Source organism: Arthrobacter sp. BE255, assembly GCF_031457335.1.
In the GTDB taxonomy this organism is placed as follows: Bacteria; Actinomycetota; Actinomycetes; order Actinomycetales; family Micrococcaceae; genus Arthrobacter.
In genome coordinates this window covers 56539-168456 of record NZ_JAVDWK010000005.1, presented here as the reverse complement: position 1 = coordinate 168456, position 111918 = coordinate 56539, and the positions used below count along the sequence as shown (strand labels likewise).

General features: G+C 67.2%; 113 protein-coding genes and 1 riboswitch (2 of these 114 cut by a window edge). Of the genes, 64 read left to right on the top strand and 49 right to left on the bottom strand.

What is annotated here, in order from left to right:
* From J2X42_RS11200 to bcp (J2X42_RS11185), 4 genes are all read left to right on the top strand, one after another.
* Window positions 1-101, top strand: the 3' end of a protein-coding gene (locus tag J2X42_RS11200) for a winged helix-turn-helix domain-containing protein (protein WP_310165100.1). Its footprint begins 673 nt before the window's first position; only the last 101 of its 774 coding nucleotides appear in the window; its start codon lies off the left edge, out of view; it ends in the stop codon at window positions 99-101.
* A gap of 19 nt (window positions 102-120) precedes the next feature.
* Window positions 121-615 (top strand): thioredoxin-dependent thiol peroxidase, encoded by a 495-nt coding sequence (gene bcp / locus J2X42_RS11195; protein WP_310165098.1) that lies wholly within the window; start codon window positions 121-123, stop codon window positions 613-615.
* A 190-nt stretch (window positions 616-805) separates the two neighbouring features.
* Complete coding sequence (locus J2X42_RS11190) at window positions 806-2251, top strand: CotH kinase family protein (protein WP_310165096.1); 1446 nt, start codon at window positions 806-808, stop codon at window positions 2249-2251.
* A 116-nt stretch (window positions 2252-2367) separates the two neighbouring features.
* Window positions 2368-2847 carry a thioredoxin-dependent thiol peroxidase gene (gene bcp / locus J2X42_RS11185; RefSeq protein WP_310165093.1) on the top strand — a complete coding sequence of 160 codons (480 nt, stop codon included), beginning with the start codon at window positions 2368-2370 and terminating at the stop codon, window positions 2845-2847.
* A 165-nt stretch (window positions 2848-3012) separates the two neighbouring features.
* Here the strand turns inward: bcp (J2X42_RS11185) and J2X42_RS11180 are convergent, their stop codons facing one another.
* Entirely contained in the window at window positions 3013-3381 is a 369-nt protein-coding gene (locus tag J2X42_RS11180) for a VOC family protein (RefSeq protein ID WP_310165092.1), read from the bottom strand.
* Window positions 3382-3446: 65 nt separating this feature from the next.
* Between J2X42_RS11180 and J2X42_RS11175 the strand changes: the two genes are divergently transcribed.
* Window positions 3447-3896 carry a MarR family transcriptional regulator gene (locus J2X42_RS11175; RefSeq protein WP_310165090.1) on the top strand — a complete coding sequence of 150 codons (450 nt, stop codon included), beginning with the start codon at window positions 3447-3449 and terminating at the stop codon, window positions 3894-3896.
* Window positions 3897-3942: 46 nt separating this feature from the next.
* Window positions 3943-4515: a GNAT family N-acetyltransferase gene (locus J2X42_RS11170; protein ID WP_310165088.1), complete on the top strand. Its 573-nt coding sequence runs from the start codon at window positions 3943-3945 to the stop codon at window positions 4513-4515.
* Between the two features lie 251 nt (window positions 4516-4766).
* Here J2X42_RS11170 and J2X42_RS11165 read toward each other — a convergent pair whose 3' ends face one another.
* A complete protein-coding gene (locus J2X42_RS11165) occupies window positions 4767-5093 on the bottom strand; it encodes a hypothetical protein (protein ID WP_310165086.1) in 327 nt (108 codons plus the stop codon).
* A 252-nt stretch (window positions 5094-5345) separates the two neighbouring features.
* On the opposite strand from J2X42_RS11165, the gene J2X42_RS11160 reads away from it, so the two are divergent.
* The 4 genes from J2X42_RS11160 to J2X42_RS11145 are packed head-to-tail and all read left to right on the top strand — an operon-like array spanning window position 5346 to window position 9165.
* Window positions 5346-6458, top strand: coding sequence for a SpoIIE family protein phosphatase (locus tag J2X42_RS11160; protein WP_310165084.1), 1113 nt, complete (start codon window positions 5346-5348; stop codon window positions 6456-6458).
* Window positions 6455-8425, top strand: coding sequence for a glycosyltransferase family 2 protein (locus J2X42_RS11155; protein WP_310165082.1), 1971 nt, complete (start codon window positions 6455-6457; stop codon window positions 8423-8425). The genes J2X42_RS11160 and J2X42_RS11155 overlap by 4 nt, the downstream gene beginning before the upstream one ends.
* On the top strand, window positions 8415-8747 hold the full coding sequence (locus J2X42_RS11150; RefSeq protein WP_111909217.1) for an STAS domain-containing protein: 333 nt from the start codon (window positions 8415-8417) through the stop codon (window positions 8745-8747). The genes J2X42_RS11155 and J2X42_RS11150 overlap by 11 nt, the downstream gene beginning before the upstream one ends.
* On the top strand, window positions 8740-9165 hold the full coding sequence (locus J2X42_RS11145; protein WP_310165079.1) for an ATP-binding protein: 426 nt from the start codon (window positions 8740-8742) through the stop codon (window positions 9163-9165). Before J2X42_RS11150 ends, J2X42_RS11145 begins: the two co-directional genes overlap by 8 nt.
* 19 nt (window positions 9166-9184) lie before the next feature.
* Here J2X42_RS11145 and J2X42_RS11140 read toward each other — a convergent pair whose 3' ends face one another.
* Complete coding sequence (locus J2X42_RS11140) at window positions 9185-10420, bottom strand: GAF domain-containing sensor histidine kinase (RefSeq protein ID WP_310165390.1); 1236 nt, start codon at window positions 10418-10420, stop codon at window positions 9185-9187.
* A gap of 235 nt (window positions 10421-10655) precedes the next feature.
* On the opposite strand from J2X42_RS11140, the gene uraD reads away from it, so the two are divergent.
* The 5 genes from uraD to purM all read left to right on the top strand — a co-directional run bounded on the left by uraD (window position 10656) and on the right by purM (window position 14765).
* On the top strand, window positions 10656-11153 hold the full coding sequence (gene uraD / locus J2X42_RS11135; protein WP_310165387.1) for a 2-oxo-4-hydroxy-4-carboxy-5-ureidoimidazoline decarboxylase: 498 nt from the start codon (window positions 10656-10658) through the stop codon (window positions 11151-11153).
* Window positions 11150-11488 (top strand): hydroxyisourate hydrolase, encoded by a 339-nt coding sequence (uraH, locus tag J2X42_RS11130; protein WP_310165077.1) that lies wholly within the window; start codon window positions 11150-11152, stop codon window positions 11486-11488. The genes uraD and uraH overlap by 4 nt, the downstream gene beginning before the upstream one ends.
* Window positions 11489-11525: 37 nt before the next feature.
* Entirely contained in the window at window positions 11526-11840 is a 315-nt protein-coding gene (locus J2X42_RS11125; protein ID WP_310165075.1) for a hypothetical protein, read from the top strand.
* 94 nt (window positions 11841-11934) lie between these two features.
* A complete protein-coding gene (gene purF / locus J2X42_RS11120; protein ID WP_131134479.1) occupies window positions 11935-13608 on the top strand; it encodes an amidophosphoribosyltransferase in 1674 nt (557 codons plus the stop codon).
* Window positions 13605-14765 carry a phosphoribosylformylglycinamidine cyclo-ligase gene (purM, locus tag J2X42_RS11115; protein WP_131134480.1) on the top strand — a complete coding sequence of 387 codons (1161 nt, stop codon included), beginning with the start codon at window positions 13605-13607 and terminating at the stop codon, window positions 14763-14765. Before purF ends, purM begins: the two co-directional genes overlap by 4 nt.
* Before the next feature lie 55 nt (window positions 14766-14820).
* Here the strand turns inward: purM and J2X42_RS11110 are convergent, their stop codons facing one another.
* Window positions 14821-15600 carry a VOC family protein gene (locus J2X42_RS11110; protein ID WP_310165071.1) on the bottom strand — a complete coding sequence of 260 codons (780 nt, stop codon included), beginning with the start codon at window positions 15598-15600 and terminating at the stop codon, window positions 14821-14823.
* 292 nt (window positions 15601-15892) lie between these two features.
* On the bottom strand, window positions 15893-16126 hold the full coding sequence (locus J2X42_RS11105) for a DUF3073 domain-containing protein (protein ID WP_310165386.1): 234 nt from the start codon (window positions 16124-16126) through the stop codon (window positions 15893-15895).
* Window positions 16127-16400: 274 nt separating this feature from the next.
* On the opposite strand from J2X42_RS11105, the gene J2X42_RS11100 reads away from it, so the two are divergent.
* The gene (locus tag J2X42_RS11100) at window positions 16401-17117 is read left to right on the top strand and encodes a septum formation family protein (protein ID WP_310165069.1); all 717 of its coding nucleotides are present in this window, start codon (window positions 16401-16403) and stop codon (window positions 17115-17117) included.
* 51 nt (window positions 17118-17168) lie between these two features.
* Here the strand turns inward: J2X42_RS11100 and clpB are convergent, their stop codons facing one another.
* Window positions 17169-19832: an ATP-dependent chaperone ClpB gene (gene clpB, locus J2X42_RS11095; RefSeq protein ID WP_310165067.1), complete on the bottom strand. Its 2664-nt coding sequence runs from the start codon at window positions 19830-19832 to the stop codon at window positions 17169-17171.
* 230 nt (window positions 19833-20062) lie between these two features.
* Here clpB and J2X42_RS11090 point away from each other — a divergent pair, with 230 nt between their 5' ends.
* Window positions 20063-20398, top strand: coding sequence for a hypothetical protein (locus J2X42_RS11090; protein WP_310165065.1), 336 nt, complete (start codon window positions 20063-20065; stop codon window positions 20396-20398).
* A 191-nt stretch (window positions 20399-20589) separates the two neighbouring features.
* Here J2X42_RS11090 and J2X42_RS11085 read toward each other — a convergent pair whose 3' ends face one another.
* The 5 genes from J2X42_RS11085 to J2X42_RS11065 form a co-directional block, all read right to left on the bottom strand.
* Window positions 20590-21270: a hypothetical protein gene (locus J2X42_RS11085; RefSeq protein ID WP_310165062.1), complete on the bottom strand. Its 681-nt coding sequence runs from the start codon at window positions 21268-21270 to the stop codon at window positions 20590-20592.
* Between the two features lie 92 nt (window positions 21271-21362).
* Window positions 21363-22427 carry an ABC transporter ATP-binding protein gene (locus J2X42_RS11080; protein WP_310165060.1) on the bottom strand — a complete coding sequence of 355 codons (1065 nt, stop codon included), beginning with the start codon at window positions 22425-22427 and terminating at the stop codon, window positions 21363-21365.
* Entirely contained in the window at window positions 22424-23296 is an 873-nt protein-coding gene (locus J2X42_RS11075; protein ID WP_310165058.1) for an ABC transporter permease, read from the bottom strand. Before J2X42_RS11075 ends, J2X42_RS11080 begins: the two co-directional genes overlap by 4 nt.
* Window positions 23297-23348: 52 nt before the next feature.
* On the bottom strand, window positions 23349-24152 hold the full coding sequence (modA, locus tag J2X42_RS11070) for a molybdate ABC transporter substrate-binding protein (RefSeq protein ID WP_310165056.1): 804 nt from the start codon (window positions 24150-24152) through the stop codon (window positions 23349-23351).
* Entirely contained in the window at window positions 24149-24559 is a 411-nt protein-coding gene (locus J2X42_RS11065) for a TOBE domain-containing protein (RefSeq protein WP_310165053.1), read from the bottom strand. The genes modA and J2X42_RS11065 overlap by 4 nt, the downstream gene beginning before the upstream one ends.
* A gap of 180 nt (window positions 24560-24739) precedes the next feature.
* On the opposite strand from J2X42_RS11065, the gene J2X42_RS11060 reads away from it, so the two are divergent.
* The 3 genes from J2X42_RS11060 (at window position 24740) to J2X42_RS11050 (ending at window position 27540) form a co-directional block, all read left to right on the top strand.
* Window positions 24740-26074: an FAD-binding oxidoreductase gene (locus tag J2X42_RS11060; RefSeq protein ID WP_310165052.1), complete on the top strand. Its 1335-nt coding sequence runs from the start codon at window positions 24740-24742 to the stop codon at window positions 26072-26074.
* Between the two features lie 147 nt (window positions 26075-26221).
* On the top strand, window positions 26222-27091 hold the full coding sequence (locus J2X42_RS11055) for a DUF4031 domain-containing protein (protein WP_310165050.1): 870 nt from the start codon (window positions 26222-26224) through the stop codon (window positions 27089-27091).
* A gap of 38 nt (window positions 27092-27129) precedes the next feature.
* Entirely contained in the window at window positions 27130-27540 is a 411-nt protein-coding gene (locus tag J2X42_RS11050; protein ID WP_310165049.1) for a VOC family protein, read from the top strand.
* Here J2X42_RS11050 and J2X42_RS11045 read toward each other — a convergent pair.
* From J2X42_RS11045 to J2X42_RS11035, 3 genes are all read right to left on the bottom strand, one after another.
* Window positions 27537-27938, bottom strand: a complete 402-nt coding sequence (locus J2X42_RS11045) for a YccF domain-containing protein (RefSeq protein WP_310165047.1) — start codon at window positions 27936-27938, stop codon at window positions 27537-27539. The genes J2X42_RS11050 and J2X42_RS11045 overlap by 4 nt on opposite strands.
* Window positions 27939-28038: 100 nt before the next feature.
* Complete coding sequence (locus tag J2X42_RS11040; RefSeq protein ID WP_310165045.1) at window positions 28039-28638, bottom strand: phosphoribosylanthranilate isomerase; 600 nt, start codon at window positions 28636-28638, stop codon at window positions 28039-28041.
* Window positions 28639-28725: 87 nt separating this feature from the next.
* Window positions 28726-29565, bottom strand: coding sequence for an aminoglycoside phosphotransferase family protein (locus J2X42_RS11035; protein WP_310165043.1), 840 nt, complete (start codon window positions 29563-29565; stop codon window positions 28726-28728).
* A 78-nt stretch (window positions 29566-29643) separates the two neighbouring features.
* On the opposite strand from J2X42_RS11035, the gene J2X42_RS11030 reads away from it, so the two are divergent.
* The 7 genes from J2X42_RS11030 to J2X42_RS11000 all read left to right on the top strand — a co-directional run bounded on the left by J2X42_RS11030 (window position 29644) and on the right by J2X42_RS11000 (window position 34096).
* Entirely contained in the window at window positions 29644-30270 is a 627-nt protein-coding gene (locus tag J2X42_RS11030; protein WP_310165042.1) for a HutD family protein, read from the top strand.
* An 86-nt stretch (window positions 30271-30356) separates the two neighbouring features.
* The gene (locus J2X42_RS11025; protein ID WP_310165040.1) at window positions 30357-30887 is read left to right on the top strand and encodes a ferritin; all 531 of its coding nucleotides are present in this window, start codon (window positions 30357-30359) and stop codon (window positions 30885-30887) included.
* Window positions 30888-30959: 72 nt separating this feature from the next.
* Window positions 30960-31025: riboswitch (guanidine-III (ykkC-III) riboswitch) on the top strand.
* 9 nt (window positions 31026-31034) lie between these two features.
* A complete protein-coding gene (locus J2X42_RS11020; RefSeq protein WP_310165039.1) occupies window positions 31035-31358 on the top strand; it encodes an SMR family transporter in 324 nt (107 codons plus the stop codon).
* A complete protein-coding gene (locus J2X42_RS11015) occupies window positions 31358-31726 on the top strand; it encodes a multidrug efflux SMR transporter (RefSeq protein ID WP_310165038.1) in 369 nt (122 codons plus the stop codon). Before J2X42_RS11020 ends, J2X42_RS11015 begins: the two co-directional genes overlap by 1 nt.
* Window positions 31727-31735: 9 nt before the next feature.
* Window positions 31736-32362: a nucleoside/nucleotide kinase family protein gene (locus tag J2X42_RS11010; RefSeq protein ID WP_310165036.1), complete on the top strand. Its 627-nt coding sequence runs from the start codon at window positions 31736-31738 to the stop codon at window positions 32360-32362.
* A 77-nt stretch (window positions 32363-32439) separates the two neighbouring features.
* Complete coding sequence (locus tag J2X42_RS11005; protein WP_310165034.1) at window positions 32440-33435, top strand: aldo/keto reductase; 996 nt, start codon at window positions 32440-32442, stop codon at window positions 33433-33435.
* 10 nt (window positions 33436-33445) lie between these two features.
* A complete protein-coding gene (locus tag J2X42_RS11000; RefSeq protein ID WP_310165032.1) occupies window positions 33446-34096 on the top strand; it encodes an MBL fold metallo-hydrolase in 651 nt (216 codons plus the stop codon).
* Window positions 34097-34161: 65 nt separating this feature from the next.
* Here the strand turns inward: J2X42_RS11000 and J2X42_RS10995 are convergent, their stop codons facing one another.
* Complete coding sequence (locus J2X42_RS10995) at window positions 34162-36063, bottom strand: DEAD/DEAH box helicase (protein WP_310165029.1); 1902 nt, start codon at window positions 36061-36063, stop codon at window positions 34162-34164.
* Window positions 36064-36377: 314 nt separating this feature from the next.
* Here J2X42_RS10995 and J2X42_RS10990 point away from each other — a divergent pair, with 314 nt between their 5' ends.
* Window positions 36378-37103 (top strand): class I SAM-dependent methyltransferase, encoded by a 726-nt coding sequence (locus J2X42_RS10990; protein WP_310165028.1) that lies wholly within the window; start codon window positions 36378-36380, stop codon window positions 37101-37103.
* Window position 37104: 1 nt separating this feature from the next.
* On the opposite strand, the gene J2X42_RS10985 is transcribed toward J2X42_RS10990, so the two are convergent.
* Window positions 37105-38505, bottom strand: a complete 1401-nt coding sequence (locus J2X42_RS10985) for an MFS transporter (protein ID WP_310165026.1) — start codon at window positions 38503-38505, stop codon at window positions 37105-37107.
* A 108-nt stretch (window positions 38506-38613) separates the two neighbouring features.
* Between J2X42_RS10985 and soxR the strand changes: the two genes are divergently transcribed.
* Window positions 38614-39090, top strand: coding sequence for a redox-sensitive transcriptional activator SoxR (gene soxR, locus J2X42_RS10980; protein ID WP_310165025.1), 477 nt, complete (start codon window positions 38614-38616; stop codon window positions 39088-39090).
* Between the two features lie 23 nt (window positions 39091-39113).
* Here soxR and J2X42_RS10975 read toward each other — a convergent pair whose 3' ends face one another.
* The gene (locus tag J2X42_RS10975) at window positions 39114-40199 is read right to left on the bottom strand and encodes an Lrp/AsnC family transcriptional regulator (RefSeq protein ID WP_310165024.1); all 1086 of its coding nucleotides are present in this window, start codon (window positions 40197-40199) and stop codon (window positions 39114-39116) included.
* An 80-nt stretch (window positions 40200-40279) separates the two neighbouring features.
* Here J2X42_RS10975 and J2X42_RS10970 point away from each other — a divergent pair, with 80 nt between their 5' ends.
* Window positions 40280-41515: a M20 family metallopeptidase gene (locus J2X42_RS10970; protein ID WP_310165021.1), complete on the top strand. Its 1236-nt coding sequence runs from the start codon at window positions 40280-40282 to the stop codon at window positions 41513-41515.
* A 51-nt stretch (window positions 41516-41566) separates the two neighbouring features.
* Window positions 41567-42856 (top strand): MFS transporter, encoded by a 1290-nt coding sequence (locus J2X42_RS10965; protein WP_310165018.1) that lies wholly within the window; start codon window positions 41567-41569, stop codon window positions 42854-42856.
* Between the two features lie 21 nt (window positions 42857-42877).
* Here J2X42_RS10965 and J2X42_RS10960 read toward each other — a convergent pair whose 3' ends face one another.
* A complete protein-coding gene (locus tag J2X42_RS10960; protein ID WP_396134064.1) occupies window positions 42878-44176 on the bottom strand; it encodes an MFS transporter in 1299 nt (432 codons plus the stop codon).
* 29 nt (window positions 44177-44205) lie between these two features.
* On the opposite strand from J2X42_RS10960, the gene J2X42_RS10955 reads away from it, so the two are divergent.
* Together J2X42_RS10955 and trmB are read left to right on the top strand one after the other, a co-directional pair.
* Entirely contained in the window at window positions 44206-44622 is a 417-nt protein-coding gene (locus J2X42_RS10955) for a DUF1003 domain-containing protein (RefSeq protein WP_310165015.1), read from the top strand.
* Between the two features lie 19 nt (window positions 44623-44641).
* Window positions 44642-45565, top strand: coding sequence for a tRNA (guanosine(46)-N7)-methyltransferase TrmB (trmB, locus tag J2X42_RS10950; RefSeq protein ID WP_310165013.1), 924 nt, complete (start codon window positions 44642-44644; stop codon window positions 45563-45565).
* Window positions 45566-45604: 39 nt separating this feature from the next.
* Here the strand turns inward: trmB and J2X42_RS10945 are convergent, their stop codons facing one another.
* Both J2X42_RS10945 and J2X42_RS10940 read right to left on the bottom strand, forming a co-directional pair.
* Window positions 45605-46045 carry a hypothetical protein gene (locus J2X42_RS10945; RefSeq protein WP_310165011.1) on the bottom strand — a complete coding sequence of 147 codons (441 nt, stop codon included), beginning with the start codon at window positions 46043-46045 and terminating at the stop codon, window positions 45605-45607.
* A gap of 1 nt (window position 46046) precedes the next feature.
* Window positions 46047-47630: a hypothetical protein gene (locus tag J2X42_RS10940; RefSeq protein WP_310165009.1), complete on the bottom strand. Its 1584-nt coding sequence runs from the start codon at window positions 47628-47630 to the stop codon at window positions 46047-46049.
* A 178-nt stretch (window positions 47631-47808) separates the two neighbouring features.
* On the opposite strand from J2X42_RS10940, the gene J2X42_RS10935 reads away from it, so the two are divergent.
* Entirely contained in the window at window positions 47809-48657 is an 849-nt protein-coding gene (locus J2X42_RS10935; protein ID WP_310165008.1) for a DUF1206 domain-containing protein, read from the top strand.
* A 30-nt stretch (window positions 48658-48687) separates the two neighbouring features.
* Window positions 48688-49176, top strand: a complete 489-nt coding sequence (locus J2X42_RS10930) for an SRPBCC family protein (protein WP_310165006.1) — start codon at window positions 48688-48690, stop codon at window positions 49174-49176.
* 57 nt (window positions 49177-49233) lie between these two features.
* On the opposite strand, the gene J2X42_RS10925 is transcribed toward J2X42_RS10930, so the two are convergent.
* Window positions 49234-49899, bottom strand: coding sequence for a zf-HC2 domain-containing protein (locus tag J2X42_RS10925; RefSeq protein WP_310165004.1), 666 nt, complete (start codon window positions 49897-49899; stop codon window positions 49234-49236).
* Window positions 49896-50396 (bottom strand): sigma-70 family RNA polymerase sigma factor, encoded by a 501-nt coding sequence (locus J2X42_RS10920; protein WP_310165002.1) that lies wholly within the window; start codon window positions 50394-50396, stop codon window positions 49896-49898. Before J2X42_RS10920 ends, J2X42_RS10925 begins: the two co-directional genes overlap by 4 nt.
* Window positions 50397-50622: 226 nt before the next feature.
* Between J2X42_RS10920 and J2X42_RS10915 the strand changes: the two genes are divergently transcribed.
* Window positions 50623-51165 carry a hypothetical protein gene (locus J2X42_RS10915; protein WP_310164999.1) on the top strand — a complete coding sequence of 181 codons (543 nt, stop codon included), beginning with the start codon at window positions 50623-50625 and terminating at the stop codon, window positions 51163-51165.
* Window positions 51166-51189: 24 nt separating this feature from the next.
* Here J2X42_RS10915 and J2X42_RS10910 read toward each other — a convergent pair whose 3' ends face one another.
* The 4 genes from J2X42_RS10910 to J2X42_RS10895 form a co-directional block, all read right to left on the bottom strand.
* Window positions 51190-51999 (bottom strand): hypothetical protein, encoded by an 810-nt coding sequence (locus J2X42_RS10910; protein WP_310164998.1) that lies wholly within the window; start codon window positions 51997-51999, stop codon window positions 51190-51192.
* Window positions 51992-52573: a sigma-70 family RNA polymerase sigma factor gene (locus J2X42_RS10905; RefSeq protein ID WP_310164996.1), complete on the bottom strand. Its 582-nt coding sequence runs from the start codon at window positions 52571-52573 to the stop codon at window positions 51992-51994. Before J2X42_RS10905 ends, J2X42_RS10910 begins: the two co-directional genes overlap by 8 nt.
* Window positions 52574-52750: 177 nt before the next feature.
* Window positions 52751-53395 (bottom strand): protein tyrosine phosphatase, encoded by a 645-nt coding sequence (locus J2X42_RS10900; RefSeq protein WP_310164995.1) that lies wholly within the window; start codon window positions 53393-53395, stop codon window positions 52751-52753.
* A gap of 288 nt (window positions 53396-53683) precedes the next feature.
* Window positions 53684-54538, bottom strand: coding sequence for a hypothetical protein (locus J2X42_RS10895; RefSeq protein ID WP_310164993.1), 855 nt, complete (start codon window positions 54536-54538; stop codon window positions 53684-53686).
* Between the two features lie 191 nt (window positions 54539-54729).
* Between J2X42_RS10895 and J2X42_RS10890 the strand changes: the two genes are divergently transcribed.
* The 3 genes from J2X42_RS10890 (at window position 54730) to J2X42_RS10880 (ending at window position 61185) form a co-directional block, all read left to right on the top strand.
* On the top strand, window positions 54730-58221 hold the full coding sequence (locus J2X42_RS10890) for a DEAD/DEAH box helicase (RefSeq protein ID WP_310164991.1): 3492 nt from the start codon (window positions 54730-54732) through the stop codon (window positions 58219-58221).
* 163 nt (window positions 58222-58384) lie between these two features.
* The gene (locus tag J2X42_RS10885) at window positions 58385-60004 is read left to right on the top strand and encodes an HNH endonuclease signature motif containing protein (protein ID WP_310164989.1); all 1620 of its coding nucleotides are present in this window, start codon (window positions 58385-58387) and stop codon (window positions 60002-60004) included.
* A 146-nt stretch (window positions 60005-60150) separates the two neighbouring features.
* Window positions 60151-61185 (top strand): glycoside hydrolase, encoded by a 1035-nt coding sequence (locus J2X42_RS10880; RefSeq protein ID WP_310164987.1) that lies wholly within the window; start codon window positions 60151-60153, stop codon window positions 61183-61185.
* Window positions 61186-61446: 261 nt separating this feature from the next.
* Here the strand turns inward: J2X42_RS10880 and J2X42_RS10875 are convergent, their stop codons facing one another.
* Window positions 61447-62736, bottom strand: coding sequence for an ammonium transporter (locus tag J2X42_RS10875; RefSeq protein ID WP_310164985.1), 1290 nt, complete (start codon window positions 62734-62736; stop codon window positions 61447-61449).
* Window positions 62737-63022: 286 nt separating this feature from the next.
* On the bottom strand, window positions 63023-63634 hold the full coding sequence (locus J2X42_RS10870) for an XRE family transcriptional regulator (RefSeq protein ID WP_310164984.1): 612 nt from the start codon (window positions 63632-63634) through the stop codon (window positions 63023-63025).
* Window positions 63635-63722: 88 nt separating this feature from the next.
* On the opposite strand from J2X42_RS10870, the gene J2X42_RS10865 reads away from it, so the two are divergent.
* The gene (locus J2X42_RS10865) at window positions 63723-64283 is read left to right on the top strand and encodes a dihydrofolate reductase family protein (RefSeq protein ID WP_310164982.1); all 561 of its coding nucleotides are present in this window, start codon (window positions 63723-63725) and stop codon (window positions 64281-64283) included.
* 35 nt (window positions 64284-64318) lie between these two features.
* Here J2X42_RS10865 and J2X42_RS10860 read toward each other — a convergent pair whose 3' ends face one another.
* The 8 genes from J2X42_RS10860 to J2X42_RS10825 all read right to left on the bottom strand — a co-directional run bounded on the left by J2X42_RS10860 (window position 64319) and on the right by J2X42_RS10825 (window position 73892).
* Entirely contained in the window at window positions 64319-65569 is a 1251-nt protein-coding gene (locus J2X42_RS10860; protein ID WP_310165385.1) for an allantoate amidohydrolase, read from the bottom strand.
* Between the two features lie 126 nt (window positions 65570-65695).
* Window positions 65696-66859: an FAD-dependent oxidoreductase gene (locus J2X42_RS10855; RefSeq protein WP_310164980.1), complete on the bottom strand. Its 1164-nt coding sequence runs from the start codon at window positions 66857-66859 to the stop codon at window positions 65696-65698.
* Window positions 66860-66880: 21 nt separating this feature from the next.
* Window positions 66881-68239, bottom strand: a complete 1359-nt coding sequence (locus J2X42_RS10850) for an FMN-binding glutamate synthase family protein (protein ID WP_310164978.1) — start codon at window positions 68237-68239, stop codon at window positions 66881-66883.
* Between the two features lie 9 nt (window positions 68240-68248).
* Window positions 68249-68983, bottom strand: a complete 735-nt coding sequence (locus J2X42_RS10845; protein WP_310164976.1) for a protein glxC — start codon at window positions 68981-68983, stop codon at window positions 68249-68251.
* The gene (locus tag J2X42_RS10840; protein WP_310164975.1) at window positions 68971-69879 is read right to left on the bottom strand and encodes a glutamine amidotransferase; all 909 of its coding nucleotides are present in this window, start codon (window positions 69877-69879) and stop codon (window positions 68971-68973) included. The genes J2X42_RS10845 and J2X42_RS10840 overlap by 13 nt, the downstream gene beginning before the upstream one ends.
* 44 nt (window positions 69880-69923) lie before the next feature.
* Window positions 69924-71312 carry a type III glutamate--ammonia ligase gene (gene glnT / locus J2X42_RS10835; RefSeq protein ID WP_310164973.1) on the bottom strand — a complete coding sequence of 463 codons (1389 nt, stop codon included), beginning with the start codon at window positions 71310-71312 and terminating at the stop codon, window positions 69924-69926.
* Window positions 71313-71414: 102 nt separating this feature from the next.
* Window positions 71415-71861, bottom strand: a complete 447-nt coding sequence (locus tag J2X42_RS10830) for a hypothetical protein (protein WP_310164972.1) — start codon at window positions 71859-71861, stop codon at window positions 71415-71417.
* A gap of 9 nt (window positions 71862-71870) precedes the next feature.
* Window positions 71871-73892, bottom strand: coding sequence for a primary-amine oxidase (locus tag J2X42_RS10825; RefSeq protein WP_310164970.1), 2022 nt, complete (start codon window positions 73890-73892; stop codon window positions 71871-71873).
* A 123-nt stretch (window positions 73893-74015) separates the two neighbouring features.
* On the opposite strand from J2X42_RS10825, the gene J2X42_RS10820 reads away from it, so the two are divergent.
* The 3 genes from J2X42_RS10820 to J2X42_RS10810 all read left to right on the top strand — a co-directional run bounded on the left by J2X42_RS10820 (window position 74016) and on the right by J2X42_RS10810 (window position 76826).
* Window positions 74016-74621: a TetR/AcrR family transcriptional regulator gene (locus J2X42_RS10820; RefSeq protein WP_310165384.1), complete on the top strand. Its 606-nt coding sequence runs from the start codon at window positions 74016-74018 to the stop codon at window positions 74619-74621.
* Window positions 74618-75715, top strand: a complete 1098-nt coding sequence (locus J2X42_RS10815) for an alanine racemase (protein ID WP_310164968.1) — start codon at window positions 74618-74620, stop codon at window positions 75713-75715. Before J2X42_RS10820 ends, J2X42_RS10815 begins: the two co-directional genes overlap by 4 nt.
* Before the next feature lie 154 nt (window positions 75716-75869).
* The gene (locus J2X42_RS10810; protein WP_310164967.1) at window positions 75870-76826 is read left to right on the top strand and encodes a helix-turn-helix domain-containing protein; all 957 of its coding nucleotides are present in this window, start codon (window positions 75870-75872) and stop codon (window positions 76824-76826) included.
* 99 nt (window positions 76827-76925) lie between these two features.
* Here J2X42_RS10810 and J2X42_RS10805 read toward each other — a convergent pair whose 3' ends face one another.
* Window positions 76926-78404 (bottom strand): APC family permease, encoded by a 1479-nt coding sequence (locus J2X42_RS10805; protein ID WP_310164965.1) that lies wholly within the window; start codon window positions 78402-78404, stop codon window positions 76926-76928.
* 292 nt (window positions 78405-78696) lie between these two features.
* Here J2X42_RS10805 and J2X42_RS10800 point away from each other — a divergent pair, with 292 nt between their 5' ends.
* Window positions 78697-80106 (top strand): aldehyde dehydrogenase family protein, encoded by a 1410-nt coding sequence (locus tag J2X42_RS10800; RefSeq protein ID WP_310164961.1) that lies wholly within the window; start codon window positions 78697-78699, stop codon window positions 80104-80106.
* Between the two features lie 92 nt (window positions 80107-80198).
* Window positions 80199-81122, top strand: coding sequence for an AEC family transporter (locus tag J2X42_RS10795; protein WP_310164959.1), 924 nt, complete (start codon window positions 80199-80201; stop codon window positions 81120-81122).
* A 78-nt stretch (window positions 81123-81200) separates the two neighbouring features.
* Here the strand turns inward: J2X42_RS10795 and nagB are convergent, their stop codons facing one another.
* From nagB to J2X42_RS10780, 3 genes are read right to left on the bottom strand one after another with little or no spacing between them, the layout of a single operon-like run.
* Complete coding sequence (gene nagB / locus J2X42_RS10790) at window positions 81201-82019, bottom strand: glucosamine-6-phosphate deaminase (RefSeq protein WP_310164957.1); 819 nt, start codon at window positions 82017-82019, stop codon at window positions 81201-81203.
* The gene (locus J2X42_RS10785; protein WP_310164955.1) at window positions 82000-83298 is read right to left on the bottom strand and encodes an amidohydrolase family protein; all 1299 of its coding nucleotides are present in this window, start codon (window positions 83296-83298) and stop codon (window positions 82000-82002) included. Before J2X42_RS10785 ends, nagB begins: the two co-directional genes overlap by 20 nt.
* Entirely contained in the window at window positions 83288-84541 is a 1254-nt protein-coding gene (locus J2X42_RS10780; RefSeq protein ID WP_310164953.1) for a PTS transporter subunit EIIC, read from the bottom strand. Before J2X42_RS10780 ends, J2X42_RS10785 begins: the two co-directional genes overlap by 11 nt.
* A gap of 186 nt (window positions 84542-84727) precedes the next feature.
* Between J2X42_RS10780 and J2X42_RS10775 the strand changes: the two genes are divergently transcribed.
* From J2X42_RS10775 to J2X42_RS10755, 5 genes are all read left to right on the top strand, one after another.
* Window positions 84728-84958: a glucose PTS transporter subunit EIIB gene (locus J2X42_RS10775; protein ID WP_131134548.1), complete on the top strand. Its 231-nt coding sequence runs from the start codon at window positions 84728-84730 to the stop codon at window positions 84956-84958.
* Window positions 84955-85485 (top strand): PTS glucose transporter subunit IIA, encoded by a 531-nt coding sequence (locus tag J2X42_RS10770; protein ID WP_310164950.1) that lies wholly within the window; start codon window positions 84955-84957, stop codon window positions 85483-85485. Before J2X42_RS10775 ends, J2X42_RS10770 begins: the two co-directional genes overlap by 4 nt.
* Before the next feature lie 5 nt (window positions 85486-85490).
* The gene (locus J2X42_RS10765) at window positions 85491-86210 is read left to right on the top strand and encodes a GntR family transcriptional regulator (RefSeq protein ID WP_310164948.1); all 720 of its coding nucleotides are present in this window, start codon (window positions 85491-85493) and stop codon (window positions 86208-86210) included.
* Window positions 86211-86267: 57 nt separating this feature from the next.
* Entirely contained in the window at window positions 86268-88178 is a 1911-nt protein-coding gene (locus J2X42_RS10760) for an alpha-amylase family glycosyl hydrolase (RefSeq protein WP_310164946.1), read from the top strand.
* Window positions 88179-88268: 90 nt separating this feature from the next.
* Window positions 88269-89129, top strand: coding sequence for a prephenate dehydratase (locus J2X42_RS10755; RefSeq protein WP_310164944.1), 861 nt, complete (start codon window positions 88269-88271; stop codon window positions 89127-89129).
* Here J2X42_RS10755 and J2X42_RS10750 read toward each other — a convergent pair.
* A complete protein-coding gene (locus tag J2X42_RS10750) occupies window positions 89108-91024 on the bottom strand; it encodes an FAD-binding monooxygenase (protein WP_310164942.1) in 1917 nt (638 codons plus the stop codon). The two genes, J2X42_RS10755 and J2X42_RS10750, sit on opposite strands and share 22 nt — an antisense overlap.
* 224 nt (window positions 91025-91248) lie before the next feature.
* On the opposite strand from J2X42_RS10750, the gene J2X42_RS10745 reads away from it, so the two are divergent.
* Genes J2X42_RS10745 through J2X42_RS10715 form a run of 7 tightly spaced genes read left to right on the top strand, consistent with a single transcriptional unit; the run spans window position 91249 to window position 99239 of the window.
* Entirely contained in the window at window positions 91249-92742 is a 1494-nt protein-coding gene (locus J2X42_RS10745; RefSeq protein WP_310164940.1) for a fumarylacetoacetate hydrolase family protein, read from the top strand.
* On the top strand, window positions 92735-93427 hold the full coding sequence (locus tag J2X42_RS10740; RefSeq protein ID WP_310164938.1) for a GntR family transcriptional regulator: 693 nt from the start codon (window positions 92735-92737) through the stop codon (window positions 93425-93427). Before J2X42_RS10745 ends, J2X42_RS10740 begins: the two co-directional genes overlap by 8 nt.
* Window positions 93428-93484: 57 nt before the next feature.
* Entirely contained in the window at window positions 93485-94999 is a 1515-nt protein-coding gene (hpaE, locus tag J2X42_RS10735) for a 5-carboxymethyl-2-hydroxymuconate semialdehyde dehydrogenase (RefSeq protein ID WP_310164936.1), read from the top strand.
* A 36-nt stretch (window positions 95000-95035) separates the two neighbouring features.
* Window positions 95036-96118, top strand: a complete 1083-nt coding sequence (gene hpaD, locus J2X42_RS10730) for a 3,4-dihydroxyphenylacetate 2,3-dioxygenase (protein WP_310164934.1) — start codon at window positions 95036-95038, stop codon at window positions 96116-96118.
* Between the two features lie 2 nt (window positions 96119-96120).
* Window positions 96121-96906 carry a 2-oxo-hept-4-ene-1,7-dioate hydratase gene (gene hpaH / locus J2X42_RS10725; RefSeq protein ID WP_310164932.1) on the top strand — a complete coding sequence of 262 codons (786 nt, stop codon included), beginning with the start codon at window positions 96121-96123 and terminating at the stop codon, window positions 96904-96906.
* Window positions 96891-97709 (top strand): HpcH/HpaI aldolase/citrate lyase family protein, encoded by an 819-nt coding sequence (locus J2X42_RS10720; protein ID WP_310164930.1) that lies wholly within the window; start codon window positions 96891-96893, stop codon window positions 97707-97709. The genes hpaH and J2X42_RS10720 overlap by 16 nt, the downstream gene beginning before the upstream one ends.
* 27 nt (window positions 97710-97736) lie before the next feature.
* A complete protein-coding gene (locus J2X42_RS10715; RefSeq protein ID WP_310164928.1) occupies window positions 97737-99239 on the top strand; it encodes an NAD-dependent succinate-semialdehyde dehydrogenase in 1503 nt (500 codons plus the stop codon).
* Here J2X42_RS10715 and J2X42_RS10710 read toward each other — a convergent pair.
* The 7 genes from J2X42_RS10710 to J2X42_RS10680 all read right to left on the bottom strand — a co-directional run bounded on the left by J2X42_RS10710 (window position 99236) and on the right by J2X42_RS10680 (window position 105442).
* On the bottom strand, window positions 99236-99607 hold the full coding sequence (locus tag J2X42_RS10710) for a hypothetical protein (RefSeq protein WP_310165382.1): 372 nt from the start codon (window positions 99605-99607) through the stop codon (window positions 99236-99238). The genes J2X42_RS10715 and J2X42_RS10710 overlap by 4 nt on opposite strands.
* 145 nt (window positions 99608-99752) lie before the next feature.
* Complete coding sequence (locus J2X42_RS10705; protein ID WP_310164926.1) at window positions 99753-100178, bottom strand: heat shock protein transcriptional repressor HspR; 426 nt, start codon at window positions 100176-100178, stop codon at window positions 99753-99755.
* Window positions 100179-100193: 15 nt separating this feature from the next.
* Window positions 100194-101171, bottom strand: coding sequence for a DnaJ C-terminal domain-containing protein (locus J2X42_RS10700; RefSeq protein ID WP_310164924.1), 978 nt, complete (start codon window positions 101169-101171; stop codon window positions 100194-100196).
* A 273-nt stretch (window positions 101172-101444) separates the two neighbouring features.
* Window positions 101445-102143 carry a nucleotide exchange factor GrpE gene (locus J2X42_RS10695; protein ID WP_310164922.1) on the bottom strand — a complete coding sequence of 233 codons (699 nt, stop codon included), beginning with the start codon at window positions 102141-102143 and terminating at the stop codon, window positions 101445-101447.
* 2 nt (window positions 102144-102145) lie between these two features.
* The gene (gene dnaK, locus J2X42_RS10690) at window positions 102146-104017 is read right to left on the bottom strand and encodes a molecular chaperone DnaK (RefSeq protein WP_131134561.1); all 1872 of its coding nucleotides are present in this window, start codon (window positions 104015-104017) and stop codon (window positions 102146-102148) included.
* A 256-nt stretch (window positions 104018-104273) separates the two neighbouring features.
* On the bottom strand, window positions 104274-104507 hold the full coding sequence (locus J2X42_RS10685) for a hypothetical protein (protein ID WP_310164919.1): 234 nt from the start codon (window positions 104505-104507) through the stop codon (window positions 104274-104276).
* A 203-nt stretch (window positions 104508-104710) separates the two neighbouring features.
* The gene (locus J2X42_RS10680) at window positions 104711-105442 is read right to left on the bottom strand and encodes a WHG domain-containing protein (protein ID WP_310164918.1); all 732 of its coding nucleotides are present in this window, start codon (window positions 105440-105442) and stop codon (window positions 104711-104713) included.
* A 125-nt stretch (window positions 105443-105567) separates the two neighbouring features.
* Between J2X42_RS10680 and J2X42_RS10675 the strand changes: the two genes are divergently transcribed.
* Window positions 105568-106497 (top strand): NAD-dependent epimerase/dehydratase family protein, encoded by a 930-nt coding sequence (locus tag J2X42_RS10675; protein WP_310164917.1) that lies wholly within the window; start codon window positions 105568-105570, stop codon window positions 106495-106497.
* Here J2X42_RS10675 and J2X42_RS10670 read toward each other — a convergent pair.
* The gene (locus J2X42_RS10670) at window positions 106494-108698 is read right to left on the bottom strand and encodes an MMPL family transporter (RefSeq protein WP_310164915.1); all 2205 of its coding nucleotides are present in this window, start codon (window positions 108696-108698) and stop codon (window positions 106494-106496) included. The two genes, J2X42_RS10675 and J2X42_RS10670, sit on opposite strands and share 4 nt — an antisense overlap.
* A gap of 169 nt (window positions 108699-108867) precedes the next feature.
* On the opposite strand from J2X42_RS10670, the gene J2X42_RS10665 reads away from it, so the two are divergent.
* The 6 genes from J2X42_RS10665 to J2X42_RS10640 all read left to right on the top strand — a co-directional run.
* Window positions 108868-109383, top strand: a complete 516-nt coding sequence (locus J2X42_RS10665) for a MarR family transcriptional regulator (protein ID WP_310164913.1) — start codon at window positions 108868-108870, stop codon at window positions 109381-109383.
* A 59-nt stretch (window positions 109384-109442) separates the two neighbouring features.
* Window positions 109443-110261, top strand: a complete 819-nt coding sequence (locus J2X42_RS10660) for a methyltransferase domain-containing protein (protein WP_310164911.1) — start codon at window positions 109443-109445, stop codon at window positions 110259-110261.
* A 101-nt stretch (window positions 110262-110362) separates the two neighbouring features.
* Window positions 110363-110662, top strand: a complete 300-nt coding sequence (locus J2X42_RS10655) for a type II toxin-antitoxin system prevent-host-death family antitoxin (RefSeq protein WP_310164909.1) — start codon at window positions 110363-110365, stop codon at window positions 110660-110662.
* The gene (locus tag J2X42_RS10650) at window positions 110659-111051 is read left to right on the top strand and encodes a type II toxin-antitoxin system VapC family toxin (protein WP_310164907.1); all 393 of its coding nucleotides are present in this window, start codon (window positions 110659-110661) and stop codon (window positions 111049-111051) included. Before J2X42_RS10655 ends, J2X42_RS10650 begins: the two co-directional genes overlap by 4 nt.
* A gap of 20 nt (window positions 111052-111071) precedes the next feature.
* Window positions 111072-111695, top strand: a complete 624-nt coding sequence (locus J2X42_RS10645; RefSeq protein WP_310164906.1) for a LysE family transporter — start codon at window positions 111072-111074, stop codon at window positions 111693-111695.
* Between the two features lie 136 nt (window positions 111696-111831).
* Window positions 111832-111918: the 5' portion of a low molecular weight protein-tyrosine-phosphatase gene (locus tag J2X42_RS10640; RefSeq protein WP_310164904.1), read on the top strand. The gene runs 474 nt beyond the window's last position; the window shows 87 of its 561 coding nt (coding positions 1-87); the start codon lies at window positions 111832-111834; its stop codon lies off the right edge, out of view.

Below are 111918 nucleotides of genomic sequence, written 5' to 3'. Positions count from 1 at the left end.
GCAATGCCCGCCACGCCGTGGCCACTGTCCGGGGCGGCGGCTACCAGTTCGTCCCCGGCGCCTGCGCCACCGTCCGCGGCCCTGCCGAATACTCCATCTGAGACCAATACAAGGAGCACCATGACCGCAACCAACCAGATCACCGCTCTTCCCGGCAGGCTGCAGCCCGGCGCCACCGCGCCGGACTTCACCCTGTCGGACGCCTCCGGACAGGATTTTTCCCTCTCGTCGCACCGGGGCAGGAACGTGATCGTGTACTTCTATCCCAAAGCGGCCACGCCAGGCTGCACCACCGAAGCCTGCGACTTCCGCGACAGCCTCGCCTCGCTGCAGGGCTCCGGCTATGACGTCATCGGCATCTCCCCGGACGCCCCCGCAGCCCTGGCCGAGTTCACCGGGGACTTCGGGCTGAACTTCCCGCTGCTCTCCGACCAGGACAACGCCGTGGCAATGGCGTACGGCGCCTGGGGCGAAAAGGTCATCAACGGCGAAATTGTTGAAGGCGTCCTGCGCTCCACCGTGGTCATTGACGCTGACGGGGCGGTCGTGCTGGCCCGGTACCAGGTGGATGCGCAGGGCCACGTCGCCGCCGTCCGGCAGGAGCTGGGACTCTAGCCCCACCCCAGACGCTCTCGCAGTACCTGCAAGAAGACCCTCAACGCTCTCGCAGTCCGCACCTCCAGCAAATGCCCTTCCGCCTGCGGAAGGGCATTTTGCACACCGGCCGCATGGGACCGGCACAGGAAGGGCACAGCTGCGCCCGGGACTGTGGAATGAAACCATTCCCGAGCCTGAAGCAGGACCCATGCGACGTTCCCCCGGTGCCATCCTCTCCTCCTCTGCCCTGGCGGCGGCCCTCGCCCTGACGAGCTGCGGAGCCGGAGCAGCTTCCCATGCTGCCGCCACGGCAACATCCGCCACAGGGACGGCCACGTCATCGGATTCCGGCGTGGAAGCGTCAGGCACCGGGACCACGACGGCGGCGACCACCCTCTTCGCCGACGGCGCCTCCCATGAGGTCAGCATCGAATGGGACGAGGCTGCCTATGCCGGCATGATCGCCGCCTATGAGGCGGACGGGTCCAAGGAGTGGATCCAGGCGGATATCACCATCGACGGCACACTGGTTTCCGACATCGGCGTGCGGCTTAAAGGAAACTCCACGCTGCGCAGCCTCAGCGGCAACGGCTCCAATGACAACGGGGCTAAGGGTGGCGGTGCCGCGGTTTCGTCCGGCATTTCCTCCGATGTTCCGGAGTCGCTGCCGCTGCTGATCGACTTCGACAAGTACGTGGACGGCCAGACATACCAGGGACTGACCCAGCTGTCGCTGCGCCCCGGTTCGCCGGTCCTGAACGAGGCCCTGGCCCTGGCCCTCACGGAGGCGAGCGGACAGGCGACACAGCGCTACGCCTACACCGCCTACTCCGTGAATGGCAGCGCCACCCAAACCCGGCTGCTGGTGGAAAACCCGGACGAGGCCTACGCCGACTCGCTTTTCGATACCGCCGGGGTCCTGTACAAGTCCGACGCCGAATCCAGCTTCACCTACCAGGGCGACGACCTGGCAACCTATGAAGAGCAGTTCAAGCAACTCAATGCGAACGACACCGAGGACGTTCAGCCGATCGTCGATTTCCTCAAGTGGCTCTCCGAAGCCAGCGATGAGGAGTTCGACGCCGAGCTCGCCAACTGGGTGGATGTGGAATCGTTCGCCCGGTACGCCGCCACCATGAACCTGCTGGTCAACGGCGACGACATGGCCGGTCCGGGGCAGAACTACTACCTCTGGTACGACCTGGAAACCAAAAAGATTTCCGTCATTTCCTGGGACCTGAACCTGGCCATGACAGGCAACGCCACAGCATCACCGGATGAGCAGGTTTCCATGGGAGGAGGCGGCGGCGGATTGCAGCGTCCGCAAGGCGATGATGACGACGCCGGGGCCCCGCCGGCGGGAGCTCCGGCCGGCGGGGCAGCTGGCGGCGCGGCCGGGGGTGGCGGCCGTGGCGGTAACGAACTCAAGGAGCGGTTCCTGGCCTCGGACGCGTTCGCGTCCCTGTACGACGACGCCTACGCGGAGCTCTACAACCAGCTGTATGGCAGCGGAACCGCCGCCAGCCTCCTGGACCGGATCTCCGCCGTCGTGCCTTCCAGCGACGGCCTGACCCCGGAGGAACTGGCCCGGCAGACCGAGACCCTGCGCACGTTTATCCAGGAACGCACCGAAGCTCTCAAGGACCAGGTTTAGGCGCTGCACCGGCGGTCGCCGGAATACAGCATGTGACGCCGGAGTTGTTCCTAGTGCGGGAAAGCCGCTTCACTTGATGTTTGCCTGTAACTGACAGAGTCTGCCAAAGGAATGCCATGAGCCACACCCTGACCACCAAGCTTCAGCCCGGAACCCAGGCCCCTGACTTCACCCTCAAGGACGCCCAAGGCCGCGAGACAGCACTGGCCGATTACCGCGGCAAGAACGTCATCGTGTACTTCTACCCCAAGGCCGCGACCCCCGGCTGCACCACCGAAGCGTGCGACTTCCGTGACAACCTGTCATCCCTGCAGGGCAAGGGCTACGAGGTCATTGGCATCTCCCCCGACGCCCCGGAAGCCCTGGCCGGTTTCACAGGCGACTTCGCACTGACCTTCCCGCTGCTGTCCGACGAGGACCACAACGTTGCCCTCGCCTACGGCGCGTGGGGCGAAAAGCTGGTGGACGGCGAAATCACCGAGGGCATCGTCCGCTCCACCGTAGTCCTGGACGCCGAGGGCAAAGTGACCCTGGCCCAGTACCAGGTCAAGGCCCAGGGCCACGTCGCAGCGCTCAAGGAAGCACTGGGCGTCTAGTCCATCGCTTCACCCCGGACGCTCTCGCAGTTCCTGCAAGTTTCACAGGACGCTCTCGCAGTTCCTGCAAGTTTTCACAGGACGCTCTCGCAGTTCCTGCCGCTTTTCGCCCAACGCTCTCGCAGTTCAAAACCTGCGGGGGCATTTGGCGTTTCAGGTTGCGGCTTAGGGACGGTCATGGAGGGTGATCTGGTAGCCGTCGGGATCCGCGAAAGTAAACGTCCGGCCGAACGGCCCGTCAAACGGCGCGCCCGTGATGGCGATGCCAGCCGCCGCCAAGGAGTCGTGAATGGCCTGGGTGTCCGTGGCATGCAGCCACAGGGCCATCCCCGCTCCCGGCTGGGCCGTGGAGGTGGGACTGAACCCCGGGAGCAGGTCACGGACGGCGAAGGCCACGGGCCTGGTGTCAAACACCACGGCGTGCGGAGGGCCGGCGGGGGACCGGTCCAGACCCAGGTACTGCTCGTAGAACTGGGCTGAGCGCTCAAGGTCGCGCACCTGGAGGGAAATGAAATCGGGACCTGTAACAGGCATCTGTCTGAACTCCTTCTGAATGATGTCAGTTTTCTGACATCGCCAAGGTATGTCAGAATACTGACATGAGTCAAGAAGGCGCCGGGATAGACCTCAATTCGTCACTGGGGTACCTCCTGAAGGAAGCAGCGAGTGCCCTGCGGTCCGAGATGGAAGCAGTGCTGCGCCCGCTGGGCATGACCATCACGCACTACGCCTGTCTGGAACTGCTCGCCCAGCGGCCCGGACTGTCCAACTCCGAGCTGGCCCGGGGGGCGTTCGTGTCGCGCCAGTCCATGAACGTCCTCCTGCAGTCACTGGAACGCGACGGGCTGGTCACCCGTCCGGCCCAGCCCGCCACCGGACGGGTGCTCCCAACCCGTCTGACTCCCCCGGGCCGCGGGCAACTGGAGAAGGCGAGCGCCGCCGTGAGGGCTGTCGAGGACAGGATGGGGGCAGCTCTCGAACCCGCCGAGAAGGATGAGCTGCGGCGCCTGCTCAAAGCCTGCGCCACCTCCCTGGGCAGTTCCGACTGACCGGACGCCGTTGCCGGTTCCGCGGGGCCGGTGACAGGATGGCGGCATGGGCATCGAAGTCCGGCCGGCAACGCGGTTCGAGGACGTCAGGACAATGGTGGGGCCAAAGCGGCCAGACGCCAACGTGTGCTGGTGCCTGAGCTACCGCATCCCGTCAAAGCAGAACCTTGAGCTTCGCGGCACGGCGCGCGGCGACCTGGTCAAGGAACTCGTGGGGCAGGATCCCCCGCCAGGGGTCCTCGCGTACGACGGCGACGATGTGGTGGGGTGGGCAGCGGTCCACCCGCGCGCGGACACCAGCTTCGCCCGCAACCGCCGGATTCCGCAGGTGGATGACCTGGAGGTGTGGTCCGTGTGGTGCATCCGGGTTCGCCCCGGGCACCGCGGCGGCGGAATCTCCCACCATCTCCTCCAGGGCGCCGTGGTCCTCGCCCGCAGCTACGGGGCACCGGCCATCGAGGGGTATCCGGTGGACAACCGCGGCAGCAAAGTGGACCTGACCATGGCCTACGTGGGCACCCGCAAGCTCTTCGAGAAGGCTGGATTCACCAAGGTGGCCGATACGGACTCGGTGCTCAACGGATTCCCGCGCGTCGTGATGCGCCTGGACCTGCGTTGATCCGGTGACCGCGCTGATCAGCGCTTCTTCCACCAGCGTTTGGGCCAGTCCTTGTCCATGAGCCACAGCGCAAGGAGGAGGGAGTCCGTGGTCATAAGGAACGCGATGAGATAGGCCCAACCTGTGTACCAATGCACGGCAATCTCCTGACCTGGTTAGCCCCAGCCACTCGATTGACCTCAAGTGTGGCACGGAACGAGCCAGGATGGAACGGCTGCCGCGGAGCAGCCCGGAGCGCTGCCCCGGCGCAGTCAGGCGGCTCGCAGTGCGCCGCTTCCGGCTGCCCTGAAAAGTGCTGCCAGGCGGCCGTGTGCCTTGGTCTCCAGATACAGCCGGTGCGTGAGCTTTTCGACCCTTTCGGAGAGCTCGGCGCCTACCGGCAGGCGGTCTCCGGGCCAGCTGGAGGACTCCTTGGAGTCTGCCAAAGCCTCCGCCAGGGCCTTCGCGGCGGCCCGTACCTTGAGGGAGTGGAAGTACAGCCGGAGCAGTGCCCGGCTCTTGTCCATGCCCGCGCGGAACAGCTCACGCGTCCGTGTCCGGTGCTCAGCCGGTTCGTCCCCGATGTTGTTGTGTCCCATGTGGCTTCCCCGCCTTCCGCAAGCCGTCCAACGTCCGGGCCGGATCCGGGAGGCGGCCGGGCCGGGAAATTGCTGCCTGTTTTGAGTGTCCCGGGCATTCATCAACGTCTGCCCAAGCCAAAGCCAAGATTTGCTCAAGATCGGCGCGGACGGGCGGGGCAAGTCTGCCCTGCCGGCACCCAGCGCGGATTAACTGCGGGTGTGAGCCATGTGACAATGCTTGGCGCGCCTTAATACGGTAGAAGTAGAGCTATGCATTCCACGCCCGATATTCGCCGCGCCGTTGTAATAGAGGACGACCCGGACATCCGTGGGCTGCTGGTACGGGTCCTGGTCAAGCAGGGCTTCGAGGTCTCCGAAGCCGATTCCGGTCTTCCGGGCGTGGAACTGGTCCGCAGGGTCAAACCTGACCTGGTCACCCTGGACCTGAACCTCCCGGACCTGGACGGCCTCGAGGTCTGCAAGCTCCTGCGCGAGTTTTCTGATGCGTTCATCGTGATGCTGACCGCCCGTGCCGACGAACTGGACAAGCTCACGGGCCTGGACAACGGCGCGGATGACTACATCAGCAAGCCGTTCAGCCCCCGCGAGCTCCAGTCCAGGATTAATGCCCTGTTCCGCCGCCGCCAGTCACCCGCCGTCGACACCGCCGCCCGCAGCGAGCTGGAGCGCGCCACCGAAGTCCAGCAAAGCCTCCTGCCCAAGGAGGACGTCAGGGTGGAGGGTTATGACCTCGCCGGCGTCTTCCGCCCCTCGCGCAGCGTGGGCGGCGACTTCTACGACTGGTACCGGACCCCGGACGGGCTGCACCTGACATTCGCCGATGCCATGGGCAAGGGCATGGGTGCAGCGCTCATCGCGGCCACGGTCCGCGCCGTGATGCGGTCCATGGGCCACCGGCAGGACCTGGACGGGGCGTTCGCCTCGGCCAGCCAGGCCATCGCCACCGACCTGGATTCCTCCAACTCGTTCGTCACCCTGTTCCACGCACGCCTGGATGCCGCGTCAGGCACGGTCAGCTATGTCGACGCCGGCCACGGGCTTGCGCTGCACGTCACGGCAGGCGGAGGCGTCCACCGTCTCCCGTCCGGCGGTCCGCCCGTGGGTGCGTGGGCAGGAAGTGCCTGGCCGCAGTCCTCACTGGACCTGGCCCCGGGGGACTCCCTGGTGGTTGTCAGTGACGGCGTGCTGGACGTCTTTGATTCCGTCGAGGCCTTCACTGCAGCAGTTCTTTCGGCCGCCCACGGCCAGCCGTCCGCCCAATCAGCAAGCGATGCCATCCTGTCGCTGGCGCCGGCGGAAACCGCGGAGGATGATGTCACAGTAGTGGTAGTGCGACGCCTGCTGGAGGGAGCCGCAGCATGACCCGCTTCTGGACCCGGCTGGTGGTGGTCCTGACTGTCATTTTCGGCCTGAACTACGTGGCCTGGCGCTGGGCGGCGTCGCTGAACTGGGACGCCTGGTGGATCGCCGTGCCCCTGGTGGTGGCCGAGACGTACAGCCTGATCGACGTGATGCTGTTCGGCATGACGGTGTGGAAACTGAAGATCCGCAAGGCAGCCCCGGTGCCGCCGGCCGATGCCACCGTTGACGTGTTCATCACCACGTACAACGAAGATCTGGACATGGTCATGACCACGGCGCTGGCCGCCCAGAGGATCCGGCACCCGCACAGCACGTGGATCCTCGACGACGGCGCCCGGCCCGGGCTCAAGGCCCTCGCCGAGGAGCACGGCCTGGGTTACGTGACCCGCAGCGAGGACTGGACAGCCAACGTGCCGCGCCACGCGAAAGCCGGCAACCTGAACAACGCCCTGATGGTCACGCACGGCGAATTCCTCCTTATCCTGGACGCGGACCAGATCCCTGAACCGGACATCCTGGAAAAGACCCTGGGCTACTTCAACAACCGCCGCGTGGCCCTGGTCCAGACCCCGCAGTACTTCACCAACGTGCCCCCATCCGATCCCCTCGGCAGCCAGGCACCCCTGTTTTACGGGCCCATCCAGCAGGGCAAGGACGGCTGGAACTCCGCGTTCTTCTGCGGCTCCAACGCCATCCTGCGCCGTGAGGCACTGATGCAGCTTGGCCTGGTGGGCTACGTCAAGGAAACCGAAAAGAGCATCCGCCGTGCCCTGGCCGCCTCACGGTCCGCCATCAGCAAAGCCCGGAAATCGGCCGACGTCGGCACTCCCCTGGTTGCCGACGTGCTGGATGAGGTGGAGGCCGCCACCCGGCAGGCCCAGGAACAGCTGGAGGCGGGTGAACCGCTGAGCGAGATCACCTACCGGGTCCGCCGCCGCGTGGACGCAGCCGTCCAGACCCTGGTCCTCGCCGATGTCTCGGCGTTGCAGGCGGACCTTGAGGAGATTGCCGCCATGGAACTGGCGCACGTGGGTGACGCCGGCGTCCCCGTCGTTGCCGACGACGCCGTCCAGCGGATGTCAGCCCGGGACTGGTCACCGCTCGGCGCGCTGGAATCCGTGCAGGCCGTCCTGGATGCCCTGAACGTCGAACGGAACGACGAAGCGCAGCCGGTCATGCCGCTGGCCACCATCTCCGTCACCGAGGACATGGCCACCGCCATGCGCATGCATGCCATGGGCTGGGAAAGTGTCTATCACCACGAAATCCTGGCCTACGGGCTTGCGCCTGAGGACATTAAAACCATGCTTACCCAGCGCCTCCGGTGGGCGCAGGGGACCATCCAAGTGCTGCTCCGCGAAAACCCGCTGGTTCAGAAGGGCCTGAAAATCGGCCAGCGGCTGATGTACTTCGCCACCATGTGGACCTACCTCAGCGGCTACGCAGCAGTCATCTACTTCGCGGCCCCCATCATCTACCTGCTGCTGGGCATCCTGCCGGTGACGAGCCTGAGCTGGGACTTCTTCATCCGGTTCATCCCGTTTATGATCGCCAACCAGCTGCTGTTCGCCGTGGCCGGCCGGGGCATTCCCACCTGGCGCGGCCAGCAGTACAGCCTGGCCCTGTTCCCCACCTGGATCAAGGCGTGCTCGACGGCGGCCCGGAACGTCTGGTTCGGCCGTCCACTGGGCTTCGCCGTCACCCCGAAGGCGCGCCAGACCGGTGGTCCCAGCTGGAGCCTGATCCGCCCGCAGATCGTGGTGTCCGCCCTCCTGGCGCTTGCCGCCGTCGTGGGCATCATTCGGCTCGCCGCCGGACTGGCCGAGCCGCTTGGCACCCTGGTGAACGTGGCCTGGGTTATTTTTGACCTGGTGGTCATGAGCATCCTGGTTCGCGCCGTGCTGTACAAGGGCTACGAGCCCGCTGTGGACGTAGAGGCTGGAGAGAGGAAACCCGATGGAGTTTAGTTACGAGGTCAAGGATTCGTACGCGGAGGTCAAGGCGGACGGGCGGCTGAACATGGTGTCCGCACCCAAGCTCCGGGAATTCGTCACCGACGTGATCGCCGGCGGTTCCTCCCGGATCGTGGTGAACCTGGAGAACACGGCCTTTATGGATTCCTCGGGCCTCGGCGCCCTGATCGGCTGTCTCAAGGCGGCCCGGCAGGCGGGCGGAGACCTTCGGATTGCGGCCGTGCAGCCGCAGGTGAAGATGGTTCTGGAGCTGACCAGCATGGACCGGGTGCTCACCTCTTACGCCTCTGCCGAAGAGGCGTTCAGCAATGACTGAGGTCCTGGCCCAGCGGAGCTTCCGTGGGTTGGCTGACGTTGAGGCCATCGATTCCGTCCACAACGAGCTGGACGGCCTCTGGGAGGATGCCCCCCTGGTCCAGGCCGTGGACCAGATGACGTTCACTACGGCAGTCATCGAATCAGCGTCCAACATCGTCCAGCACGCCCAGCCGGCCAAGGCCCAGAAGCCCGTGGAACTGGGCGTGGACATCAGCGTCCAGCCCACCCTGCTGCGTGCCCGGGTCAGCGCCTTTTACGCGAAGCCGCCGTTTGGCCCGATGGAACCGGGAACGCCCGACGACGACTCCGAGTCCGGGCGCGGGCTGGCCCTCATCCAGGCGCTGGTCACCACGGTTACGTTCGAACGGCAGGACGGCACCAATACGTGGGTCCTCACCAGGACGTCCCAGGACTGAAGAGCTTCCGCTTCGAACCTTAGGTGGCGATCAGCACCGAAACCGTGGTGCCGCCGCCGGGCGTTTCGCTGATCTGCAGCTCGCCGCCGTGGGCCTTCGCGATGCGCCGGCAGGTGGCCAGGCCCAGCCCGGATCCGGGTCCGTCCCCGGCCCGGTTCAGCCGGACCAGCGGCTCCATCGCACGCTGCCTGTCCCCGGCGTCGATCCCCCTGCCGTTGTCCGCGACGGTCACCGTGGTTCCGCTGTCCCCTGCCACGGAGCTGACGCTGACCTGCAGGGCGCGCTCCGGGCTCCGATAGTTCAGAGAGTTGGCCAGGAGGTTCTGCAGCAGGGCCCGCAGCTGCGCCCGGTCCGCGACCAGGCCGGCGTCGTCGCAGTTAATGCCGCTGGCGTCCCCCAGGTCCAGGCCAAGATCGCGTGCGGCCTCGGCCGTGACAGCCAGCAGCGAGAGCCGCTCCCGGCGCAGCGTTCCACCCACTTTTGAATAGTCCAGGACGTCCTCAAGGGTCCCGAGCATGCGGCGCCCGCTTCCCCCGATCAGCGCCAGATATTCGGCTGCCGGGTTGCCCGGCGGGATGTCCGGGTCGTCCTCGGCAAGTTCCACGTACCCCAGGATGGTGGTCAGCGGGATCCGCAGGTCGTGGCTGACGCGCCCGGCAAACTCCCCCAGCACGGTGTTGCTGCGGCGCAGTTCGGCCAGGGCGTTGCTGAGCTGGAGGGTGCGGTGCTGGAGCTCCAGCAGCTCCACCACCTGGTGGGCCAGCACTTCCAGCATCGCGATCTGCTCCGCTTCGAGGGTGGCCGCACCGTCCGAGAAAACGCAGAGTGAGCCCAGAACGAATCCCGAGGCGGTCTCCAGCGGAACGGAGGCATAGAAGCGGACGCTGGCGATCTCGCCGGTCACAAAGGGGTTCTTCGCGAACCTGGGGTCCTTGGACGCATCGGCAACAACTGTTGTTTTTCGGCTGAGAAAGACCGCGGCGCACATCGAGTCTTCACGGGCGCAGACCCCGGGGTCCACGCCCGACGCCGCAATCTGGCGCTGCTGGTCCTCGCTGATGATGTTGACCACGCTGTAGGGAACGGCGCACAGCCGGGCGGCAAGCCTGACCAGGTTCTCGAGCGCCCCGGCGGCTTCGGCATCAGGGAGCTGAGGGGCTGCTCCGGCATCCTCGGGCATCAATCCGTAGTCCCTCAGACCTGCCGTCCGCCCGGATTCCGCAACTGCCGACAGGTGCGTGACGGTGCCGTTCATATAGTCATGTCCCCCAATGTCCCCAGCAGCAAATTCCAGCACTCGGCTGATGATATCGGGCTATCGCAACGCTGCTGTATTCTCTTGACACCTGCCAGCGCCATCGGCTTCACTATTACGTATGCTGAAATAACAGTTCCATGATGCGGAAGCTTCGAATGTGAAGCCGCCGAACCCGGCCCTCCGCATAGCCGTCACCATGGATGCCAGCACCTGCAACGAGGAACCAGCCAGCATGAAGCTTGCCGAATTCAACACCGCGGACACGGCTGCGGCCGCCGAAGCGCTGAAACCCTGCATCGACGTCCGGCGCTGGGTGGAGGCCATCACCGCTGCCCGGCCTTTCGCCTCCCGGGCAGCCCTCCTGGACTTTGCCGCAGCAACGGCGTCGCCGTTCACGGCCGCCGAGGTTGAAGCAGCCCTGGCGCACCACCCCCGGATCGGCGAGCGGCCCACGGCCAGCACCGCCGAGGCCTCCATGTCCCGCTCGGAACAGTCCGCCGTGGACCCGTCTGACAACGGCACCGCCACAGCACTGGCCGCAGGCAACGTGGCCTACGAGGAGAAGTTCGGCAGGGTCTTCCTGATCCGCGCCGCCGGACGGACTGCCCCGGAAATCCTGGCTGCGCTCAACACCCGGCTCAGCAACTCACCGGCGGAAGAAGACGCCATCGTCGCCCAGCAGTTGCGCGAAATCGCCCTGCTGCGGCTTGAAGGAGTGATCAGCGAATGAGCGTTTCCCATGTCACCACCCACGTCCTGGACACCGGCGCCGGGCGCCCGGCGGCGGGGATCGCCGTCGTCCTTTTCCAGCACGACGGCGGCACCTGGCAGCAGCTCGCCACGTCCGCTACTGACGCGGACGGCCGGGCGAAGGACCTCGGGCCGGAGCAGCTGGCGCCGGGGCGCTACCGGCTCAACTTCGCCATCGGCGAGTACTACGCCGCACTGGACACCGCCACGTTCTTTCCCGAGGTGGACCTGGTCTTCGAGGTCACGGGAGCGGAGCATTACCACGTGCCGCTGCTGCTGAGCCCGTTCGCGTACTCCACCTACCGCGGCAGCTAAACACCCGCGTTGCCCTGCCGGCAGTAGGCTTGATGGCATGGCTTTTGAAGAAACCCCCGCCGAACGCCGCGAGGTCACCGTCCGCCGGGCACCCAAATATGTGCCCTTCCTCATCCTCGGTGGCCTCGTGGGCGTCGCGGTGGCTGCCGTCGTGGCATACGGGCTCCCCGGCGACGAGAGCTTTGACCGTGGATCGGTGTTCGGGTTTTTCCTGGTCATGTTCGGCGCCGGCGGGGCCATTCTGGGCGCCATAGCAGCCCTCCTGCTGGACCGGCGGAGCGTCAAGCGCCAGCAGCGCGCCATCGTGGAAGCCGTTCCGGACTCGGAACCGGACGACGGCACCCAGCCTTAGGCGCAACGCCGGCACAAGCACACGCACAGGCGCGTAGCCAGTCACAAACGCCGCGGCGGAAAAGTCTTACCCCATGTCGTGAGATAATCGACCAGTGGCACGCGGCGATGGAAAACTTTCTCATGATCTTCTCCCTGGCGAAAAAGGCCCTCAGGACGCTTGTGGCGTCTTCGGGGTCTGGGCACCAGGTGAAGAAGTAGCAAAACTCACCTATTACGGGCTGTATGCACTACAGCACCGCGGTCAGGAGTCGGCTGGTATAGCCACCAGTGACGGCAAGCGGATCAACGTCTACAAGGACATGGGCCTCGTTTCCCAGGTCTTCGACGAGACCACGCTGAACACCCTGACCGGGCACCTGGCGGTGGGACACTGCCGCTACTCCACCACCGGAGCCAGCCACTGGGCCAACGCCCAACCCACCCTCGGCGCTACCAGCACCGGAACCGTGGCACTGGCGCACAACGGCAACCTCACCAACACCGCCGAACTCAACGCCATGATCCTGGAGCGCAACGGCGGCCAGCTCAGCGGCGAAATGAAGCAGGGCAACACTTCGGACACCGCGCTGGTTACGGCGCTCCTTGAAGGCGAAGAGGGCAAGACCCTCGAACAGACCGCCATCGAGCTCCTGCCCAAGATCAAGGGCGGCTTCTGCTTCGTCTTTATGGACGAAGGCACCCTCTACGCCGCCCGCGACACCTACGGCATCCGTCCGCTGGTCCTGGGCCGGCTGGACCGCGGCTGGGTGGTCGCTTCCGAGCAGTCCGCACTGGCCACAGTTGGCGCAAGCTTCATCCGTGAAATCGAGCCCGGCGAGTTCATCGCCATCGACGAAGACGGCGTCCGCTCCCAGCGCTTCGCCGAGGCGACGCCGGCCGGCTGCGTCTTCGAATACGTCTACCTCGCCCGCCCGGACGCCGCCATCGCCGGCCGCTCCGTGTACGAATCCCGGGTGGAAATGGGCCGCCAGCTGGCCCGCGAAAACACCCAGGAAGCCGACATCGTCATCCCGGTCCCCGAATCGGGCACCCCCGCCGCCGTGGGTTACGCCGAGGAATCCGGCATCCCCTTCGCGCACGGCTTCGTCAAGAACTCCTACGTGGGCCGCACCTTCATCCAGCCCTCGCAGACCCTCCGCCAGCTCGGCATCCGGCTCAAGCTCAACGCGCTGGAATCCGTGATCCGCGGCAAGCGCGTGGTGGTCGTCGACGATTCGATCGTGCGCGGCAACACCCAGCGCGCCATCGTGCGGATGCTCCGGGAAGCGGGCGCCGCGAGCGTCCACATCAAGATCTCCTCCCCGCCGGTCAAGTGGCCCTGTTTCTACGGCATCGACTTCGCCTCCCGGGCCGAGCTGATCGCCAACGGCGCCACCATCGAGGAAATCACCCAGGCCATCGGCGCGGACTCCCTCGCGTACATCTCCGAAGACGGCATGATCAACGCCACCCGCCAGCCCCGCGAACGCCTCTGCACGGCCTGCTTCACGGGCAAGTACCCGATCGAGCTTCCGGGCGCGGACAAGCTGGGCAAGAACCTGCTGGAGCGCACGGACCTCGGCGGCCTCACGCCGTCGCCCTCCGCCCTCCCCGGCTCCACGGCCGCCCTGGCGATCGACGCCGACGAGGACCCGGCCGAGAAAGCCGGCGCCACGGGCTGCGACCCGGGACCCGATGCCGAGTTCGAGAACCTGCTGACCGAAGCCGACCTTGTGCCAGACGTGCACGCCGCCACCACCGGCGCTGACAAGAAAGAGTCCGTATGACTTCCGCAACCCCCGCCGCCGGCAACGCTTCGAACAGTCCTGCGGGCATCACCTATGCCTCCGCCGGTGTTGACGTCGAAGCCGGCGACCGCGCCGTCGAGCTGATGAAGGGTGCCGTGAAGGCCACCCACAACTCCTCCGTGATCGGCGGCGTCGGCGGGTTCGCCGGGCTGTACGACGTCTCCAGGCTGCTGACCTACAAGCGCCCGCTGCTGGCCACGTCCACCGACGGCGTGGGCACCAAGGTTGCCATCGCCCAGGCCATGGACATCCACGACACCATCGGCTTTGACCTGGTGGGCATGGTGGTGGACGACATCGTGGTGGTAGGCGCCGAGCCGCTCTACATGACCGACTACATCGCCTGCGGCAAGGTTGTCCCCGAGCGCATCGCGGACATCGTCCGCGGCATCGCCGCTGCCTGCTCCGTGGCCGGCACCGCCCTGGTGGGCGGCGAAACCGCCGAGCACCCCGGCCTGCTGGGCGAGCACGAATACGACGTCGCAGGCGCCGCCACCGGCGTCGTCGAAGCCTCCGAACTGCTGGGCCCGGACCGCGTCCGCGCGGGCGATGTCGTGATCGGCATGGCCTCCTCCGGCCTGCACTCCAACGGCTACTCCCTGGTCCGCCGCGTCATCAACCACGCCGGCTGGGCACTGGACCGCCAGGTCTCCGAACTCGGCCGCACCCTGGGCGAGGAACTGCTGGAGCCCACCCGCGTCTACGCCGCCGACTGCCTGGACCTGGCCCGCGCCTTCCCGGTGAACACGGCCAACGCCGTGCACGGCTTCAGCCACGTCACCGGCGGCGGCCTGGCCGCCAACCTGGCACGCGTGCTGCCGCAGGGCCTCGTGGCCACCGTTGACCGCGCCACGTGGGAACTGCCTGCCATCTTCAAGCTGGTCTCGGAACTGGGCAACGTCCCGCTGGCCGACCTCGAGCGCACACTGAACCTCGGCGTGGGCATGGTGGCCATCGTGTCCGCCGAAGCCGCCGACGCCGCCGTGGCCCGCCTCAACGACCGCGGCCTGCCGTCCTGGATCATGGGCACCGTCACGGCCGACTCGGACTCCATCCTCAAGTCCGGCCCGGACTACGTCCAGGGCGCCAAGGGCGTGGACGGTGGCGCCGTCCGCCTGGTCAACGCCTACGCCTAAGCAAGTCTCAGGATGCCCGCGCAGCCGCTACATGCGGCCGCGCGGGCATCCGTGCTTAAATCTCCAGCAGGCTGAACACGCCGCCCTGCGGATCCTTGAGGGTGGCCGTGGAGCCGGGAGCATCGGGGTCTGAAACGTCGGGCTCGATCAGCACTTCCGCCCCGGCCGCCACTGCCTTCCGTACAGTCTCGGCAACGTCCGTGGCGCCGAAGTAGATATGCCAGCCAGGCTCATCCTCAGTGGCGGCTATCCCTGCCACCTCCGCACCGCCCACCATTAGCGTGGTGTACGTGCCGCCGTCGTCCTGTGGATACTCGGTGACCTCGTGGCCGAAAAGCTGCTGGAAGAATCCGACGGCGGCCTGCGGCTCGGGCGTGAGCAGTTCCGCCCACGACAGCGCACCGGCCTCGTTGTAACGTCCGGCGCCGGTATGGGTTCCGGGCTGCCAGACGCCCGTGGTGCCGCCGCCCGGCGGGTCAAGGAAGACCATCACGCCGGTGTCCGCCACCTGCTCCGGGCCGAACTGGACCGCGCCGCCCAGGTGCGTTGTTTCCTCGGCTATGGCCCGCGCGTCGTCGGCCGCCAGGTAGATGTTCCACTGCGCATGCGTGCCGAGGGATTCCTGGTGCGGGTTCTGCGGCGCGATGGTCGCAACGAGGTCGCCGCCGAGGAACGCCTTGGCGTAGCTCCGGCCGTCCGGCGTGGGCAGGTCCTCGAACCGCCAGCCGAAAACCGCGCCGTAGAAGTCCTTGGCCGCCGCGACATCGCGGGTCTGGACATCCGCCCAGCAAGGCTCGCCGTGCCGGTACGTGGGTGAACTGGAGTTTCCGGGCATGGAGGTCCTTTCGCGGGTGACAGCGGCGGGTGGGTTTCCCTGGGTCGACACCACCAGTCAACACCAAAAAGCCCGCTGCCTGCACCGGAGATCCGGTTCAGGCAACGGGCTTAATAACTGAGGTCAGCAAAGAATGGCTGAGGTCAATGCGTATAACTAAAGTCAGCACCGGGGTCCGCCAGGATTCCGGGTGCTGCAAAAGAAGCGCTGTACTGACGGACATGATGCGGCATCCGATCGTACTGCGGCGTCACGAGGCCGGGCGCCTTGCGGCAACACCGGCTTGCGACAACTAGCCGATCCGACGGCTGTCTACGTCGTCGTCGTCTTCTTCCAAATCGTCCGCGTACTTATCCACATAAGCCGAATAATCCGGTTCAACCGGTTCATTCGCGAAATGGCTCGTGGCACGACTTCCCGGACCCGTCAGCTCACGCTGAAGTGCCGAGTAGTCAGTGTTCGGGGAGTAGTACTTGATATCCCGAGCCTGCTTGGTAGCTTTTGCCTTTTGACGGCCGCGCCCCATGGCGTGACCCCCTTTTGTACTTGGACCGGAGGTGGTCACCTTGGCTATCGGTGAGGCCCCGGAATGTTTGGTCAATTTGTCGTACACCTAGATTACATGCTTTCGGCAGCACCTGCTTGCCAGCACCCACCCCCGGATGGCATGTCGGGCAGCCCAACAGCACCGAACAACAGGGTTCCCGGGTTTTTTGTTCGGTAGAGTCGCTTCATCAACTGCTGAACACCGGCCACGAACCGGGGATATCAGCCACGGCAACGCAGGAGGGCACACTCCCGTGAACCACGAGGACACCGCCGCAGGGCATTCCGGCGGAGGGCAGGATTTCGCTGCCGGCCGAACGGAACGCCCGCCCAAACCCGCCGCGCCGCCCACTGCAGGCTTGCCCCTGGTGCCTCCGGCGGCGGTTCCCCCTGTTGAGCTGCCGGGCCTGCCGCCGGCCCAACCGCCCCGGAAGCCGGGGCGCGCAGGGCAGACCGTCCTGAAAACCGTTTTTGTGCTGGTGCTCGTGGGCGTGGTGGGGTCCCTCATCTGGCTGGCAATGTGGCTCAGCGACAACGGACAGAACAACGGAAATTCCGGCGCCGACGGTTCGGGGGTCATCGAAATTTCGCCCAGCGCCCCGGCAAGCGCGCTGCCGCTGCCCCGTGAAGGCGTGCCGCCGGCGGACTTCAAACTTGGGGACTGCTTCAAGGATTTTGATCCGGAAGCACTGAAGTCGACCGTCGTAGCCTGTGATGCCGGCCATTCGGCCCAGCTGGTGGCCACGTACCGCTACCCCGCCAATGATTCCTACCCTGGCGGCGAAGCCCTCAAAGCCAAGGCCCTGGAGGCATGCCAGGCGGCGAAGCTTGCGCCCCCGGCCAACGACTTCACACTGAACTTTCAGCGGGCCTATCCCAGCAGCACCAGCTGGGAATCCGGTGACCGGCGCGTGGACTGCTACGTCACGGCACCCGGTGGGAACGTCATCACTGCCAGCGTCCTCCCCTGACGGAAGCACCGCTCCGGCTGATCCCAGCCGGAGCGGGGCGGGCCGCTCCGCCTAGTCCTTGCGACGGACCACCAACCCCGTCCCGGTGGGAGCGCCGCCGTCGGGCCCGGCCAGGGCCTCGAAGCCCTCGATGGTGAGTTCATCGACGTCGGCCGCAGTGTCCACCAGCACCGTGTCACCGTCCGTGATGTCGCCGGACAGGATGGCCCTGGCCAGACGGTCGCCGATCTCCTTCTGCACGAGCCGGCGCAGCGGCCTGGCGCCGTAGGCGGAGTCGAAGCCGGACATGGCCAGCCAGGCGCGGGCGCCGTCGGTCACCTCGAGGGTCAGGCGGCGCTCGTACAGGCGCCTGCCAAGCTCCGCCACCTGCAGTTCCACGATCTCCGCCAGCTCATCCACGGTCAGCGCATCGAAAAGCACCACTTCGTCCAGCCGGTTCAGGAACTCCGGCTTGAAGGAGGCATTCACGGTGGCCATCACGGCGGTCCGCTTGGCCTGCGCGTCCAGGTTCTGATCCACCAGGAACTGGCTGCCCAGGTTCGAGGTCAGGACCAGGATGGCGTTGCGGAAGTCCACGGTGCGGCCCTGGCCGTCGGTGAGGCGGCCGTCGTCGAGCACCTGCAGCAGGATGTCGAAGACCTCCGGGTGGGCCTTCTCCACCTCGTCCAGCAGGATCACCGAGTACGGCCGGCGGCGGACGGCCTCTGTCAGCTGGCCGCCTTCCTCATAGCCCACGTACCCCGGGGGCGCGCCCACGAGCCGCGCCACGGAGTGCTTCTCGCCGTACTCGGACATGTCCAGCCGGACCATGGCGCGTTCGTCGTCGAACAGGAAATCCGCCAGCGCCTTGGCGAGCTCGGTTTTGCCCACGCCGGTGGGGCCCAGGAACAGGAAGGAGCCTGTAGGCCGGTTGGGGTCGCTGATGCCCGCCCGGGCGCGCCGGACGGCGTCGGACACCGCGGCCACGGCCTTTGCCTGGCCGATCAGGCGCCTGCCGAGTTCCTCCTCCATGTGCAGGAGCTTCTGGCTCTCGCCCTGCAGCATACGCCCGGCGGGAATGCCGGTCCAGGCCGAAATGACCTCGGCAATGTCGTCCGCCGTGACCTGCTCCGCCACCATCTGGGCAGGCTTGTCCTTCACCTCGGCCTCGGCCTCAGCCTCGGCGGCAGCGCTCAGTTCACGCTCCAGGGCCGGAATCTCACCGTAGAGAACACGCGACGCTGTCTCCAGGTCGCCTTCGCGCTGCGCCTTGTCCGCGGTGGAGCGGAGCTCGTCCAGCTTGGCTTTCAGGTCACCGACGCGGTTGAGGCCAGCCTTCTCGGCTTCCCAGCGGGCGTTGAGCGCGGAGAGTTCCTCGTTCTTGTCCGCCTTGTCGGCCCGGATCGCGGCCAGGCGTTCCACTGACGCCGGATCCTTCTCGTTGGCGAGGGCCAGTTCCTCCATGGTGAGCCGGTCCACAGACCGCCGCAGCTGGTCGATTTCCTCCGGCGCGGAGTCGATCTCCATCCTGAGCCGGGAAGCCGCCTCGTCCACCAGGTCGATGGCCTTGTCCGGCAGCTGGCGGCCGGAGATGTAGCGGTTGGACAGGGTTGCGGCAGCCACCAGCGCGGAGTCCGCGATGGTCACCTTGTGGTGCGCCTCGTAGCGTTCCTTCAGGCCGCGCAGGATGCCGATGGTGTCCTCCACGCTGGGCTCACCCACGTAGACCTGCTGGAAGCGGCGCTCCAGGGCGGGGTCCTTCTCGATGTTTTCGCGGTACTCGTCCAGCGTGGTGGCGCCGATCAGCCGCAGCTCGCCGCGGGCCAGCATGGGTTTGAGCATGTTGCCGGCATCCATGGAAGACTCCCCCGTGGCACCGGCGCCCACCACCGTGTGGATCTCGTCGATGAACGTGACGATCTGGCCGCCCGAGTTCTTGATCTCCTCCAGCACGGCCTTGAGCCGCTCCTCGAACTCGCCCCGGTACTTGGCGCCGGCCACCATGGACGCCAGGTCCAGCGCGATCAGCGTCTTGCCGCGCAGGCTTTCCGGGACGTCTCCGGCCACGATCCGCTGGGCCAGGCCTTCAACGACGGCGGTCTTGCCCACACCGGGTTCGCCGATGATGACGGGGTTGTTCTTGGTGCGGCGGCTCAGCACCTGGATGATGCGCCGGATCTCGGTGTCGCGGCCGATGACCGGGTCCAGCCTCCCGGACCGCGCCATCGCGGTGAGGTCCGTGCCGAACTTCTCCAGTGACTGGAAGGTGTTCTCCGGGTCCGGGCTGGTGACCTTCCGGTCGCCGCGGACACCCGGCAGGGCGGCGAGCAGCGCCTCGTGGGAGGCGCCGGCGTCGCGCAGCAACCGCCCGACGGCGTCACTCCCCGCGGAGAGCCCCAGCAGCAGGACTTCGGTGGAGACAAACGAGTCGCCCAGCCGGTCGCCCTCGTTCTTGGCGTTCTGGATGGCCTGCAGTGCGGGCCGGGACAGCTGCGCCTGCTGGGTGGAGCCCCCGGAGGTTGCCGGGAGCGCCTTGATGGCGCTGCTCGCCTGGACGCTGACGGCGTCCGGATCAGCGCCGGTGGCGCGGAGGAGCGCGACGGCGACGCCCTCCCGCTGATCCATCAGCGCCTTGAGCAGGTGGGCAGGTTCCACCTGGGGGTTTCCGGCCGTGGAGGCGTTCATGGCTGCTGCCGAAAGAGCCTCCTGGCTCTTGGTGGTGAATTTGACGTCCAAAGAGAGCTCCTTCCGGGGATGCGCATTTTCGCTAAGTTGAGTCTACTACGCTCAACTTTCATGGAGGATGCTCCGCCGCAGGTTTTTGCCCACAGCGAACCAGGCAGTAGATGACACCAAGGTTCCGCAAATGGCTCCCCCTGCACTGTAGCCCCGCGGCGGTGGGCGGCCCTAGGATCAGTCTGCAACCGGACACCACGATCCGCGGCACACTCAAGCGAAGGATTGCGATGAAGAAGTTCGTTGTTCTTTACATGGGACCGAAGGCGGCCCAACAGCAGCTGCTGGAGAGCACCCCCGAGGCTGCCCAGGAGGGCCTAAAAGCCTGGCTGCAGTGGGCGGACCGGGTGGGCGACGGCATCGTTGACATCGGCACACCGCTCCTCGCCGGGAGGGAAATTACCGCGGCGGGCATATCGGACACCGAAACGGAAGTCGGCGGGTACGCCATCATCCAGGCCGAGGACCTGGACAGCGCCCAGGCTCTTTTCGAAGGCCATCCGCACCTTTTGATGCCCGGGTGCCGCATCGAGGTCTACGAGTCCCTGGACATGCCCGGAATGTAGTGCGGGGCACGAGGGTCTTTAAACATCCCGGGCGGGTGACTCCCCCAAGGAGCCACCCGCCCGAGGGCCTGCGTTCGCCGATCGGCTCAGCTGAGTGGATGGACCGGCCGTGGGTGCGCGGCGATCCACAAGAGATATTACTCGCTGCTGTGAACCGTGTCACGCAAAGTGACAAAACTAGTCAATGGCTTTCAGGGATATCCGGCGGCCAGCGTCTGCTCCACATAGTTGACGACCAGGAAGTCCCCGTCAGGGATGAGCTCCACGTACCAGCGTGTGGGCTTGTCCCATTCCTCCCATGTGGCTCCAACCGGCGTTGCCGCGGACGGCTTGTACACGGCATCGAACTTCAGGAAGGTGCCGTTCTCCGTGGAGCTTGAGTCGATCTCCTTCAGCAACTCGAAGGTGCCCCGGCCTCCCTGGCCTTCCGTGGCATCGCGGACGCCCTGCAGCGTTTGGGCGTTCATCCGTTCGACGGCGCTGAAGTACTGCTGCCAGGCCACGTCGGTGTGGCTGGTGAAAATAGTGGTGGAGTACGCCTCGGCGTTTGCTGCGGCCAGGCTGTCCACACATTCCCGCGGGACCGTGCCGCCGGCCTGCCACGCCGCTAGGGTCTCTGACCCTGCGTTGAGCCACGCCCCGTAGGAATTCAGCACGCCCCCAATGGCTTCGCTGGGCGTTCCCCGGGGAACCCGGACCGGGCGGACGTCCTCCGGCGCGAGGAACGGGCAGTTCGCCGGCAGCATTGAGGTGGGGGTGGCCGGCAACGGAGCAGGCGGCCGGGGTGACGGGAAGAGGCTGCACCCTGCCAGTCCGGCCGCGAGCACCAACCCGGCGGCCGCCGTCGTAATTTTCCTGTTCCGTAGCTTCACTGCACTCCCCCACATCAGTGCCGGCTCGGGTGGGCCGGCGCTGACCAGCCTAGCCAAGGCCGCGGCGCACGGGTTCATCCCATTGGATGATCTCAGGCCGGATAGATGGAGACCGCCGCGGCTTTGACCACAAAATACACCGGGGCGCCGGGGACGAGCCCCAGGTCGGCGGCTGCTTCCGGAGTGACATCGGCGCTGAGCTGCCCGCCGGTTCCGGCGCGGACCCTGATCCGGTCACCATACGGTTCAAGGTCGGTCACCGTGACGGCGAAGGAGTTCCGCGGGCTGCCGTGCGCCTCGGTGAGGAAAACGGAAACGGCCGACGGCGGAAAGACGGCCACCCCGGGCTGGCCTGCGGGCAGTTCCCCGGGCAGTTCGTCGTGCTGGCCATAGATCGCCAGGTCGCCGGCGAGCAGCCCATGGCCGGCGATGGTGCCGGTGACCAGGTTCAGGCCGGCGAGCCCTGCCGCGAACCGGCTCTTCGGCACCTGCAGGACCCCGCGCGTGGGACCGTGTTCAGCGATCCGGCCGTTTTCGAGGATGACCACCCGGTCGGCGAGCATCAGGGCGTCCAGGACGTCGTGCGTGATGATGATGGCGCGGCGGCCCGCGAGTACCCGTTTCAGCAGCCGCCGGAGCAACGGGGCGGTATGGATGTCCAGGGCGGCCATGGGTTCGTCCAGGAGCAGGAGGCCCGGGTCGGCGGCGAGGGCCCGCGCCACCGCCACGCGCTGGGCCTGCCCGCCGGACAGCTGGGCGGGCCGGCGGGACTGCAGCTCCACCGCCTCCACTTCGGCCAGCCAGCGCAGTGCGGACGCGCGTGCCTCATGCTTCGAAACGCCGGCGCTGCGGGGGCCGAACGCCACATTTTCCAGGACGCTCAGGTGTGGAAAAAGCAGGGGTTCCTGGGCCAGCAGGGCGGTGCCACGGCGGTGCGGCGCGGTCCATTCACCGCGGCCGGCGGCGAGGTTGAACAGGGTCCTGCCGTCCAGCTCGGCCTTGCCTGAATCCGGGTGCAGCAGGCCGGCGACGACGTTGAGGAGGGTGGATTTTCCCGCGCCGTTGGGTCCCATGACGGCCACGGTTTCACCCGGCCCCACGGTCAGGGATACGTCGAAGTCCCGGGCGGCCACGGCGGCCCGGACCGTAAACGTCACCGGACTGCGCTCCCCGCGGCGTGCGCCGCCGTCGGGCTTTCCCGTGGGCCCGGGGCGCCTTCCGGACCATGGCCTGCGGGGCGTGGCCTGCGGTACGCAAGTGCCACCACGGCCGCCGCAACGGCCACCAGGACCAGGGAAAGGGCGACGGCGGCATCGGCGTCCGTCTCCCGCTGCAGGTAGATTTCCAGCGGCAGCGTCCGGGTCACCCCCTGCAGGCTTCCGGCGAAGGTAAGGGTGGCGCCGAACTCGCCCAGGCTGCGGGCAAAGGACAGCACCGCTCCGGAAGCGAGGCCCGGCAGGACCAGCGGAAGGGTGACCCGGCGCACCACGGTGGTGGGCCGGGCGCCGAGGGTTGCAGCCACCGCCTCGTAGCGGTTCCCGGCCGTCCGCAGGGCGCCCTCGAGGCTGACCACCAGGAACGGCAGGGCCACAAACGTCTGCGCGAGGACCACCGCCGTCGTCGAAAATGCGATCTGGAGTCCGGCGACCTCCAGCGTCCGGCCCAGGAGCCCCTGCCGGCCGAACGTGTACAGGAGGGCGATGCCGCCCACCACCGGCGGCAGGACCAGCGGGAGCAGGACGACGGAGCGGAGCAGGCCCTGCCCGGGGAAGCGCCCGCGGGCCAGGACCAGCGCCAGCGGCACCCCCAGCACCAGGCACAGCGCAGTGCTCGCTGCGGACGTGCGCAGGCTCAGGCCGAGGGCGGTCAGCGACGATTCCGAGGTGACCAGCGGGATGAACTGCGGCCAGTTGACCTTGGCCACCATCGCGGCCAGCGGCAGCAGGACGAACACGCCGCCGGTTGCGGCGATGACGTAGATCCAGCGCGGGATGCCGCCGTACCCGCCGTTCCTGGCCTGTCCCATGGTCTCCTCAGTGCGGCTTGTGTTGGGCGGGACTTGCTTGCGTGCGGCTTGCCTACGGTGCGCCGAAGCCTGCCTCGCTGAGGGTTTTCCTGCCCTCGGCGCCGGCCACCATGGCGATGAATGCGTCCGCCAGTTCCTTGTTCCGGCTCGAGCCTACTGTGGCGATGGGGTAGGTGTTGACGGCCTCGCCGGACTGGTCAAACGGGATGCCCTTGACCTTGGCACCGGCGCTTTTGATGTCAGTCACGTAGACGAGGCCGGCGTCGGCCTCGCCGGACGTTACTTTGCCCAGGACATCGGTGACCGAGGATTCCTCGCTGACCGGGGACAACGTAACGCCTGCGGCCTTTTCCACGGTGTCCGCGGCGGCGCCGCACGGAACCTGGCTGGCACAGACAACCACCTTGACCCCGGGTTTGGCCAGGTCCGCGAAGGTAGTGATCGACGCCGGGTTGGAGGGCGGGACAGCGATCTGCAGGACGTTGGTGGCGAAGTTCTTCGCGGTTCCGTCGAGGAGTTTGGCGTCGGCGAGTTTGACCATGTTCTTGGTGTCGGCGGAGGCAAAGACGTCAGCCGGCGCACCCTGGGTGATCTGCGTGACCAGGTCCGAGGATCCGGCGAAGCTCAGCGTGACCTTGGTGCCGGGGTTCCTGGCTTCAAAATCATGTGCCAGCTGGGTGAACGTGGCTTTCAGCGACGCGGCGGCGAAGACGGTCACAGTTCCGGAGAGCTGTGACGTGGCCGCTGGCGTGGAAGTGCCCGCAGGGGCGGCCGAGGCGCACGCTGTCAGGGCGGCGGCCAGCCCGACGGCGACAAGCGCCGCCAGCGTGCGCGGTCTTCCGGGGAGGTTATTCATACGATGCTCTTTCCCTGCGGTGTTTCGATAATGACGGTGGTGGCCTTGACCACCGCGGTTGCCACCGAGCCGAGTTCCAGCCCCAGCTCGAGGACCGCTTCGCTGCTCATCAGCGACACGACCCGGAACGGCCCGCACTGCAGCTCCACCTGGGCCATGACCTTGTCCGCGGTGATGCCGGTGACCAGGCCAACGAACCGGTTGCGGGCCGAGCTTCCGGTCCGGTGCGGGTCCTCGGGAAGCTGAGCGAGCTTCTGCGCATGGCGGGCCAGTTCGAGGCCGTCAACAGCCAGCCGGCCGGCGTCGTCCCTGACCGGGGTCAGGCTGCCGTTCTCCGTCCAGCGGCGGACGGTGTCGTCACTGACGCCGAGGAATCGGGCGGCTTCGGAAACGCGTATCGTGGGCATTTTGCCATTCTAGACCGCATTTGCGGATTGATTTGCCGGTTTGTTCCGCTTAAGCCAAACATGACATTGGTTGTGGACGGCCGCACGCGGTATGCCCGACTCGGCCGTCTATGGAACGCCGGGGCCGGGAGTCCTACGCTATGGGGAGGGGAAGAGCCGCACTCGCTGAGGAGCGTTGTGATGAAGTGGATCAAACCTGACAGCCCCGATTTTGACCCGGCCCGCAAGGTCTTCAACGCCATGATTGATCGGCGTCCGGCCGCCATCGCCCAGTGCTCCAGCGACGCTGACGTGGCCGAGGCCCTCCGCTACGGGCGGCAAAATTCCCTCGCCATCGCCGTCCGCGCCGGGGGTCACTCGGTAGCAGGAATGTCCATGAACGACGGCGGCCTGGTGATCGACGTCCGGCCCATGAAGTCAATGGATGTGGACCCGGAGTCCGGCATCGTCACCGCGGGGGCAGGGCTGACCTGGGGCGAATTCGACCACGCCACCCAGGAGCACGCCCTGGCGGTGACCGGCGGGCGAGCCTCCACCACCGGCATCGCCGGCTTCACCCTCGGCGGAGGGTCCGGCTGGCTGGAAAGGTCCTACGGGTTCGCGTGCGACAGCCTGGTCTCGGTGAACCTGGTGACGGCCGACGGCGAGCGTGTCACCGCGAACGCCACGGAGAATCCCGAACTCTTCTGGGCACTGCATGGCGGCGGCGGGAACTTCGGCGTTGCCACGTCGTTCACGTTCCAGGCGCACCGGCTCGGTCCGGTGGTCCACGCCGGGATATGGCTGTGGCCTGGTGAAGAGGCCCTGGACGTCTCGCGCGCGTTCCGGGACCTGGCCCTGGCAGCCCCCGATGGCGTCGGCGTGGGACTGCTGTACCTGACCGCGCCGCCGGAGCCGTTTGTGCCTGAGCATCTGGTCGGAAAATTGGCAGTCGCCGTTGGCTATGTCTTCGCGGGTGACGCCGAGGAAGGCTCCGAACATGCCCGGCCGTTCCGCGAACTCGGGCCCGCCGTCGACCTGGTGGGCGACACAGGCTATGCAGAGTTCAACGGCTCCCTGGACGATCCACCGGACCACTACAACTACTGGAGCGCGGACTACCACGACGACCTTCCCGATGCAGCCTTGGACATCTTTGTGGAATCGGCCCGGAACCTCCCTGATGCCACGTCCCAGCAGCTCATCGCCCGGTGGGGCGGCGCCGTCGGCGGGAACGCCGGAGCGGCCACCCCGCTGAGCAACCGGAACGCGGCCTGGGTGAGCCACCCATACGGCATCTCCCCCACGCCCGAGGGCGGCGAGCTGGCGAAGGCCTGGGTCAAGGACTTCCGCGCCAAGATCGCCCCCTACGCCAACGGCGGCGTATGGCTCAACTTCATTGGCAACGAAGGGCAGGACCGGATCCGCGCCGCCTTCGGCAACGGGAACTACGCCCGGCTCGCCAGGGTCAAGCGCGACTTCGATCCGCAGAACGTTTTCCGCGGCAACCAGAACATCCTTCCTGCGGGTTCCTGACCGCTTCCGCGTACGTTCCTGCCCCGTTGCACTCCGGCACGTGTGGTGAGACACGGCGTGTGTGCCGGAAGACGCCGTCGTTCCTGCCAGTAACCGGGCGGGAGTGTACGCCCCCGGCCGGGCGTCGGCCGGGATTAGACTTCCAGCATGGCCATCTACCTCGATCCGCCCCTCTGGCCTGCGCACGGAACCCATTTCTCGCACCTCATTTCTGACACCTCGCTTGAGGAACTCCACGCCTTCGCCGCCGCGGCCGGTATCCCGGAGCGGGCCTTCGACGGCGACCACTACGACGTACCGGAGCGCCGGTTCGAGGACCTGGTGGCCGCGGGCGCCATCCCGGTGGAGGCCCGGATCCTGGTGCGCAAACTCATCGCCAGCGGGCTCCGGATCCCAGCACGCCAGCGCAGCAAGTCGCTGAAAGTTCCGCTGCTGAACCGCTGGGAAAACATCATGCCCGGCCATGATGCCCTCTTCCTCGACCTGCTGGACCGGTGGGGTGAGGAGCACCGCCACTACCACGGCCGCACCCACCTCCTCGCGGTGCTGGAGGCCCTGGACGTTCTCGCCGAACCCGCCGACCCTCCCCGCATCGTCCAGCTGGCCGCCTGGTTCCACGACGCCGTATACCGCGGAGCCGCCGGCCAGGACGAGGAGGATTCGGCCCGCCTCGCCGAGGAGCGCCTGACCCACGCCGGACTCCCCGCCTCGGACGTCGAGGAAGTCGCGCGGCTGGTCCGGCTCACCTCGGACCACTGCCCGGAACCGGGGGACAACGACGGCGCCCTCCTCTGCGACGCGGACCTGTCAGTTCTCGGCGGCGAACCGGAGCCCTACGCAAGGTATGTGGCCGCCGTCCGGGAAGACTACGCGCACATCGGCGACGCCGACTTCGCGGCCGGACGCGCCGCCGTCGTGCGCCACCTGCTGGAACTGGACCCGCTGTTCCACAGCGAGCGGGCGCGGGAACTGTGGCTCGACGCCGCACGCCGAAACCTCCGGGGAGAACTCGCCTGAGCCTTTACGGCCACGGCAGCCGGTGGAAGACTGCTCGGATGAACCTGCGCATCCAAGCCCTCAGCATCGACTCCACCGACCCGAAAGTACCCGCGGATTTCTGGGAGAAGGCGCTCGAGTGGCGCCGTACGTATGAGGCGGAGGACGAAATCGTACTGGAGCCGCCGGCTGGCAGCCCTGCCGACGGTGTCTGCCCGGACCTGCTGTTCCTGAAGGTGCCCGAGCGGAAGGAACTCAAGAACAGGCTGCACCTGGACCTCCGTCCGGAAGACCAGGCCGCGGAGGTCAAGCGGCTGGAGGCTCTGGGTGCCACCCGCGTCAACGTCGGGCAGGGACCGGAGGTGACATGGGTGGTCATGGCGGACCCGGACGGCAACGAGTTCTGCGTGCTGCGTGCCCTGCAGTCCGACGAACTGGAAGCCCAGGGCCTGGTCACGGGCACGGCCTAGCGGTAGGCGGTGATGAACGGCCGGTCGGTGGGCACAATCTGCTTGCCCAGCGGCATCAGGCTCACCGGGATGAGCTTCAGGTTGGCGATGGCGAGCGGAATGCCGATGATGGTGATGGCCATGGCAATGGCTGTTGCCACGTGGCCGATGGCAATCCAGATGCCCGCGACCAGCAGCCAGATCACGTTGCCGAGCAGTGAAAACACGCCTGTGCCGCCCGGCTTGTCCACCACCATGCGTCCGAACGGCCACAGCGTGTAGGCGGCAATCCGGAAGGATGCGATGCCCCACGGGATGGTGACGATCAGCAGGCAGCAGATGATGCCGGCCAGGAAGTAGCCCAGGGCAAGCCAGAACCCGCCGAAAACCAGCCAGATGATGTTGAGCAGTGTCTTCATTTGTCCATTGTGCCCCGGCGGGTCCGACAAAAACCTCCGGGGCTGCCCTGATTCACCCCTGAGTCCTGGCCGCGGGCCGGACGCCTCGATGGACCCGCGGTCAGCCCTTGGCGGCCGTGACGAACGCGCGGATCTTTGCCAGATCCTTCACCCCGCGTGAGATTTCCACACCGGAGGAGACGTCCACGCCCCACGCGCCTGAGGCTGCGGCGGCGTGCGCCACGGTGTCCGGATCCAGTCCGCCGGCCAGCAGCCACTTGCGGTCCTGGAGTGCCGTCACGTCCACCATGGACGCGTAGTCCCAGGCCTCGCCGGACCCGGGTACGGCAGCGTCAATGAGCAGGAGTTCCTCGCCCCAGTCGGCGAAAGCGTCTGCAGTGGCCGCCATGGTGACCGCCCTGATCAGCTTCATGCCGGCGTCGTGCACCGTTGTGACGTCTTCCGGGGTGAGGTCCGCGTGGAGCTGGACCCACTCGAGTCCGGCGGCCCGGGCGATGGCAATGGCATCGGCTACAGGTTCGTGCCGGAAAACGCCGACGGCGACCACGCCGTCCGGCACATCGGCCAGGAGAGTGGAAACCTGCGACGGCGTGACCACCCGCGGGCTGGCCGTCAGGACAAAGCCGACGGCGTCCGCCCCGGCCTGCACGGCCTCACGGACTGATTCGGGCGTACTGAGACCACAGACTTTGACGAACATTTCCGGCTCCTTCAGGCTGTCTTCGTGACGTCCCCCGGGAGGACATTAGCAGGGAAGAGCGCCGTGCGCCGATGTGACGCCGGTCTTTCAACTCGCGGCCAGCACCCGCTCCACCATGTCCCGCCCGGCCTGTTCGAAGGCGGTGTCCCCCATCTGGTGGGCCCACACCACCGTTCCGATGGCCTGGTTCAGGTTCTCCAGGCGCCACAGGTCCGCCTCCGCCGGCCCGACGGTCCTGCCGAGGCCGGCATGGAAGGCCTCGGCAAGTTCGGGCCTGTGAACGAATTGCTGATGGCTGAGCCGCACGAGGTCGTGCGCCCACGGACGCCGTTCCGCCCGGCCAAAGTCGATGACCTTGATCTGCCCGTTGTCCTGCAGCCAGTTCCGTGGCTGGTAATCGCCGTGCGTGGCCACCAGCTCCACAGTGCCCGGGTTCAAGGCATCGAGGTTCCGGGCAAGGCTGGTGAGCTGGGTTTCCGGCAGCAGCCCGTGGGCTCGGTCCATCCACGCGCGGGTCTTGATGGCCAGGGCATTGGCGTAGTGGGGCGAGGACCCGGCCGGCCGGTGGATGCTCCCCAGCAGCGCTCCCGCCTGGCGGTATGTCTCGGGATCTTCCTCGGCCGGGGTGCCCTCGACCAGCGTCCCCGGCAGGAATTCCGTCACCAGGATTCCGGCCCGTGCGGAGGCATGCCGCAAGGCTGGAACCCGGCCGTCGAGCCCTTCGAAGCCCGCGGCGTGGGCTGCGATTTCCCGGTGGATGTGGTGGCTGGTGGTGCTCGCCTTGATGATGAACGCCGTGCCCGACGGCGTGACGACGTGGAGGACGTTGGTGTCCTGCAGGGGCCAGGAGTAGTCCCGGACCACCGTGTAGCTCCCGAGCCAGGACGCCAGAAGCCGGTTCTGTTCGTCGGTGATCCCCTGGCGCATCTCCCCAGCATGCCATGTGAGGCAACGCGGCCCTATGATCTGCGCCGCCCGGCAGACCCGACAAACTAGGCTGGACGGATGGAGATCATCCGCTTTGCAGAACTCAGGTCCGAACCGTGGCGCAACGGCGGCGGGGTGACCCGTGAGCTGGCCAGCCATCCGCAGGCCGCGTCAGCGCAGGACGGGGCCTGGGACTGGCGCGTCAGCATTGCCGAAGTCACCAAGGCCGGCGACTTCTCGCCGTTCCCCGGCATGGAGCGCGTCCTGACCGTGATCGACGGCGAACTGCTCCTGCTGACCGTGGACGGCGAAGAGTATCCCCTCGAAAAGTACCGGCCCTTCAGGTTCTCCGGCGAAGCCGCCACCCAGGGGGCCCTGCCCACCGGCGACATCCGCGACCTCAACGTCATCACGCGGACAGGTTCGTTCAAGGGCTTCACGTCCATCATCGAGCTGTCCAAGAAGCGCGCGCACCCCGTTTTTGATGGCCAGCTGGCGGTGCTGCTCCAGGGCCAGGCCACCGTCAGCCCGGGCGCCGCTGCGGAGGCCGACGGCGGAACGGAAGACGTCCCGGAAGCAGCCCCCGCGGCCGAACCGCAGGCACTGGGCCGCTACGACGCCGTCGTGGGTTCTGACACGCGGTCACCGGAAATCCTGGGCCGCGGCTTCCTGGCCGTTGTGTCGATTGACCGGGTTCTGGCCTAGCCAACGGCGTGGCAGGCCAGCCTCACCTTCGTTATCTGAGCCTTTCCACACTGGCCAGGGGTGGGCGCCGCTCCTAGACTCGGGCTATGACCTCCACACCCTTTAATGCGCTTCTGTCCACCCAGATCGGCAACGAGTTTGCGGCCTCGCAGCAGTACATTGCCGTGGCCACCTGGTTCGCCAACCAGGATCTCCCGCAGTTGGCCCAATACTTCTTCCGGCAGTCGGTGGAGGAACGGAACCACGCCATGATGATGGTGCAGTACATGCTGGACCGCGACATCGCCTTCAGCATCCCGGGAGTCCCCACAGTGCGCAACGAGTTCTCCACTGTGACCGAGCCGCTGGCCCTGGCCCTGCAGCAGGAGAAGGAAGTGACGGCGAGCATCGAAGCCCTCTTCCGTGCCGCCCGGGCCGAGGACGACGCCCTGGGCGAGCAGTTCATGCTGTGGTTCCTCAAGGAACAGGTGGAGGAAGTCGCCGCCATGACCACGCTGCTGAACATCGCCGAGCGCGCTGACAACCTCTTCGACATCGAGAACTTCATCGCCCGCGAAACCGTCGGTGACGGCGGCCGCGATGCCTCCGCCCCCGTTGCCGCCGGCGGCGCCCTCTAACCCCCTGTCACACCCGGCGGTGAGGTTGGCCACCAACGTGGCCACCCGCCGTCGGGCGTTGCTACGCTGGAAGCAAGGCTCCGCAACGGACCCTCCGGACGACGGTTCAGTACCCGGCACGCGACAAGACTGGCCAAAGGATCTGTCATGTCGTGGTTAATCCTCATTCTTTCCGGGGCGCTGGAGGCCGTCTGGGCCGCCGCGCTGCACCGCGCCTTCCAGGCTTCCGGCCGGCGCCGCGTCGCCCCCGCGCTCCTCTTCCTCACCGCCGTCCTCGCCAGCATGGCGGGCCTCGCCATTGCCATGCAGGCCATCCCTACCGGGACCGCCTACGCCGTGTGGGTGGGGGTGGGCGTGGTGCTGACCTCCGCCTACGCGATCATCACCCGGGCGGAACGTCCGACGGCGGCGCGCCTGCTGCTGCTCACCGGCATCGCCGCGTGCGTGGTTGGCCTGAAGGTGGTGGCGTGATGAACAAGCGTTCCACCGCGTGGCTGCTGCTGCTCGCCTCCGCCGTGCTCGAAGCTGTCTGGGCCACGGCCCTTGGCCTGTCCGACGGTTTCACCCGCCCGCTCCCCACCATCGTTTTCGCCGTGACGGCCACGCTGAGCATGGTTGGCCTGGGGCTCGCCATCCGCAGCATCCCGCTCGGCACCGCCTACGCCGTCTGGGTGGGGATCGGGGCTGCCCTGACGGTCGGCTGGGCGATGGCCACCGGCGTCGAACCTTTCAGCGTTTTGAAGGTGCTCTTCATCGCCGGGATTGTGGGTTGCGCGGCGGGGTTGAAGTCCCTGCCCGCCGCGAAATCTGCGAAGGTCCGCGAAGACCAACCGGTTTAGGCTTTTGCCATGGACTCCCCCGAGATGAAGCAGGCGCTCGCCACGCTCAAGCAAAGGCTCGACGGCGGCCGGCGGACGTTGCTGGGCATCACAGGTTCCCCCGGCTCCGGGAAGTCGACCTTCGCATCCTGGCTCCAGCAGCAATTCGGCGCGGACCTCGCCGTGGTGGTTCCCATGGACGGCTTCCACCTGGGCAACGCGATCATCGACGGCACCCCGCTGCGGCAGCGCAAGGGAGCCATGGACACGTTCGACGTCGGCGGGTACCTCTCGCTGCTGCAGCGGCTGGTGCGCCGGGACGAGGCAGTGGTGTACGCACCGGAATTCCGCCGCACGCTGGACGAGCCGGTGGCGGCGTCGATCGCCGTCCCGGCGTCCGTGCCGCTGGTGATCACCGAAGGCAACTATTTGCTCGCGGAGACGCCGGCGTGGAAGGACGTCCGGGCGCAGCTGGACGAGGTCTGGTTCATGGACACACCACCCGCGCTTCGGCTGGGCCGGCTCGTGGACAGGCACGTGGAATTCGGCATGGAACGGACGGCGGCCGAGGCGTGGGCGCTGGGCCCGGACCAGACGAACGCCGTGATGATCGAGGCCACACGCCAGGGAGCCGACCGGATCATCCCCTGGGGCTAGGAGGCCGGCCAGGAATAGTCCGGCCGGGGCCGGGGTTCTTGGCTGGGATAAAAGTCCACAAGAAACGGAGCGCGCTCATGACTGCAGCATTGGTCCATCTCGGCGACGGCCTCAAGGTCAGTCCCCTGGGCTTCGGCGGAATGGCCCTCACGCCGGTCTACGGCGAGGTTGACCCGAACGAGTCCCTCAAAACCCTGCACCACTCCGTGGATGCCGGCGTCAGCTTTGTCGACACCGCGGACATCTACGGCGGAGGGAGCAACGAGGAACTCATCGCCAGGTTGCTGAAGGACCGCCGCGGTGAAGTGCAGCTCGCCACCAAGTTTTCCCTGGTGGGCAATCCGGCGGACGGCTACACGGACATCCGGGGCGACGCCGCCTACGTCCGGCACGCCGTCGACGCCAGCCTGAAGCGCCTGGGCACGGACGTGATCGACCTCTACTACATGCACCGCCGTGACCTCCGCGTTCCGATTGTGGAAACCGTGGAGGCCATGGCGGGGCTGGTGCAGCAGGGCAAGGTCAAACACCTTGGCCTGTCAGAGGTGACCGCAACGGAACTGGCCGAAGCCCATGCCGTCCATCCGATCGCCGCGGTCCAAAGCGAATGGTCCATCTGGAGCCGCGACGTGGAACGCAACGTTGTTCCGGCCGCGGCCGGCCTGGGCGTGGGCTTTGTGCCGTATTCGCCGTTGGGCCGGGGATTCCTCACCGGCACCGTGGACGCATCCAGCCTCGGAGCCAATGACTTCCGACGCCGGATCCCCCGCTTCGCAGAGGAAGCCGCCGACGCCAACCAGGGAGTCGTGGAGGCAGTGCGGTCGGTCGCCGCGGAGCTGTCCGCGACGCCAGCGCAGGTGGCACTCGCCTGGCTGCTGGCCCAAGGCAAGCGGCTGGGACTGGCGGTGGTCCCCATCCCCGGCACGCGCAAAACGCACCGGATCGACGAAAACCTGGGCGCCCTGTCCCTGGACCTGACCCCGGCGCAAGTGGACGCCTTGGACCAGGCCGCGGACGCCGTCGTCGGCTCCCGCTCGGCGGACCCCAACTGGGTGTCCCAGGGCCGTGAATAAACTGAAGCCCATGGACACGCTCATTCACGACTTACGCGACATCACCATCCGCCGGATTTCGGTCAGCGAGATGGACAACAATGTGTACCTGCTGACCGCCAAGGCGTCCGGCGCGCAACTGCTCATTGATGCCGCGGACGACCTTCCGGCCATCCAGGCATTACTGCAGGACGCCGCCGCGGACACCGCGGCGACTCCCAAACTGGAGCTGATCGCCACCACGCACCAGCACTGGGACCACGTCCGCGCGCTGCCTGCCCTGGTGGACGCGACCGGAGCCCGGACGGCGGCCGGAACGGAGGACGCCCCGGAACTCCCGGTGAAAGTGGAGGTACTGCTGGACCACGGTGACGTCGGCAACTTCGACGGCTTCGATGTGACAGCAGTGCACCTGCGCGGGCACACGCCCGGTTCAGTGGCTTTGGTCTACCAGGATCCGGCCGGGCCCGCCCACATCTTCTCCGGGGATTCGCTCTTTCCCGGCGGGGTGGGCAACACCCAGAAGGACCCTGAGCGGTTCAACCAGCTGATCAGCGATGTCAGCGAACGATTGTTTGATGCTTATCCGGATGACACCGTGGTGCATCCGGGCCACGGCAAACCCACCACCCTGGGCGCGGAACGCCCGCACCTTCAGGAGTGGCGCGCCCGCGGCTGGTAAACAAAACGGTGGTTGAGCTTGTCGAAACCGAGGTTTCGACAAGCTCAACCACCGATCACTTCTACCTAGCGGCTGCGGCGTTCGTTCGACGCCGGAGCTGACGCACGGCGCGGGCCGCTGCGGGCCGGACGGCCGTTGCCGCCGCCGTTGCCTGCGTAGGATCCGCCGGACGTTCCACCAGTGTTGGAGGACCAAACCGCCTTGTTGCCGCCGTTGCCGCCACCGGCTGCGCCGGCACCTGCTGAGCGCTGTCCGCCGCCCGTACGGGCACCGGCTCCGGCTGCGGCGCGCTGGCCCGTTGCCGGGCGTCCGCCGCGCTGTCCGCCGCCGGTGGTAGCCGGGCGTCCGGTACCGCCGCGGGGAGCGTCGCTGCGGGTAACGCGTGAGTCCGCGCGTCCGTCCGAACCGCGGCCGGCAGATGCACGGCCACCTGCTGCGGGGACGTCGTTGCGGTGAGTCGAAGCTGCTGTCCCGCGGCCACGGGCGTTGCGGCGTGCCGCCGCCGCGGCGATGGCGCGGTCTTCGTTCTGCTCGATGACGCGGTCTGCTGCGTTGCGGGCAGCGGCCTGGCCTTCGTAGGCCACGGCGCGGCGCTCTGCACGGGGCAGGTCGGTGCGGGGAGCCTCAGCCGAGACCCGTCCGCGTCCGCCACGTCCGCCACGGCCACCGGCTGTGGGTGCAGCCTGCGTCGTGCGGCGGGCGCGCTTGCGCTCGGCGTTGGCACCGGTGGAGGTGCCCCCGCCCTGCTGCTTGGCCTTGGCGGCCAGCAGCGCGGCGCGGGTGCGCGGATCGATCTTGTCGGCCATTTCGCCCACGAGTTCGGCAACCAGCGGTGAGTTCGCGGTGACGCGCTCGAAGTTGACCTCGACGCCGGCAGCCTTCATCAGCTTCTTGACGTCGGACTGCTGCTCCGGGAGGGTCAGCGTGACAACGGTGCCGTCCGAACCCGCACGTGCCGTACGGCCGGAGCGGTGGAGGTATGCCTTGTGCTCGGTGGGCGGATCCACGTGGATCACCAGTTCGACGTCGTCCACGTGGACGCCGCGGGCTGCGACGTCGGTGGCCACCAGGACGCGGACTTCGCCGGAGGAGAACTCGGCGAGGTTGCGGTCACGGGCGTTCTGCGAAAGGTTGCCGTGCAGATCGACGGCGGGGATCCCGGCGTCGGTCAGGGTCTTGGCCAGCTTGCGGGCGTGGTGCTTGGTCCGCATGAAGAGGACGCGGCGGCCGGCGCCGGAGGCGAGCTCGACGATCAGCTGCTTCTTGACGGTCTGGTCGTTGACCACCAGCACGTGGTGTTCCATGGTGGTCACCGCGGCCTGCGGGTCGTCCACGGAGTGGGTCAGCGGGTTGGACAGGTAGCGCTGGACGATCTTGTCCACGCCGTTGTCCAGAGTGGCGGAGAAGAGCAGGCGCTGGCCCTGGCTGGGGGTCATGTCCATGAGCTTCTTCACGACCGGCAGGAAGCCGAGATCGGCCATGTGGTCGGCCTCGTCCAGGACGGTGACCTCAACGGCTTCGAGGGTCAGGATGCGCTGGCGGATCAGGTCCTCCAGGCGGCCCGGGCAGGCGATGACGATGTCGACGCCGGCGCGCAGGGCCTTTTCCTGGCGGGCCTGGGAGATGCCGCCGTAGATCACGGTGGTGTTCAGGCCCATGGCCTTGGCCATCGGCTCGATGGTGGCGTTGATCTGGGTGGCCAGCTCGCGGGTCGGTGCGAGGACCAGCCCCATGGGGCGGCCCGGCTTGCGGAAGTGCTTGGCTTCCCGCTCAGCGAGTCGTGCTACAAGCGGGATGGCGAAGGCGATGGTCTTGCCGGAGCCGGTGCGGCCGCGGCCCAGGACGTCGCGTCCGGCCAGGGTGTCCGGCAGGGTTTTGACCTGGATGGGGAACGGTTCAACGATTCCCTGGGCGGTGAGGGTGTCGGCAAGTGCTTTGGGCGTGCCGAGGGCAGCAAAAGTAGTCATGTAGTCAAAGGTCTTTCAGGCGGTATCCGTGCGGATATCGGCCCCCGATGCCGGTTGGCTCAAGGGTTTCGCCGAAGAAAAGTCAGGTGATCAACCGTGCTGCTGCCCAATTCAGGGCGGCGGCTGGGACCAAATGGAACGCGTTCATCGACGCAGGATGTGCCTCTCACATGAAAAAACCCGCTTCCCAAATAGAGGGAGCAAGCGGGCATCACTGCACATCAAGTTCCACCAGTCTAGCATCCTCGCGCGGCGGGCCCCGTCCCGGACGGCGGCCGTTGCCAGCGGGGGCCCTCCAGGAGCAGGCTTGAGGCATGACGCAACAGGGTGAGGACCACCACCACATAACGGACGACGGCGGCACCCGGCTCACGGACGAACCCCGCCAAAGTGCCGCTGAAGCCTGGGACGAAAGGTACCGCAGCAAGCCGAAACTCTGGAGCGGCAAACCCAACCAGCAGCTGGTCCGCGAAGGAGGCGGGCTCCGGCCGGGCAAGGCCCTGGACCTGGGCTGCGGCGAAGGCGCCGACGCCATCTGGCTTGCCCAGCAGGGCTGGACCGTCACCGCCGTCGACGTTTCCGCCGTCGCGCTGGAACGTGCCGCGACGCACGAAAAAGATGCGCTGGAGCGCGAAAGCGTGCACGCCGAAGGACCCGGCGAAATTCCCAGCCGCATCCACTGGGAACAGTGCGACCTGGCGGAATGGCAGCCGCAGGGAACGTACGACCTCGTGTCCTCCCAGTTCCTGCATTCACCGCAGTTTGCGTGGCAGGGGCCGCTGCGGGCTGCTGCCGCCGCCGTCAAGCCGGGCGGCACGCTCCTGATTGTGGGCCACCACCCGGACCGGCTGCCGCCGTGGGGTAACCACACAGCGGCGGAGATGTTCTACACCCCGGCGCAGCTGGTGCAGGAGCTCGGACTGGACTCGCCGGAATGGCAGGTGGAGGTCAAAACCACGCGCGAGCGGGTGACCGCAGGGCCGGACGGCCGGGAAGCCATGATCGGCGACACTGTGCTCCGGGCCACCCGGCTGGCGTGAGTTAGCGCGACACCCGCGGCGCGACGGCCACCGCGGCGGCGGCAACCACCGCGGCAAGGGCGAAAACGCCGCTGAACGATCCCGCCGTCGTCGTAAATGCCGCGAACACGATGGCCGTGGAGGCGAGCGACAGCGCGCCGCCCAGCGAGTCGGAGATGGACATCGCGGAGCTGTTGAAGCCCTCGTTGTCCTTCGTGGACAGCGCCAGCGTCATGACGCTCAGCCGCGGATACAGCAGCCCCATCCCTCCGCCGGCGAAGGTCCAGCCGGCAATGGCGACGGCGGCAGGCCAGTTCAGTGCGGTGGTAGCCAGCGCGAGGGTGATGGCGGCCAGGACCAGCACCGAGCCGATGCGCACCGCCGCGCGGTGGTCCAGCCGGGCGCCGAGCCGGCCCTGGATGGCGGAGGCACCGGCCCACGCCAGCGCGCCGCCCGTCAGGGTGAGGCCGGCGAAGGTGGGCGAGAACGCGTACTGCTCGATCAGGAGGTAGGGCAGGTACACCTCGGCCCCGAAGAACGCCGCCGACGCCAGGCCGCGTGTCAGGATCACGCTCGGAAGGCCCCGCCTGGCGGTCAGGGTTCCCCGCGGCACCAGCGGCCGGACGGCCAGCAAAGCCACCGCGACGGCGGCCGCCGCGAGAACGGCAGGAGCGGCGGGGATGCCGCCGATCCGGACTTCCGCGGACAGGTTCAGCGCGAGGACCGCCAGGGCGGCGAGCGCCGCCCACGCGAGGCGGCCCACAGCCCACGGCGGGACTGCCGTCTCCTGGGGTTGCCGGTCCACGCCGCGGAGCACCGGAACGATCATCACCAGGGCGGGCACCACCAGGCCCACCACGCCCAGGAACACCCAGTGCCAGCTCAGGACCTGCGCCACGAGGCCTGCCGCGAACGGGCCCACCAGGGACGGGATCACCCAGGCAGCGGCGAACGCGGCGAAGATCTTCGGGTGCAGGATCGCAGGGTAAACCCGGGCCACCACCACGTAGAGGGCCACTGTCATCGCGCCGCCGCCGAGCCCCTGGACCAGGCGGCCGGCCACGAGCGCGGGCATCGACGCCGCCGTCCCGGCAATCAGCAGGCCAAGGACGAACAGTGCAACGGAGGCGTAGAGCGGGGCGGCCGGGCCGCGCCGGTCGGACCAGTTCCCTGCGGCGACCATGCCGATGACTCCGGTGGCGAGCGGCCCGGCGAAGGCCAGCGCGTACAGGCTTGCCCCGTCCAGGTGGCGGCTGACCACGGGCATGATGGTTGTCACGGCCAGCGATTCGAACGCCGCCAGGAACACCAGGGCACACGCGCCGATGGTCACCCACAGGTAGGGCCGCTGCAGGATGCCTGCCGAGGGGTGGGTGGCTGGGAGGGTTGAATCGCGCACGGTAACGGCCTGGTCAGATGTCATGGACGCTAACCTAGGACCTCAACTAAGGTTGAGGTCAAGGCGCGCGGCCGGCTGGTGGAGCGGACAGGACCCCCGGCCCGGAACGCCGCTGATCCAACAGGGGGAAGCATGCCACAGGTAGCGGGCGGGACGCACCATGTCCTGAGCATCGGCGAGTTATCGGACCGCAGTGGAGTGGCGCCGTCGGCCCTTCATTTCTACGAACGCAACGGGCTCATCTCCTCCGAGCGCACTCCCGGCAACCAGCGCCGCTACCGCCGGGATGCGCTGCGCCGCGTGGCGTTCATCCGGGTGTCGCAGCGCGTGGGCATTCCGTTGAAGGACATCCGCGCCGCCTTGGATTCCCTGCCGGAAGGGCGCACTCCCACAAAACGGGACTGGTCGAGGCTGTCCCGGCTGTGGCGCTCGGAACTGGACGCCCGGATCGAGGCGCTCGAGCACCTCCGGAGCGACCTCGACGGCTGCATCGGCTGCGGCTGCCTGAGCCTGAAGGCCTGCCGGCTGCAGAACCCGGAGGACAGCCTGGGCGACGGCGGCACGGGCGCCCGCCGCTGGGACGCCGCAGGCAGCCAGGGCGGCAGTTAACCGCCGGAGCGCGACGACGGCGGCTAACCGCCCAGTTGCAGGCCAACTGCCGGCACAACGGCGCCGGTGGTGGTCGAGTCAGGATTCAGCATCCAGCCCACGCGCTTGACGCTGCTGAGCATCACCACGCTCTCCACGAGTTCGATCCCGGGGATGCGCTGCTGCAGCGCGAGCTCCTGGGTCAGGACGTCTGCCACGGACTGCAGCCACATGATGATCACAAAGTTGGTCCGCCCGGTGGTGGAGGCGGCAAGGCGGACGTTGCGGAACCCGCGGATCTCGGCGGCCGCGGCATCGTGCTGGCCGGCCGGCACATTGGCGAACCACTGGCAGGTGACCGGATAGCCGGAGAACTTCTGGGCCACCTCGCAGCGGAACGACAGCACATGGCTGGCCAGCACCCGGTTCAGCTGGCGCTGGACGGTGGCGGGGTGCCGGTCCAGGGCGCGGGCGATGTCCGCCGCCGTCGCCCTGCCGTCCCTGGCCAGGAACGGCAACAGGTCACGGTGGCTGGCAGGCAGTGGCTCATGCGTTGACGACGGCGGTGCGGAGCCGGCAGCCTCCGGGCCGGCCTTGGCCCGCAGTGCAGCGACCTGGCCGCGGTCCAGCACGTTGAGCCGCCAGGAGTAGGCACCGGTGTGAAGCCGGGTGCACAGCGCCGTCTGGTATTTCACCAGCCCGTCGATGTCCTTGAGCCGCGAGGCCACGGCGGTGCCGAATTCCTCCAGGGAAGCCGTGATCGCCGTCAGCATGAGGTCGCGGTTGCTGGCCGCTTCGTCCACCGTCACGATTTCCGGGACGGCGGCCAGTGCCTCCGTCACATCGTCACGGCGGTGCATCTCGCACTCCACGTCCACGAACGCCAGGCACATCTGTTGCGGATCGCCCATGAGGTGTGCCGTGACCCAGGACGCCCCGGCGGACCGCAGCCGTTCCCAGCGGGCCGCGAGCGTGGTGGCGTGGACGCCCAGCACCTCGGCGGCGTCCGCCCAGCTCAGCCGCGGCGCGATCTGGAGCGCGTTGATGAGGGCCAGGTCCTCTTCGGTCAGCTCCACGTCAGCCCCCTCCTCTAGTGCACGAATCCAGCCAAATATAGCTTCCAATTGCATTTTTCCAGCGGTTTCGTTCGGTGTGAAGCAGGTCACGCCAGACTGGTGGCAGCAACACGACCCCTGCACGAGGAGAATAGATGCCGATCACCACCGACGCCCGCGAACTCCAGCCGGACCTTGCCCGCTTCCGCCATTCCATGCACCAGGAACCCGAAATCGGACTGGAACTGCCCCGGACGCAGGAGAAGGTGCTTCAGGCCCTGGACGGCCTGCCCTACGAAATCACCCTGGGCAAGGACACCACGTCGGTCACTGCGGTGCTGCGCGGCTCGGGAACCCCCTCTTCGGCAGACAGGCCCGCCGTCCTGCTCCGCGCCGACATGGACGGACTTCCGGTGCAGGAAAAGACCGGCGTCGAGTACACGTCTCGGATCGACGGCGCGATGCACGCCTGCGGCCACGATCTCCACACGGCCATGCTCACCGGCGCCGCCACCCTGCTGGCCGAACGCCGCCACCAGTTGGCCGGGGACGTTGTCCTGATGTTCCAGCCCGGCGAAGAGGGCTTCGACGGCGCCAGCTACATGATCCGCGAAGGCGTGCTGGATGCCCCGGGCCGCCGTGTGGACGCCGCCTACGGGATGCACGTGTTCTCCGCGCTCGAACCCCACGGCACGTTCTGCACCAAACCCGGCGTGATGCTCAGTTCATCCGACGGCCTCGTAGTCACCGTCCTGGGCGCCGGCGGCCACGGCTCGGCCCCGCATTCGGCCAAGGACCCGGTAACTGCCGCTGCCGAGATGGTCACCGCCCTGCAGGTAATGGTCACGCGCCAGTTCAACATGTTCGATCCCGTGGTCCTCTCCGTCGGCGTCCTCCAGGCCGGCACCAAGCGCAACGTCATCCCGGAGACAGCCCGGATCGAAGCCACCATCCGCACGTTCTCCGAAGCGTCCAGGCAGAAAATGATGGCCGCCATCCCCCAACTGCTGCGCGGCATCGCCTCGGCGCACGGGCTGGACGTCGACGTCGAGTACCTCGAGGAGTACCCGCTGACCATCACCGACGAGGACGAGACGCATACCGCCGAAAACGTCATCGCCGGCCTCTTCGGCGAATCCCGGCTCTCCCGCTGGGCCACACCGCTGAGCGGCTCGGAGGACTTCTCCCGGGTCCTGGCGGAGGTCCCGGGCACGTTCGTCGGGCTGAGCGCCGTCCCCCGCGGCACCGACCACGCCACGTCACCGTTCAACCACTCCCCGTACGCATCGTTCGACGACGGCGTGCTGGCTGACGGGGCCGCCCTCTACGCGGAACTCGCCGTAGCCCGCATCGCGGCGCTTGCGGCAGCTCCGGCGTCGGCCGCCTCCTGACCGCCACTCCCCAACCGCATCTCCTGACCCGCCCCTTCCAGGAAGAGAACCATGACCACCACAGCTAACCTCCACCGCACAGACGCAAAGTCCATGCGGAAAACCATTGTCGGCACCGGAATCGGCAACGCCGTGGAATGGTACGACTGGGCCATCTACGCGACGTTCACGCCCTTCATCGCCGGCCAGCTCTTCAGCAAGGCGGATCCGGCGTCGGCCGTCCTGTCCACCCTGGCGATCTTCGCCGTCGGCTTCGTTGCCCGCCCGTTCGGCGGCTTCCTGTTCGGCTGGATCGGCGACCGCGTGGGCCGGAAGACGTCCATGACGCTGGCCGTGGGGCTGGCGTCCCTGGGCAGCCTCATGATCGGCATCGCACCGACGTTCGCGAGCGTCGGCGCCTGGGCCTCCCTCATGCTGCTCGTGGCACGGCTGGTCCAGGGCCTGGCCCACGGCGGGGAGCTCCCGTCGTCGCAGACGTACCTGTCCGAGATGGCACCGAAGGAAAAGCGTGGCTTCTGGGCCACCCTGATCTACACCTCCGGCACGGTGGGAATCCTGTTCGGCACGCTGCTCGGGGCTGTCCTGAACATGGTGCTCAGCACCGAGGTCATGAACGCCTGGGGCTGGCGCATCCCGTTCCTGATCGGCGCGGCCTTGGGCCTGTACGCCCTGATCATGCGGTCCCGGCTGCACGAGACGGAAGCCTTCGAGGGCGAGGCCGCAGCCGAGAAGCGAGCACCGATCTGGCCGCAGATTGTCAGGCACCGCAAGCAGGCCCTCCAGGTCATCGGCCTGACCGTCGGCCTCACGGTGATCTACTACATCTGGGGCGTGGTGGCCCCCAGCTACGCCACCACCGCGCTGAAAATCGACCGCGGCGAAGCGCTGTGGGCAGGCGTTATCGGGAACATCGTGTTCATCGCCGCGCTGCCGTTCTGGGGCAAGCTCTCGGACCGGATCGGCCGCAAGAAGGTGCTGTGGTCCGGGGCCATCGGGGCCGGCGTGATGCACTTCCCCATGACCTGGCTGTTGAAGGATTCGGCCTGGCAGCTGGCGGTGGCCATGTCCGTGATGCTCATCTTCATCGCAGCCAGCGCCGCGATTGTGCCGGCCGTCTACGCCGAGCTGTTCCCCACCAGCATCCGGACCGTGGGCGTGGGCGTTCCGTACTCCATTTGCGTGGCAGTCTTCGGCGGCACGGCACCGTACCTGCAGCAGTGGCTCGGCACGTCACTGCAGATGCCCGGCCTGTTCAACGTCTACGCCGTTATGCTACTGGCCATCAGCGCGGTGTTTGTGTTCACCATCCCGGAAACCAGGGGCAAGGACCTGACGCACTAGCTCCCCGAAGCGCCGTGAACCTCAGCCCCCGATGAACCGGTTCCGGCCCGCGCGGTAGCCAAACACCGCAGCCAGCACGCCGACCACCAGGAAAAGCACTCCCGCGGCCGTGAAGGATCCGGTGGCCTGGTGCAGCTGGCCCACCATCAGGGTGCCTGTGGACCCCAGCCCGTAGCCGACGCCCTGCATCATCCCGGACAGGTGCGCGGCGGTGTGGCCGTCCCGGGTCCGGAGCATGATCATGGTCAGCGCCACGGCGGTGAGACTCCCCTGACCGAGCCCCAGCAGGCCGGTCCACACCCAGATGAAGTCGAGCGGTCCGAAGATGCTCAGGGCGAAGCCGCCGCCGGTCATCAGCGCCACCACCGCGTTGATGGCCCGCTGGTCACGGAACCTCGCCGCGAGCGCCGGGGCGAACAGGGAACCGAGCATCTGCAGCCCGATCGACACGGACACCATCAGCCCGGCCGTCCCGCCGTCCACGCCGCGCTCCCTCAGGATGGGCGCCAGCCACGCGAAGACGCTGAAGGACATCATGGCCTGCAGCACCATAAAAACCGTCACCTGCCAGGCCACGGCCGAGCGCCACACGTTAACGCCGTCGGAGACGGCGTGGTGCCGGACCGGGCGTTGCCGCAGCGCCACTGGCAGGAACAGCAAAAGTACGACGGCGGCAGGCACCGCCCAGAACCACAGCGCCGAGGTCCACTCCCCCGTCGCCGCGAAGACAGGGTAGGTAAAGCCGGCTCCCAGCGCGGCCGAAGCACAGATGGCGGTGGTGTACAGCCCGCCCATCAGCCCGAGCCGGTGCGGAAAATCGCGTTTCACGAGCCCTGGCAGGAGGACGTTGCAGAGCGCGATGGCCGCGCCGCAGGCCGCCGTTCCGGCCAGGAGCGCGGGCAGGTGGCCTGCCTCCGGGACCAGACCGCCGGTATCCAGCGGCCGCAGCAGCAACCCGGCCGTGAGCACCGCCATGGCGCCCAGCAGGACACGCTCGGCCCCAAACCGCCGTGCCAGGACCGGAGCGAGCGGAGCAAAGACGCCCAGGAGGGTGACGGGCACGGTGGTCAGTACAACGACGGCCCAGCCCGGCAGGCCGGCGTCGGACCTGATCTCGGGCAGCACCGCGGCGAAACTGGAGAACACCGTGCGCAGGTTCAGGCCGATCAGCACCAGGCACAGCCCGAGATACACCAGCGCGCGGCGGCTGCCCGGGCCGCCCGGAAGCGCGGTGGGGGACGCGGCCGGAACGTCGTCTATTTCGGCATCGACCAGGAGGTCCGGCCCGTCTGCGGGCTTTGGGGCAGTCACGCGACCCATTCTGTCAGCCTGCCGGATTAGGCTGGGGCATGACCGAAGAGGAAGCAACCTGGCATGAAGCCCACAAAGCCACTCTGAGCAGGGGTGAAAGGGCCGCCGATGTGATGCGGAACAGCATGGGCAGTTGGCGGTTCGTCGCCGGATTCATTGTGTTCATGCTGTTGTGGGCGGCCATGAATTCGTGGGTCCTCTCCTCCAGGGGCTGGGACCCGTACCCCTACATACTCCTGAACCTGTTCCTGTCCATGCTCGCCGGACTCCAGGGCGCCATACTGCTGATTGCAGCCAAACGGCAGGACGCCATTGCGGCCGCGATGGCCCAGCACGACTACGACACTGACCTGCAGGCCAAAGCCGAGATTGAACGGCTCACCATCATCAACAACGAACAGCTGGAAATCCTGCGGGAATTGCGCGTCCTGGCCGGCCAATCCGCCCGAGGCTGATTCATCTATTCTGGAAGGGATGAGCGAAACCCCAGAAACCCCCCAGCCTCCGCATGTCCCGCGGCCAGTAACACCCGGCACCCAGGCGTCATTTGGCACCTACGGCGGCAGACCCGTCAGCTTTGTGCGCCGCGGAACCCGGCTGCAGGGCCGCCGCCAGGCTGCCTGGGAGGAGCACGCCGAACGCTGGGCTGTGGACGTCCCCCGGCACGTCGCAAACACGTCGGTGCATCCGGACTACACGTTCGACGCCGAAGCCGAGTTCGGACGCACCGCGCCCCTGATTGTGGAGATCGGTTCCGGCCTGGGCGACGCCATCTGCCACGCCGCCGAGCAGAACCCGGACACGGACTTCCTGGCCGTCGAGGTCTACACACCAGGCCTGGCCAACACCATCATCAAGATCAACAGCCGCGGACTGAAGAACGTGCGTGTGGTCGAGGCCAACGCCCCGGAGGTCCTGGCCACCATGCTTCCCGCCGGTTCCGTCACTGAACTGTGGGTCTTCTTCCCGGACCCGTGGCACAAGTCCCGGCACCACAAACGCCGCCTCATCCAGCCGGAATTCGCAGATCTCGCGGCACGGGCGATCACGCCGGGCGGGCTCTGGCGGATCGCCACAGACTGGTCCAACTACGCCGTCCACGTCCGCGACGTCCTGGCCGGTTCAGCGGATTTCGAGAACCTGCACACCGGCCAGCGCCGTGGCCCGGAAAGTCCCCTCACCCAGGTGTGGCAGTCCGGCGTCGAGTCCCTGGTGGGCGGTGCACCGGTCCGTGAGGGCCGCGCCCCGGTGAGCACCGCGCACACCGGCCCGAACGAGGGCATCGACGAAACCGGCGGCTGGGCCCCGCGCTTCGAAGGCAGGATCCGCACCAGCTTCGAAGCCAAGGCACACGAAGCCGGCCGGCTGATCTTCGATCTCTGCTACCGCCGCCTGTAGCCGCCGGCGCCAAATGCGAGGCGCCTGGCCGGCGGCAGCCTAGGCGGTCCTGATGGAGGACACGATCTCCTTCAGCAGGTCCACGCGCGGCTCGATCTCGGGGTTGGCGTAGGGCCAGATGACCATAACGCCGATAAACCTGTTGCTTTCCCAGACGCCCACGCTGGCGGCCACCCTCGCGTCGCCCTCGGCGTCCGTGTAGCCCACCAGGACGGCGTACGCGGACCTGCCGGGAATATTCAGTTCACCTTCGGTGAGCAGGGTCCCCTTGCGCTCTTCGAGGTAGAACTCGGACATCAGGTGTGCCCAGCCGTTGGCCTGCGGAGCGCCCTGGGCCGATGTGTCGTCCTTGATGACGGTGACCAGGACATCGCCCAACAGGCCGTACTGCTCGGTGCCGGGTCCGGCCGAGGAGTCTTCGAGTACCTGGGTGTGTTCGGGGAAGTCGGCAATGAAGCCGAGCGGGGATTCGATGTGCACGTCAGAGCCTTTCGAGCTTCGTGTCGTTCGGGACCTTATAGTACGTGGACACGTTGGTGGTGGCCTGGTTCTCGGTCTTGACCTCCACCTCGCCCAGCTTGACGTCGAAACCGGCCTGGTTGGACGCCGTCACCACGGTGTTGACCTGCACGGTGGCGGAGCCGGCCTCGTAGAGCCTGGCGGCGTCCGAAGCCGCCGCGGCGTCGTTGCCCAGCGCCACATTCCGCATGTAACTGTCGATCACGGCCTTGTTCTCCGGCGAGTAGTCAACGTTGATCTTCACCGTGCCCTGGGTGCCAGCCGTCACGGTGGACTCCACCTTGGCGGCCTTCACATCGGTGCCTGCGGTGGCGCCTTCAGCGACAGTGCCTTCGAGGGAGACGGAGACCGACTCAATGTTGTTGCCCTTGTCCATGTTCACTTCCAGGCCGCCCTTGCCGGACGCTTCAAAGACCCGCCCGTCCAGGTCCAGTTTGCCTTGCGCCGACACCTCACCGCTGGCAGTGGCCGTGCCGTCCGTCAGGTTCCGCTCGTAGGCAAGGTCCAGCTTGGCCGACCCGGACGCGGGGCCGGACTCGGCCTCGGCTTCCAGTGACAGCGTCCCCTTGGCTTTGTCGGTCTGACCGGTTGATCCGTTGTCTTCGGCGGCCTCGTTGATGGTGTCCAGGATGTAGCCCGGCGGGTTTCCGGCAACGTCCTTGATTTCGCCCACGCTGTCCGGCGGGAGGTCCCTGTACATCTGTTCCCGGGCAGCCCTGGCTTCCTCGACGCTGCCGAACGTGTACTCGCGGGATACCTCTCCGCTGAGCGTGACGCCGGCGGTCCCCGAGGTGTCGTTGACGCCCAGGCCCATGTTTCCGTACACCTTCATGGTGGCCGAACCGTCAGCGTTCTCCACCACTTGAGTGCCCACCTCCGCGCCGCCGTGGACCCAGGCAACCCTGGCTTCGATGGAGGCCTTGCCGGACTCGGTGTAGACGGGAATGTCCGACTTGGCGAGCTCCTGGAGGTGCCGTTTGGCCTGCTCCTGCGCGGATTCCGGGATGCCGCCGTCCATCCTCATGAGGTCTTCGGCGAAAGGGCCATCCTCCCCTTCACCTTCGATCAGGTACTGGCGGTCCTTGGCGGAGAGGCTGTCCCACCATTTCGCCTGCTCCTCCGGGCTCGCGTCCAGCATCTTAGCCAGGCCCTGTTCGAGTTCCTCGCGGTGGGCAGCAGCTTCGGCTGCCTTTTCAGCCTGCTCCTTGAGCCATTGCTTGGCCTGGCTGGCCAAGGTCTGGAGCTTGTCCCAGACGCTGCTGCCGGAGCCGCCGCCCGCTGAGGCGCGGGACGCTTTTTCCTGCTCGTCGGCGTTTTTTAGCAGGATTTTGGAGTTCTCCCGCAGGCTGGACACAACGCGTTCCAGGCTGGGGCGGTGGCTGCCGGTCCAGTCCTGGCGGAAACGGTCGCCGTCGTGACCTTTCCACGGTGCAGCCTGGATCTGGCCCTGCAGCGACGTTGCCCTGAAGCTGAGAAGCGAGGCTGCCCTGTCCACGGCTTTGGCCAGCTCGCGCAACTGGCTGACGTCAGCGCCATACATGGTCATGGTGTCTCCCCAACAGAAGTTTGCGGCCCGGGGCCGCCGTTTGACCATATCGTTCCACAGCTTCCCTGATGCGGCGATGGGCATCACTCCCCATCAGCCCGCGGGCTGTTCGGGAGCGCCTTCCCGTGGCACGATTGGCCTTGTGGTGGGGGCACACACAATTGCGCTCCCCGGGCGCTTGCACAAAGGAACCACCATCAAAAGAGAACTCAGGCAAGCCGCGGATGCGGCGGAGGATGCCACAAATTCACGCGCGTTGGAGCTGTTTGCGAGGGCAGGGTTCGCGGCCAGCGGTATCCTGCACTTCCTGGTAGGCCTCATCGCCATCCGGCTGGCCACGGGCGGCAGCGGAAGCGCCGACTTCAGCGGCGCCGTGTCAGAGCTCGCCAGCCAGCCCGCCGGGCCCTTCCTGTTGTGGGGCAGCTTCGCGGCCTGCGCGGCTTTGGCCATCTGGCAGGCCAGCGATGCGGTCTTCGACTACGGACACCTCCCCACCAAGGAAAAAGCCGGCAAGAAACTCAAGGCGGCTGCGCAGGCTTTGGTGTTCGCAGGCCTGGCCCTGACGCTGGCCTCATTTGCCATGGGAACCGGTTCCGGAGCCGACAACCAGAAGTCCGCGAGCGACCTCACCGTCAGCCTGATGAAGGCACCCGGCGGAGTGGCCCTCCTGGTCCTGCTGGGGGTTGGAATTGCCGTCACCGGGGTAATCTACGGCATCCGCGGTATCAGGAAGTCCTTCGAAAAGCACCTCATGATGCCGTCGAATCCCAGGGCGCGCACCGCCGTCACCGTGCTGGGCGTGACGGGGTACGTAGCCAAGGGCATTGTCCTGTTCCTCACCGGCCTGCTCATCGCGATCGCCACCCTGCGCGCCCACCCGGAGGAATCGACGGGCCTCGACGGCGGCCTCAAGGCGCTGCGGGACCAGCCGTTCGGCATTTACCTGCTCGCCGCGGTGGGCGCCGGACTGATCTGCTACGGCATCTACATGGTGGTCCGGGCGCGCCTGGCGAAGATGAACCAGTAGGGCCCAGTCCGCCCGGGCTAGGGTGGGGGCATGCCCCAGGTACGCGCCGAACGACTCATCCGCCTCGATCCGGAGACAGCCTTCGCCTTCTCCCAGACCACCGGCGACTTCCGGCTCAAATGGGATCCGTTTATCTCCGCCCAGGGCTGGCTTGACGGCGCCCGCGCAGCCGGAAAAGGGGTCCGGACACGCACGGTTTCCCGGATGGGCCTGGTCATGGTGAGCGAATATGTCTCCTTCGCCCCGCCCAAAAACGTGGGGATGACCATGGTGTCCGGCCCGTGGTTCTTTGAAAATTTCGGCGGCGGCTGGCGTTTCACCCCGGACGACGGCGGCACCCGCGCCGTCTGGAAGTACACCTTCTCCTGCCGCCCGGCGTGGCTGCGCCCGGTGGCCGAGCGGATTGGCAGCTGGCTGCTTGCCAAGGAGATCAACAAGCGGATTGAGGCCTTCGCCCGCGCCTGCGAGGACCCGGAGCTGGTGGCCGAGTTCCGGGCCCTTTCGGCACGGCACCCGTAACGTCCACCGCCCGCTGGCCCTCCAGCACCCGCGCACAACGCCCGGATGTGGGGCGGCCTACGGGACCGTGATCACGGCGACGGTATGCTGCGTTTCGTCGCGCAGTTCCACGCTGGCGATGCTCGCAAGCTGCACCGGCGTGGCACCGGTGACCCGGATCCTGCCGCTCGGGGTGGCCGTCCAGGCGCACGCCCGGTCCTCGCCGCCGTCGCGGTCCCTGATCCACAGCGAGAGCGTCCCGTCCAGCGGCATGCTGCTGCCGTTCACGGCGAGTTCGGTTCCCCAGGTCTTCCGGGCCAGGTCCACGCTGAAGCGCAGGCCGTCGCCGGACTGCACCGAATAGCTGGCGTCCGGCTGCGGCGGCCGGTTGATGACCGGCCCGGCGGCCAGGCCCAGGGCGAGGCAGGCGGCGGCCACGGCGCCCACCAGCGCTGCCCGCCGCCGTCGTGAGGTCCGACGGCGGGAGGCCAGTTCGTCAAGAACGGCGCGGGGCGGGGATCCGGCCGGTTCCGCCGGCACGGGGAGGCGGTGGGCTGCGGCGAGCGCCACGGCGTCCGGCACGGGGACCGCGTCCAGCAAGGCCGGCAGGCTTTCCAACTCGGCGAGTTCTGCCCTGCAGTCCGCGCAGCCCTCAAGATGGGCCTCAAAGCGCTGCGAATCGGCTGTGTCCAGGCCGCCGAGCAGGTAGGCGCCCAGCAACTGGTGCGGATCGGAGGCGTTCACCGTTCCACCCCCATTTCGTCCAGGATGGTCCGCAGGGCACGGACCGCGTAGAAGGCCCGGGATTTGACGGTTCCGCTGGGGATGTTCAGCTGCTCGGACGCCTCGTTGACAGTGAACCGGCGGTAATGCAATGCCACGAGGACGTCGCGGTGTTCGGTGCTGAGGCGGAGCAAAGCCTCCTCCATCAGGACCCTGTTGAGGAGCTCGTCAACCCGTTCCGTTGCTTCGGCGGGATCCGCGAGTTCGCGTTCCATGGCTTCCAGCGGCCGGCGCTGCGCCTTGCGGTAGTTGTCGATCATGATGTTGCGCGCTGTCCGGAACAGGTAGCTGCGCAGGCTTCCGGTGATGTCCGGGGCCTGCTGCCAGACGCGGAGCACGGTCTCCTGGACCACGTCCTCGGCCAGCTGCGGATCGCGGGAGGCGCTGAGGACAAACCGGCGCAGGGCGGCACCGTGCTCACGGTAGATGGCGGCAACCACGTCCTCGTCGAGGGGCATGCCGGCGCCTCCTGTCCCTGGTCCCGGTCTTCCTTTTGTGCAGGCTCCCACCTGCAGTTTCCTGCTGGTACGACGTCCGCCGTCCGCAAATGGTTCACTGCGCCGGAGGCAAGTGCCGGCCGGACGCCAAAAGGGGTAGCGGTCCTTTGAACCATTCTTCACCCTGGCGCGTCATACGGGTTAGCGTCCGGTGATCCGACGCCGGGCCCCAGCCGAGGAGCATTCGATGAAACAGCATCTAGGCACCGGTCTTGCCGCAATGGCCCTTCTGGCCGTCCTGGCAGGCTGCGCGGGCAGCCCGGGAACCACCAGCACCACAGCCGCCGCCACGAGCCCGGCAGCGTCCAGTCCGGCGGCCACCACCGCCGCGCCGACGGCCAGCTCACCCACCGCGGCAGCCGCCGTCGGCCTCAAGACGGCATCATCGAGTGCCGGCACTATCGTGGTGGACGCCAAGGGCATGAGCGTCTACTTCTTCACCAAGGACGTGAAGGATTCCGGAACCAGCGCATGCAAGGCGGCCTGCCTCACCATGTGGCCGCCGGTCACCAGCACGACGGCAACGCCGTCAGCGGAAGGGGTGAGCGGAACGCTTGGCACCATCGCGACGCCGGACGGCGCGAAGCAGGTGACCCTGAACGGACTGCCGCTGTACTACTACGCACAGGACAAAAAGCCGGGCGACATCCTCGGGCAGGGCGTGAGCGACGTCTGGTACCTGGCGAGCCCCGCCGGCGACATGATCAAGACAGCGTCGACAGGCTACTGACGGCGGTTTCGGTCTTCCAGGCCCTTAGGGGTGGACGCTGGGCACGGGGACCGGAGCCGTGGCAGGCAGGGGCAGGGTTGGGGGCTGCCCCTCACCGTTCAGCGGTCCTCCGGGTGCGCCCGGCGTGACGTTTTCGGGCAGGGGGTTTCCCGGCACGGGGAGGTCCGGCAGGGGAAGGTCCCCGGGATGCGTCGGTGTGGGCGTGTGCTTCGGAGCCTGGCTGTTCCCCGTTTCCGGTGTCGGAGCGGCCGGCGGGGTGCTGGCCGTTTCTCCCGGGACCGATGCCGGCGAGCCGGGCTGGGCCGGGGCAGGAGCCGGCGTTTCAACGGGTGCAGGGGCTGGTCCTCCGCCTGCGGTGGCCACGAACGACGTCACTGCATGGTGGAGCTGGCCGATGGAATCCCGGATGCCCTGGTCTGATGCAACGGCAACCGCTCCCCCTGCCGCGAGTGAGGCTGCGACGGTAAGCGTGGTGAGCGTGATCCTGCGCCGGGCACGACGGCGGGCGGCCAGCTCGTCGGTAGGGGCTGCGGGGGACACAGTTGCCGGCTGGTCGGCTGCTTCCGGCTCGGGGGCTGCGGCGAAGTGACGGCCGGGCGTGGCGTCGGGGACTGCCGCCAGGCGGGTGGTGGCTGCCGTTTGGCCAGCCGGCACAGCCCGCCCGGCCGGGGGCGCCATGAGTGCCGCCACCGCTGCGGAAGCCTCCGGCTGTCCGGCGGCGAGGCCACGGAGTTCCAGCAGGGCAGGCCGGAGCACAGCATCGTTGTCGAGTCCTGCCTCGTGGAGCAGCTGGTCGACAGTCCCGTCGGTGCGGGAGCCTGCGGTGTCACTCATGATCTGCCTGGTTTCTTCTAAGAGTCTGGTCCTTGAGGTTTTGCAGTGCCCTGCGCTGCAGCTGCTTGATGGCGCCCTGGGACTTGCCCATGATGCCGGCCACCTGTTCGATGGAAAGATCCGCCACTATCCTCAGCGCCAGGACTTCCCGGTGGTCATCGGACAGGCCTTCGAGCAAGTGGGCTGCGCTTCCGCCGGTGTGGCCGAGGGCGTGGTCCTCCGCGGAGGCGGTGCTGCGTTCGTCCTGCAGGGGGTCGTACGGAGTGAAGTCCGGCCGGCGTTCAACGCGCCGGTAGTGGTCCACCATCCGGGCATGGGCGATCGAAAAAAGCAGTGATTTGGCGCCCTGCAGCCCACCGGTCAGTTCGCCGACCTTGGGGTAGAACGCCAGGAACACGTCCTGGGTGACAGCTTCGGGATCATCCACGCCGCGGGCTTTGAGGTAGCCGAGCACTGCGCCGGAAAAGGTGCGGTAGACAGCGCCGAAGAGCACACCCGGGTCAGCGCCGGCTGTGTCTGCGAATATCTCGATATTTTCTTCGGCCAAAGTGTCTAGCACCAGTGGCTCCTCCATCCCGGGCGGTGGACCGCATCCCGGTTTCCGGAGCGGACGGTTCCGCTGCCTGTCTGGACTGCCTGTCGGATTGCCGCTTGGGCGGCCCCGTGGACGGCCCCTTGAACGGCGTCCCGGACTGCGGGAAATCCCGCCCGAAAGGGGCGGTTCCCGCAGTCCAGACTAGCCGACAGGGTCTTAGCGGGCCGAAACGGCGGGGGCGTCCACCACGTTGCCCGGCACAGCGGGAACAGCGGGTACGGCGGGAACGGCAGGCTCGCCGTCGACAGCGGGAACGGCCGGAACCGCGGGGACCTCAGGTACGGCGGGCAGCTCCGGACGCTCAGCCTTGACGGCGGCGTTGCCTTCTGCGGCAGCGGCGGCGTCAGCGGAAGCTGCACCCTGCGCGATGACGTCCGCGCAGAAAGCGTCAACGTTGGTTTCGCCCTTCGCGGCGATGGCCAGTGAGGAGAAGCCTTCGGAGGAAGCGTTGAGTCCGCCGTTGGTGAAGGCGGTGCAGAGGCCAAGTGAAGCGGCGCCGGCGGCGTCCACTGCGGTGCCGGCTGCGGCGGAGGCCTTCGCCTCAGCGGAAACCTCGTCGCCGGACACGGCTGCTTCGCCGGTCACTGCTGCGTCGCCGGAGACCTTGGCCTCAGCGGATTTCGTGGCGTCGGCAGCCAGCTGCGGTGCCGGGGCGCCGAGCAGTTCGTGGGCGGTCTGCTGTGCTTCTACGGGCAGGGCGCCGGTTGCGGCGGCCACGCCGGTTCCACCGACGGCCAGGGTGCCTGCGGCCAGGACTCCGGCGGCGACTTTGCTGGTGGCAAGAACAGTGAACAGCGACATAAAGACACTCCAAAAGCTAGGGAACAAATCAGATCCGGTTCCGCTGGGGAACCCATCACCCCCTACATCGCTGGCCGGAATGGAAAAGTTACGGCCGCCCCAAAATTCCTTGAAAAAGTGCCGCGGCCCGCTCCCGCGCGGGCACCCGCCGTCGAACTCGCGGGAACGGTTCAGGGCCGCCGGAAAGTTCCGGCGGCCCCGAACCGTTCGTGCGAGCGGGCGAACCGGGCGAACCGGGACTCACCCACGCAGCCCGGGCGAACCCGGCCCGCGAGCCCGGCGGGAATCCTACGCGTCGACCATCTCGTCGTCGTCGGCCTCTTCAAACTCGACGGCGGCGACGATTTCCTGGGTCACGGGGTCGATCATGAACGCCTCATCGTCGTCTTCGACCATGATGAAGTCGCCGTGGTCGGTGCTGAAGTGCCAGGCCAGCGCCTTCTCGCCCTGGTGCAGGTAGTTCGGGTCGCCCATTGTGATCTTCTGCAGGGTGTAGCCGGCGGTGTTGCAGAGTTCGCGGATTATGATTTCGAAGTCCGGGGCATCCTCCAGCGCATCGGCGTCGGCCTTGGCCCGGCGCTCGGCAAGGTCGGGGATGAGGGCAACGAGCCGCTCGATGTGGGCGGCAAGCTCCCCGTCGCCCAGCACCAGGAGCCCATCCTGGCCGCGGAGCCAGGCAGCGTTCAGGGCGGTGATGTTCTCCGATTCCAGGAGCTCCTCGAATTCGCCGTCCAGCTCGTCGAGGGCACGCACGCCTTCGGTGGGTTCCTCGTCGTCGTCCAGGGCACCGTCGAGGTAGCGCTCGGCGTCCTCCTCGGAGAGGGCATCAAACGCCTCGACGGTCCGGTTGAACAGATCCAGGTGCGCGGTGGCGCCCATGCTGGCCATGCCTTCGCGGACCAGGGTGTCCGTTTCGTCCCGGTCGGGGGAGGTGAAGACGTACTGCGCGAAGCCGCCCTCGAGGGACTGGGTGAGGTAGAAGTCCACGTAGTAGCTGCGGATTGCCACGGGGGACATTTCGTCAGTCTGGAGGAGTTCCCGGTGCATGGCATCAACCACCAGCACGTTCGCGTCCACCACCTCCTCATCGGTTGCTTCGATGCTGCCGGTGGTCAGAACGACGGGCTGCTGGCTCGCGGTCATGGTTATCCTCACGGTTGAAAGCGGGTGGTGCGCTGAACACTTTTCACGCTACGGGGACGGGGTAGGCGCCCGGTTGAGGCCCAGGTGAACGTCAAGCGAAGTTTGGGCGCCCGTTTCTGCGAACTAAGATGGATCAGATAACCATCGATCGGACACGGGTCCACCGTGGCCAGCTGAAAGTAGCGCGCACCATGCCATCCCAACCGGACGAGAGTGCGGCACTGGCAATACAGACACCCGCCATCAACGACCGCTCGCTCGCGGCCGGGCTGGCGTATGCCATGGGCAGCCGGGTTTCCGGCATTTCCTTCGACGCCGCCACCGGGCTGATGCTGGGCAAAGTCCGCGGAGGCGCCGACGTTCCGTACTCCACCACGGCCAAGCTGGTCCGGAAAACGGGCGGCTGGAGCTGCACCGTGGGCGTGTGCAGCTGCCCCGTCCGCAAGGATTGCAAGCATGTGGCCGCGCTCCTTTTCGCGGCGGAGGACAACCCCGCCATCCGTGTCCAGCTCCTGGCCCCGGCCGAGGTCTCGCGGCTTTCCCGCCAGCCCGCCAGCCTGGACCTGGCCGACTGGGAGCAGGCCCTGAGCCCGCTCATTTCCCAGCCCGGCATCACCCAGTCCAGCAATGGCATCCCCCTGGCCCTCCAGTTCGAGATTGAGGAGCCCGCCCCGCACTTCTCCTACACAGGCCGCCGCGACCCGCTCCGCAGCGTGCGCCAGCTCAAGGCCCGGCCCGTGATCATGGGGAGCAAGGGCAAGTGGATCCGCGGCGACGTCTCCTGGAACACGCTCAGCTACCTGAATTTCCGGCGCGAATGCAACGAGTCGCACATCGAGTGGATGCAGACCTTCCTGGCTGCGCACACCGCCGCCGCCAACCGGGTGCACAACTCCTCGGCGCTGTGGCTGGGCCTGAACACTTTTGCCGGAAAAAACATGTGGGGCCTGCTCGCCGACGCCAAAAAGATCGGCCTCGCGCTGGTCCACAGCCGCGGCACTGAGCCGGTCCGGCTCGCCGAGTCTCCCGCAGCCGTCGGGCTCAACCTGAGCCGCCATGGCTCACCCGTGAGCGGGGAGGCTTCCGGCGCTTCAGCGCCGGAAAGAACGGACGACGGCGGCGGGCTGGAACTCGCGCCCACCATCACCGTTGAGGGGGAAGAGGTTGATCCGGCATCGGTGGGGACCATCGGCCGCCCCGCGCACGGCATCTTCCTCACCACGGGCGGCGAAGCGTTGCCCGGGGTGTCCGTTGACTCCGTAATCACCCTGGCCCCGCTGGAAAGCGGGCTGAGCGAGGAACTGCTGACGTTCGTGACGGCCGGCAGCACGCTGCATATCCCGGCCAAGGACGAGACCCGCTTCCTTACCGGTTTCTACCCGAAGCTTAAGCAGGCCGCCCGCGTCACCGCGAAGGACGAGTCCGTGGAGCTGCCTTCACTGGCCGTCCCCACCCTCTCGCTGCTGGCCAATTACGGCGCGGACCACCGGGTCCGGCTGCACTGGGAATGGCATTACAGGACCGGGAACCTGGTCACCGCCCAACCCCTGTGGCGGCACCCCGGCGACCACGGCTACCGCGACGACACCGCCGAGGCCCGCATCCTGGAGGGCATCGGCCAGCCCTGGAACGTGGTCCCTGCCCTGGGCGAGTCCGCCACCGCGGGCTGGGGAACCCCCCGCCTCGCCGCATCGGTGGAGCTGAGCGGCCTGGACACACTGGCTTTCACCGAGGACGTCCTGCCGGTGCTGCGCCAGGCGCCGGACGTGGCCGTGGACACCGCCGGCGACATCGCCGACTACCGCGAGGCCGAGGAAGCGCCCGTGGTCTCCATTTCCACCAAGGCCACGGAGCAGCGCGACTGGTTCGACCTTGGCATCCAGATTTCGCTCGAGGGCCAGCCTGTCTCGTTCGCGGCCGTGTTCTCCGCGCTGGCGGCAGGCCAGACCAAGATGCTGCTGCCCAGCGGCGCCTACTTCTCCCTGGACCTTCCGGAGCTGCATCAGCTGCGGGCCCTGATCGAGGAGGCCCGGTCGCTGCAGGACAACAAGGACGCTCCGCTGCAGATCAGCCGCTTCCAGGCCGGGCTCTGGGACGAACTCGCGCACCTGGGCATCGTGGACCAGCAGGCCGCGGCCTGGCGCTCCGCGGTAGGCGGTCTGCTCGAAGGCGGGATCGACGGGCTGCCGCTGCCGTCGTCGTTGAACGCAGAACTCCGCCCGTACCAGCTGGAGGGCTTCAACTGGCTCAGCTTCCTGTACAAGCACAGCCTGGGCGGGGTGCTCGCCGACGACATGGGCCTGGGCAAGACCGTGCAGGCCCTGGCGCTGATGTGCGCGGCCAAGGAACACGGCGCCATTTCCCTTGACGGCTCGCCGGCAGACAGTTCGTCTGTTGGCACCGGCGTTCCCGCGCCCTCCGGAACCACCGCGCCCGACGGCGGCACTCCCTTCTTGGTGGTGGCCCCCACCAGCGTCGTGGGCAACTGGGCGGCGGAAGCGGCGCGATTCGCCCCCGGCCTTACCGTTCGGACCGTCAGTGAGACGTTCGCCAAGAACGGCCAGGACGCCGCCGTCGAACTGGGCGGCGCGGACATCGTGATCACCTCCTACGCGCTGTTTCGGATCGACTACGACTCGTACGCTTCCAAGACCTGGGCGGGGCTGGTGCTGGATGAGGCCCAGTTCGTGAAGAACCACCAGTCCAAGGCGTACCAGTGCGCCCGGAAGCTGCCCGCGATTTTCAAGCTGGCCATCACCGGCACCCCGCTGGAGAACAACCTCATGGAGTTCTGGGCGCTGACGTCCATCGTGGCGCCGGGCCTGTTCTCCAGCCCCAAGCGGTTCGCCGAGTACTACCAGAAGCCGGTGGAAAAGAACGGCGACAAGGGGCAACTGGATAAGCTCCGCCGTCGGGTCCGTCCGCTGATGATGCGCCGCACCAAGGACCAGGTCATCCAGGACCTGCCGCCCAAGCAGGAGCAGATCCTTGAAGTGGTGCTGAACCCGCGGCACCAGAAGGTCTACCAGACGCACCTGCAGCGCGAGCGGCAGAAGATCCTGGGCCTGATCGAGGACGTCAACAAAAACCGGTTCACCATCTTCCAGTCGCTGACCCTGCTCCGTCAGCTCAGCCTGGATGCCTCGCTGGTGGATCCGTCGCTCTCGGGTGTGCGGTCTTCGAAGCTGGATGTGCTGTTCGAGCAGCTGGAGGACCTCGTCGCCGAGGGCCACCGCGCGCTGATCTTCAGCCAGTTCACCGGGTTCCTCGGCAAGGTCCGGGAGCGGCTGGTGGAGGAGAAGATCGAGTTCTGCTATCTCGACGGCGGCACCCGGAACCGTACCGACGTCGTCAATGAATTCAAGAACGGCAGCGCGCCGGTGTTCCTGATTTCGTTGAAGGCCGGCGGATTTGGGCTCAACCTGACGGAGGCCGACTACGTGTTCCTGCTGGATCCCTGGTGGAACCCCGCGTCCGAGGCGCAGGCCGTGGACCGGACGCACCGGATTGGCCAGGCGCGGAACGTGATGGTGTACCGGCTGGTGGCCAAGGACACGATCGAGGAAAAGGTCATGGCTTTGAAGGCGCGGAAATCGCAGCTGTTCGCGGACGTCATGGAAGGCGATGCGCTGTCCAGCGGTTCGATCACCGCCGAGGACCTGGCAGGGCTGTTCAAGGACTAAGCTGCCCTCCCGCCGTACTACCTACCAGCGCGAACGTACAGTTGTGGCCCTCCACAGGGCGCGCGAAACCCCTGCAAGAAGTGGTCTTGGGAGGGGTCGGAGGTTATCCACATAGGTCATTTGCTTCGCGGTTTTTGTGGGTGCCTCGCAGGATGATGGGGGTATGGGAAGCGGAGCAGCAGTGGAGTCGATGGAGGCCATGATGGCTTCCATGGCTGCGCTTGCGGTGTTGGCGGCCCGCAGTGAGGGCCGCTCTGAGTGCACCGGCCAGGACCCGCTGCGTGACCAGGCGGATGCGTGCCTGGAAGGTCTTGAAGTGACGGCCCGGCTGGAGGCCATGCTGGCCGCCAGGAAGGTGCGTTTCACCGCGGGGTTTGCCAACGTAACCCGGGCCATGTCCGCTCCGGAGGAGCAGCCGCATCAGCGCCTGGCCCGGGAGATGGGCGTCGTCGCTGAGGTCGCCTGTGCACTGACGGTGAGCGAACGGAGCGCATCAGCACTCCTGGCCGAATCCCATCAACTCACCACCACGCTGCCGCTGACCCTCGCCGCGTTGGATGAGGGGTCGATGTCGTTCCAGCACGCACGGGTCATGGTCGACGAGGCCGGCAGCCTGGACCCGGCCGGTGCCGCGGCTTTGGAGGCTCGTTTCCTGGACCCGGACGCACCCGACCCCGCTCAAGGCTGTCCGGCCGGTGAGCTGGTCCCGTCGCGGTTCCGGCAGAAGGCCAGGACGTGGCGGGAACGGCACCACCCGGTCAGCATCGAAAAACGCCATGCCAAGTGTGTCCTGGACCGGCGGCTGGAGTACGTCCCGGACCGGGACGGGATGGCGTGGCTCTCCGCGTACCTGCCCGCGGCTCAGGCTGCCGGGATCTGGAACGGCGTCACCGCCACAGCACGGGCCCTGCAGGGCCCTGCCGAGGGCCGGACCATGACCCAGCTCCGCGCCGACGTCGCCGCCAAATTGCTCCTCAGCGCCGGCTTCACCACCAGCAGCCCAACGGACGGCAGCACAGACGCCGCGGCCGCCAGTTCCGACGCTGATGGCGTGGCTGGTGGCGTTCCGGCCACCAGCACCAGCACCAGCACCAGCACCAGCACCAGCACCAGCACCAGCACCAGCACCAGCAATGATGGTGTGGCTGGTGGCGTTCCGGCCACGGACGGGGGTACCGGCAGCGATGTCCTGGCTGGCCGGGTTCCGGCCACGGACGGGGTCGATGCGGGCCGTGTTCCGTTTCCGGCGGCGCAGGTTCTGGTGACGGTGCCGGTCTTTGCCCTGATGGGCCTCACGGACGAACCGGCCGATCTCGACGGCTACGGGCCCATCCCCGCCTCGATGGCGCGGACGCTGGTCGCGGACGGGGCATCCTCGTTCCGCCGTGTCCTGCTTGATCCGCGGGATGGGGCGCCGCTGGAAATCGGACGGGAAAGCTACCGGATCCCACCGGCGATGCGCCAGTGGCTGCGGCTCCGGGACGGGAAATGTTCGTTCCCCGGCTGCAGCAACCAGTCCCTGGACAACGAAGCCGACCACCTCCTCGCCTGGGCCCACGGCGGCACCACCGGCATCACCAACCTTGAGTCACTGTGCCGCAAACACCATAGGCTTAAACACACCACAGCCTGGACACCCACCGAAGCCGGCAAAGACCAACCACCCGGCTGGACCTCACCCACCGGCCGCCACTACGCGAGCGAACACCCCGACTGGGAACCACCACAATGGCCAACCCAAATCCTGGACGAGCTCAAGATCCTGGAAGAGCTCAAGCGCTAGGATCCTGGTGCCGCCATGCCCGACGGCCCGCCACACGATGACGCCCCGATACAAGACACGTCGGGGGCAGAAGACCACACGTGCGGGAAAGCACTTTCCCGCATATGCTGTACGGAAATCTGACTAAGCCTCCTTGGAGATTTCCCATGCACCCGCAATCCGCTGCCACGGGTTCTGCCCCCGGTTCAGACCGTGAGTCGTCAGCATCCAGAATCGCCCCGCTCAGCCCTGACTCGTTCAAAACCCCCTACCGGGATCCGGTCTGGGACGGCCCCACAGACCCCATCCTGGTGCCGGACCACCTGACCGGCGATTGGGTGCTCTTCTACACCCAGCGCCGGGCAACGGAAGCCGGCCTGTCCGGCGTCGAATGGGTCCACGGCACGGCAATCGGGGTGGCCCGTTCTTCCGACGGCGGACTTAACTGGGCCTATCAAGGCACCCTGGACGGACTGGTCCCGCCGGGAACTGAACTGCCCGCCACACTCTGGGCGCCCGACGTCGTCCGGATCGGCGACCACTGGATCATGTACCTGACCGTCCTTGGCGGCGTCCGGACCGACTGGAACGGCAACGCCGCCATCGTCCAGCTCGCCAGCCGGGACCTCGTCACCTGGGAGTACCTCGGTGCCATCGACCTGGACTCCCCGCGCGTCATCGACGCGGCGGTGGCCCTGTGCGGCGACGGCCAGTACCGGCTCTGGTACAAGGACGAGGCCCGCGGATCCAACACCTACAGTGCCGTGAGCGGCACCCCGGCGGATCCGTCGTCGTGGGTTCTTGAAGGGCTGACCATTCCCGGACGGCCCCACGAAGGGCCCAAAGTCTTCAAACTTGAGGGTCAGTTCTGGATGATCGTGGACGAGTGGCGGGGCCAGGCCATCTACCGGTCGGAGGACGCCGCGGGAGGCTGGACGCGGCAGGAAGACCTTGACGGCCTCATCCTGACGGCTCCTGGAACGGCCGACGGCGGTCCCGTAGTGGGCCGGCACGCGGACGTCGTGCCGCTGGAAGCATCGGCCGATGGCAAGGAGCGCGCTTTGATCGTGTACTTCACGCATCCTCACTGGAACGGTGCTGACATCGACGGCATGGCGGCAGACCCCAAAACCCATCTCAGCCACGTCCGGGCCGCTGTATTGGAAGTCCGCGACGGCAACCTGGTTTGCACCAACGTCTGACACGGAAACAACACGCCCCGGCGCACGCACGTCACCCTGGCCCGCCACCCCGGCACCCCGGCACCTCGGCACGACAAAGGGCCGAACTGCGGAACTATAAGCCAGCTGATGCTGACACCGGTCCGCTGTTCGGCCCTGCGCCGGACTCGTTCCCCGGGCGGTGCCAGATGGCACCACCCGGGCCCCATTCAGGGAATTAAAGGGCTGTTGGATTGGGGCCTGTTGGATATCAGGTCCCGCTGGAGACCACCTAAGTGGGGATCACACGCGCTGCGGCGAACCGAGTTCCACAGGGTCTTCGTCGGTGAGGTAGGCAAGCTCCGAGTGGGCTGCAATATCGATGCCGCGGAGTTCGTCTTCAGGCTTGATCCGCAGGCCAATGATCCGGTCAAGGATCTTCGCCAGGATCCAGGTGACACCGAACGAGTACACCAGGACCGTGACAGTGGCCAGGGCCTGGACGCCCAGCAGTTCAACGCCGCCGCCATAGAAGAGGCCGCTCACTCCGTTCGGAGCTGCGTCGGTGGCGAACAGGCCGATCAGCAGGGTTCCGAGGATGCCACCCACGAGGTGGACGCCGACGACGTCGAGTGAATCGTCGTAGCCAAGGCGGAACTTCAGTTCGATGGCGAGGGAGCATACGGCACCGGCGATGGCACCGATGGCCAGGGCGCCGAGCGGGCTGACCGCGCCACAGGCGGGCGTGATGGCAACGAGGGCCGAGATCAGGCCGGACGCTGCGCCCATGCTGGTGGCCGCGCCGTGGCGGAGCCGCTCAACCAGTGCCCAGGCGAGGAGCCCGGCTGACGCTGCCACTGCCGTGTTCAGGAAAACAACGGAGGCGGACTGGCCGGCGGAGAGTGCGGAACCTGCGTTGAAGCCGAACCAGCCCACCCAGAGCAGTCCAGCACCAACGAGCACCAGCGGCCGACTGTGCGGCTTGGTGTGCTCCATCTTGGGCCAGCCGGAACTCTTGCCCAGGACAAGCGCCAGGGCCAGGGCGGCGGCACCGGCGTTCATGTGGACGGCGGTTCCACCGGCGAAGTCGATTGCCTTGATGCCGCTCGCGATCCAGCCGCCGGTAACGCTGCCGTCGGCCGAGGAGAAGGCGAACACCCAGTGTGCGATCGGGAAGTAGACGATGGTTGCCCAGATTCCGGCAAACAGCATCCAGGCGCCGAACTTCATGCGTCCGGCTGCCGCTCCCGCAACCAGGGCTGTGGTGACGCAGGCGAAGAACAGCTGGAATGCTGCGAAGAGAATCACCGGAATGGATGCTGCCTCATCTGCGGCGAGCAGCTGCCCCATGCCGGGGAATTCCGTAATGTCCCCGATGAGTCCCAGGCCGCCCACGGAATTTCCGAAGGCCATGGAGTAGCCGAAGAGCGCCCAGAGCACTGCCACCAGGCTCGCGCCGCCAAAGCACATCATCATCATGTTGAGAATGCGACGAGACCCCACCATGCCCCCGTAAAACAGGGCCAGGGCGGGGATCATCATACAGACCAGCGCAGAGCTGGCCAGAATCCAAGCGACATTTCCCGAATCCATGGGAAACCCCTTTCGTGATGCGAAGAGAGAACGGAAATTGCCGGTCAGAGCCGCTCCGGAGAAGGGACGCGGAATCAGTACCACGTTCATCGGAGGGCAGCTATTGCCGTCTGGTTCCAACTGTATGGCGGCAGTTCCGCGGTGGGTTTCCGGCTGGTTAAATCGACGTTTCACTCACGGACACGCCAGTTTCACACGTCCCTCCAGCGAACTTTGGCGATAGGGAATCGCCGGGACGTACGCCGGATTTGCGGGAAGGTCAGCGTGGCAGGACCAGACTGCGCAGTTACTTGGCGGAGATGGCCAAAAACTTGATGGGCAGGTCCAGCAGCTCCAGCGGTCCGTGCGGGCCCTCGCCGTCCAGCAGGAGGGAGTCCCCGGCTTCCATGGTGTACTCGTAGGCGCCGTGCCCGTAAACCATCTTCCCCGCCAGCATGTAGATGAACTCCGTGCCCGGGTGCTGGAACAGCGGAAAAACATCGGAGGCATCGGTGAGCGTGACCAGGGTTGGCTCCAGGGCATCGGTCCGGCCCTTAAGCGTGCCCAGAACGCGGTACTCGTGGCCGTGCTGCGTGCCGCTGCGGACGGTCAGGCTGCCCTGGCCGTTCTTGGTGAATGTGGCATCACGGTCCGTGTCCGCACCGCGGAACAGCGCGGTCACGGGTATCTTCAGGCCATCGGCGAGCCGCTGCAGCGTGGTCAGGGAGCACGAGGTGGTTGCCGTTTCGATCCTGGAGATCATCGCTTTGGACAGGCCCGTCCGGGCAGCGAGCTCCGCCGAGGACAAGCCGTTGGCCGTGCGGTAGTGCCGGACCTGCGTGGCGATGACCTGCTCCAGTTTTCCTGGGACGGCCGCGGTGGGCGCGGCTTCGGTTTCCTCCGCGGCGTGATTGGTCATAGGAGCCATCATAAGTGGCACCGCCATAGCCAAAACACAGCACACTGCCTAGTGTTTTTTACAGGGCATGGGGTGAAGGGAACTTTCGATGCGTACCGTGACCTACAGCGCCGCGTGCAGCCTGGACGGGTACATCGCCGGCAGCGACGGCTCCTTCGACTGGCTCTATTTCAGCCCTGACGTGGAAGAACTCATGGGCCAATTCTGGTCCACCGTGGATGCCGTCCTGATGGGCCGGAAGACGTGGGAGTTCTCGGCGGGGCAGGATTTCAGCGCCGAGGAGTCCTCAGGCGACGGGACCGCCGCGGACCTCAGCGGAATTCCTCCGGTGACCACGTACCTCTTCTCCCGCACGCTGCCCGAGGCGCCGGACGGGGTCGAGCTTGTTACCTCCGACGGCGGCGGGTTCGTGAACCGGCTGAAGCAGCAGCCAGGAAAGGGAATCTTCCTGATGGGCGGCGGTGAGCTCGCGACGTCGCTCTTCGAAGCCGGCGCCATCGATGTGGTCAGCCTCAACGTTCATCCTGTCCTGCTGGGCTCCGGCGTCCCGTTCTTCAGGCCCCAATCACGCCGTATAGCCCTCGAGCTGACCGAGTCACGCGCCATCGACGGCGGCTGCGTGCTGATGACGTACCGCGTCCGGAACTAAGGCAGCCACTCAGGCGAACGGAAATAAAGCCGCGCCTATCCTATGGCGCGGGCCTCGCCCATGAGCCCAGCCAGCGAGTCCGCGAGCGCTACGGCGCCTGCCTCGGCGTCCCAGTCCTCAACCAGCTCATCGGGAGAATGCGAAACGCCCGTGGGGTTGCGGATGAACAGCATCGCCGTGGGGATCTGCGAACTCAGGACCCCGGCGTCGTGCCCTGCCCCCGTGTCCAGCACGGGCGCGTTGGGAAGGAACCCCCGAAGCTGGTCCCGCAGCCCGGCATCGAAGCGCACCGTCGGGCTGAGGGACTCCATGCTGAGGCTGGAGGTGCAGCCCTCCTCGGCCGCCATGACCTGGGCGTTGAGCCCGATCGCTTCCACCAGCGCCGCGGTGACGGAGTCGTCCGGGTGCCGCACGTCGATCCACAGGTCCACCCGGGAGGCGATGACGTTGGTTCCGCCGGGGACGGGCTGGATCCGCCCCACGGTGGCCCGTGCATCACGGTACTTCCGGGCGGTGTCGCGGATGCCCACCATGACCTTGGCGGCGGCGATCATGGGGTCCTTCCGGTCCTTCATGAGGGTGGTGCCCGCGTGGTTGCCCTCACCGGTGAGCGTCAGTTTCCACCGGCCGTGGCCCAGGATCGATGACCCGATGGCCACCGGCTGGTTGAGGTCCACCAGGCCCCTCCCCTGTTCAACGTGCAGCTCCACAAACACGCCCAGCTGCTGCAGCGCCATGTAGTCGGCTCCAATAAGCCGCGGATCCTGGCCGCTGGCGGCGGCTACGTCCGCGTACGTGTTCCCGTCGGGATCCTTGAGCCGGCGGGCCTTGTCCGGATCGAGTTCGCCGGTCAGCAGCCGCGACCCCAGGCAGGCCACGCCAAACCGCGACCCTTCCTCCTCGGGGAACACGGCGATGGCCAGGGGTCGGCGCGGACGGAGGCCGCGGGCCTTGAGGAGGTCGACGGCGACCAGGGCCGAGGCGACCCCCAACGGACCGTCATACTCACCGCCGCCCGGGACCGAATCGAGGTGGCTGCCGGTGACCACGGCGTTCCGCCGCGTACCTGTCGCGGTATCCCACCACGCCCAGATGATGCCGTTCTGGTCCGTGTGGACATCCAGCCCGCGGCGCCCGGCCTCCGCAATGAACCAGCTCCGCAGCTCCGTCTCGGCAGTGGAGAACACCGGCCGCGAGTAGCCTCCCCGCGTCCTGTCGCGGCCGACGTCGGCAATGTCCCTGAGCAGGCCGCTCACCGTGGCGGCGGGCGGCTCAGCCGATGGCAGCTGCGGTGCTGAAGGATGCGCCGCGGCCGGCTGCGGTGGTTCCGTCTGGGTCGGCCGGACGGTGGAAGGGCTGGTGGCAGTCACGGGGTTCCGTTTCTCGAGATGGATGGAGTAGTTGGTTCGCGGTCAGCGGCCGCTGACTGCCGCCGTCGCGGTCCTGAAACGCAGCGGAATGTTGGCCGCTCCGGTAGCCAGGTCCGCCGCCCACCGGCCGGTCAGCGGCGCGAACTTTGCGCCGTGCCCCGAGCAGGGCGAGAGAATGGTGAGGTTGTGCACCCGGTCGATGATGAAGTCCTCGTTGGGCGTGTTGGTGAACAGGCAGGTGGTCTCGGCGTACGGATCGGGGTCCAGGCCGGGCAGGAAGCGCCGGACGTAGTCCACCACCCGGCTCCGGTTGACGGGGTCCACTTCCCCGGTCTGCGCTGCGGCGCTGGGAAGGAAGCGGCCGCCGTTGTACTCGGCCACCTTCTGCCCGGCAAAACCGGCGTCCCTCCCACCGGGCAGGCCATAGACCTGGATGTCGGCCCGTTTGTGGATGAACGTCGGCCAGGATGCGCCGGGAACAACGCCGGCGCCGCCGTCGCCTTCCTTGTAGCGGAAGTGGAACGCCTGCTCCTGCCGCACCGTGATTTCGGGGAGGCCGGCCAGGAAGCCCTGCGGAAGGGACAACTCCCCCAGCAGCCCGGGCAGCCAGCCGCCCGCGCCGATGACCACATTGCCGGCGTCGAACGTTTCCCCCGCAGCCGAGCGAAGCCGGTAGCCGGCGGCGGGCCTGTCCAGCCGTTGCAGGGACCATCCCGTCAGGAGCCGGGCGCCGTGTCCGACCGCCTGCTCCACCATGGCGTTGACGGCCGTTTCGGCGTCGATCACTCCTGCGTCCGGGTGCCAGAGCACTTCCGTGTCGAAGGCGATCTGCGGCCATCGCGCCGAGGCCTCGGCCGCACTGAGCAGCTCGTGCTCAATCCCCGCCCCGGCCAGCACGGCGGCCAGCAGCCGCGGATTTCGTTCGGAGCCGAAGTCCGCCGCACCCGCCGGGGTGATTAGCTGCAAGCCGCTGTTCAACGCAAGGATGTCCCACAGCCCCTTGGACTCCTGCACCGCGTGCGTGTAGAAGGGGTCCGGGTAAGCGTAGCGGAAGATCCGGGCGGACCCGTGCGAGCTGGCGTCGTGGCTGGCCGGGACGTTGCGTTCCAGGATGGTGACCTGGTGGCCGCGGGCCGCGAGCTGCCACGCCGTGGCGGCACCGGCCAGGCCGGCGCCCACCACCACGTAGTCGGAGGAATCGGTCATCGTGGGCTCCTGTTCCGGTGCTTACTTGGCGCCGGGGATCCAGCTGGTGCCGGCCAGGGGAACGCGGGCCATGGCCGAGGCTTCGATGGTCAGCGCCACAAGGTCCTCGGGTTCCAGGTTGTGCAGGTGCGACTTGCCGCAGGCCCGGGCGATGGTCTGGGCTTCCATGGTGAGGACGCGCAGGTAGTTGGCGAGCCGCTTGCCGGCGGCCACCGGGTCCAGCCGGGAGGAGAGTTCCGGGTCCTGGGTGGTGATGCCGGCGGGGTCGCGGCCGTCCTGGAAATCGTCGTAGAACCCGGCGGCGGAACCCAGCGCTGCGTATTCTGCGGCATAGCGGGGATCGTTGTCGCCCAGGGCGATCAGGGCAGCGGTGCCGATGGCCACGGCGTCCGCTCCGAGGGCCATGGCCTTGGCGACGTCGGCGCCGGTGCGGATGCCCCCAGAGACGATGAGCTGGACTTTGCGGTGGACGCCGAGTTCCTGGAGTGCCTGGACGGCCTGCGGTATGGCGGCGAGGGTGGGGATGCCGACGTTTTCGATGAAGACCTGCTGGGTCGCGGCGGTGCCGCCCTGCATGCCGTCCACCACCACCACGTCGGCGCCGGACTTCACCGCGAGGGCCGTGTCGTAGTACGGCCGGGAGGCGCCGATCTTGACGTAGATGGGGGTCTTCCAGTCGGTGATTTCGCGCAGTTCGCCGATCTTGATTTCCAGGTCGTCCGGGCCGGTCCAGTCCGGGTGCCGGCTGGCGGAGCGCTGGTCGATCCCGACGGGCAGGGTGCGCATTCCGGCGACGCGTTCGGTAATTTTCTGGCCCAGCAGCATGCCGCCGCCGCCCGGCTTGGCGCCCTGGCCGAGCACGATCTCGATCGCGTCGGCCTTGCGCAGGTCGTCCGGGTTCATGCCGTACCGGGAGGGGAGGTACTGGTACACGAGGTGCTTGGACTGGCCGCGCTCCTCGGGCGTCATGCCGCCGTCGCCCGTGGTGGTGGAGGTCCCCACCTCGGACGCGCCACGGCCCAGCGCCTCCTTGGCGTTGGCAGAGAGTGCGCCGAAGCTCATGCCGGCGATGGTCACCGGGGTCTGCAGGTGCAGCGGATTGCTTGCGTGCCGGTCGCCGAGGACGACGTCGGTATCGCACTTTTCGCGGTAGCCCTCCAGCGGGTAGCGGGACATGGAGGCGCCGAGGAACAGCAGGTCGTCAAAGTGCGGGAGCTGGCGTTTGGCGCCCCAGCCGCGGATGTCGTACACGCCCGTGGAGGCGGCGCGCTGGATGTCGGCGATGGTGGCCCGGTCGAAGGTTGCCGATTCGCGCAGGCCGAGCGCAGCGATGTCCTGGGGGCGGTCCAGGGTGTGGATGGGTTCGGAGGTGATGGTCATGGGAGGCTCCTAGTACGACGTCGAGTTGTCGACGTGGAAGTGGTAGAGGTTCCGGGCTGAGCCGTAGCGCTTGAAGTCGGCGGGGTTGTCGGTGCGGCCGGCTGCTGCCAGCAGCTCGGCGAGTTCGGCCAGGTGTTCGGCCTTCAGGGGCTTTTCGATGCAGTCAGCGCCGAGTGAGGCCACGGTGCCTTTGACGTAGAGCCGGGCCTCGTAGATGGAGTCGCCCAGGGCCTCGCCGGCGTCGCCGCAGACCACCAGGCGGCCGGCCTGCGCCATGAACGCGGACATGTGGCCGATGTTGCCGCCCACCACGATGTCCACGCCCTTCATCGAGATGCCGCAGCGTGCGCCGGCGTTCCCGTCGATGACCACCAGGCCGCCGTGGCCGGTGGCGGCCGCGGACTGGGACGCGTCACCCTTTACGTGCACGCGGCCGGACATGATGTTCTCGGCGAGTCCGACGCCGGCATTGCCGTTAATGGTCACGTCGCCTTTTTGGTGCATCCCGGCGGCGTAGTAGCCGGCGTGGCCTTCGACGGTCACCGTGACGTCCGCGGTGATGCCGACGGCGAGGCTGTGCTTGCCGCCGGGGCTGGTGACGGTCCAGGACTGGCCATCGACTGCATCGTGGAGGGCCTGGTTGAGGTCCCTGACCGGAGCGTCGGCGAGGTCAACGCTGAAGGTGTCCAGGCTGACGGTTGGCAGGGTTGTTTCCGTGCTTTCGGGGGCTGTCAGAGTGACCATGTGTAGACCTTTCCGGGTTCCGGTTCAAAGATGCGGGCGTTTTCAATCCCGGGCAGGGCTGCCAGGGCGCGGTATTCGGAGGCCATGGCCACGTAGTCGGCGGTTTCGGCGATGATGGCCGGCTTGCAGGCGATCGGGTCCCGGACCACGGCCATGCTGTCCGCGGTGGTGACCACCAGGGTGTAGAAGCCGTCGAAGACCTTGCCGAGGTTCACCAGGGCCTCCTCGAGGGTGTCGCCCTGCTGCAGTCGGGAGGCGACGTAGCGGGCACCCACCTCGGTGTCGTTGTCGGAGTCGAACACCACGCCGTCGCGCAGCAGGCCCCGCCGGATGGTGGCGTGGTTGGAGAACGATCCGTTGTGCACCAGGCACAGGTCATCCGCCACGGAGAAGGGGTGCGAACCGCCCGCTGTCACCGCGGACTCGGTGGCCATCCGGGTGTGGGACAGGCCCTGGCTGCCGCCCATGGCCTCCAGCCCGTGTTCGGCCGCGATCTCCATGGGATGGCCAACGCTCTTCATCACCGCCACGTGCCCGCCGCGGCCGATGATGGTGGCGGCGGGGAGGGTTTCGCTGACAACCTTCACCAGCAGGTCGGTCCCGACGGCGGCACTCACCAAGGTGGTGTCCCCCACCACCCGGACTGTGGCGGCGGCGTCGGACGGGAGCATGCCGGCGATGGCGAGCTGGATCTCCGCGACGGGCAGGCCCTGGTCCTTGCCGAGCAGGCTCAGGGTGGAGGTCCCTTCCGAGACCAGGCCGGGCGTGTTGTAGACGGCCAGGCCGGCGGAGTCCGGGCCGCGGTCCACGATCTGGCACATCATGGAGGACAGGAGGCTGCCCATCCGGGGGTGCAGCAGGGGGTTGCGCAGCTGCAGCGCGGCAATTCCACACATGGTGTGTCCTTTACTTGCTAGGGGGTTCTCAGTTCGAAGACGGGCTAGATGGACGTCAAATACGTGCGGATTTCCCAGTCGCTGACCTGGTTGTGCCAGCTCAGGAACTCCTCTTCCTTGGCGTCCGCGTAGTACCTGCCGATCTCGGCGTCGCCGCTGAGGCTGGCCAGGATCACCGGATCCCGGCGCAGGGCCTCAACGGCATGCAGCAGCGTGGCCGGCAGCAGGTGGGCATCGGGCTTGGACTCGCCGGGGCCGGACGGCAGACCGGGATCGGCGGCCTTTTCCACGCCGTCCAGCCCGGCCGCGATCGCCGTGGCAATGGCCAGGTAAGGGTTCGCCGAGCCGTCGCCGGAGCGGAGTTCGATCCGTTTGTTGTCCGGGACGCGGATCATGTGCGTGCGGTCATTCCCGCCGAAGGACGCCTTCCGCGGCGACCAGGTGGCGCCGGAGGAGCTGGTGGTGGCACCCGAGCGCTTGTACGAATTCACCGTCGGGGCGAGGAAGGCCTGCAGCGCAGGCGCGTGCTCCAGGATTCCGGCGATGAACGAATAAGCGAGCCCGGACAGCCCAAGGCCGCGGCCGCCGTCGTCCGCTCCTCCCTCATCCCCACTGTCATCCCCCGGGAACAGTGCCTCTGCGCCGGACCACAGCGAGAGGTGGAAGTGCAGGCCCGTGCCCGTCCGGTCGGTGAAGGGCTTGGGCATGAACGTGGCGGTCATGCCGCGCTGCTCGGCCAGGATGTTGAGGATGTAGCGGAGGGTGACCACCCTGTCCGCGGTGGTAAGCGCGTCGGCGTAGTTGAAGTTCTGCTCAAACTGCCCGGCCGCGTCCTCGTGGTCGTTGGCGTAGTTGCCCCAGCCCAGGCCGTTCATCGCCTCGGAGATGGAGGTCAGGTGGTCGTACATCCGGGTGACGCCGCGGGCGTCGTAGCAGGGGCGGGGCGAATCGTCGCGCGCGTCGGCGGTGCTCAGCGTCCCGTCGTCGTTCCTGTTGACCAGGAAGTACTCAACCTCGGCACCGATCTTGGCCTGCATGCCCTGGTCCGCGAGGCGGGCCAGGGTGTTCTTCAAGATGACCCGAGGCGCGTAGGGCCAGGGCTGGCCGTTGACGTGCGGGTCGCAGTGGATGATGGCCAGTCCCTCCTTGATGAAGGGGACCGGGGTGAAGGAGGCCAGGTCGGGGACCGCGATGAGGTCCGCGTCCTGCGGCTTCTGGCCGATCAGGCCCGCGGCGTAGCCGGCGAAGCCCATGGCCCCGGCCTCCAGCTCGTCGGCGGCCTCAACGGGGACCAGCTTGGCGCAGGGCTTGCCGGTCATGTCCACAAACGTGGCAAGGAGGAAGCGGACATCGTGGGCACGGGCGATGTCGGCCAGGGAAATTCTGTCGGTAAGGGGCGAAGCGGATACAGCAGGGGTTGCGACACTCGTCATCGAAACATTCCTGTCCGGTTGGTGTTAGCTACTAGTAAACCTTGTTGAACCAGAGTAGCCAAACCGCCGTTACGGGCGTCGTGCGGGAATGTTAAATGCGCGTTACGCAGGGTGGGGGGCGGACCTGAGGCGGGCCACGAGAGTCGCGGCGAGCAGCGCCGTCGCGATCTCCAGGGCGATGACCAGCAAAAGTCCGCCGGCGCCGGTTGCGTCCGCAATGTTCGGGCCTGCAACGCTCGACGGCGGCGCACCGGCATGTGCGTGGGCGCCGGAACCTGCGCCGAGCAGCAGCACGCCATGAAGGGCAGCCATGGACACGGCGCAGGCCATGACCCTGCGCAGGGCTGCCACCCGGTGGTGCCGCCAGATGTGCAGGGCGCACGGCAGGCAGAGCGCTGCGAGTACCAGCATGAGGACACTTAACAGCGCACCGTGCTGGTTTTGGACGGCAAGCCACACATGCACGGCACTGGAACATGCCACCACCGCGGCGCATAACTGGGGATGCAGGACGGGCCCGCCAATGCGGGCCCGTCGAGTCAGGGTCATGGGATTTTCCTAGCTGTGGCAGCTGCCGGAGCCGGCATCGCCATGGCAGCCGCCGGCTTCATCTGATCCGCTGGCGCTGGCGGGCACGTCGAGGACCGGGCTGCGGTCGAAGAAGCCCTCCGGGCGCAGCTTGAAGCCAACGGTGTCCACGGGCATGATCGGCCAGTCCTCCACGCGAGGGAAGTGCGTCAGGCCGAAGGTGTGCCAGAGCACGATGTCCTCGCCGTCGATCTCCCGGTCCTGCGCAACGTAGGCAGGCAGCCCCGCGCCGCCCGGGTGCTGGTTCACGAAGTCGCCCGTGGGGTAGCGCTCGTCGTCGGCGTAGCGGGTGACCCAGACGTCCTTGGTGGCAAACGCGGCGCGGCGTGCGATGGAGGAATCCGGATCGGCCAGCAGCGTGGGCTGGTTCTGCGAGTGGAGCTTGTAGCCCACGGGCTCGCCGAGGCGGTTGCGGGACCCGGGGTTGGAGATGATCCAGGTCCGGCCGGCCCTGGCGTCGGCCTCGCGGACGGCTTCGGATTCCCGGGTGAGCACCGTGCGTTTCCGGGAGAAGGCGTTGCCCCGTTCATTTCCCTCGCCCATGGGCTGGCGGACAACGTCCTCTTCCTCGACGCGGTTGGTGAAGCCGTCGATGGCCATGTCCAGGCGGGCGCTGAAGAGGTGCTGGTGGAAGGGTGCGCCGAGGCCGGGCGCGAGCTGGGAGATATTGTCCGAGCCACCCTCCGGGAAGGCGCTGGTGAAGACGACACCGGTGGCTTTGGCTTCGAATTCGATGGTGCCGTCGAGGTAGAGGTACCAGTAGAAGCCGTAGTCGTAGTTGCCGATGGTGGTGAAGAAGGAGATCACCAGGCGGCGGTTGCGGCGGGTGTAGTTGATGCCGGTCCAGAGGTCGGAGTGCTTGGAGAGGATGCCCCAGTCCTCCTCATGCATGCAGATGCCGTTGCGGATCTCGCGCGGGTTGCCGAAGGCGTCGCTGATGACAGGGCTGAGGTAAGTGATGTCGCCGAGGCAGTCGCAGCCCAGCTCCAGGGAGTTGGCGTACTGGCCCACCAGGTATTCGCCGGTGTCGAAGTAGTTCTGCCAGGACCGGATGGGCGACGGATCACCGTACGGGACCACCATTTCGGCGATGGATGCCCGGTTGATGATGGGCCTCAGCCGGCCACCGTCCTGGAACGCGAGGTTGTGCAGGACCACGCCTTCGCGGACGTCGAAGCCGACGTCGAGGCTCCATTTCTCCCACTCCACGTGGTTTCCGCCGCTGACAGTGAAACTGGGACCTTCCGGCTGGGTGATGCTGATGGGCTTCTGCGTAGTGCGGAGTGGCCCGGTCAGTTCAGGGTCCGTGTAGTTGCCGTGCTCGGCGGGGATCGGCATGGCGCCGAGGTCCAGGACCCGGGTGACTTCCTTGCTGACCACATCCACGTAGGCCACGAGCCCGTCCACGGGGTGCGCCCAGGCGCTGTCCTCCGGAAAGTCCTGCACAAACGCCAGGCCGCGGAGGATGCGGCGGCCCTTTTCCTCGGGGTATTCGAAGACACCGGCCGAGAGCGGGGCAACACGGACTTTGCTGGCGTCCAGGCCGCGCTCCGCCAGCGCCTTGAGCCAGCGTTCATCCGTAGCCAGCAGCGACTCCACCACCTCAAATTCCTCCTCGAGCACGGGAAGCTCACCCGTGGCGGCAGTGTCCAGTTCGACGGCGGACACCACTTCCTGGCGGGTCACGGAAACCACCACATCCGTGGGTGAACCGCCCGCAATGTCGTGGAGGAAAATGCGGAACCTGCGGTCCTCGGCGGGAATCACGACGGCGGAATTCCCGCCGGCGGCGGCAGCACCGCCGTCGGACTTCCCGGCGGCAGAATGCCCGACGGCGGTGCTGCCGCGGGCGGGGTCAAGCAGGCCCAGGTAGGCGATGCGCTTTTCAGCCCCGAGATGTCCTGCGGCGCGGAGAATGGCCTGGACCTCAGTGATTTCGTCGCCTGACGCCAGGCGGAACGGGGTATCTGTCTCAGCTGATGCAAGCGTCATGGGTGACCTTTGTCCGGGACCGTTGCCGGTCGGAATTTTTATTTTCTATAGTTGTAGAGAATAAGCGTCCGTAAGATGGCTCACAAGAGTTTGAGCGAAAATATTTCCCGGGGAGTGGCCGCGGTGCCGAAAATAGTTGACCATGACGAGCGGCGCCTGGAACTGGTGGATGCCACCTGGCGAATCATCGCCCGGCTGGGCATCGAGGGTGCCACGATGCGCGAGATCGCACTGGAGGCAGGCTTCGCCAACGGGGCCCTCAAGCCCTACTTCCCCACCAAGGACACCCTGCTGGAGTTCGCATTCGGGCACGTCTTCAACCGGACCAACCAGCGCGTCGCCAAAGTCACCGAAGGCAAAACCGGACTGCCGGCACTGCGCGCCTTCTGCCTGGAGGTGCTCCCCCTGGACGAAGAACGGGTCAACGAAGCGCGGATCGTCATCCCGTTCTGGCAGAAGGCCATCAACGATCCGCAGAAGGCCGAGATCCACCGGCAGTCCATGGAAGAGTGGCTTGCCTCCATCCGGCAATACCTCGCTGAGGCCCGGAAGGCCGGCGACGTCAGCGCCGCCGTCGACGACGCCACCCTGGCCGGCCAGCTCCTGAACATGCTGCTGGGCGCGCAGATCGGAGCAGCGCTGGCCGCTGGCCCTGACGCCGATCCCGGCCTGGCCGACCAGCTCGAGGGTTACCTCACCCTGCTGGCCCGCGGAGAACCCCAGCCATGACCATCCCTGCTGGGATCGACACCCCGGACATCATGATCGACGTCGACATCCTCGATTGGAACATCGCCCGGATGGCAGCAGCCGTCAGGGAGAAGGGCCTCGCCCTCCGTCCCCACGCCAAGACCCACAAGATCCCCGAGATCGCCGCCCGCCAGATGGCCGCCGGGGCAGCCGGGCTGACGGTGGCAACCATCGGCGAGGCCGAAGTGTTCGCCGATGCAGGCATCAACGACATCTTCATCGCCTACCCCCTCTGGATGTCACCACAAAAAGCCGAGCGGCTCCGGCGCCTGGCGTCAACGGCGACAATCGCCGTGGGTGTGGACTCCGCAGCGGGGGCAACCAAGCTCGGGTCATGCCTCGGGGAGGCGGCCGGGAGCGTCAGCGTCCTGGTCGAAATCGACAGCGGGCACCACCGCAGCGGCGTGGGCCCCGACGCTGCGGCGGCTGTTGCCGAAGCCGCCTCGCGCGCCGGGCTGAAGATTGCGGGGGTCTTCACCTTCCCGGGCCACAGCTACGCGCCGGGGATGCCGGCAGCGGCCGCCGCGCAGGAGCAGCAGGCGCTGCTGGAAGCCGCGAAATCGCTTGCGGCGGCAGGATTCGAGGCCGCCCGGCGCAGCGGAGGCTCCACCCCCACGGCGCTCCTGACTGAGCGGTCCGCGGCCACGGAAGTGCGTCCCGGCGTGTACGTCTTCGGCGACGCCCAGCAGCTGGAGCTGGGCCGGTGCGCGGCGGAGGATATCGCGCTGACGGTTGCTGCCACCGTGGTGAGCCACCACCAGACCCTCCCGGACGCTCCGGCCCGTTTCATCATCGACGCCGGCAGCAAGATCCTGGGCAGCGACCGGCCCGCCTGGGCAAGCGGTTTCGGCCGGCTGATCGACCACCCGGACGCCCGGATCACCGCACTCTCGGAGCACCACGCCACGGTTGAGTGGCCCGACAGCCGAACCCTGCCGCCCATCGGTGACCGGCTGCGCGTGATCCCCAACCACGTCTGCCTGGCCATCAACCTGGTGGACGACGTCGCGGTGACCAGCAACGGCGCTCTCGTGGACCGCTGGGCCGTGGCAGCCCGGGGCAAAAACAAGTAACCGCTCCACGACGGACGGCAGCCCGCAACCTAAAGTCTTTTTTCGCCAGCTGTTGAAAAAAGATGGCATCCGGCGCTAACCTGAGTGCACTGTGTTCCAGGACACAGCTACCGGGGAACCCACGTTATGCGGCCATCCGTCGTCAGGACCATCCATGCCAGCTGCAGTCCAGCCCGCCAGCCAGAACCTCAAATCCAGCGTTGCGCTGACGTTTGACCACTGGAAACACCTCGTGGCGGAGTCCTTCGTGCCGCTCGCCGCCCGGACCGGGGACGTTGACGGCTTCCGCGGGCAGCTGCGGTCGCGGGTGCTGGACCGGATGTCCGTCGTCGAAGTCACCGCCACCTCCCACGAGGTCCACCGCACCCCGGCCCTGATCGCCCAGGCCAGCGAACGCTACTTCAAACTCAACCTCCAGCTGGAGGGCACCGGGCTCCTGATCCAGGACAACCGCGAAGCCCTGCTGAGGCCCGGCGACCTGGCCATCTACGACACCAACCGCCCCTACACCCTCGCGTTCGAGGAAGAGGCGCGGATGATGGTGGTGATGTTTCCCTGCGACGCCCTCTCGCTGCCGACGGACTACGTGGGCCAGCTCGCGGCAGTGCGGATGGCCGGCAGCACGGGCCTGAGCGGGATCGTGGGCCAGTTCATCCGGCAGCTTTCCGAAAACCTTGACGTGCTTAGCGGCCCCAGCGGTTCACGTCTGGCTGCGAACGCGCTGGACCTGGTATCCACCCTGCTGCACGCGGAAATGGACATCGCCCCGGACCGGATGAAGCCGCAGGCCCTCCTGGCCGTGTCGGTGCGCGAATACATCGAAGCCAACCTCTCCGACCCCCAGCTGTCACCGGCCAGCATTGCCGCGGCACACTTCATCTCGACGCGGCACCTGCACAATGTCTTCCACGAGTCCGGCACCACCGTTGCAACATGGATCCGGTCCCAGCGGCTGGACGGCGCACGCCGCGAGCTGCGGGATCCGCTGCATGCCGGCAAACCGGTAGGCGCTGTCGCCGCCCGCTGGGGGTTCCTGGACGCAGCGCACTTCAGCCGCACCTTCCGCGACGCCTTCGGCGTCTCCCCCAGCGACTGGCGCCGCGGCGCCTGAACAGAATTCCTGAAGGTCGCACCGAACAGCAGGAGGCCCGGCGCGGATTGATTCCGCGCCGGGCCTCTGCGCTCCTCCGTCCCTGCCGGAGGCCGCGCTTTAGTTGGCAGCGTGCCCCAGGGCGGCAGCCCCGTGGCGGCGCTCCACCTGACGCTCCACCAGCACTCCGGCCGCGAACACCACCGGGACCGCCACCAGCAGCGCCACTGCGGTCTCGGCACTGCCGCCGATCAGCGACGTGAAGTTGCTGACCACCAGGTACAGGACCCAGGCCAGCAGCACGGACGCGAGCGCCGGCGCCAGGAGGGTCTGCCAGAGCTGCCCGGTGACCCGTTCGCGGCGGAAGAAGCCGACGACGGCGATGGAGCAGAGCATGTACAGCACCAGGAGTGCCGCGACGGCCAGCCCGCTGAACCACGAGAACAGGGTCAGGACGGGGTCCAGCGCCAGCACGGCAAAGGGTGCCACCAGTGCGACGGCGGTGGCGGTCTGGATCCAGGCGGCCGCGGCGGGCGCACGGTGCCGGTTGGTCCGGGCAACGATTGCGGGCAGGGAACCGCGGAGTGCCAGCGAATGGAGGTAGCGGTTGATGCCGTTGTGGAAAGCGATGATGCCGGCGAGCAGGGAGGTGACGAGCAGGATGCCGGTGGTGATTCCTGCCCAGGGCCCAAACAGCTCCACCATGGGCGTGAGCACGAAGGCGGTGGAGTCCCCGGATTCCAGGGCGGCGCCGGCTGCGCCAATGACTTGGGACGGGCCGTAGTAGCTGACCAGCATCCACGAAATGAAGGAGAAAAACACCGAAATGACGCCGACGGACAGATAGGTTGCCCGGGCCACCGTACTGTGGGCGTCCTTGGCCTCGGCGGAGTAGATCGCCGTGGATTCGAAGCCGAACATGGAGGCCACCGCGAACATGATGGCAACACCGGGGGCACCTGTGGCGATGGCCTCCGGCGAAAACGACGCCGCGAAGCTCAGGCCTTCGGGGCCGCCGCCGCGGAACAGGACGGTGAAGCCGAACATCAGCAGGACGGCTACTTCCAGCCCCACCAGCAAGGCAAGCACCCGGGCGCCGAGTTCGATGTTCAGGGAACCCAGCACCTGGACGCCGGCCATGGTGACCAGGGCCAGGAGCCACCACGGAATACCGACGCCGATGGAGGCCAACAGGCCGGAGAAGGCTGCACCGTACAGCCCGTACATGGCGGCCTGCACGGTGCTGTAGGCCAGCAGCGCCAGCCAGGCCGCGCCTGCGCCGACCTTTCGCCCGAAGGCGGCGGTGACGTAGGCGTAGAAGGCGCCGTTCGCCTGGATTTTGCGGCTCATCGCGACGAAGCCCACCGCGAAGATCACAATCACAATGCCGACAATCAGGTAAGCGCCCGGGGCACCGGCGCCGTTGCCGAGTGCGGCCGCGAGGGGCGAAGCGCCGACGATCCCGGTGAGGGGCGCCTGGGCGGAGAGGACAAAGAACAGGATGCCCATGACGCCGATGCTGCCGGCACGGAGGGCGGTTGAGTGCTCCGTACGCGGAGCGGCTTCAGTGGTCCGGGACTCGGAATTCGAAATACTCATTGGATCCTTCTTAACGGTCATGAGCGTTGGGGGGAAGAGGTACTGCGCGAGGGCATGCACCGATGAATCCAGCATGGCAGCGGACCCGGCCTGCGCCTTGTCCTATAGCGATCAGTTGTTGTGCGTGAGTGCAGTGACGTGCCACCCGTGGCGGCCCCGGCGCAACTGTTCGCCTCAGGTCAACCGCCGTTCGCGGATACACAAGACGGCCCGGAAGCAGCGGGGCAGACTCAAGGCATAGCCTCAGGCCACGCCGGCCGGTGCGCATTGCCTACTCGAAGTGGAGTAACCCATGGAAACCTACGACGCCCTGCTGGCCTCGATCACCCCGGACTCCGGCGAGACCCGGACCATCCTTGACCCCGCCACCGGCACCCCTGTCGGCGAAGCCCCGGTCCACACCGTCGAGGACCTTGAAACCGCCATCGAAACTGCCGCTGCAGCGCAGCCGGCCTGGGCCGCACTGGGCCACGACGCCCGGTCCGCCGCGCTCCTCAAGGCGGCCGACGCCGTCGAACGCTCCGCCGAGGAACTCGCCCGGCTGCTCTCCCGCGAGCAGGGAAAACCCCTGAACGGCCCCAACGCACGGTTCGAGGTGGGCGCCTGCGCCGCCTGGCTGCGGGCCACCGCCGCCACGCCCCTGGAACCTGAGACGGTGGTGGACGACGGCGAAACGTACGCCGAGCTGCACTACCGGCCCATCGGCGTCGTCGGTGCCATCGGCCCCTGGAACTGGCCGATGATGATCACCGTCTGGCAGATCGCCCCGGCCCTCCGGATGGGCAACGCCGTCGTCGTCAAACCCTCCGAATACACCCCGCTGTCCGTCCTGGCCCTGGTCAAGGTCATCAACGAGGAACTCCCCGAAGGCCTGCTGACCGTCGTTTCCGGCGGCCGTGACGTGGGCGCACGCCTCGCCGGACACCCCGCCATCGGAAAGGTCATGTTCACCGGCTCCACAACCACCGGAAAAGCCATCATCAGGTCCTCCGCGGACACCATCAAGCGGCTCACCCTGGAGCTCGGCGGCAACGACGCCGGCATCGTCCTGCCCGACGCCGATCCTGCCGCGATCGCCGAGGGCCTGTTCTGGGGCGCCTTCATCAACAATGGCCAGACCTGCGCCGCCCTGAAGCGCCTCTATGTCCACGACGACATCTACGACGCCGTCTGCGAAGAACTCACCAAAGTCGCCGCCGCGATGCCGATGGGCGTGGGCCTGGACGAAAACAACGTCCTGGGCCCGCTGCAGAACAGGGCGCAGTACGACATTGTGGCCGGCCTGGTTGAAGAAGCCCGCGATTCCGGCGCCCGGATCCTGCTCGGCGGCGACCCTGACACGGACCAGCCCGGCCACTTCTACCCCGCCACCCTGGTGGCCGACATCGACAACAACAACCCGCTGGTCACCGAGGAACAGTTCGGCCCCGCCCTGCCGATCATCCGCTACAGCACCGTGGACGAGGCCATCGCCAAAGCCAACGCGCTCGACGTCGGCCTCGGCGCCTCCGTCTGGTCCCCCAACGTCACCGAAGCCCGCAAGGTCGCCGCCCGCCTCGAAGCCGGCACCGTTTGGATCAACAAACACGGCGCCGTGGACCCCCGCGTCCCCTTCGGCGGCGCCAAGCAGTCCGGCTACGGCCTGGAATTCGGCGTCGAAGGCCTCAAAGCCCTCGGCGTCCCGCAGGCCATCAACGGCTAGTTCTCCTCCCGGCAAGGCAACAATCCTCGCCTGTTCCCCGCGCATGGAAGACTTGCGCGGGGAACGTAGCGCCACGAGTGAGGACAGCGGCTTTGGACGGAGTCTTAAAGGGATTCTTTGTGGTGGGCGTGGTCCTGCTCATCGGCTACCTCCTGGCGAGGACCAACGCCCTCGGCCCGCACGGGACCAAAGTGCTCTCCACGCTCACCTTCATGGTGGGGCTGCCCAGCCTGATGTTCTCCATCATCGCGACCCGCCACATCTCCGAAGTCCTCAGCCAGACAGGGCTGATCGCGCTGATCACCGCGGTATCCGTCATGGCCCTGTTCGCCATCACCGGGGCAATCTGCCGGTGGGGCGTCCGGCGGACCACCATCGGAGCGCTGGCCACGGGAATCGTTAATTCCACCAACCTCGGTGTTCCGTTGTCCCTCTACGTTCTCGGCAGCGCCACCTTCGTCACCCCGATCATGCTGTTCCAGCTGGCCATCCTGACCCCGGTGGCCCTGACCATTCTGGATCTTACGGACCCTGCGGGGAAAAAGACGTCCGTGTGGCGCATCCTCGCCACCCCCTTCCGCAACCCCGTAACGGTGGCGGCGATTCTTGGGATCATCGTCAGCGCCACCGGGATTCAAGTGCCCGCATTGGCATTGGATCCCCTGGCCCTCGTGGCCCAGCTGACCGTGCCGCTGATGCTGATCATTTTTGGCATGTCACTCCACGGCCTCTCGCCGCGTCAGGGAACCGGCGACCGTGCCCCCACGCTGCTGGCAGTCATCCTGAAATCGGGAGTCCAGCCTGCCCTTGCCTGGATCCTGGCGGTGTTTGTGTTCCACCTCGATACCTTCAGCACGTTCGTTGTCACCGCCTGCGCAATCCTTCCCACCGGGCAGAACGTGGTCCTGTACGCGGTCCGTTACGGCGTGGGCCAAAACCTCGCGCAATCAACGGCCGTCATCACGTCGGCGCTGGCCGTCCCGCTGCTCCTGGGGGCGGCCTGGCTTCTGGGCTGAATCCCGACGACGGCGGGCCGGGACACACAGTGTCCCGGCCCGCCGTGGGGGTCGCGTGAGTCCAGCCGCCGCTGCGGCTTAGCCCTGCTGGAGCGCCGGCTCCTGCATCCAGGGCCGGGTGGGGGTCTGGCCGAGCTGGTCGTTGAACTCCTGCGCTTCGCGGTAGTACTCCAGCATGGACAGCCGGGACGCAGCCGCGGGGTCCAGGAGGATCACCGCGCGGCGGTGAAGCTGCAGGACCGACGCCGGGCAGTTGGCGCTGACCGGCCCCTCCACCATTGCCTGGACGGCGCCGGCTTTGTTCTCCCCCATGGCTACCAGCACAGCCAGCTTCGCCTCGCGGATGGTCCCCAGCCCCTGGGTCAGGCACAGCCGGGGGACGTCGCCGTCCGGGAAAAACCGGGCGTTGTCCGTGCGTGTCGCCCCCGCCAGCGTCTTCACCCGGGTCCGCGAGGCAAGTGACGACGTCGGCTCGTTGAACCCGATGTGCCCGTTGGCCCCGATGCCCAGGATCTGGATGTCCACTCCACCGGCCGCCGCGATCGCGGCGTCGTAGCGCTCTGCTTCGGCAACAAGGTCGGCGGCGTCCCCCTGCGGGGTAAAGAGCCGCTCCAGCGGCAGGTCCACGTGGTCCACGAACTCGCGGCGGATGGTGGAGTAGTACGACTGCTCATGGTCCTTCGGCAGCCCGGCGTACTCGTCCAGGGTGAAGCCGGTGACCTGGCTGAAGCTGAGCTGCTCCTCGCGGTGCCGCCGGATGAGCTCCTGGTAGGTGGAACTCGGGGACCCTCCGGTGGCCAGGCCCAGGACCGCCGGACCCTGCCGGACCCTCGCCTCGATGATGTCCGCCGCCCGGGCTCCTACATGGTCGACGGACTCACACAGAACTATCTGCACGGTCATTCCTTTCCTGAGTTTGTGGTGTGCCGGCACGGTAGGCCTGCACGAGTTCAAGTTCTTCGGTGGCCACCAGGACGTCGGCCCGGTAGCCCGCGGCGATGGCGCCGACCCGGGCGGCGCCCCGGTCAAGGCCCATCAGCCGGGCCGGGGTGGACGAAGCCGCGGCAACAGCATCGGCGAGCGGGATCCCCCATTCGACGCAGCGGCGCACGTTTTCCAGCAGGAAGCTCGTGGCTCCCGCGATCGCGCCGGGCTCCTCCGCATCCCCGGCGTGGGCACCACGCGCCGGTGCCAGCCGGGCCACCCGGGCGTGGACCAGCACGTCCAGGCTGCCGAGGGTGTAGTGCCCGTCGGACATACCCGCCGCCGCCATCGCATCGGTAATGAGGGCAATCGAGCGGGGTCCCACGAGGTTGAACACCATCCGGACGATTTCGGGGTCCAGGTGCACGCCGTCGGCAATCAGTTCCAGCACCATGTGCCCGGGCGACTGTTCGGCGGCCTGCAGCATCACCGCGACCGGCCCGGCAGCCCGGTGGCCTAGCGCCGGCATCCGGTTGAACAGGTGCGTTGCCGACCACGGGCCCGGGTCCCCCTCAGGACCACCTTCAGCGGCGAGGACGTCGCGGGTCTGCGCCGCGGTGGCGTTGGTGTGGCCCAGCGAAGGCACCACGCCGTAGTCCCGGCACAGCTGCACCAGCTCCGCGAAATGAGGGGTCTCCGGGGCCAGTGTCAGTGACCGTACCGTCCCGCGCCCTGCCTCCAGCCACTGCTTCAGGAGCGCCGGATCGCCGTCGATAATCGCGGCAGGGTCCTGCGCACCGCACATGCTTTTGGTAATGAACGGCCCCTCCAGGTGCAGGCCCGCCAGCGTGCCGTCCGCCACCAGGTCCCGCAGCACCGCGATCTGCTCCAGCAGCACGTCCGACGGCGCCGACACGAGCGAGGCGAGGACCGACGTCGTGCCTTCCGCGGCGTGATGGCCGGCGGCACGGCGGGCCCCCTCGGCGTCCGCGGAGAAGGTGTCCCCTCCGGCGCCGTGGCAGTGCACGTCCACCAGCCCGGGCAGGATCAGCGGCACCCGACGGATGTCGGCGTCGAAACCTGCCGGCAGGTCCGACGTCGGGCCGCACCACTGGATGGTCCCGCCGGCCATCACCACGGTGCCGTCGTCGATCACCGGGTCACCGGGGACGCCGGTGACGAGGCGGCCCCGCAGCCCCACCACGCCGCCGCCGCTTGGGTTTGCCAGGTCCACCGGACGCTCAGCTTGCATCGGCTTTGGCCATGGAGCCGTTCTCGTCGGTTTCATCCTCGCGGCCCATGGTGCGCAGGTTCCAGCGGCGGATCACAAAGCGGAACACCACGTAGTAGATGGCGGCGTAGACCAGCCCGATGGGGATCAGCCACAGCGGGTTCTGCGCGATGCCGAAGTTCAGGACGTAGTCGATGGCCCCGGCGGAGAACCCGAACCCGTGGTGGATGCCCAGGAAGTTGACCAGCATCATGGACGTTCCGGTCAGGAACGCGTGGACGACGTACAGCGGCCAGGCGACGAACATAAAGGAGAACTCGAGCGGTTCGGTGATGCCCGTGAGGAACGCGGTGAGGCCGGTGGAGAGCATCACGCCGCCCACGATCTTCCGCTGTGACGGCTTGGCTTCCTGCCAGATGGCCAGGGCGGCGGCGGGCAGGGCGAACATCATGATGGGGAAGAAGCCGGTCATAAAGACGCCGGCGGAAGGGTCACCGGCAAAGAACCGGTTCAGGTCGCCGTGGGCGCCGTTGTAGTCGCCAAGGATGAACCACACGACGGAGTTCAGGATGTGGTGCAGCCCCAGCGGGATCAGCAGCCGGTTGAGCGTGCCGTAAACGCCGCTGCCCACCACGGTGTTGTCCGCCACGGCGTTGCCCACGGCGGTCAGGCCGGTGTTGAAGTACGGGTAGATCAGGGCCAGGAGCACGCCGATCACGATCGCTGCGAAGGACGTCAGGATGGGCACCAGCCGGCGGCCGGCGAAGAAGCCCAGCCAGTCCGGCAGGGTGGTGCGGTGGAAGCGCTGCCAGAGCAACGCCGTCGTCAGGCCCATCACGATGCCGGCCAGCACGCCGTAGTTGATGACGGGAGCCTTGCCGCCCTCCGCGGCGGCGCCCAGCACCAGCGGCGCCATCACCTTGAAGACGTTGGTCAGGACCAGGTAACCGACGACGGCGGCGAGGGCAGTGGAGCCGTCGCCCTTCTTGGCGAAACCGAAGGAAATGCCGACGGCGAAGAGCAGCGGCAGGTTCTCGAACAGGGCACCGCCGGCGGCGCCGATGACCTGGGCGACGGTGGTCAGGGATTCGAACCTGCCCAGCAGGTCGTCCTGGCCCAGGCGGAGCAGGAGGGCGGCCGCGGGGAGGGCAGCGATGGGCAGCATGAGGCTGCGGCCGAAGCGCTGCATGTTCTGCAGTGCCTTGCCGCTGCCCTTGGCCTTGCCCGGCGCCGCGGCGGCCGCTGTGGGATTTTCCGTGGTCATGATGTTCCTCGTCTCGAAGAGGGTGGTGCTTGTGCGGGGATGCTTGTTTCAGTAGAGTCTAGGTAACTGGTTATAACCAGTGACAACCATCACTGTGAAGGGCGCCGGCCTCAGTTGTCAACCTCAAGCCGAAAATTGGCTTCCGGAACCGCCGTCCTTCACCGCTTACCAACACCGGGAGTGGACATGTCCAAAGCAGAAATCATCCTCGCCGCCCTTGGCGGCGCCGGAAACGTCGAAGAGATCGAAGGGTGCATCACGCGCCTGCGCACCGAAGTGGTGGACGCATCCCGCGTGGACGAGGCCGCCCTCAAGGCAGCCGGCGCCCACGGCGTCATGATGTCCGGCACGGTGGTCCAGGTTGTTGTGGGCCCGGAAGCCGAGAGCCTCGCCGAAGACATCCAGGACCTGATGTGAGCACGGCTGAAGTGCGCAGTCCTGACGTGAGCACCCCCGGGGCGGGCACCGAAATGCCGGCCCTGGCCATCGGCGTCGCCTCGCCGCTGCCCGGCCGGCTCATCCCGCTGGGCGAAGTACCGGACCCGGTGTTCGCCAAAGGACTGGTGGGCGGCGGCGCCGCAGTGATCCCCGACGACGACGCCGGTGTGGTCACCGCCGTCGCGCCGCTGGACGGCAAGGTGGTCAAGGTGATGCCGCACGCCTACATCGTCCAGCACGCGTCCGGGCCCGCCGTCCTGGTGCACGTCGGCATCGACACCGTGGGCCTGAAAGGCGAGGGCTTCACGGTCATCGCGCAGAAGGGCGACCAGGTCCGCGCCGGCGATCCCATGATCACCGTGGACGTCACCCTGGTCCGCTCGAGGAACCTCAGCATGTGCAGCCCCGTGGTGGTCCTGGACACCGCGGCGGACGCCATCGAAGCCCCGGCCGCCGGCGGGCGCGTGGAAGCAGGCGCGCACCTGTTCGATCTTCCCGGAAAATAGGACACATGGATACAGCAGGGGAACTGAAACACGTCTGGGTCCGAAGGCAACTCCAGGACCTGGTGTCCAGCACGTTGCGGCCCGGCGATGCCCTGCTGGGTGAGCGCCAGCTGGAGGAACAGTTCGGGGTCTCGCGGATCACGGTCCGCCGGGCCATCTCGGACCTGGTCCAGGACGGCGCCCTGGTCCGGATTAAGGGCAAGGGCACCTTCGTTTCGCACGGGCTGGTCCGGTCCACCCTGCATTTGGCCTCGTTCAACGAGGACATGCGGCAGGCCGGTTTTGAGCCCAGCACCCGGGTCATCAACGTGTCCAAGGCTCCGCCACCGGCGGCGGCCGCCGAGCACCTGGGACTGGCTCCGGACGAGCCCGCCTACCTGGTCCGGCGGCTCCGCCTGGCGAACGGCGCCCCGGTCAGCGTGGACGAGTCCTGGCTGCCGCCGCGCCTGCTGCCGGACCTGCTCTCCTCGGACCTGACAGGCTCCCTCTACCGGGCCTTGGGAAGCGCCGGGTATCCGGTCCAGCAGGCGGAGCAGACGGTCGAGGCCGCTGCGGCGTCGGAGGATACGGCCGCGCTGCTGGACATCGAACCGGGCGCCCCCGTCCTGCTCTTCAAGCGCCGGTCCTTCACCGGGACCGAGGAGCCGGGAACACCCATCGAGTACGCGGTCTCAACGTACCGTTCGGACCGGTACCAGGTATCAATGCGCCTGGCGCTGGGCTGATTGGCCTGATCCCACTGGTTCCGCGACGGCAGCTGCTGCCGCTGGTAGGTTGGCTCCATGCGTGAAACCGTCGATGTGGATGAAGCTGCCAGGCAGCATGTTCTGAGCGTTTTGGGGGCCGACGACGGCATCGCGCGCGCGGATCCTGACTGGCCCGAATTTGTTCGAAGGCTGGACGTTCATTTCCCTGATCTGTGCGGATTGTTCCGTTCCCTGTACGGGTCGCGGGCGGACTGGCAGGACCAGCTGGGTGCCCTGGTCCTGCAGTGTGCCCGCTCCTGGCAGGAACGTCCGGCCGGCCTCAAGGCGCTGGACGCCGAACGTGAGGGCGACAGCAGCTGGTTCCAGTCCAACCGGATGCTCGGCGGTGTCTGCTACGTGGACAGGTACGCCGCCAGCCTCGACGGCGTCCGCGATCGGATCCCGTACTTCAAGGAGCTGGGCTTGACCTACCTGCACCTGATGCCGCTGTTCCTGGCACCCGAACCGTTCTCCGACGGCGGGTACGCCGTCTCCAGCTACCGGGAAGTCAACCCGAAGCTGGGCACCATGGAACAGCTGCGGGCCTTGGCGTCCGAGCTCCGCGAAAACGGCATCTCCCTGGTGGTGGACTTCATCTTCAACCACACCTCCAACGAGCACCACTGGGCCCGCCGGGCAGCTGACGGCGACCCGGAATACAGCGACTACTTCTGGATTTATCCGGACCGGACCATGCCCGACGCCTTCGAGCAGACCGTCCGCGAAATTTTTCCCGACGACCACCCCGGAACATTTGTCCCCCTGCCGGACGGGCGGTGGGTGTGGGCCACGTTCCACACCTACCAATGGGACCTCAACTACGCCAATCCGGCCGTGTTCCGCGCCATGGCCGGCGAAATGCTGTTCCTGGCCAACCAGGGCGTGGACATCCTCCGCATGGACGCCGTCGCCTTCATCTGGAAGCAGCTGGGCACACCGTGCGAGAACCTCCCCGAGGCCCATTTCCTCCTGCGTGCCTTCAACGCCGTGTGCCGGCTCGCGGCCCCGTCGCTGCTGTTCAAGTCCGAGGCGATCGTGCACCCCGACGAGGTGGCGCTCTACATCGATCCGGCCGAGTGCCAGCTCTCGTACAACCCGCTGCAGATGGCGCTGATCTGGGAATCGCTGGCCACCCGCAACGTCTCGCTGTTGTCCCAGGCGCTCGAGAGGCGGCACAACATTCCTGCCGGCACGTCCTGGGTGAACTACGTCCGCAGCCATGACGACATCGGCTGGACGTTCGCGGACGAGGACGCAGCAGAGCTGGGGATCAACGGCTTTGACCACCGCCGGTTCCTCAACGCGTTCTACGTCAACCGGCATCCCGGCAGCTTCGCCCAGGGCGTCCCGTTCCAGGACAACCCCCGAACAGGTGACTGCCGCATCTCCGGGACAACGGCCTCCCTCTGCGGACTGGAGGACGATCCGGACCACGCGGTAGGCAGGATCCTGCTTGCCCACTCGGTGGCGTTCAGCACCGGGGGCATTCCGCTCCTGTACCTCGGCGACGAGGTGGGGCAGCTCAACGACTACCAGTACGCCATGGAGGACGGCCACGAGTCGGACAGCCGCTGGGTGCACCGGCCGCACTATCCGGCGGAGCAGTACGCCCGCCGGCACGATCCAGCCACCCCCGAAGGTGCCATCTTTGCAGGCCTCCGGCGCCTGATCTCCGTGCGCGCCGAGACGCCCGAACTGGCCGGGACACGCCTCATAGATTTCCAGACCAACACCCCGGGAGTCCTGGGCTACCAGCGCCCCGGCTACGGACGCACAGTCCTCGTCCTCGCCAACTTCAGCGACGGACCCCAGCAGCTTCCCCCGGTGACGTTCTCCGGGTTCTCCGCTGCCGCCGTCGAACTTCTCACGGACGCAGCGCTCAGCCTCGCGGACGGAATCACGCTGGCCCCGCACGACTACGTCTGGCTCCGCGTCACCCCCAAGTAAGTAGCGCTAACTGTCGTTGTGAGGCCTCATAACGACAGTTAGCGCTCCCCAGTTGGGAGGGTGGGCGAGGGGCGTGACACCATACGGATCATGGCCCAGAAGATTGCGTACCAGGGTGAGCCCGGCGCCAACTCCAATATTGCGTGCAAGCAGATGTTCCCCGAGCTGGAAAGCGTTCCGTGCGCCAGCTTCGAGGACGTCTTCGAAGTGGTGTCCAGCGGCGAGGCCGACCTGGCCATGATCCCGATCGAAAACTCGATTGCCGGCCGGGTGGCGGATATCCACACCCTCCTGCCGCACTCCGGACTGCAGATCGTGGGTGAATATTTCCTGCCCATCCATTTCGACCTGATGGGGATCCCGGGCAGCACCATCGAGGCCGCCACCGAGGTCCACAGCCACATCCACGCCCTGGGCCAGTGCCGCCGCCTCATCCGCGACGCCGGGCTGCGTCCCGTCATCGCCGGTGACACCGCCGGTTCGGCCCGCGAAGTGCGGGAGTGGAACGACCCCACGAAACTGTCCCTCGCTCCCCCGCTCGCGGCGGACCTGTACGGGCTGGAGGTGCTCGCCTCCCGCGTGGAGGACGACCCGTCCAACACCACCCGGTTTGTGATCCTGGCCCGCGAAAAGGAACTGCCGGCCCGGGAAACACTCCCCGGACCGGCCGTTACCAGCTTTGTGTTCCGCGTCCGGAACGTCCCGTCAGCGCTCTACAAGGCGCTGGGCGGCTTCGCCACCAACGCCGTGAACATGACCCGGCTGGAAAGCTACATGGTGGGCAACGAATTCGCCGCCACCATGTTCATGGCCGACGTCGAAGGCCACCCCGAGGACCTGCCGCTCAAGCTGGCCCTTGAGGAGCTGGGCTTCTTCACCACCGAGGTGCGGATCCTTGGCGTGTACGCGGCTGCGGAGTACCGGGCGGCTCAGGCCGCCGCAGCCGTCTGACGCCGCTTTAGCAGCGGCGCAAAGAACGCGCCGAGCTCCGCCGTCGCCGTCAAGGGCAGGACGTTGGCCACGTACTGGTCCGGACGGACCACCACCACAACGCCGCCGCGGTCCAGGCCGCGCTGTTCGAAGATGTCGGCTTTCGGGTCGGTGCCAAACACCTTCTCAAGGTAGGTGAGCCGGAACGGGCCCACCGTTGGCTTGAACACCGCCGGGACGGCGTTGATGTCGATGTCCGTGTGGGCCTGCTGGTAGATCACCTTCACGTCGAACCAGGCGTCACGGTCGGCGCCCGACGGCGTAGCCGCCAGCGGCGAGTCGGGCGAGTTCGCGATCCACTCGGCGAAGTCCGCGGTTGCCGATGCGGCGCCCGCCTCTTTTGTGCCGGGTGAGGCCGTGTCTGCGAAGACGTAGATGCGCCACCGGCCGTCCGCTGTTGCGTGGTGCCCGAGGTGCATCGGGTTGGTATCGCAGACCCGAACGACGGGTGCGGACTTGAAGCGCTTGCCGACCGGGAAGCCGGTGGCGAGGTCCTGGTGCGTCGGCTCGGCGACCACCATGGAGGGCGCGTACTGGGTCATGAACCCGGCGGGGAACTCGGCGGTGCTGACGTAGAAGTTCTCCAGTTCCGTGGGGTCTTCGAATTCTTCAGGCTTTTTGGCCATCAGGGTGGACCACTCTTTATCGAAGTCGATGAGGTTCTTTGCCACCACCTGGCGCTCGGCCGAGTACGTGGCCAGCAGGCTTTCCGGGCTGCGTCCCTCGAGGACGTGCCCGAGTTTCCAGCCAAGATTAAAGCCGTCCTGCATGGAGACGTTCATGCCCTGGCCGGCCTTGGCACTGTGCGTGTGGCAGGCGTCGCCCGTGATGAACACGCGCGGCGTGCGGGTGCCGCGCTCGTCCGGGAGGACGTCGTCGAACCTGTCCGTGAGGCGGTGGCCTACCTCGTAGACGCTGTGCCACGCGACGTTTCGGACGTCCAGTGTGTACGGGTGCAGGATCGCGTTCGCCTTGGCGATGATCTGCTCGATGGTGGTGTTGCGGACGGCGCCATGGCTGTCCGGGTCAACCTCGCCGAGATCCACGTACATGCGGAAGAGGTGGCCGCCTTCGCGCGGGATCAGCAGGATGCTGCCGCTCTCGGCCTGGATGGCGCACTTGGTGCGGATGTCCGGAAAGTCCGTGACCGCGAGGACATCCATGACGCCCCAGGCGTGGTTGGCCTGGTCGCCGGCCAGATGGCAGCCGATCGACTCGCGGACCTTGCTGCGTGCACCGTCTGCGCCCACCACGTACTTGGCATGGACAACGCGCTCCTGGCCCTCGTTCGGGCCGGCGGTGTGGAGGAGCGTCACGGTGACGGGGTAATCGCCCTCGCCGGTGACCTCGAGGCTGCGGAACTCGTAGCCGTAGTCGGGGGCCATGCGGGTTGGGGAATTCGCCATGAACTCGGCGAAGTAGTCCAGCACGCGGGCCTGGTTGACGATCAGGTGCGGGAACTCGCTGATGCCGGTTTCGTCGTCGACGGCGCGGGCGGCACGGACGATGCGGGAGTGGTCCGCGGGGTCGGGCTTCCAGAACGCCATCTCGGTGATCCTGTACGCCTCTGCGATGATGCGCTCGGCAAAGCCGAAGGCCTGGAAGGTCTCGACGCTGCGGGCCTGGATGCCGTCGGCCTGGCCGATGGCGAGCCTGCCGCCGCGGCGCTCCACGATGCGGGTGGTGACGCCGGGGAACTGGGAGAGCTGCGCAGCGGCGAGCATGCCTGCAGGCCCGGAACCGACAATGAGCACGTCGATTTCGTCGGGAAGCTCAGCGGGCCGGTCGATGCCGACGCCGGCGGCCGACTGGACCCGAGGGTCACCGGAAACGTAGCCGTGGTGGTGGAACTGCACGGGATGTCCTCACTTCGTTGTGTGGCTGGATGTCGCCAAATCAGTGTTCGATAATAGAATTATACGTTCGATAATTGAAAACTTGTTCTGTGATCCAGAACTCTACGCCAGGTTTGAGGCGCGCGACAAGTGGCAGTTCTTCGGCCCGGAAAGGGGTTGACGGATCACGGGGGCAGGGTTCATAGTGATTCGTATACGATTTCGTACTCGATGAGGAGTAACTCTTGGAACAGGTCACCGACCACATCCTGGCCGCGGCCCGCAAGGTCATCGCGGTGCATATCAACTACCCCAGCCGGGCCGCCCAGCGCGGCCGCACGCCGGAACAGCCCTCGTATTTCCTGAAGCCGGCATCCTCGCTGGCCATCGGCTCAGCGGAAGCCCCGTCCGTTGTGGAGCGCCCGGCCGGCTGCGAACTCCTCGGCTACGAAGGCGAAATCGCCCTGATCATCGGCAAACCCGCCCGCCGCGTCGGCCTCGAGGACGCCTGGAGCCACGTTGAATGGGTCACCGCCAGCAACGACCTCGGCGTCTACGACCTCCGCTACGCGGACAAGGGCTCCAACCTCCGGTCCAAGGGTGGCGACGGCTTCACCCCCGTGGGCCCGGGACTGATCGCGGCAGACACCGTGGACCCCGCCGGGCTCCGCGTCCGCACCTGGCACAACGGCGAACTGGTCCAGGACGACACCACCGAGGACCTGCTCTTCCCGTTTGCCCGGCTCGTCGCCGACCTGTCCCAGCTCCTCACCCTCGAAGAAGGGGACATCATCCTGACCGGAACCCCGGCCGGCGCCTCCGTGGCCAAGCCGGGCGACGTCGTCGAGGTTGAAGTCAGCGCTGGCGAGGCCACCACCGGCCGCCTGGCCACCAGGGTGGAGGAAGGCACGACGGCGTTCGCGGACTTTGGTGCCCGGCCCAAGACCGATGACGTGCAGCGGGAGGAGGCGTACGGTTCGCGGGAAGCGGCGGGCCTTTCACCTGACGAAAGCGCCGCCGTCGGGCCTGTGCTGACTGCTGAGCTGAAAGCCAAACTCGAGGGCGTCTGCACCGCCACCCTCTCCTCCCAGCTGCGCAAGCGCGGCCTTAACAACGTCAGCATCGACGGCCTCACGTCCACTCGGCCGGAGAAGCGGATCGTGGGCCTGGCCCGGACCCTGCGTTACGTGCCGAACCGCGAGGACCTCTTCAAAACCCACGGTGGCGGCTTCAACGCCCAGAAACGCGCGATCGATTCAGTGAACGAGGGCGAAATCCTGGTGATGGAGGCCCGCGGGGAAAAGGGCACCGGCACCATCGGCGACATCCTGGCCCTCCGCGCCCAGGTCCGGGGAGCGGCCGCGATCATCACCGACGGCGGCGTCCGCGACTTCTCCGCCGTCGCGGCCATGGACATGCCCACGTACTACGCCAACCCGCACCCCGCCGTCCTGGGCCGCCGCCACATCCCGTGGGACACCGACATCACCATCGCCTGCGGCGGCACCACCGTCCAGCCCGGGGACATCATCGTCGCCGATTCCGACGGCATCCTGGTGATCCCGCCGGCGCTGGCCGAGGAGCTCGCCGACGACTCGATCGTCCAGGAGCGCGAGGAAACCTTCATCGCCGAAATGGTGGAGCAGGGCCACAGCGTGGACGGGCTGTACCCCATGAACAAGGAATGGCAGGCACGCTTCCAGGAGTGGCAGAGCCGGCAAGGAGCCAAAGGTGACTGAGACCGCCGTCGAAAGTAAGTCCCAGCAGGCGTATGCCGCCGTCAAAGCCAGGATCGTGGAGGGCACCTACACCCCCGGATACCGGCTGGTCCTGGCCGGCCTGGCCAAGGACCTCGGCTTCAGCGTGGTCCCGGTCCGCGAAGCCATCCGCCGGCTTGAAGCCGAGGGCCTGGTGAAGTTCGAACGGAACGTCGGCGCCACGGTGTCCGGGATCGACCCCACCGAATACCTCTACACGATGCAGACCCTGAGCATCGTGGAGGGGGCCGCCACCGCCCTGTCCGCTCCGCTGATCGGGGCAGCGGACATCGCCCGGGCACGCGCTGTGAATGAGGACATGCGCGAATGCCTCCAGCACTTTGACCCGATCCGCTTCACCCGGCTCAACCAGGACTTCCACAGCATCCTGTTCGAGCACTGCCCCAACCCGCACATCCTGGACCTCGTCCACCGGGGCTGGAACAGGCTCGCATCGCTGCGGTCCTCCACCTTCCGCTTTGTTCCCGGCCGCGCCCACGACTCGGTGGATGAACACGAGGCGCTGCTGAAGCTCATTGAAACCGGCGCCGACGCCGACACCATCGAAAAAGCAGCCAGGCTCCACCGCTCGGCAACCCTGGACGCCTACCTCGCCCAGGCCAACCCCCTCCCGCAAAGCAACGCGGGGTCACTCAACGCCCGATAAACGGCCCCCATTGGGCCAGAAGTGACCCCGCGTTGCACTTTCAGTAAGGAAACAACAATGACGTTCACTGCAGCTGACACCGCCACGCATTATGTGCCGCAGGACCTGCCCACCCACATCCAGCACTACATCAACGGCCGGTTCGTTGACTCCGTGGGCGGGAAGACCTTCGATGTCCTGGATCCGGTCTCCAACACCAACTACGCCACCGCCGCGGCCGGCCAGAAAGAAGACATCGACCTCGCCGTCGCCGCCGCCCGCGAAGCCTTCACCAACGGCCCGTGGCCGAAAATGAAGCCACGCGACCGCGCCCGCATCCTGAACAAGATCGCCGACGCCGTCGAAGCCCAGGAAGAGCGCCTGGCTGAACTGGAAACGTTCGACACCGGCCTGCCGATCACCCAGGCCAAGGGCCAGGCCCTGCGCGCGGCCGAGAACTTCCGCTTCTTCGCGGACCTGATCGTCGCCCAGTTCGACGACGCCATGAAGGTCCCCGGCGCCCAGATCAACTACGTCAACCGCAAGCCAATCGGCGTCGCGGGCCTCATCACGCCGTGGAACACCCCGTTCATGCTCGAGTCCTGGAAGCTCGCCCCGGCACTTGCGACCGGCAACACCGTGGTCCTCAAACCGGCCGAGTTCACGCCGCTCTCGGCCTCCCTGTGGGCGCAGATCTTCAAGGACGCGGGCCTGCCTGACGGCGTGTTCAACCTGGTCAACGGCCTGGGCGAGGAAGCAGGCGACGCACTGGTCAAGCACCCGGACGTCCCGCTGATCTCCTTCACCGGCGAAACCACCACCGGCCAGACGATCTTCCGCAACGCCGCGGCCAACCTCAAGGGCCTGTCGATGGAGCTCGGCGGGAAGTCGCCGTGCGTGGTGTTTGCCGACGCCGACCTGGACGCCGCGATCGACTCCGCCCTGTTCGGGGTCTTCTCCCTCAACGGCGAACGCTGCACCGCCGGCTCCCGCATCCTGGTGGAACGCGCCATCTACGACGAATTCTGCGAAAAGTACGCCGCCCGGGCCAAGAACATCGTGGTCGGGGACCCGCATGACCCCAAGACCCAGGTGGGCGCCCTGGTCCACCCGGAGCACTACGAAAAGGTGGCCTCCTACGTGGAAATCGGCAAATCCGAAGGCCGGCTCCTCGCCGGCGGCGGACGGCCTGAGCACCTCCCGGAAGGCAACTACATCGCACCCACCGTATTCGCCGACGTCGCCCCTGACGCCCGGATCTTCCAGGAGGAAATCTTCGGCCCCGTCGTCGCCATCACCCCTTTCGAGAACGACGACGAGGCCCTCGCCCTGGCGAACAACACCAAATACGGACTGGCCGCCTACATCTGGACCCAGAACCTGACCCGCGCGCACAACTTCTCGCAAAACGTCGAAGCCGGCATGGTGTGGCTCAACAGCCACAACGTCCGCGACCTGCGCACCCCGTTCGGCGGGGTCAAAGCCTCGGGCCTCGGCCACGAGGGCGGCTACCGCTCCATCGACTTCTACACAGACCAGCAGGCCGTCCACATCAGCCTCGGTTCCGTCCACACCCCCAAATTCGGCGCCTAAGCCAACCAGAACCCCTTTCAAAGAAGAGAGAATCCGATGACAAACTTCGTCCCCACCCCCACCGTCCCGGCACCTGACATCGTCCGCTGCGCCTACATGGAAATCGTGGTCACCGACCTCGCCAAGTCCCGCGCTTTCTACGTGGACCTCCTGGGCCTGCACGTCACCGAGGAAGACGAGAACAACATCTACCTGCGCTCCCTCGAAGAGTTCATCCACCACAACCTGGTGCTCCGCAAGGGTCCCATCGCCGCCGTCGCCGCCTTCGCCTACCGGGTGAAGTCCCCCGCCGAAGTTGACGCCGCCGAAGCCTACTACCGCGAGTTGGGCTGCCGGGTTGAACGCCGGAAGGAAGGCTTCACCAAGGGCATCGGCGACTCCGTCCGGGTCGAGGACCCGCTGGGCTTCCCGTACGAGTTCTTCTACGACGTGGAGCACGTGGAGCGCCTCACCCAGCGCTACGACCTCTACTCCGCCGGCGAACTGGTCCGTCTGGACCACTTCAACCAGGTCACCCCCGACGTCCCGCGCGGCCGCAAGTACCTGGAGGACCTCGGCTTCCGCGTCTCCGAGGACATCCAGGATTCCGACGGCGTCACGTACGCCGCGTGGATGCACCGCAAGCAGACCGTCCACGACACCGCCCTCACCGGCGGCAACGGCCCGCGCATGCACCACGTCGCGTTCGCCACGCACGAGAAGCACAACATCATCCAGATCTGCGACAAGATGGGCGCCCTGCGCATCAGCGACCGGATCGAACGCGGCCCCGGCCGGCACGGCGTCTCCAACGCCTTCTACCTCTACATCCTGGACCCGGACGGCCACCGCATCGAGATCTACACCCAGGACTACTACACCGGCGACCCCGACAACCCCGTCATCACCTGGGACGTCCACGACAACCAGCGCCGCGACTGGTGGGGCAACCCCGTGGTCCCGTCCTGGTACACCGAAGCCTCCCTGGTCCTGGACCTGGACGGCAACCCGCAGCCCGTCGTCGTCCGCGAAGAGAAGAGCGAAATGGCAGTCACCGTAGGCGCCGACGGCTTCTCCTACACCCGCAAGGAAGGTGCTGACGGCGCGGTCGAGGGCTTCAAACTCGGGGCGCAGGTCTAGCCATGCTGGACGTGAAGACGATCGAGGCCATCGCCGACGAGCTGGTCGAGGCCGGGCGTTCCCGGACTCCGGTGCCGCGGCTCACCACCCGCTACCCGGAGATGACGGTGGAGGATTCCTACGCCGTGCAAAGGCTCTGGCGTGCCCGGAACGAGGAGGCCGGCCGGACGCTCGTGGGGCGGAAGATCGGCCTCACGTCCAGGGCCATGCAGGCCGCCACCGGCATCACTGAACCGGACTACGGTGCCATCTTTGATGACATGGTCCTCGAAACCGGCTGTTCGGTGCAATGGGACAAATACACCCACCCCCGGGTGGAGGTGGAACTCGCGTTTGTCCTCAAGGACGCGCTCAAGGGCCCGGGCTGCACCATCTTCGACGTCCTGAACGCCACAGACTACGTGGTTCCGGCCCTCGAAATCCTGGACTCCAGGATTGAAATGGAGGGCCGGACCATCGTGGACACCATCGCGGACAACGCCGCCATGGGCGCCATGGTGATCGGCGGCAACCCGGTCAAACCCGACGCCGTGGACCTCCGCTGGGTCTCCGCCATCCTGTACAAAAACCAGACAGTGGAGGAAACCGGCGTCGCCGCGGGAGTCCTGGACCATCCCGCCAACGGCGTGCACTGGCTGGCCAACAAGATCGCCGCCCACGGCGACGGCATGAAAGCCGGCGACATCATCCTCGCCGGCTCCTTCACCCGCCCAATGTGGGTGTACAAAGGCGATACAGTCCACGCCGACTACGGACCATTGGGGAGCATCACATGCCGCTTCGAGTAGAACCGGACGCCACCTTCCGCGACGCCCTCCGCGATCAAAACGGCAAAGCAGGCCGCCCCCTGGCCGGGATGTGGGTGTGCTCCGGCAGCCCGCTCATCGCCGAACTCTGCGCCGGAGCCGGCCTGGACTGGCTCCTGGTGGACGCCGAGCACAGCCCCAACGGGCTCGAATCCATCCTCGCCCAGCTGCAGGCCATCCACGGCTACCCGGTGCAGGTGATGGTCCGGCCGCCGGTCAACGACACCGTGGTGATCAAGCAGTACCTTGACCTCGGGGTGCAGAACCTGCTCATCCCCATGGTCAATTCGGTTGCCGACGCCCAGGCCGCCGTCGCCGCCACCCGCTACCCCCCGCACGGCGTCCGCGGCGTCGGGTCCGCCTTAGCCCGGGCCGCCCGGTGGAACCGGATCCCGGACTACCTCGCCCGGGCGTCCGAGACCGTCAGCGTGACCGTCCAGATCGAATCCGCCGCGGCCGTCGATGCCGTGGAGGACATCCTCGCCGTGGAGGGCGTGGACGCCATCTTCCTCGGCCCGTCCGACCTCGCCGCCTCCATGGGCGTGCTGGGGCAGCAGGAACACCCCGAAGTGCGCGCCGCCGTCGAACACTGCCTCGCAGCCGCCAAAGCCGCCGGGACGCCGGCCGGGGTCAACGCCTTCAACCCCGCCACGGCCCGCAGCTACATGGCCTCCGGCGCCTCGTTTGTCCTGGTGGGCGCCGACGTCGCCATCCTCGCCCGCGGCTCCGAAGCCCTCGCGGCGGAGTTCATCGTGCCCTCCGGCGACGCCCCCGCCAGCTACTGACCCGCCACCGACTAAAGGACTCCCCCGATGACACTTTCTGCGATCTCCCCTGCCATTTCGCCGGAGCGGGAAGCCGCCCTCCTCGCGTCTGTCCCCACTGGCCTGCTGATCGGCGGCCAATGGGTGGAGGCCTCCGACGGCGGCACGTTTGACGTGCATGATCCCGCCACCGGGGAGGTTCTCGCCACGCTCGCCTCCGCCACCAGCGACGACGCGGTCGCCGCCCTCGACGCCGCAGACGCAGCCCAGGCCTCCTGGGCACGCACCGCACCCCGCGTGCGGGCCGAGATCCTGCGCCGCGCCTTCGACCTGGTGACCGAACGGGCCGAAGACTTCGCGCTGCTGATGACCCTGGAAATGGGCAAGCCCCTGGCCGAAGCCCGCGGCGAGGTCACCTACGGCGCCGAATTCCTGCGCTGGTTCTCCGAGGAGACTGTCCGGGATTACGGCCGCTACCTCACCACCCCCGAGGGCAAAAACAAGATCCTGGTCCAGCACAAACCGGTCGGGCCCTGCCTGCTGATCACGCCCTGGAATTTCCCGCTGGCGATGGCCACCCGGAAGGTCGCACCGGCCGTCGCAGCCGGCTGCACCATGGTCCTCAAGCCCGCCAAGCTCACGCCCCTGACCGCCCAGTACTTCGCGCAGACCATGCTCGACGCCGGCCTGCCCGCCGGAGTGCTCAACGTGGTCTCCTCGTCCAGCGCCTCCGGGATCTCCGGGCCGCTGCTCGCCGACCCTCGGCTGCGGAAGGTCTCCTTCACCGGCTCCACCCCGGTGGGTAAACGCCTCATGGCAGACGCCGCGCAGAACGTGCTGCGCACCTCCATGGAACTCGGCGGGAACGCCCCGTTCATCGTCTTCGAGGACGCCGACCTCGACAAGGCCGTCGAAGGCGCCATGGCCGCGAAAATGCGGAACATGGGCGAAGCCTGCACCGCCGCCAACCGCTTCCTCGTCCAGGAATCCGTCGCCGCAGAATTCACCGCCAAGTTCGCCGCCGCCATGGGCGCCCTGGCCACCGGCCGCGGCACCGAACCCGGCACCCGGGTCGGCCCGCTCATCGATGCCGGAGCCCGCGACGACGTGCACGCGCTGGTCAGTGCCGCCGTCGACGCCGGAGCAACCGCCGTCACCGGAGGCACACCCGTGGACGGCCCCGGCTACTTCTACCCGCCCACCGTCCTGGCCAACGTCCCGAACGATGCCGCCATCCTTGGCCAGGAGATCTTCGGCCCCGTCGCCCCCATCACCACGTTCAGCACCGAGGAGAACGCCATCCGGCTGGCCAACGCCAGCGAATACGGCCTGGCGTCCTACCTGTACAGCCGGGACTTCAACCGGCTGCTGCGGGTGGCCGAACAGATCGAATTCGGCATGGTCGGCTTCAACGCCGGCGTCATCTCCAACGCCGCAGCACCCTTCGGCGGTGTCAAACAATCCGGCCTCGGCCGCGAAGGCGGCTCCGAAGGCATCGCCGAATACACCACCACCCAGTACATCGGCATCGCGGACCCGTACAACAGCTAGCCCATCGCCGGGGCCGCCGCCGTCCGGGAGCTGAACTGGCGGCGGGCCCAGCGGGCGAGCTTCTTGCCCTTGCCCTTCCACCAGTTGTCCTCGTCGGTGTCGTGGTGGAGCCGGAAAATGATCGCCACCATCACGAACATGGACATCACCACGTCCATCCAGGACCAGGTGACAGCGCCGACCAGGACGCTCAACCCCGTGGACACAATCGACGGGATGGCCAGTGTCCGGAAGACGGTGGAAGCCACATACCGGCGGTGCGACCTCGGTACGGACAGAACGCGGACCATGTCGAAACAGACGCAGACCACCACCACCACCTGACCGATAGCCAGCAGGATCTGCCCCGGTACTGAACCGGCGAACATGATGAATGATGAACCAAACACTCGAATGCACCCCCAAAGGCTTGAAACCTGCGCTGTGAGACTCAGCTGCAGGTTCCATTCAAGCCAGTGGCGCCCAGCCAGTCACGAGTAGTGTGTACTCGAATTGCTGCCGGGGTTCGACAAACTACTCGCCCAAAGCGCGGGGCCGCCAGACCACCACGGCCTGCGACCGCGCCCGGGGGCGCTGTCCGCGGGCAAGGCTCACCACGTCGCCGGCAGCGCCGGCAGCAAAGATCCGCGAGTCCAGGGGATCACGACGGCGGCCCAATTCCTCGGTCAGTTCGGTCACCCTGCGCTGCAGCGCGGCAACCTGGTTCTCGAGTTCGAGGATCCGCTTGATCCCCTCGAGCGAGACGCCTTCGTGCGACAGCCGCTGGACTTCGCGCAGCATGTTGACGTCCCGCTGGGAGTAGCGGCGGGACTTGCCGGGGGCCCGGCTCGGCGAAACGATGCCCAGCCGGTCGTACTGCCGGAGGGTCTGCGGGTGCATGTCCGCCAGTTCGGCCGCCACCGAGATCACAAAGATCGGCTGGTCAGCGCTGATGTCCACGGTCTGCTCCGTTGCTTAGAGCCGGGCCTTGGCGGCCAGGCCTTCGCGGACATCGGCGTCGGCCGTTGCCTCGGCAAAGGCCTTCACGGCAGCTTCCGCTTCCTTGTTCAGGTTCTTCGGAACCGCGACGTCGATGGTCACCAGGAGATCGCCGGTGACCTTGGAGGTCTTCACACCGTGACCTTTGACCCGGAGTGTGCGCCCGGACGGCGTGCCGGCAGGTACGCGGACCTTGACCGTCTCGCCGTCGATGGTGGGCACCTGGATGTCGGCGCCCAAAGCAGCTTCGGGGAAGGTGACCGGTACGTGGATGCGGAGGTTGTCGCCGTCGCGCGTGTAAAAGTCATGGGCCTTGACCGTGACGGCCACCATGAGGTCGCCGTTGCCTGCCGGTCCGGGCTGGCCCTTCCCGCGGACGCGCACCTTCTGGCCGTCCTTGATGCCGGCGGGAACTCGGACGTCGATGACGTCGCCGCTGGGTTCGCGCAGGCCGATAGTGGTGCCGCGGATGGACCCGGCGAAGGAAATGCTAGTGGTTGCCGTGCGGTCCGCGCCCTTGGCCGGCGGGCGCTGGAAGCCCGGCTGGCCGCCGAACCCTCCGCCGCCGCCGAACAGGTCAGCGAACTCAGGCGGAATGCCGCCGGACGTGCTGAACCCGCCTGCGTGCCGCCCCGCGTTTCCGGTGAAGAGGCCACCGAACATGTCCTCGAAGCCGCCATTCCCGCCGCCGGCACCGCCGGGGGCGAAGCGCGCCCCGCCGCCCATGGCCCGGATGGCATCGTACTGCTGGCGTTCGTCCGGATCGGAAAGCACGGAGTAGGCCTCGGAGATGTCCTTGAACTTCTTCTCCGACGCAGCGTCCCCCGAGTTGGTGTCCGGGTGGTGCTGGCGGGCAAGTTTCCGGTACGCCTTCTTAATGTCGGCGTCGGAAGCGTCCTTGGCGATACCAAGGATCGCGTAAAAGTCCTTGTCCACCCAATCCTGGCTAGCCAATGGCGTTTCCTTTCAAGTCTCTAACTAACGGCTCTCCGCGGTACAGGGGCCCCCGCCCCTACGCTGGGTGGCTGAGGATCTGCGATCCCCAGCCACCCAGCTCCGGCAGGCCCGATGCCACTCCCGGGGCCCCTGTACCGCTGCGAGCTTTGTGGTTACCTCACCTTAGGCGAGATGACCGCTGGCGCGGAGGCCGGATATGGGGCGGCGGTGTGGAGGGCACCGCGAAGCGGGCACCGCCCCATATCCGGCGTAGCGCCTGGTGACCCCGAACTAAGCCGGGACCGCCACAATTACTTGGGCTGCGCGGAGGACGCGTTCGCCTGACTTGTAGCCTGAGCGGAGCACCTGGCTGACGGTGTCAACTTCGATGTCCTCGCCGGGCTGTTGGATGAGGGCCTCGTGGATCGTGGGATCGAACTCCACGCCGGTCTCATCGATGCGGACCAGTCCGTACGTCTTCAGCGCGTTTTCCAGCTTGGTGGCGATCGCGGCGAACGGGCCGTCGGTCAGGTCACCGTGCTGGCGGGCAGCGTCGACGTCGTCCAGTACCGGAAGCAGCGAGTTCAGGACGCCGATGACGGCCATCTCCCCTGCCACGGCACGGTCACGTTCAACGCGCTTGCGGTAGTTGACGTATTCAGCCTGGAGGCGGAGCAGGTCGTTCTTCAGCTCGGCAGCCTCGGCATGTCCTGCGCCCTGGGCCACGGATTCCTCGGCCGGCACCTCGATGCCGTTGAGGATTTCCTCGGCCTGGGCCAGTGCGTCACCGTCGGTGTCGGCCGGCTCGGCGGCCGGTGTATCAGCCTTGGCAGCCGATTCGCCTTCCGGGTGCCGTGCCTGCCCGGTCACCGGGTCAACCTTGCGGTTGTCCCGGATGACCGGCTCCTGGTGGCCGCTGCCGTTGCGGCCCCCGTCGCGCTCGTGGTCAGATGAAGAGTTGTGCTCTTCCTCGTTACCGTGGTGCGGCATGGCTACTTCTTCGCTTCGTCTTCGTCGATGATCTCGGCGTCGACGATGTCCTCGTCGGCAGCCTTGTCACCGGCAGGCGCTGCGCCTTCGGCACCTGCAGCACCGGTGGCGCCGTCCGGTGAACCGGCCTGGGCGTAGATGGCTTCGCCGAGCTTGGACTGGGAAGCCTGCAGCTTCTCGTACGCGGTCTTCACGGCTGCGTCGTCGGTGCCTTCGAGGGCCTTCTTGAGAGCGTCGACGTCGGCCTGGACCTCGGTCTTGACCTCTTCAGGCAGCTTGTCGGCGTTGTCGGCGATCAGCTTGTCCACGGAGTAGGCGAGCTGCTCGGCCGTGTTGCGGGTGTCGGTTGCCTCGCGGCGTGCCTTGTCCTCGGCTGCGTGCTCCTCGGCGTCCTTGACCATGCGGTCGATGTCTTCCTTGGAGAGGCTGGAGCCGCCCGTGATGGTCATGGACTGTTCCTTGCCGGTGCCCTTGTCCTTCGCGGAGACGTGGACGATGCCGTTGGCGTCGATGTCGAACGTGACCTCAACCTGCGGGACGCCGCGCGGAGCCGGGGCGATGCCGGTCAGCTCGAACGTGCCCAGCGGCTTGTTGTCGCGGGTGAACTCGCGCTCGCCCTGGAAGACCTGGATGGCCACGGACGGCTGGTTGTCGTCGGCGGTGGTGAACGTCTCGGACCGCTTGGTGGGGATGGCGGTGTTGCGCTCGATCAGGTGCGTCATGACGCCACCCTTGGTTTCGATGCCGAGGGACAGCGGGGTGACGTCGATCAGGAGGACGTCCTTGCGCTCACCCTTCAGCACGCCGGCCTGGAGGGCTGCGCCAACGGCCACAACCTCATCCGGGTTGACGCCCTTATTCGGCTCCTTGCCGCCGGCGAGTTCCTTGACCAGGTCGTAGACGGCGGGCATGCGGGTGGAGCCACCGACGAGCACGATGTGGTTGATGTCGGAGAGCTTGATGCCCGCTTCCTTGATGACATCGTGGAACGGCTTCTTGGTGCGTTCGAGCAGGTCCTTGGTGAGGTCCTGGAACTTGGCGCGGGTCAGCTGCTCGTCCAGGTGCACCGGGCCGTCGGGGGTGACGGACAGGTACTGGAGGGAGACGTTGGTGCTGGTGGAGGAGGAGAGTTCCTTCTTGGCCTGCTCTGCAGCTTCGCGGAGGCGCTGGAGGGCGATCTTGTCCTTGGAGAGGTCGATGCCCTTGACCTTGAGCTGGTTCAGCAGGTAGTCCACAACGCGCTGGTCCCAGTCGTCGCCACCCAGGCGGTTGTCGCCAGCGGTGGAGCGGACCTGGATGGTGGAGAAGTTGTCTTCATCCTTGCCAACTTCGAGCAGGGAGACGTCGAACGTACCGCCGCCGAGGTCGAAGACGAGGATGAGTTCGTCTTCCTTGCCCTTGTCCAGGCCGTAGGCGAGTGCTGCGGCGGTGGGCTCGTTGACGATGCGCAGGACGTTCAGGCCCGCGATCTCGCCGGCTTCCTTGGTGGCCTGGCGTTCGGCGTCGTTGAAGTACGCGGGAACGGTGACCACTGCGTCGGTGACCTTTTCACCCAGGTAGGCCTCGGCGTCGTTCTTCAGCTTCATGAGGATACGGGCGGAGATTTCCTGCGGGGTGTACTTCTTGTCGTCAATGGCGACGTTCCAGTCAGTGCCCATGTGGCGCTTGACGGAGGCGATGGTGCGGTCAATGTTGTTGACGGCCTGGCGCTTGGCGATCTCGCCGACCAGGACTTCGCCGGACTTGGAGAATGCAACGACCGACGGCGTGGTGCGGCCACCCTCGGCGTTGGCAATAACGGTGGGCTCGCCACCTTCGAGAACGGAGACGACGGAGTTGGTGGTTCCGAGGTCGATACCTACTGCACGTGACATGTGTTGCTTCCTTCTTTCCTTGGAAACTTGCTGGCGCCCACTCATTGAGCGTTCTGCACTCAACTTTACCCGGGGCGGGAAAGATGTCAATCCAAAGTTGAGTCAAGTCCGCTCAACTTTGGATTTTCGGCCGCGCCGAAACCTCAGGGCTCCGCGGATTCCCGGGGGTTTCGCCTGGTCAGCCAGGGCGTCCGGGCGCGTTTCGCTGTGCGTGAACGGGCGTTGGGACCGGCTGGAAGCCGGGGTGGGAGCCGCCTTACGAGTTCCGGTCCTCGTCCACTTCAACCTCGCGGGCAGTTCCGGACGCGCCCGCGTCGCCGTAATCGCCGTCGGGGTATTCCCCGTCCGCGGGCTGATCAGCGGCAGCCTCCACACTGCCCGCGTCGCCGTAGTCGCCTTCGGTGTACTGCCCGCCCTCGCCTTCCAGACCGGGGGCTGAGCTGTCCCTGCGCGGCTGCCCGTCGGCTGGGGATTCACGGTGTTCGGTCATGGCGGCATCTCTCCCTTGAGGTTCCGCGTCCGTTCGGGCGCATTTGGAGTCTACTCAGCGCGCTGCCGGCAAAACAGGGGCAGCTGCCCGCGCCGTCGGCGTCACGGCGGGCATGCTTTTACGGCTGCAACGAGGTCTCCGGCGCGTAAATCCGGGGACACACGCAGCGGCCCCGTCCCAATGGGTGCTCAGCGTGACGCCTGTCAGCCTTTGAGCCCCACCAGCCCCGCGAGGACGTCGAGGTGGTGCTCAAAGAGTTCGTCGGGTGCGCTGAACGTGTCCGCTCCGTACTGCCCAAAGACCTCGAAGCTGACCGCGCCAAAGAGGGACGTCCACGCCAGGGCACCGTTCGCCAGCAGCGGGTCCGGCATGGCGAGCCCGAGCCCGTCGCGGATGGCTTCCAGGTCCACGGACAGGGCGGAAGGTACGACGGCGGAACGCGCCGAAGCCGTCAGCCCACCAGCGCGGAAGGCGGCGTCGAGAATCCCGACCAGGCTGTAGATCACGCGTGTGCCGGGCGCCGTGGTGCGCCCCGCGGGCGCCTGGTAGCCAGGCACCGGACTTCCGAACAGCAGCCCGTAGCGGGCCGGCTCACGCAGCGCCCATTGCCGGACCGCCCTGCCGAGCGCCCTGAACCGCCCGGCGTGGTCCCCCGGAGGCAGCGCGTTCACTGCCATATCGACGGCGTCGCCGAGTTCGTCGTACGCGTCCACTACCAGGAGCGTGAGGAGTTCGTCGCGGTTGGCTACGTAGCGGTAGACAGCCGAGGAGACCACACCCAGGTCCCTGGCGACGGCCCGGAGGGACAACGCCGCCGCGCCGTGCGTGGCCAGGTGGTCCCTGCCGAGCCGGATGATGTCGGCGACGGTCTGGGCCCGGGCCCGTTCGCGCGGCGTCCGGCGGGCGGTTTCCGCTTCGGCGGCAGCGTCACTCATGGCTCCAGCATCGCATAAAGCAGAGCACTGTCAACAATTGAGAGCACCGCTCTTGACATGTCGCCGACCCGGGCGCACGCTTAACGGAGAGCAGTGCTCTCTAGCGCAAATCCTTGAGGAGAATCATGAACGATGTCTACGTTGTTACCGGAGCCGGCCCCGTGGGCTGGACGGTCGCAGAGCAGCTCGCGGAGCAGGGAAAGAAGGTCCGGATCCTCACCAGGTCCGGCAATGGCCCCGAGCACCCCCTGGTAGAGCGCGTGAAGGCGGACGCACAGGACGCTGCCCAGCTGCGGGATGCCTTCTCGGGCGCCGCCGCCGTCTTTCACTGCATCCACGGATCTTCCTACACTGCGGACGCATGGCAGGCCGAGCTGCCCGCGGCCGAGCAAAAGGTGCTGGCCGCGGCTGGCGAGGCGGGCGCCGTCGTCGTTTTTCCCGAAAGCCTCTACTCGTACAGCGAGCCCGGGCGCCCCATGACCGAGGCTGGACCGCGCACGGCGCAGGGAGGCAAGCGGGGCGTGCGGACCACGCTGCTGGAGGCCAGGGACGCCTCACCGACGGACACCGTCAGCCTGGTGGCGGGCGACTTTTTCGGACCTCGGGTCAGGACCTCCCACGCCGGCGAGCGCGTGGTCCCCGCGGTGCTGGCCGGCAAGAAAGTGTGGGTCATCGGGAGCGCCGACCAGCCGCATTCGTTTACCTATGTACCGGACCTCGCCGCGGCGATGATCCATGCCGCACAGACGCCGTCGCTGTGGAACAGGGTGTGGCACGCCCCCACGGGTCCGGCAGTCACGCAGCGGCAGCTGGCCACAGCCTTCACCGAGGCCGGCGGAGTGGCCGCCCCGAAACTGGCAGGCATACCGGGCTGGGCGCTCCGTGCCATCGGCGTGTTCTCGAAAGACTTCCGCGAACTGGCCGAAATGCTCTACCAGTTCGCTGAGCCTTTCGTGATGGACTCGGCCGCGAGCCAAGCAGCCCTCGGCCTGCGCCCCACACCCCTTCCGGAGGCGGCTGCAGCCACGGTGGCCTGGTGGCGCACGCAGGGCTAGCGGCGGCCGGCGCCCTCCGGCTCAGACTCCAAGGCGCCGGCGTCCTGCACGACGGCCGCGTCCAACTCCGGGCGCCCCAGCTTCGACGGCCACCAGATGCGCGGGCCGATGTCGTACGCCAGCGCCGGAACCAGCAGCGAGCGCACCACCACCGTGTCCAGCAGCACGCCGAAGGCCACAATGAACGCCAGCTGCACCAGGAACATGATCGGAATGACCCCGAGTGCAGCGAACGTCGCCGCAAGCACCACGCCGGCCGAGGTGATGACGCCGCCGGTCACGCCGAGGCCGCGGAGGATGCCCGGCCGGGTCCCGTGCTTGAGGGATTCCTCGCGCACCCGGCTCATCAGGAAGATGTTGTAGTCCACGCCCAGGGCCACCAGGAAGACGAACCCAAAGAGCGGAACGGTGGCGTCGGCACCCGGGAATCCGAAGACGTTGTTGAATACCAGGGCTGAGACGCCCATGGCCGCTGCGTACGACAGGACCACCGAGAGCACCAGCAGGACCGGCGCCACCACGGAGCGAAGCAGCAGCATCAGGATGAACAGGATGACCACCAGCACGATGGGGATGATGATCACCAGGTCGCGCTGGGCCGTGGTGTTGGTGTCCAGGGCCGTGGCCGTCACGCCGCCCACCAGCGCTCCGGCGTCGACCGTTGTTACGTCCTCACGCAGGACTTTCACGGCATCCTCCGCCTCTATGGAATCGGCGGCGAAGTTGAGCGTGGCATTAATCAGCACCTTGCCTTCGCGGACGTCCGGTGCGCTGGGGCTTCCGGGGGCGCCGGTGATGGGCACACTGCCTGCGGCCAGGAGGTAGGCGTCCCCGACGCCGTCGGCCGCCTTGACCTTGGCCAGCACCTCGTCAGCCCTGCTTTGGTCCGCAACCACGACGGCGGGGCTGCCGCTGCCGGCGTCGAAGTGGCGCGCCAGCGCGTCCTGGCCGTCCACCGCGTTGGACGCGGCGAGGATGACGTCGGTCTGCGGCACACCGTTGGCCTTCAGCTGCAGCACGCCGGCCGAAGCCACCAGCAGCAGGAGGACCGATGCGACCCAGACGGTCCGCGGGCGGCGCGACACCAGTGAGCCCGTGGCCCGCCAGATGCCCTTCTGCCCTTCGAGGCCGGTGACCAGCTCGGGCCCGCGCTCTCCCGCCGGAACGAGCTTGGGGCGGAACGGCCAGAACGCGGCCCGGCCCAGGAGCGCCATCAGGGCAGGCAGCAGGGTCAGGGCGGCGAAGAGCGAGCAGAGGATGCCGGCTGCAGCCACCGGGCCGAGGGCCTTATTGGAATTGAGGTCGGAGAAGAGCAGGCACAACAGGGCGATGATGACAGTGGCGCCCGAGGCCAGGATTGGTTCGAACGAGGCCTTCCACGCCGTCAGGACGGCGGCTGTCCGGTTGGTGGTGTGGGTCAGCGCCTCGCGGAACCGTGCCACGTAGAGCAGGGCGTAATCCGTGGCCGCGCCGATCACCAGGATGGACAGGATGCCCTGGCTTTGGCCGTTGAGCTGGATCCAGCCGAGCTTGGCCATGCCAAACACCAGCAGGATGGCCGCGCACAGTGCGAAGACCGAGGTCAGCAGGACGGCGATGGGCAGGAGCAGTGACCGGTAGACGATCAGGAGGATGACAAACACTGCGCCCAGGGCCACCAGCAGCAGGATGCCGTCGATGCCCGCGAAGGCGCTGACCAAGTCAGCCGTCAGTCCGGCGGGTCCCGTCACGAAGGTCCGCATGCCTTCGGGCGCGGCCTCCGCGAGGAAGGTCCGCAGTTCCTGGACTGACTCCTTGGTTTCCCCGGACTGCCCGATCGGGGCGATGAACTGCACGGCTTTGCCGTCTTCGGAGGGGATGGGGCCGATCACGGCGCTGCCCAGTTCCAGCCCCTCAAGGCCGGTCTTAAGGGATGCCAGCTCACCAAGTTCGGCCGGACTGATGGCGGCTCCGCTCTCGATCACGATGACTGCCGGGATCTCGTCTGAATCGCGGAACTTCGCCTGCCAGTCCTGCGCGGCGGTGGCCTCGGCGCCGGCGGGAAGGAAGGAGGCCTGGTCGTTGGAGGAGACCTCATCGAGCCGGCCGAAGGTTGGCCCGCCCACCCCGGCGATGGCCAGCCACGTGAGCACCAGCAGTACGGGAATGAGCCAGCGCAGCCAGAACGGCACCCTCGCGCTGTGTTGGGGACTGGATTTCATGATTCCTTCTGGGCTCGGGAACGGAAGCGGTACAATTGATTCCATCATAGAGTATCTCCATGATGGAGATAAGTAGTCCGGGCGTAGTTTTCACCGGCCGGCTCCGCTCACCGGCTGCGCTGCAGTAATATCCGTCAGGGCACCAGGCAATCGAGCGGAGGAGGCGGACATGACAGAGGAAGCGTTCGTCCGTCCTGCCAACTCCGCGCCGCAGTCCCTGGTCCGCCTGCTCCAGGACTTCACCCTCGAGGCCAACCGCTACGTGGATACCGCGGGCGGCCGGAACGACATGCACCGGACGGACCTCAACGCCCTGGCCGTCATCATGCGCCACACGGCCAAGGGCACGGTGGTCACGCCCGGCATCCTGCGCAAGGAACTCCACCTCAGCTCCCCGGCCACCACCGCCCTGATCGACCGGCTGGACCAGTCCGGGCATGTGGTCCGCGAGCGGCTTGGCTCGGACCGCCGGCAGGTCCAGCTCCGCATGACGCCCAAGGCGTTCCAGGACGGCGGCGCCATGTTCATGCCGCTGTCGCGACACATGGGCACGGCCATGGCCGCGTTCTCCCCCGATGAACTGGAGCTCGTGACCCGTTTTATGACCGCAATGGTGGAGGCCACCATCGCAGCCCGACAGGAAGCGTCCGACGGCGGCCCCGCCTCGCCTGCACCGCCAGCCTAGGCTGGAACGCGCGACGGCGGTTCCTCCCATTCGAGGCACCTCGGCGGTAGCGTTTGGTTATGAGTGCGCAGCAGCCCGGAGACGATGTGTACACCCACGGCCACCACGAGTCGGTGGTCCGCGCCCATGCCTCCCGGACCGCGGAGAATTCGGCGGCCTTCGTTCTCCCGCACCTCACGCCCGGAACCTCCGTGCTCGACGTCGGCTGCGGGCCCGGGAGCATCACCTGCGATTTCGCGGGGCTCGTGGCGCCGGGGAAGGTCACCGGCCTGGACCGGTCGCCGGACATCATCGCCCAGGCCTCGGCGCTCGCCGCCGAACGCGGTGTGGATAATGCTCAGTTCCTGGCCGGGAACATCTACGACCTCGATTTCGAGGACGAAACCTTCGACGTCGTCCACGCCCACCAGGTGCTGCAGCACCTCACCGACCCGGTGGAGGCGCTCCGCGAGATGCGGCGGGTGGCCAAGCCGGGCGGGATTGTGGCAGTGCGGGACGCCGACTTCCACGGCATGAGCTGGTACCCCGCCTTCCCGGAACTGGACGAGTGGATGGAGCTCTACCAGCGGATAGCCCGACGCAACGGGGCAGAGCCCGACGCCGGACGCCGGCTGGTTTCGTGGGCGCAGTCCGCCGGTTTCACCGACGTCGCCCCCACCAGCAGCAACTGGCTCTACGCCACGGGACAGCAGCGCCGCTGGCAGGCCCGCGTATGGGGAGAGCGCGTGCTGCATTCCGCCTTCGCCGAGCAGGCTTTGGAGTACGGCTTCGCCAATGCCGCGGACCTCGCGCGGATCTCCGCGGGCTGGCACCGCTGGGGATCCACGGACGACGGCTGGTTCCTGATCCCGAACGGTGAGGTCATCGCGCGGGCCTGAGCTGACCGGCTACTGTTCCCGCTGCTTGATCTGTCCGAACTTTTTCCACATAGAGAGTTTCGGCCGCTGCGCCCAACGCGGAGCGCGAATAGCGTCGGGCCATGAACTATTACGGCGAGAACGAATATTGGGCTGAGCCTTACACGGCAGAGGTTGACCAACTAGACTTGGTCAACATGGGGCAGTACAACGTCCAGGAAGCGAAAACCCGGCTCTCCGAACTCCTGAACCTCGTTGAACGCGGCGAGGACGTGGTCATCGCGAAGGCTGGCCGGCCAGTAGCCCGACTGGTGAAAATCGAGCCGCCTCACAAACGCGAGTTGGGATTCCTTGGCCCCCTCCATATCCCTGACGAGTTCTACGATCCTTGGACTGACGAGGAGATGGGGACCGTGGAGTGACACGCCTGCTGCTGGACACCCATGTCTTCATCTGGGCAATCTCCGAACCAAAACGCCTCTCCACCAAGGCCAGGAATGCGATCGTCAAGCTGGAAAACCAGGTCTACGTATCACCCGTCACGGCCTACGAGCTCTCGTACAAACACCGCCAAGGCAAGATCCCTTCAGGTGCAGCCATAGTGACCAGCTTCGCGCGGCAGGTGGCCCACCTGCTCGCGGCAGAACTCCCCGTCTCCGCCCCGCATGCGCTGGCCGCCGGACAGCTCGACTGGGACCACAGGGACCCCTTCGATCGGATCCTCGCGGCCCAGGCCATGGTGGAAGGGCTCACCCTGGTGACGGCCGATGAGGATCTCCAGGCGTTTGAACCCGTGACCACCCTGTGGTGAAACGGCACTAAACTTGGCAGGTGCAATTCTCCCTTTGGCTCGCCCTCGCGGGTGCCGGCGTCCTGGTCAGCTTCACACCGGGAGCCGGTGCGATCAACACCATGAGCAACTCCCTGACGTCGGGGTTCCGCCGCTCCATCTGGGGGATCCTGGGCCAGCAGGCAGCCCTGGTCATCCACGTGATGATCGTGGCCCTCGGGGTGGGCGTCCTGGTGGCAAGCTCCCCGGTCGCGTTCAACGTGATCCGCTACGCCGGCGCGGCCTACCTGGTGTACCTGGGCATCCGCCAGTTCCTGGCCAAGCCGCAACCCGACCAGGAAACAGCCGAGGCCCTTCGGAACGAGCCCGCCTGGTCCATGTTCCGGCGCGGCCTCTGGGTGAACCTGCTCAACCCCAAGGCCATCGTCTTTTTCCTCGCTTTTATGCCGCAGTTCATCCGGCCCGAACAGCCACTGCTGTCGCAGTATGTTGTGCTGACGGCGACGGTGGTCGCGATCGACATCCTGGTCATGTGGTTCTTTTTCGCCACTGCAGCCAAGTCGTTCCAGCGGTTCACGCACAACGCCCGCGGGCAGCAGATCCTCAACCGGATTTTCGGTGTCCTGTTCGTGGCGGTCGGCATTCTCCTCGCCCTGATCCACTGACACAGGACCGCTCCAACGGCCCAAGATGAACAGCTGCAACCGGAATGTGACGGGTTCTGCAATTCTCTTTACGAATTCGTGAAACATCCCGAAAACCGGCTAGCCAAGAGCGTCGGTATAAAGCATGCTTAGCACCATGAACTCATCGTCGAGCCCATACCGGATCATTGCCGTCTGCACCGGAAACATCTGCCGGTCACCCATGGCCGAGCTGATGCTCGCC

Coding starts and splice junctions, on each gene's coding strand:
- bcp (WP_310165098.1), top strand. CDS start 121: ATGACCGCAACCAACCAGATCACCGCTCTTCCCGGCAGGCTGCAGCCC.
- J2X42_RS11190 (WP_310165096.1), top strand. CDS start 806: ATGCGACGTTCCCCCGGTGCCATCCTCTCCTCCTCTGCCCTGGCGGCG.
- bcp (WP_310165093.1), top strand. CDS start 2,368: ATGAGCCACACCCTGACCACCAAGCTTCAGCCCGGAACCCAGGCCCCT.
- J2X42_RS11180 (WP_310165092.1), bottom strand. CDS start 3,381: ATGCCTGTTACAGGTCCCGATTTCATTTCCCTCCAGGTGCGCGACCTT.
- J2X42_RS11175 (WP_310165090.1), top strand. CDS start 3,447: ATGAGTCAAGAAGGCGCCGGGATAGACCTCAATTCGTCACTGGGGTAC.
- J2X42_RS11170 (WP_310165088.1), top strand. CDS start 3,943: ATGGGCATCGAAGTCCGGCCGGCAACGCGGTTCGAGGACGTCAGGACA.
- J2X42_RS11165 (WP_310165086.1), bottom strand. CDS start 5,093: ATGGGACACAACAACATCGGGGACGAACCGGCTGAGCACCGGACACGG.
- J2X42_RS11160 (WP_310165084.1), top strand. CDS start 5,346: ATGCATTCCACGCCCGATATTCGCCGCGCCGTTGTAATAGAGGACGAC.
- J2X42_RS11155 (WP_310165082.1), top strand. CDS start 6,455: ATGACCCGCTTCTGGACCCGGCTGGTGGTGGTCCTGACTGTCATTTTC.
- J2X42_RS11150 (WP_111909217.1), top strand. CDS start 8,415: ATGGAGTTTAGTTACGAGGTCAAGGATTCGTACGCGGAGGTCAAGGCG.
- J2X42_RS11145 (WP_310165079.1), top strand. CDS start 8,740: ATGACTGAGGTCCTGGCCCAGCGGAGCTTCCGTGGGTTGGCTGACGTT.
- J2X42_RS11140 (WP_310165390.1), bottom strand. CDS start 10,420: ATGAACGGCACCGTCACGCACCTGTCGGCAGTTGCGGAATCCGGGCGG.
- uraD (WP_310165387.1), top strand. CDS start 10,656: ATGAAGCTTGCCGAATTCAACACCGCGGACACGGCTGCGGCCGCCGAA.
- uraH (WP_310165077.1), top strand. CDS start 11,150: ATGAGCGTTTCCCATGTCACCACCCACGTCCTGGACACCGGCGCCGGG.
- J2X42_RS11125 (WP_310165075.1), top strand. CDS start 11,526: ATGGCTTTTGAAGAAACCCCCGCCGAACGCCGCGAGGTCACCGTCCGC.
- purM (WP_131134480.1), top strand. CDS start 13,605: ATGACTTCCGCAACCCCCGCCGCCGGCAACGCTTCGAACAGTCCTGCG.
- J2X42_RS11110 (WP_310165071.1), bottom strand. CDS start 15,600: ATGCCCGGAAACTCCAGTTCACCCACGTACCGGCACGGCGAGCCTTGC.
- J2X42_RS11105 (WP_310165386.1), bottom strand. CDS start 16,126: ATGGGGCGCGGCCGTCAAAAGGCAAAAGCTACCAAGCAGGCTCGGGAT.
- J2X42_RS11090 (WP_310165065.1), top strand. CDS start 20,063: ATGAAGAAGTTCGTTGTTCTTTACATGGGACCGAAGGCGGCCCAACAG.
- J2X42_RS11075 (WP_310165058.1), bottom strand. CDS start 23,296: ATGGGACAGGCCAGGAACGGCGGGTACGGCGGCATCCCGCGCTGGATC.
- modA (WP_310165056.1), bottom strand. CDS start 24,152: ATGAATAACCTCCCCGGAAGACCGCGCACGCTGGCGGCGCTTGTCGCC.
- J2X42_RS11065 (WP_310165053.1), bottom strand. CDS start 24,559: ATGCCCACGATACGCGTTTCCGAAGCCGCCCGATTCCTCGGCGTCAGT.
- J2X42_RS11060 (WP_310165052.1), top strand. CDS start 24,740: ATGAAGTGGATCAAACCTGACAGCCCCGATTTTGACCCGGCCCGCAAG.
- J2X42_RS11055 (WP_310165050.1), top strand. CDS start 26,222: ATGGCCATCTACCTCGATCCGCCCCTCTGGCCTGCGCACGGAACCCAT.
- J2X42_RS11050 (WP_310165049.1), top strand. CDS start 27,130: ATGAACCTGCGCATCCAAGCCCTCAGCATCGACTCCACCGACCCGAAA.
- J2X42_RS11045 (WP_310165047.1), bottom strand. CDS start 27,938: ATGAAGACACTGCTCAACATCATCTGGCTGGTTTTCGGCGGGTTCTGG.
- J2X42_RS11040 (WP_310165045.1), bottom strand. CDS start 28,638: ATGTTCGTCAAAGTCTGTGGTCTCAGTACGCCCGAATCAGTCCGTGAG.
- J2X42_RS11035 (WP_310165043.1), bottom strand. CDS start 29,565: ATGCGCCAGGGGATCACCGACGAACAGAACCGGCTTCTGGCGTCCTGG.
- J2X42_RS11030 (WP_310165042.1), top strand. CDS start 29,644: ATGGAGATCATCCGCTTTGCAGAACTCAGGTCCGAACCGTGGCGCAAC.
- J2X42_RS11025 (WP_310165040.1), top strand. CDS start 30,357: ATGACCTCCACACCCTTTAATGCGCTTCTGTCCACCCAGATCGGCAAC.
- J2X42_RS11020 (WP_310165039.1), top strand. CDS start 31,035: ATGTCGTGGTTAATCCTCATTCTTTCCGGGGCGCTGGAGGCCGTCTGG.
- J2X42_RS11015 (WP_310165038.1), top strand. CDS start 31,358: ATGAACAAGCGTTCCACCGCGTGGCTGCTGCTGCTCGCCTCCGCCGTG.
- J2X42_RS11010 (WP_310165036.1), top strand. CDS start 31,736: ATGGACTCCCCCGAGATGAAGCAGGCGCTCGCCACGCTCAAGCAAAGG.
- J2X42_RS11005 (WP_310165034.1), top strand. CDS start 32,440: ATGACTGCAGCATTGGTCCATCTCGGCGACGGCCTCAAGGTCAGTCCC.
- J2X42_RS11000 (WP_310165032.1), top strand. CDS start 33,446: ATGGACACGCTCATTCACGACTTACGCGACATCACCATCCGCCGGATT.
- J2X42_RS10995 (WP_310165029.1), bottom strand. CDS start 36,063: ATGACTACTTTTGCTGCCCTCGGCACGCCCAAAGCACTTGCCGACACC.
- J2X42_RS10990 (WP_310165028.1), top strand. CDS start 36,378: ATGACGCAACAGGGTGAGGACCACCACCACATAACGGACGACGGCGGC.
- J2X42_RS10985 (WP_310165026.1), bottom strand. CDS start 38,505: ATGACATCTGACCAGGCCGTTACCGTGCGCGATTCAACCCTCCCAGCC.
- soxR (WP_310165025.1), top strand. CDS start 38,614: ATGCCACAGGTAGCGGGCGGGACGCACCATGTCCTGAGCATCGGCGAG.
- J2X42_RS10975 (WP_310165024.1), bottom strand. CDS start 40,199: ATGCAATTGGAAGCTATATTTGGCTGGATTCGTGCACTAGAGGAGGGG.
- J2X42_RS10970 (WP_310165021.1), top strand. CDS start 40,280: ATGCCGATCACCACCGACGCCCGCGAACTCCAGCCGGACCTTGCCCGC.
- J2X42_RS10965 (WP_310165018.1), top strand. CDS start 41,567: ATGACCACCACAGCTAACCTCCACCGCACAGACGCAAAGTCCATGCGG.
- J2X42_RS10960 (WP_396134064.1), bottom strand. CDS start 44,176: ATGGGTCGCGTGACTGCCCCAAAGCCCGCAGACGGGCCGGACCTCCTG.
- J2X42_RS10955 (WP_310165015.1), top strand. CDS start 44,206: ATGACCGAAGAGGAAGCAACCTGGCATGAAGCCCACAAAGCCACTCTG.
- trmB (WP_310165013.1), top strand. CDS start 44,642: ATGAGCGAAACCCCAGAAACCCCCCAGCCTCCGCATGTCCCGCGGCCA.
- J2X42_RS10940 (WP_310165009.1), bottom strand. CDS start 47,630: ATGACCATGTATGGCGCTGACGTCAGCCAGTTGCGCGAGCTGGCCAAA.
- J2X42_RS10930 (WP_310165006.1), top strand. CDS start 48,688: ATGCCCCAGGTACGCGCCGAACGACTCATCCGCCTCGATCCGGAGACA.
- J2X42_RS10920 (WP_310165002.1), bottom strand. CDS start 50,396: ATGCCCCTCGACGAGGACGTGGTTGCCGCCATCTACCGTGAGCACGGT.
- J2X42_RS10915 (WP_310164999.1), top strand. CDS start 50,623: ATGAAACAGCATCTAGGCACCGGTCTTGCCGCAATGGCCCTTCTGGCC.
- J2X42_RS10910 (WP_310164998.1), bottom strand. CDS start 51,999: ATGAGTGACACCGCAGGCTCCCGCACCGACGGGACTGTCGACCAGCTG.
- J2X42_RS10905 (WP_310164996.1), bottom strand. CDS start 52,573: ATGGAGGAGCCACTGGTGCTAGACACTTTGGCCGAAGAAAATATCGAG.
- J2X42_RS10900 (WP_310164995.1), bottom strand. CDS start 53,395: ATGTCGCTGTTCACTGTTCTTGCCACCAGCAAAGTCGCCGCCGGAGTC.
- J2X42_RS10895 (WP_310164993.1), bottom strand. CDS start 54,538: ATGACCGCGAGCCAGCAGCCCGTCGTTCTGACCACCGGCAGCATCGAA.
- J2X42_RS10890 (WP_310164991.1), top strand. CDS start 54,730: ATGCCATCCCAACCGGACGAGAGTGCGGCACTGGCAATACAGACACCC.
- J2X42_RS10885 (WP_310164989.1), top strand. CDS start 58,385: ATGGGAAGCGGAGCAGCAGTGGAGTCGATGGAGGCCATGATGGCTTCC.
- J2X42_RS10880 (WP_310164987.1), top strand. CDS start 60,151: ATGCACCCGCAATCCGCTGCCACGGGTTCTGCCCCCGGTTCAGACCGT.
- J2X42_RS10875 (WP_310164985.1), bottom strand. CDS start 62,736: ATGGATTCGGGAAATGTCGCTTGGATTCTGGCCAGCTCTGCGCTGGTC.
- J2X42_RS10870 (WP_310164984.1), bottom strand. CDS start 63,634: ATGACCAATCACGCCGCGGAGGAAACCGAAGCCGCGCCCACCGCGGCC.
- J2X42_RS10865 (WP_310164982.1), top strand. CDS start 63,723: ATGCGTACCGTGACCTACAGCGCCGCGTGCAGCCTGGACGGGTACATC.
- J2X42_RS10855 (WP_310164980.1), bottom strand. CDS start 66,859: ATGACCGATTCCTCCGACTACGTGGTGGTGGGCGCCGGCCTGGCCGGT.
- J2X42_RS10850 (WP_310164978.1), bottom strand. CDS start 68,239: ATGACCATCACCTCCGAACCCATCCACACCCTGGACCGCCCCCAGGAC.
- J2X42_RS10845 (WP_310164976.1), bottom strand. CDS start 68,983: ATGGTCACTCTGACAGCCCCCGAAAGCACGGAAACAACCCTGCCAACC.
- J2X42_RS10840 (WP_310164975.1), bottom strand. CDS start 69,879: ATGTGTGGAATTGCCGCGCTGCAGCTGCGCAACCCCCTGCTGCACCCC.
- glnT (WP_310164973.1), bottom strand. CDS start 71,312: ATGACGAGTGTCGCAACCCCTGCTGTATCCGCTTCGCCCCTTACCGAC.
- J2X42_RS10830 (WP_310164972.1), bottom strand. CDS start 71,861: ATGACCCTGACTCGACGGGCCCGCATTGGCGGGCCCGTCCTGCATCCC.
- J2X42_RS10825 (WP_310164970.1), bottom strand. CDS start 73,892: ATGACGCTTGCATCAGCTGAGACAGATACCCCGTTCCGCCTGGCGTCA.
- J2X42_RS10815 (WP_310164968.1), top strand. CDS start 74,618: ATGACCATCCCTGCTGGGATCGACACCCCGGACATCATGATCGACGTC.
- J2X42_RS10810 (WP_310164967.1), top strand. CDS start 75,870: ATGCCAGCTGCAGTCCAGCCCGCCAGCCAGAACCTCAAATCCAGCGTT.
- J2X42_RS10805 (WP_310164965.1), bottom strand. CDS start 78,404: ATGAGTATTTCGAATTCCGAGTCCCGGACCACTGAAGCCGCTCCGCGT.
- J2X42_RS10800 (WP_310164961.1), top strand. CDS start 78,697: ATGGAAACCTACGACGCCCTGCTGGCCTCGATCACCCCGGACTCCGGC.
- J2X42_RS10785 (WP_310164955.1), bottom strand. CDS start 83,298: ATGCAAGCTGAGCGTCCGGTGGACCTGGCAAACCCAAGCGGCGGCGGC.
- J2X42_RS10780 (WP_310164953.1), bottom strand. CDS start 84,541: ATGACCACGGAAAATCCCACAGCGGCCGCCGCGGCGCCGGGCAAGGCC.
- J2X42_RS10775 (WP_131134548.1), top strand. CDS start 84,728: ATGTCCAAAGCAGAAATCATCCTCGCCGCCCTTGGCGGCGCCGGAAAC.
- J2X42_RS10765 (WP_310164948.1), top strand. CDS start 85,491: ATGGATACAGCAGGGGAACTGAAACACGTCTGGGTCCGAAGGCAACTC.
- J2X42_RS10760 (WP_310164946.1), top strand. CDS start 86,268: ATGCGTGAAACCGTCGATGTGGATGAAGCTGCCAGGCAGCATGTTCTG.
- J2X42_RS10755 (WP_310164944.1), top strand. CDS start 88,269: ATGGCCCAGAAGATTGCGTACCAGGGTGAGCCCGGCGCCAACTCCAAT.
- hpaE (WP_310164936.1), top strand. CDS start 93,485: ATGACGTTCACTGCAGCTGACACCGCCACGCATTATGTGCCGCAGGAC.
- hpaD (WP_310164934.1), top strand. CDS start 95,036: ATGACAAACTTCGTCCCCACCCCCACCGTCCCGGCACCTGACATCGTC.
- hpaH (WP_310164932.1), top strand. CDS start 96,121: ATGCTGGACGTGAAGACGATCGAGGCCATCGCCGACGAGCTGGTCGAG.
- J2X42_RS10720 (WP_310164930.1), top strand. CDS start 96,891: ATGCCGCTTCGAGTAGAACCGGACGCCACCTTCCGCGACGCCCTCCGC.
- J2X42_RS10715 (WP_310164928.1), top strand. CDS start 97,737: ATGACACTTTCTGCGATCTCCCCTGCCATTTCGCCGGAGCGGGAAGCC.
- J2X42_RS10710 (WP_310165382.1), bottom strand. CDS start 99,607: ATGTTCGCCGGTTCAGTACCGGGGCAGATCCTGCTGGCTATCGGTCAG.
- J2X42_RS10695 (WP_310164922.1), bottom strand. CDS start 102,143: ATGCCGCACCACGGTAACGAGGAAGAGCACAACTCTTCATCTGACCAC.
- dnaK (WP_131134561.1), bottom strand. CDS start 104,017: ATGTCACGTGCAGTAGGTATCGACCTCGGAACCACCAACTCCGTCGTC.
- J2X42_RS10685 (WP_310164919.1), bottom strand. CDS start 104,507: ATGACCGAACACCGTGAATCCCCAGCCGACGGGCAGCCGCGCAGGGAC.
- J2X42_RS10680 (WP_310164918.1), bottom strand. CDS start 105,442: ATGAGTGACGCTGCCGCCGAAGCGGAAACCGCCCGCCGGACGCCGCGC.
- J2X42_RS10675 (WP_310164917.1), top strand. CDS start 105,568: ATGAACGATGTCTACGTTGTTACCGGAGCCGGCCCCGTGGGCTGGACG.
- J2X42_RS10670 (WP_310164915.1), bottom strand. CDS start 108,698: ATGAAATCCAGTCCCCAACACAGCGCGAGGGTGCCGTTCTGGCTGCGC.
- J2X42_RS10665 (WP_310164913.1), top strand. CDS start 108,868: ATGACAGAGGAAGCGTTCGTCCGTCCTGCCAACTCCGCGCCGCAGTCC.
- J2X42_RS10660 (WP_310164911.1), top strand. CDS start 109,443: ATGAGTGCGCAGCAGCCCGGAGACGATGTGTACACCCACGGCCACCAC.
- J2X42_RS10655 (WP_310164909.1), top strand. CDS start 110,363: ATGAACTATTACGGCGAGAACGAATATTGGGCTGAGCCTTACACGGCA.